108 protein-coding genes and 1 CRISPR repeat array (2 of these 109 running past the window's edge) are annotated in these 113976 nt (G+C 67.4%); of the genes, 75 read left to right on the top strand and 33 right to left on the bottom strand.

Features of this window, described 5'->3' with window-relative positions; all coding sequences use genetic code 11:
• The 4 genes from GDIA_RS02355 to GDIA_RS02340 form a co-directional block, all read right to left on the bottom strand.
• Window positions 1-229: the 5' portion of an IS701-like element ISGdi12 family transposase gene (locus GDIA_RS02355; protein WP_012553139.1), read on the bottom strand. The gene continues 1022 nt to the left of window position 1, outside the view; only the first 229 of its 1251 coding nucleotides appear in the window; the start codon lies at window positions 227-229; its stop codon lies beyond the left edge, outside the window.
• Window positions 207-824 carry a recombinase family protein gene (locus GDIA_RS02350; RefSeq protein ID WP_012553138.1) on the bottom strand — a complete coding sequence of 206 codons (618 nt, stop codon included), beginning with the start codon at window positions 822-824 and terminating at the stop codon, window positions 207-209. Before GDIA_RS02350 ends, GDIA_RS02355 begins: the two co-directional genes overlap by 23 nt.
• Before the next feature lie 415 nt (window positions 825-1239).
• Window positions 1240-1563 carry a hypothetical protein gene (locus GDIA_RS02345; RefSeq protein ID WP_012226110.1) on the bottom strand — a complete coding sequence of 108 codons (324 nt, stop codon included), beginning with the start codon at window positions 1561-1563 and terminating at the stop codon, window positions 1240-1242.
• Window positions 1547-1798 (bottom strand): hypothetical protein, encoded by a 252-nt coding sequence (locus GDIA_RS02340; protein ID WP_012226109.1) that lies wholly within the window; start codon window positions 1796-1798, stop codon window positions 1547-1549. Before GDIA_RS02340 ends, GDIA_RS02345 begins: the two co-directional genes overlap by 17 nt.
• 158 nt (window positions 1799-1956) lie before the next feature.
• Between GDIA_RS02340 and mobQ the strand changes: the two genes are divergently transcribed.
• On the top strand, window positions 1957-3360 hold the full coding sequence (gene mobQ / locus GDIA_RS18170; protein WP_012226106.1) for a MobQ family relaxase: 1404 nt from the start codon (window positions 1957-1959) through the stop codon (window positions 3358-3360).
• Here the strand turns inward: mobQ and GDIA_RS02325 are convergent.
• Window positions 3357-5165 (bottom strand): hypothetical protein, encoded by a 1809-nt coding sequence (locus GDIA_RS02325; RefSeq protein ID WP_012553137.1) that lies wholly within the window; start codon window positions 5163-5165, stop codon window positions 3357-3359. The two genes, mobQ and GDIA_RS02325, sit on opposite strands and share 4 nt — an antisense overlap.
• A gap of 767 nt (window positions 5166-5932) precedes the next feature.
• Between GDIA_RS02325 and GDIA_RS02320 the strand changes: the two genes are divergently transcribed.
• On the top strand, window positions 5933-6859 hold the full coding sequence (locus GDIA_RS02320) for a LysR family transcriptional regulator (RefSeq protein ID WP_012226100.1): 927 nt from the start codon (window positions 5933-5935) through the stop codon (window positions 6857-6859).
• 87 nt (window positions 6860-6946) lie between these two features.
• Window positions 6947-8080, top strand: coding sequence for a site-2 protease family protein (locus GDIA_RS02315; RefSeq protein WP_012553134.1), 1134 nt, complete (start codon window positions 6947-6949; stop codon window positions 8078-8080).
• A 32-nt stretch (window positions 8081-8112) separates the two neighbouring features.
• Here GDIA_RS02315 and GDIA_RS02310 read toward each other — a convergent pair whose 3' ends face one another.
• The gene (locus GDIA_RS02310) at window positions 8113-9531 is read right to left on the bottom strand and encodes a diguanylate cyclase (RefSeq protein ID WP_012553133.1); all 1419 of its coding nucleotides are present in this window, start codon (window positions 9529-9531) and stop codon (window positions 8113-8115) included.
• Window positions 9532-9884: 353 nt separating this feature from the next.
• Between GDIA_RS02310 and GDIA_RS02305 the strand changes: the two genes are divergently transcribed.
• The 10 genes from GDIA_RS02305 (at window position 9885) to GDIA_RS02260 (ending at window position 20993) form a co-directional block, all read left to right on the top strand.
• Window positions 9885-11261, top strand: a complete 1377-nt coding sequence (locus GDIA_RS02305; protein ID WP_012226091.1) for an NCS2 family permease — start codon at window positions 9885-9887, stop codon at window positions 11259-11261.
• A gap of 20 nt (window positions 11262-11281) precedes the next feature.
• Window positions 11282-11953 carry a hypothetical protein gene (locus GDIA_RS02300; RefSeq protein ID WP_012553132.1) on the top strand — a complete coding sequence of 224 codons (672 nt, stop codon included), beginning with the start codon at window positions 11282-11284 and terminating at the stop codon, window positions 11951-11953.
• A 56-nt stretch (window positions 11954-12009) separates the two neighbouring features.
• On the top strand, window positions 12010-12486 hold the full coding sequence (locus GDIA_RS02295; protein ID WP_012226089.1) for a cupin domain-containing protein: 477 nt from the start codon (window positions 12010-12012) through the stop codon (window positions 12484-12486).
• Window positions 12483-13130, top strand: coding sequence for an NUDIX hydrolase (locus GDIA_RS02290; RefSeq protein WP_012553131.1), 648 nt, complete (start codon window positions 12483-12485; stop codon window positions 13128-13130). Before GDIA_RS02295 ends, GDIA_RS02290 begins: the two co-directional genes overlap by 4 nt.
• Window positions 13131-13223: 93 nt before the next feature.
• Window positions 13224-15113: a molecular chaperone HtpG gene (gene htpG, locus GDIA_RS02285; RefSeq protein ID WP_012553130.1), complete on the top strand. Its 1890-nt coding sequence runs from the start codon at window positions 13224-13226 to the stop codon at window positions 15111-15113.
• 134 nt (window positions 15114-15247) lie between these two features.
• A complete protein-coding gene (gene mtnA / locus GDIA_RS02280) occupies window positions 15248-16345 on the top strand; it encodes an S-methyl-5-thioribose-1-phosphate isomerase (RefSeq protein WP_012226082.1) in 1098 nt (365 codons plus the stop codon).
• Window positions 16346-16473: 128 nt separating this feature from the next.
• Window positions 16474-18273, top strand: a complete 1800-nt coding sequence (aspS, locus tag GDIA_RS02275) for an aspartate--tRNA ligase (RefSeq protein WP_012553129.1) — start codon at window positions 16474-16476, stop codon at window positions 18271-18273.
• A 57-nt stretch (window positions 18274-18330) separates the two neighbouring features.
• The gene (locus GDIA_RS02270; protein WP_012553128.1) at window positions 18331-19176 is read left to right on the top strand and encodes a cell envelope integrity EipB family protein; all 846 of its coding nucleotides are present in this window, start codon (window positions 18331-18333) and stop codon (window positions 19174-19176) included.
• The gene (locus tag GDIA_RS02265; RefSeq protein ID WP_012553127.1) at window positions 19170-20540 is read left to right on the top strand and encodes an amino acid permease; all 1371 of its coding nucleotides are present in this window, start codon (window positions 19170-19172) and stop codon (window positions 20538-20540) included. The genes GDIA_RS02270 and GDIA_RS02265 overlap by 7 nt, the downstream gene beginning before the upstream one ends.
• A gap of 114 nt (window positions 20541-20654) precedes the next feature.
• On the top strand, window positions 20655-20993 hold the full coding sequence (locus GDIA_RS02260) for a YXWGXW repeat-containing protein (RefSeq protein ID WP_012226077.1): 339 nt from the start codon (window positions 20655-20657) through the stop codon (window positions 20991-20993).
• A 64-nt stretch (window positions 20994-21057) separates the two neighbouring features.
• Here the strand turns inward: GDIA_RS02260 and GDIA_RS02255 are convergent, their stop codons facing one another.
• Both GDIA_RS02255 and GDIA_RS02250 read right to left on the bottom strand, forming a co-directional pair.
• Window positions 21058-21834 carry an exodeoxyribonuclease III gene (locus tag GDIA_RS02255; protein ID WP_012553126.1) on the bottom strand — a complete coding sequence of 259 codons (777 nt, stop codon included), beginning with the start codon at window positions 21832-21834 and terminating at the stop codon, window positions 21058-21060.
• A 16-nt stretch (window positions 21835-21850) separates the two neighbouring features.
• Window positions 21851-22222, bottom strand: coding sequence for a HesB/IscA family protein (locus tag GDIA_RS02250; RefSeq protein WP_012553125.1), 372 nt, complete (start codon window positions 22220-22222; stop codon window positions 21851-21853).
• A 110-nt stretch (window positions 22223-22332) separates the two neighbouring features.
• Between GDIA_RS02250 and GDIA_RS02245 the strand changes: the two genes are divergently transcribed.
• From GDIA_RS02245 to serS, 8 genes are all read left to right on the top strand, one after another.
• Complete coding sequence (locus GDIA_RS02245) at window positions 22333-23535, top strand: deoxyguanosinetriphosphate triphosphohydrolase (protein ID WP_012553124.1); 1203 nt, start codon at window positions 22333-22335, stop codon at window positions 23533-23535.
• Between the two features lie 83 nt (window positions 23536-23618).
• Entirely contained in the window at window positions 23619-25412 is a 1794-nt protein-coding gene (gene argS / locus GDIA_RS02240; RefSeq protein WP_012553123.1) for an arginine--tRNA ligase, read from the top strand.
• Window positions 25409-26335, top strand: a complete 927-nt coding sequence (locus GDIA_RS02235) for an SPOR domain-containing protein (RefSeq protein WP_012553122.1) — start codon at window positions 25409-25411, stop codon at window positions 26333-26335. Before argS ends, GDIA_RS02235 begins: the two co-directional genes overlap by 4 nt.
• Window positions 26336-26440: 105 nt before the next feature.
• The gene (locus GDIA_RS02230) at window positions 26441-27250 is read left to right on the top strand and encodes a segregation and condensation protein A (RefSeq protein ID WP_231854330.1); all 810 of its coding nucleotides are present in this window, start codon (window positions 26441-26443) and stop codon (window positions 27248-27250) included.
• Window positions 27247-27942 carry an SMC-Scp complex subunit ScpB gene (scpB, locus tag GDIA_RS02225; RefSeq protein ID WP_012226070.1) on the top strand — a complete coding sequence of 232 codons (696 nt, stop codon included), beginning with the start codon at window positions 27247-27249 and terminating at the stop codon, window positions 27940-27942. The genes GDIA_RS02230 and scpB overlap by 4 nt, the downstream gene beginning before the upstream one ends.
• 104 nt (window positions 27943-28046) lie before the next feature.
• Window positions 28047-28628, top strand: coding sequence for a Sec-independent protein translocase protein TatB (gene tatB, locus GDIA_RS02220; protein WP_012553120.1), 582 nt, complete (start codon window positions 28047-28049; stop codon window positions 28626-28628).
• Between the two features lie 80 nt (window positions 28629-28708).
• Complete coding sequence (gene tatC, locus GDIA_RS02215; protein WP_012226068.1) at window positions 28709-29473, top strand: twin-arginine translocase subunit TatC; 765 nt, start codon at window positions 28709-28711, stop codon at window positions 29471-29473.
• Window positions 29466-30740, top strand: coding sequence for a serine--tRNA ligase (gene serS, locus GDIA_RS02210; RefSeq protein ID WP_012226067.1), 1275 nt, complete (start codon window positions 29466-29468; stop codon window positions 30738-30740). Before tatC ends, serS begins: the two co-directional genes overlap by 8 nt.
• Here the strand turns inward: serS and GDIA_RS02205 are convergent.
• Window positions 30727-33174, bottom strand: a complete 2448-nt coding sequence (locus GDIA_RS02205; protein WP_012553119.1) for a helicase-related protein — start codon at window positions 33172-33174, stop codon at window positions 30727-30729. The two genes, serS and GDIA_RS02205, sit on opposite strands and share 14 nt — an antisense overlap.
• Before the next feature lie 203 nt (window positions 33175-33377).
• Here GDIA_RS02205 and GDIA_RS02200 point away from each other — a divergent pair, with 203 nt between their 5' ends.
• On the top strand, window positions 33378-34256 hold the full coding sequence (locus GDIA_RS02200) for a ferredoxin--NADP reductase (RefSeq protein ID WP_012553118.1): 879 nt from the start codon (window positions 33378-33380) through the stop codon (window positions 34254-34256).
• 18 nt (window positions 34257-34274) lie between these two features.
• Complete coding sequence (gene gorA, locus GDIA_RS02195; protein WP_012226064.1) at window positions 34275-35675, top strand: glutathione-disulfide reductase; 1401 nt, start codon at window positions 34275-34277, stop codon at window positions 35673-35675.
• A gap of 108 nt (window positions 35676-35783) precedes the next feature.
• On the opposite strand, the gene GDIA_RS02190 is transcribed toward gorA, so the two are convergent.
• The gene (locus tag GDIA_RS02190) at window positions 35784-36176 is read right to left on the bottom strand and encodes a hypothetical protein (protein ID WP_012553117.1); all 393 of its coding nucleotides are present in this window, start codon (window positions 36174-36176) and stop codon (window positions 35784-35786) included.
• Window positions 36177-36498: 322 nt separating this feature from the next.
• On the opposite strand from GDIA_RS02190, the gene GDIA_RS02185 reads away from it, so the two are divergent.
• The 12 genes from GDIA_RS02185 to cas2e all read left to right on the top strand — a co-directional run bounded on the left by GDIA_RS02185 (window position 36499) and on the right by cas2e (window position 50114).
• Complete coding sequence (locus GDIA_RS02185) at window positions 36499-37911, top strand: class II 3-deoxy-7-phosphoheptulonate synthase (RefSeq protein WP_012226062.1); 1413 nt, start codon at window positions 36499-36501, stop codon at window positions 37909-37911.
• Between the two features lie 22 nt (window positions 37912-37933).
• Window positions 37934-39115, top strand: coding sequence for a nicotinate phosphoribosyltransferase (locus tag GDIA_RS02180; RefSeq protein WP_012226061.1), 1182 nt, complete (start codon window positions 37934-37936; stop codon window positions 39113-39115).
• A 26-nt stretch (window positions 39116-39141) separates the two neighbouring features.
• Window positions 39142-39543, top strand: coding sequence for a hypothetical protein (locus GDIA_RS02175; protein WP_012226060.1), 402 nt, complete (start codon window positions 39142-39144; stop codon window positions 39541-39543).
• Window positions 39544-39607: 64 nt separating this feature from the next.
• On the top strand, window positions 39608-40939 hold the full coding sequence (gene gltX / locus GDIA_RS02170) for a glutamate--tRNA ligase (RefSeq protein ID WP_012553116.1): 1332 nt from the start codon (window positions 39608-39610) through the stop codon (window positions 40937-40939).
• Between the two features lie 38 nt (window positions 40940-40977).
• Window positions 40978-43677: a CRISPR-associated helicase/endonuclease Cas3 gene (locus tag GDIA_RS02165; RefSeq protein ID WP_081434691.1), complete on the top strand. Its 2700-nt coding sequence runs from the start codon at window positions 40978-40980 to the stop codon at window positions 43675-43677.
• A gap of 381 nt (window positions 43678-44058) precedes the next feature.
• On the top strand, window positions 44059-45699 hold the full coding sequence (gene casA, locus GDIA_RS02160) for a type I-E CRISPR-associated protein Cse1/CasA (protein WP_012553114.1): 1641 nt from the start codon (window positions 44059-44061) through the stop codon (window positions 45697-45699).
• Complete coding sequence (casB, locus tag GDIA_RS02155) at window positions 45696-46286, top strand: type I-E CRISPR-associated protein Cse2/CasB (protein ID WP_012226056.1); 591 nt, start codon at window positions 45696-45698, stop codon at window positions 46284-46286. The genes casA and casB overlap by 4 nt, the downstream gene beginning before the upstream one ends.
• Window positions 46283-47341: a type I-E CRISPR-associated protein Cas7/Cse4/CasC gene (gene cas7e, locus GDIA_RS02150; protein WP_012226055.1), complete on the top strand. Its 1059-nt coding sequence runs from the start codon at window positions 46283-46285 to the stop codon at window positions 47339-47341. The genes casB and cas7e overlap by 4 nt, the downstream gene beginning before the upstream one ends.
• Before the next feature lie 8 nt (window positions 47342-47349).
• Entirely contained in the window at window positions 47350-48132 is a 783-nt protein-coding gene (gene cas5e, locus GDIA_RS02145; RefSeq protein ID WP_012226054.1) for a type I-E CRISPR-associated protein Cas5/CasD, read from the top strand.
• Window positions 48129-48815 (top strand): type I-E CRISPR-associated protein Cas6/Cse3/CasE, encoded by a 687-nt coding sequence (gene cas6e, locus GDIA_RS02140; protein WP_012226053.1) that lies wholly within the window; start codon window positions 48129-48131, stop codon window positions 48813-48815. The genes cas5e and cas6e overlap by 4 nt, the downstream gene beginning before the upstream one ends.
• An 11-nt stretch (window positions 48816-48826) precedes the next feature.
• A complete protein-coding gene (gene cas1e / locus GDIA_RS02135) occupies window positions 48827-49786 on the top strand; it encodes a type I-E CRISPR-associated endonuclease Cas1e (protein ID WP_012553113.1) in 960 nt (319 codons plus the stop codon).
• The gene (gene cas2e / locus GDIA_RS02130) at window positions 49767-50114 is read left to right on the top strand and encodes a type I-E CRISPR-associated endoribonuclease Cas2e (RefSeq protein WP_012553112.1); all 348 of its coding nucleotides are present in this window, start codon (window positions 49767-49769) and stop codon (window positions 50112-50114) included. The genes cas1e and cas2e overlap by 20 nt, the downstream gene beginning before the upstream one ends.
• Window positions 50115-50182: 68 nt before the next feature.
• Window positions 50183-51918: direct repeats of the CRISPR family, unit length 29 nt; unit sequence GTGTTCCCCGCACGTGCGGGGATGAACCG.
• Between the two features lie 501 nt (window positions 51919-52419).
• Here the strand turns inward: cas2e and GDIA_RS02125 are convergent.
• Both GDIA_RS02125 and cysS read right to left on the bottom strand, forming a co-directional pair.
• Window positions 52420-53196 carry an RNA methyltransferase gene (locus GDIA_RS02125; RefSeq protein ID WP_012553111.1) on the bottom strand — a complete coding sequence of 259 codons (777 nt, stop codon included), beginning with the start codon at window positions 53194-53196 and terminating at the stop codon, window positions 52420-52422.
• A complete protein-coding gene (gene cysS / locus GDIA_RS02120; protein WP_012553110.1) occupies window positions 53193-54554 on the bottom strand; it encodes a cysteine--tRNA ligase in 1362 nt (453 codons plus the stop codon). Before cysS ends, GDIA_RS02125 begins: the two co-directional genes overlap by 4 nt.
• 124 nt (window positions 54555-54678) lie before the next feature.
• On the opposite strand from cysS, the gene GDIA_RS02115 reads away from it, so the two are divergent.
• Window positions 54679-56079, top strand: coding sequence for an MATE family efflux transporter (locus GDIA_RS02115; RefSeq protein WP_012226046.1), 1401 nt, complete (start codon window positions 54679-54681; stop codon window positions 56077-56079).
• Here GDIA_RS02115 and GDIA_RS02110 read toward each other — a convergent pair.
• Entirely contained in the window at window positions 56051-57634 is a 1584-nt protein-coding gene (locus GDIA_RS02110; protein ID WP_012226045.1) for a peptide chain release factor 3, read from the bottom strand. The two genes, GDIA_RS02115 and GDIA_RS02110, sit on opposite strands and share 29 nt — an antisense overlap.
• A gap of 118 nt (window positions 57635-57752) precedes the next feature.
• Window positions 57753-58370: a 30S ribosomal protein S4 gene (gene rpsD / locus GDIA_RS02105; protein ID WP_012226043.1), complete on the bottom strand. Its 618-nt coding sequence runs from the start codon at window positions 58368-58370 to the stop codon at window positions 57753-57755.
• 333 nt (window positions 58371-58703) lie between these two features.
• On the opposite strand from rpsD, the gene GDIA_RS02100 reads away from it, so the two are divergent.
• On the top strand, window positions 58704-59255 hold the full coding sequence (locus tag GDIA_RS02100; protein WP_012226041.1) for an HdeD family acid-resistance protein: 552 nt from the start codon (window positions 58704-58706) through the stop codon (window positions 59253-59255).
• Between the two features lie 66 nt (window positions 59256-59321).
• Here GDIA_RS02100 and GDIA_RS02095 read toward each other — a convergent pair whose 3' ends face one another.
• The gene (locus tag GDIA_RS02095) at window positions 59322-60068 is read right to left on the bottom strand and encodes an NADPH-dependent F420 reductase (protein WP_012226040.1); all 747 of its coding nucleotides are present in this window, start codon (window positions 60066-60068) and stop codon (window positions 59322-59324) included.
• Window positions 60069-60075: 7 nt separating this feature from the next.
• Window positions 60076-60672, bottom strand: coding sequence for a cupin domain-containing protein (locus GDIA_RS02090; protein WP_012226039.1), 597 nt, complete (start codon window positions 60670-60672; stop codon window positions 60076-60078).
• A gap of 208 nt (window positions 60673-60880) precedes the next feature.
• Between GDIA_RS02090 and GDIA_RS19395 the strand changes: the two genes are divergently transcribed.
• Window positions 60881-61018, top strand: a complete 138-nt coding sequence (locus GDIA_RS19395) for a hypothetical protein (RefSeq protein ID WP_012226037.1) — start codon at window positions 60881-60883, stop codon at window positions 61016-61018.
• A 14-nt stretch (window positions 61019-61032) separates the two neighbouring features.
• Here GDIA_RS19395 and GDIA_RS02085 read toward each other — a convergent pair whose 3' ends face one another.
• The 5 genes from GDIA_RS02085 to alaS all read right to left on the bottom strand — a co-directional run bounded on the left by GDIA_RS02085 (window position 61033) and on the right by alaS (window position 67280).
• Entirely contained in the window at window positions 61033-61767 is a 735-nt protein-coding gene (locus GDIA_RS02085) for an NUDIX domain-containing protein (protein WP_231854090.1), read from the bottom strand.
• Window positions 61757-62719 (bottom strand): aldo/keto reductase, encoded by a 963-nt coding sequence (locus tag GDIA_RS02080; protein WP_012553108.1) that lies wholly within the window; start codon window positions 62717-62719, stop codon window positions 61757-61759. Before GDIA_RS02080 ends, GDIA_RS02085 begins: the two co-directional genes overlap by 11 nt.
• Before the next feature lie 49 nt (window positions 62720-62768).
• Complete coding sequence (locus tag GDIA_RS02075; protein ID WP_012226019.1) at window positions 62769-63641, bottom strand: endonuclease/exonuclease/phosphatase family protein; 873 nt, start codon at window positions 63639-63641, stop codon at window positions 62769-62771.
• Between the two features lie 5 nt (window positions 63642-63646).
• On the bottom strand, window positions 63647-64342 hold the full coding sequence (locus GDIA_RS02070; RefSeq protein WP_012226018.1) for a carbonic anhydrase: 696 nt from the start codon (window positions 64340-64342) through the stop codon (window positions 63647-63649).
• A 292-nt stretch (window positions 64343-64634) separates the two neighbouring features.
• Window positions 64635-67280 carry an alanine--tRNA ligase gene (alaS, locus tag GDIA_RS02065; RefSeq protein ID WP_012226017.1) on the bottom strand — a complete coding sequence of 882 codons (2646 nt, stop codon included), beginning with the start codon at window positions 67278-67280 and terminating at the stop codon, window positions 64635-64637.
• Window positions 67281-67498: 218 nt separating this feature from the next.
• Between alaS and GDIA_RS02060 the strand changes: the two genes are divergently transcribed.
• Window positions 67499-68203: a TenA family protein gene (locus GDIA_RS02060; RefSeq protein ID WP_012226016.1), complete on the top strand. Its 705-nt coding sequence runs from the start codon at window positions 67499-67501 to the stop codon at window positions 68201-68203.
• Here the strand turns inward: GDIA_RS02060 and GDIA_RS02055 are convergent.
• The 3 genes from GDIA_RS02055 to aroB form a co-directional block, all read right to left on the bottom strand.
• Window positions 68119-68694 carry a GtrA family protein gene (locus tag GDIA_RS02055; RefSeq protein WP_012553107.1) on the bottom strand — a complete coding sequence of 192 codons (576 nt, stop codon included), beginning with the start codon at window positions 68692-68694 and terminating at the stop codon, window positions 68119-68121. The two genes, GDIA_RS02060 and GDIA_RS02055, sit on opposite strands and share 85 nt — an antisense overlap.
• A gap of 106 nt (window positions 68695-68800) precedes the next feature.
• A complete protein-coding gene (locus GDIA_RS02050) occupies window positions 68801-69937 on the bottom strand; it encodes an OmpA family protein (RefSeq protein WP_012226014.1) in 1137 nt (378 codons plus the stop codon).
• A 332-nt stretch (window positions 69938-70269) separates the two neighbouring features.
• Window positions 70270-72045 (bottom strand): 3-dehydroquinate synthase, encoded by a 1776-nt coding sequence (aroB, locus tag GDIA_RS02045; protein WP_012226013.1) that lies wholly within the window; start codon window positions 72043-72045, stop codon window positions 70270-70272.
• Window positions 72046-72148: 103 nt separating this feature from the next.
• On the opposite strand from aroB, the gene GDIA_RS19390 reads away from it, so the two are divergent.
• From GDIA_RS19390 to GDIA_RS02035, 3 genes are all read left to right on the top strand, one after another.
• Entirely contained in the window at window positions 72149-72292 is a 144-nt protein-coding gene (locus GDIA_RS19390; protein WP_012226012.1) for a hypothetical protein, read from the top strand.
• A gap of 7 nt (window positions 72293-72299) precedes the next feature.
• Window positions 72300-73217: a tyrosine recombinase gene (locus tag GDIA_RS02040; protein WP_173363414.1), complete on the top strand. Its 918-nt coding sequence runs from the start codon at window positions 72300-72302 to the stop codon at window positions 73215-73217.
• Window positions 73218-73287: 70 nt separating this feature from the next.
• Window positions 73288-74244 carry an acetyl-CoA carboxylase carboxyltransferase subunit alpha gene (locus tag GDIA_RS02035; RefSeq protein WP_012553106.1) on the top strand — a complete coding sequence of 319 codons (957 nt, stop codon included), beginning with the start codon at window positions 73288-73290 and terminating at the stop codon, window positions 74242-74244.
• 9 nt (window positions 74245-74253) lie between these two features.
• Here the strand turns inward: GDIA_RS02035 and GDIA_RS02030 are convergent, their stop codons facing one another.
• Window positions 74254-75006, bottom strand: coding sequence for a competence/damage-inducible protein A (locus GDIA_RS02030; protein WP_012226008.1), 753 nt, complete (start codon window positions 75004-75006; stop codon window positions 74254-74256).
• A gap of 74 nt (window positions 75007-75080) precedes the next feature.
• Between GDIA_RS02030 and GDIA_RS02025 the strand changes: the two genes are divergently transcribed.
• A complete protein-coding gene (locus tag GDIA_RS02025; RefSeq protein ID WP_012553105.1) occupies window positions 75081-75989 on the top strand; it encodes an SMP-30/gluconolactonase/LRE family protein in 909 nt (302 codons plus the stop codon).
• A gap of 2 nt (window positions 75990-75991) precedes the next feature.
• On the opposite strand, the gene GDIA_RS02020 is transcribed toward GDIA_RS02025, so the two are convergent.
• The 3 genes from GDIA_RS02020 to GDIA_RS02010 form a co-directional block, all read right to left on the bottom strand.
• Window positions 75992-77035: a bifunctional GNAT family N-acetyltransferase/(deoxy)nucleoside triphosphate pyrophosphohydrolase gene (locus tag GDIA_RS02020; RefSeq protein ID WP_012553104.1), complete on the bottom strand. Its 1044-nt coding sequence runs from the start codon at window positions 77033-77035 to the stop codon at window positions 75992-75994.
• 4 nt (window positions 77036-77039) lie between these two features.
• The gene (locus GDIA_RS02015; RefSeq protein ID WP_012226005.1) at window positions 77040-78122 is read right to left on the bottom strand and encodes a Rieske 2Fe-2S domain-containing protein; all 1083 of its coding nucleotides are present in this window, start codon (window positions 78120-78122) and stop codon (window positions 77040-77042) included.
• Window positions 78123-78351: 229 nt separating this feature from the next.
• Window positions 78352-79224 (bottom strand): ATP-binding protein, encoded by an 873-nt coding sequence (locus GDIA_RS02010; RefSeq protein WP_012226002.1) that lies wholly within the window; start codon window positions 79222-79224, stop codon window positions 78352-78354.
• 147 nt (window positions 79225-79371) lie between these two features.
• Between GDIA_RS02010 and yajC the strand changes: the two genes are divergently transcribed.
• From yajC to GDIA_RS01975, 7 genes are all read left to right on the top strand, one after another.
• A complete protein-coding gene (yajC, locus tag GDIA_RS02005) occupies window positions 79372-79752 on the top strand; it encodes a preprotein translocase subunit YajC (protein ID WP_012226000.1) in 381 nt (126 codons plus the stop codon).
• Between the two features lie 192 nt (window positions 79753-79944).
• Window positions 79945-80730, top strand: a complete 786-nt coding sequence (locus tag GDIA_RS02000; RefSeq protein ID WP_012553103.1) for an IclR family transcriptional regulator — start codon at window positions 79945-79947, stop codon at window positions 80728-80730.
• A complete protein-coding gene (locus tag GDIA_RS01995; RefSeq protein WP_012553102.1) occupies window positions 80714-81700 on the top strand; it encodes a 2-dehydro-3-deoxygalactonokinase in 987 nt (328 codons plus the stop codon). The genes GDIA_RS02000 and GDIA_RS01995 overlap by 17 nt, the downstream gene beginning before the upstream one ends.
• Window positions 81697-82365, top strand: a complete 669-nt coding sequence (locus GDIA_RS01990; protein ID WP_012553101.1) for a 2-dehydro-3-deoxy-6-phosphogalactonate aldolase — start codon at window positions 81697-81699, stop codon at window positions 82363-82365. Before GDIA_RS01995 ends, GDIA_RS01990 begins: the two co-directional genes overlap by 4 nt.
• A complete protein-coding gene (dgoD, locus tag GDIA_RS01985) occupies window positions 82362-83510 on the top strand; it encodes a galactonate dehydratase (RefSeq protein WP_012553100.1) in 1149 nt (382 codons plus the stop codon). Before GDIA_RS01990 ends, dgoD begins: the two co-directional genes overlap by 4 nt.
• Window positions 83504-84289 carry an SDR family NAD(P)-dependent oxidoreductase gene (locus GDIA_RS01980; protein ID WP_012553099.1) on the top strand — a complete coding sequence of 262 codons (786 nt, stop codon included), beginning with the start codon at window positions 83504-83506 and terminating at the stop codon, window positions 84287-84289. The genes dgoD and GDIA_RS01980 overlap by 7 nt, the downstream gene beginning before the upstream one ends.
• Before the next feature lie 89 nt (window positions 84290-84378).
• Window positions 84379-85797: a sugar porter family MFS transporter gene (locus GDIA_RS01975; protein ID WP_012553098.1), complete on the top strand. Its 1419-nt coding sequence runs from the start codon at window positions 84379-84381 to the stop codon at window positions 85795-85797.
• 83 nt (window positions 85798-85880) lie between these two features.
• On the opposite strand, the gene GDIA_RS01970 is transcribed toward GDIA_RS01975, so the two are convergent.
• Entirely contained in the window at window positions 85881-86489 is a 609-nt protein-coding gene (locus tag GDIA_RS01970) for a superoxide dismutase (RefSeq protein ID WP_012553097.1), read from the bottom strand.
• 149 nt (window positions 86490-86638) lie between these two features.
• Between GDIA_RS01970 and GDIA_RS01965 the strand changes: the two genes are divergently transcribed.
• Window positions 86639-87517: a squalene/phytoene synthase family protein gene (locus GDIA_RS01965; RefSeq protein WP_012553096.1), complete on the top strand. Its 879-nt coding sequence runs from the start codon at window positions 86639-86641 to the stop codon at window positions 87515-87517.
• Window positions 87518-87538: 21 nt separating this feature from the next.
• Here the strand turns inward: GDIA_RS01965 and GDIA_RS01960 are convergent, their stop codons facing one another.
• Window positions 87539-88447: an NAD(P)-dependent oxidoreductase gene (locus GDIA_RS01960; RefSeq protein ID WP_012225981.1), complete on the bottom strand. Its 909-nt coding sequence runs from the start codon at window positions 88445-88447 to the stop codon at window positions 87539-87541.
• A 90-nt stretch (window positions 88448-88537) separates the two neighbouring features.
• Between GDIA_RS01960 and msrP the strand changes: the two genes are divergently transcribed.
• The 4 genes from msrP to GDIA_RS01940 all read left to right on the top strand — a co-directional run bounded on the left by msrP (window position 88538) and on the right by GDIA_RS01940 (window position 92913).
• The gene (msrP, locus tag GDIA_RS01955) at window positions 88538-89491 is read left to right on the top strand and encodes a protein-methionine-sulfoxide reductase catalytic subunit MsrP (protein ID WP_012225979.1); all 954 of its coding nucleotides are present in this window, start codon (window positions 88538-88540) and stop codon (window positions 89489-89491) included.
• Window position 89492: 1 nt separating this feature from the next.
• A complete protein-coding gene (msrQ, locus tag GDIA_RS01950; protein ID WP_012553095.1) occupies window positions 89493-90116 on the top strand; it encodes a protein-methionine-sulfoxide reductase heme-binding subunit MsrQ in 624 nt (207 codons plus the stop codon).
• Window positions 90117-90161: 45 nt separating this feature from the next.
• A complete protein-coding gene (locus GDIA_RS01945; RefSeq protein ID WP_390614194.1) occupies window positions 90162-91121 on the top strand; it encodes a bifunctional enoyl-CoA hydratase/phosphate acetyltransferase in 960 nt (319 codons plus the stop codon).
• Window positions 91122-91416: 295 nt separating this feature from the next.
• The gene (locus tag GDIA_RS01940; RefSeq protein WP_012225973.1) at window positions 91417-92913 is read left to right on the top strand and encodes a malate:quinone oxidoreductase; all 1497 of its coding nucleotides are present in this window, start codon (window positions 91417-91419) and stop codon (window positions 92911-92913) included.
• A 38-nt stretch (window positions 92914-92951) separates the two neighbouring features.
• On the opposite strand, the gene GDIA_RS01935 is transcribed toward GDIA_RS01940, so the two are convergent.
• Together GDIA_RS01935 and GDIA_RS01930 are read right to left on the bottom strand one after the other, a co-directional pair.
• Window positions 92952-93650, bottom strand: coding sequence for a uracil-DNA glycosylase (locus GDIA_RS01935; RefSeq protein ID WP_012553093.1), 699 nt, complete (start codon window positions 93648-93650; stop codon window positions 92952-92954).
• The gene (locus GDIA_RS01930; protein WP_012553092.1) at window positions 93650-94261 is read right to left on the bottom strand and encodes a LabA-like NYN domain-containing protein; all 612 of its coding nucleotides are present in this window, start codon (window positions 94259-94261) and stop codon (window positions 93650-93652) included. Before GDIA_RS01930 ends, GDIA_RS01935 begins: the two co-directional genes overlap by 1 nt.
• A 226-nt stretch (window positions 94262-94487) precedes the next feature.
• Between GDIA_RS01930 and folK the strand changes: the two genes are divergently transcribed.
• The 20 genes from folK to gloA all read left to right on the top strand — a co-directional run bounded on the left by folK (window position 94488) and on the right by gloA (window position 113802).
• On the top strand, window positions 94488-94985 hold the full coding sequence (gene folK, locus GDIA_RS01925; RefSeq protein WP_012553091.1) for a 2-amino-4-hydroxy-6-hydroxymethyldihydropteridine diphosphokinase: 498 nt from the start codon (window positions 94488-94490) through the stop codon (window positions 94983-94985).
• A gap of 80 nt (window positions 94986-95065) precedes the next feature.
• Window positions 95066-95464, top strand: coding sequence for a DNA-directed RNA polymerase subunit omega (rpoZ, locus tag GDIA_RS01920; RefSeq protein WP_012225967.1), 399 nt, complete (start codon window positions 95066-95068; stop codon window positions 95462-95464).
• Window positions 95465-95468: 4 nt separating this feature from the next.
• Window positions 95469-97805 (top strand): RelA/SpoT family protein, encoded by a 2337-nt coding sequence (locus GDIA_RS01915; RefSeq protein WP_012225966.1) that lies wholly within the window; start codon window positions 95469-95471, stop codon window positions 97803-97805.
• Window positions 97802-98212, top strand: coding sequence for a holo-ACP synthase (gene acpS, locus GDIA_RS01910; protein WP_012225965.1), 411 nt, complete (start codon window positions 97802-97804; stop codon window positions 98210-98212). The genes GDIA_RS01915 and acpS overlap by 4 nt, the downstream gene beginning before the upstream one ends.
• Window positions 98213-98368: 156 nt before the next feature.
• A complete protein-coding gene (gene lepB / locus GDIA_RS01905) occupies window positions 98369-99181 on the top strand; it encodes a signal peptidase I (protein WP_012553089.1) in 813 nt (270 codons plus the stop codon).
• Complete coding sequence (rnc, locus tag GDIA_RS01900; protein WP_012225963.1) at window positions 99178-99927, top strand: ribonuclease III; 750 nt, start codon at window positions 99178-99180, stop codon at window positions 99925-99927. Before lepB ends, rnc begins: the two co-directional genes overlap by 4 nt.
• Before the next feature lie 30 nt (window positions 99928-99957).
• Window positions 99958-100860 carry a GTPase Era gene (gene era / locus GDIA_RS01895; protein WP_173363412.1) on the top strand — a complete coding sequence of 301 codons (903 nt, stop codon included), beginning with the start codon at window positions 99958-99960 and terminating at the stop codon, window positions 100858-100860.
• Between the two features lie 124 nt (window positions 100861-100984).
• Window positions 100985-101725, top strand: a complete 741-nt coding sequence (pyrH, locus tag GDIA_RS01890; protein WP_012225961.1) for a UMP kinase — start codon at window positions 100985-100987, stop codon at window positions 101723-101725.
• A 77-nt stretch (window positions 101726-101802) separates the two neighbouring features.
• A complete protein-coding gene (frr, locus tag GDIA_RS01885) occupies window positions 101803-102369 on the top strand; it encodes a ribosome recycling factor (RefSeq protein WP_012225960.1) in 567 nt (188 codons plus the stop codon).
• A gap of 181 nt (window positions 102370-102550) precedes the next feature.
• A complete protein-coding gene (uppS, locus tag GDIA_RS01880; RefSeq protein WP_231854326.1) occupies window positions 102551-103228 on the top strand; it encodes a polyprenyl diphosphate synthase in 678 nt (225 codons plus the stop codon).
• Between the two features lie 4 nt (window positions 103229-103232).
• A complete protein-coding gene (locus GDIA_RS01875) occupies window positions 103233-104093 on the top strand; it encodes a phosphatidate cytidylyltransferase (RefSeq protein WP_244455128.1) in 861 nt (286 codons plus the stop codon).
• A gap of 82 nt (window positions 104094-104175) precedes the next feature.
• The gene (gene dxr, locus GDIA_RS01870) at window positions 104176-105333 is read left to right on the top strand and encodes a 1-deoxy-D-xylulose-5-phosphate reductoisomerase (protein WP_012225957.1); all 1158 of its coding nucleotides are present in this window, start codon (window positions 104176-104178) and stop codon (window positions 105331-105333) included.
• Between the two features lie 63 nt (window positions 105334-105396).
• Window positions 105397-106500 carry an RIP metalloprotease RseP gene (gene rseP / locus GDIA_RS01865; protein ID WP_012225956.1) on the top strand — a complete coding sequence of 368 codons (1104 nt, stop codon included), beginning with the start codon at window positions 105397-105399 and terminating at the stop codon, window positions 106498-106500.
• A gap of 257 nt (window positions 106501-106757) precedes the next feature.
• Window positions 106758-109070, top strand: a complete 2313-nt coding sequence (bamA, locus tag GDIA_RS01860; RefSeq protein ID WP_244455080.1) for an outer membrane protein assembly factor BamA — start codon at window positions 106758-106760, stop codon at window positions 109068-109070.
• Window positions 109071-109077: 7 nt separating this feature from the next.
• Window positions 109078-109962: an OmpH/Skp family outer membrane protein gene (locus GDIA_RS01855; RefSeq protein ID WP_012553085.1), complete on the top strand. Its 885-nt coding sequence runs from the start codon at window positions 109078-109080 to the stop codon at window positions 109960-109962.
• Between the two features lie 14 nt (window positions 109963-109976).
• A complete protein-coding gene (gene lpxD, locus GDIA_RS01850; RefSeq protein WP_012225953.1) occupies window positions 109977-111047 on the top strand; it encodes a UDP-3-O-(3-hydroxymyristoyl)glucosamine N-acyltransferase in 1071 nt (356 codons plus the stop codon).
• A gap of 104 nt (window positions 111048-111151) precedes the next feature.
• Entirely contained in the window at window positions 111152-111637 is a 486-nt protein-coding gene (gene fabZ, locus GDIA_RS01845; RefSeq protein WP_012225952.1) for a 3-hydroxyacyl-ACP dehydratase FabZ, read from the top strand.
• Window positions 111638-111678: 41 nt separating this feature from the next.
• A complete protein-coding gene (gene lpxA / locus GDIA_RS01840; RefSeq protein WP_012553084.1) occupies window positions 111679-112554 on the top strand; it encodes an acyl-ACP--UDP-N-acetylglucosamine O-acyltransferase in 876 nt (291 codons plus the stop codon).
• Window positions 112555-113403 carry an LpxI family protein gene (locus GDIA_RS01835; protein ID WP_012225950.1) on the top strand — a complete coding sequence of 283 codons (849 nt, stop codon included), beginning with the start codon at window positions 112555-112557 and terminating at the stop codon, window positions 113401-113403.
• Window positions 113404-113412: 9 nt separating this feature from the next.
• Entirely contained in the window at window positions 113413-113802 is a 390-nt protein-coding gene (gene gloA / locus GDIA_RS01830; RefSeq protein WP_012225949.1) for a lactoylglutathione lyase, read from the top strand.
• 8 nt (window positions 113803-113810) lie between these two features.
• Here gloA and GDIA_RS01825 read toward each other — a convergent pair whose 3' ends face one another.
• Window positions 113811-113976 carry the 3' portion of a hypothetical protein gene (locus GDIA_RS01825; RefSeq protein ID WP_012225947.1) on the bottom strand. The gene runs 41 nt beyond the window's last position, so only the last 166 of its 207 coding nucleotides appear in the window; the start codon falls outside the window, past its right edge — the gene reads right to left on this strand; it ends in the stop codon at window positions 113811-113813.

The following is a 113976-nucleotide window of genomic DNA, read 5'->3' as shown; positions in this document are numbered from 1 at the left end:
GGGCCTGCTGTCGCCATGGCCCCGGATCGCCCGCAGCTTCAGCCCGCATCCAGCCGGTCTTGCGCGGCTCGTTGCCCAGTAGTGTTTCCAGAAACCGGCCTGCCGATGCCGCCACCCGCTCCTGGCCGAATACCGGGCGCATTCGCTCCTTGGCGTCCCGCAGCGCCTCCAGCGTCAGAGCCAGAACATCCTCGACCGAAGCTGCGCTATTCATCTCGTTCAGAATCATGGTTACCCATAGATTCAGAACTCTCAGAAAAACGCAACTGTAGTGCTAGGCACCGGTAGACCGAAGCCCGACCGATCCCCAGCCGCTTCGCGATTTCGGTAGGACTGACACCTTCGGCTGACATCGCCCTGACATGGACGGCCTTCGCGCGCGCGGTCGGCTTGCGTCCGCGATATTTTCCTTCAGCCTTCGCTTTTGCGATCCCCTCCGCCTGCCGCTCCTTCATAATGTCGCGCTCGAATTCGGCTACGGCTGCCAGCAAGGTCAGCGTCAGCTTGCTGGTCGGACTGCTGGTATCCAAAGGCTGCCCCCCCATAGACAGGATAACCAGATCAGCGCCCTTGGCCTGCACCCGATGCACGAACGACAGTAAGTCCGTCGTCGATCGCGCCAAGCGGTCGGGCTTCGTCACCACCAACGCATCGCCTTGGCGCAGATAGTCGATGGCCGCCTCCAGTTCCGGCCTGACAGTGATGGTGCCTGACACTTGTTCCGCGAAGACCCGATTGCATCCCTGCGCTTCGAGATCACGGACTTGCGCCGCCAACCCCGCCGCCTGCTCCGTCGTGCTGGTCCGAGCATATCCGATCCTCATGCCCATCTCCATAGAATCTAAGACCTCATTGAGATGGTATCTCAAAAAGAGATTTCAATCCGTGTGAGACAGAAAATGATGATTGTCGCCTGCATCGTAATCATCTCATACGACCCTGCCCTAATGAGACGTTCAGAATGGGACATCGTCGTCTTCGTCCAGCACGAGCTTCGCTCGTGAAGCCCCACGCCCTTCCCTGGCGCCTGCCACTGCGTGGCACCGCCCTTCCCCCGCTGCCACGCTTCGCGTGGCAGCCGCCGAAGGCGCTGGCGCTGACGACGGGCACAAGTTCTCCATCTCCCATTCCCACAGGTCTTGATCCTGCTGCTGACGCCAAGTCTCAGCATCATGGGCCAGTTCCGCCATGCGTCCCATCGTTTCATCTCCCGTTGACGATGTTACGCGCGGCGTAACATCACATCCCGAGCCGACCGGCGCCATATCCGCCGCCGACCGCGATCAGCGCCATCGCCGCACCGACCAGACCGGCGATCAAGACGGGCAGGACCGGACGTCGCGTCATCGCCTGTTCCGAGACGCGCGCGATCTTGCCGGCCATCCTCACGATCTTGATGGCCTCGGCCTGAACCATAGCTTGTTTTGCAGCCTGCTCCGCACTGGCTACCGCCAGGTGCTGCCTGGCCAGGCGATCGGCATCCAACGCCTCAACCAAGCCGACGAACAACAGCGTCGTGCGATCAAGGACGTCGTCGCTGTCATCATCAAGCGGCGCTGACATTGAACAGCGCCTTGTCCCGATCCGACTTCAGACCATCAATCACAACATTCAGCAGAGACGCCGCACGATCGTCTGAATCCACCATCGCCAAGACGGCACCACCGACGATGATCTTCCGCCTCACATCCTCTTTCCGTGCCTTCTGGCTCTCGACCGACGACACTTTCTCGTATCGGGCTTGAGCCTGCGTCAGCCGCTGTTTCGCTCGCTCTAAACGTCCAACCGACTTTTCCACTTCGCCGCTCCATAACTGGTGACATGCTATTATAGCCGACGACGGCCATTCCTTTGGCGAGCGCAAGCGAGACAAAGGCGCACTTACGAGTCCTGGCGGACTCGACGTGCGACGCAGCGGCGTCGGTCACCTGCGGCGGCGGAACAGAGGAAACAGCGATGGCGATCATGTCCCTGTCCAGCAAACCAATCTCTCGATCAGCCGGACGATCCGCCGTCGCCGCTGCCGCCTACCGATCTGCTGAGAAACTGACCGACGAGCGCACCGGCCAGATTCACGATTACAGAAACAAAAACGGCGTCGTTGCGACCGCTTGCAGTGTTGGCAACCAGCGCGTCGATCGCGAGACATTATGGAACGCGGCGGAGGCAGCAGAGAAGCGGAAGGACGGCAGGACAGCGCGCGAATGGCTTCTAGCTCTACCGTCCGAGCTATCACCCCGAGATCGACAGCAGCTCGCCGCCGAATTCGCGAAGATGCTGCATCAAAAATACGGCGTTGCGACTGACATCTGCATCCACGAGCCGAGCCGGACCGGAGACGATCGCAACCATCATGCTCACCTCATGGCGACAACCCGGATCGTCACCATCGAAAACGGCAAGCCGGTCTTCGGTGCGAAGGCGACATTCGAGCTTGAGAACAGAGAACGCCAGAGGCGCGGTTTGCCATCCACCATGCAAGAGATGAAGGGCATCCGCCGGGAATGGGCCGACATGGTCAATCACGCCCTGGAACTCGCGGGGTCCACAGAACGTATCGACCATAGATCGCACGCAGACCGTGGACTCGACGAAGCACCCTCACGACACCTTGGGCCGGCCGCCACGGCGATCGAGCGCAAAACAAATCAACCATCTGAACTTCGCCTCAAGCATCGAGCAGAACGAATGGCCGCGTTTCAAGAAAAACTTGCGGCACGACGTGCAGTCAAAGCGGCGCGCGATGAACAACGCAAAGCTAAAGACGAAGCCTATATTGCAAAGTCTGTAGCGCGAGGACTGGACATCGCTGCATCACGAAACGATCGTTTGACCGCAATGTTGCACAATGAAGCGCAACGGGCGCGCGATAACTCAATATCGGCGATGCAGCGGGCTGCTGCATCAGCGACTAGAGCCGCATCTCTGTCGCAACGACTCAGCGAACTAGCTGACGAGGAAGGCGACGATCCGCAGACCGCCGCCCGCAAAGCGTTTCAGCGCGCAAAAATACAGGGCGACATGCTTCGCGAGGCCGCACAACAGGCGGCCGAGGCGTTCATGCGCAGACTGTCTAAACCCACTGACGGACAGATTGAGTACGCAGAACGCCGAACAAAACTGATAGCTCAGGTTGCTGTTGACCAGTCGACGACGATCGCTGATCGCGAGGCCGAGGCACGACAGAGACAAGCAGAACGCAAAACGCAATGGGCGGCTGAACGTGCAGAGAAACGACAGCAAAACAACGAACAGTGGCAGTCTGTAAAAGACTTTTTTGGCATAGACGATCAACACACACAACAGAACGACAATCATCAGAAACAGAAAAGGAAGAATGACAAACCAAGACAACCCTAATGCCGCCCCATCATTGACGGCAGCTTGGCTATTTCAGCTTCTCTTCTTTGGCCGTTTGCCAACATGACAAGATACACGTCGGGAAGGCCGCGAGACAGGACCTCAGGAGGCAGGACGGAACGGGCCGCAGCCACGTCCTCGGCAGAGGGGTGACTGTATGCTGACGATGGCGGAGCGTCAGGAAGCGACGGGGGCGATGTCGGTATGGTCTCAGGAATCGTTTTGATATCGTTTTGAGTTGCGGAATTAGCGTGCATAAAAAGGCTCTGATCATCAGGAATATGGGGCTCGGCGGAATCGGCGGCGACGAGACCGGCCGCCAACCGCGCTAGGGGATTACCCACACGCCCGGTCCAGCCATTCCGCCGAGCCTGCGCCGTCGCCTGCTCGTGGTGCCTCAGGAGGATCGCCAAACCTCGCTCACCTTCCTCTGTCTCTGGCCTCAACGTCAGGTTCATGACCTGGGTCCAGGTTTCCCAGATGCCGGCCTCGGTCGGCGATGACCGCTCGCGGGCGATCACAAGGTTCTCGACATGGCCGCGTGACTTCTTCGTTGCGAAATCGGAACCGTTGGCGGAATTAGCATACACAGACCCGTCAAGTCCTTGATCCAACACAGAATTGCCAGGCGACGGACAGGCCCCCGATGCTAGCCCCCCGGAGGGGGGCGTCGCTCCCAGCGGCGAGGCGGCGGCAGCTTCACGGTTCGATGCGATATCGGAATGGATGGCGTAATTAGCATACACAGGGTGGCTAACATGCTGATCCTGAACACGAACCCTCGGCGGTCCCTCGGTGAATCCAGGCGGGAACGGCGAATCATCAGCACCGGCCAATATCCGAGGCGACAGCCTCTTGGCTACGACGAGGCTGTGTTCGCGAGGACGCGGCGGCACTAGCGCATCGACGGACCGGCCATCCGTGGTCCTGACCGGCTTCCGGACCGGAACGGCGCGCTTCCGGACTACCTTCTCCTTGTCCGTCTTGAGGCTGGCACGGAACACCTTAAAGCCAGCCAGCGGGGTCAAGTTCCACATCTGATCGACCTGTCCTAGAAACCAGGCGGCGACATCATCAGACAGGTCCGAGAATAAGATTTCGTCGGTCCGGGTTCGCTCGGCCTTGTATAACTTCGTCATGTAGTCGAGCAGCGCCGAGAGGTCAGTCACAGGACCAGTGACATAAAACCCAAGATCAAACTTCTCGCGAACGGCACGACGGAAGTCTTCCCAGACTTCAGGTGGCATCGGTGATTTCATCGTATAGCAGTAATTAACGTGACCGTTGACGGATACACCCGTCAGCGGATGAAACTGGAAGGCGAAATCGTTCGCCAGCATCAAAACATCGAAACCATAACCAGAGAACGGCCCTCTTCGGCACCATCTCAACATGTCACCTATCCGCCCGCGCAGACGCTTCATGTCTCCGACCAGATCGCCCCCAATGGGGGTCATCTCGGAGCAAGTGAACGTGCCAGAACAAAGCGGCGTCTTCATGTGGTTCTCGGCGTAGAAGCGTAATTCATCGCCCCGCTCGCGCCGTATTCCGTAAGCCTGAGAAGGTATAAGGAGCGTACGGCGCAGACGTTCTTGCGGCATTTTCTCGACGATCAGCGTGACTTCACTGATCCTGTAGATGTCGCGGCCATTGTGTGTGTGCGTCCTAATTCCAGCAAGTTCCATGATACGAAGCGCTCGGGCGTCCATGACTGCAAGCCGGTCTTGCAGATCATGGTTGATGCCGGTCTTGCGGCCGACGAGGGGCGCGGACAACTCGGTGAAGGATGCGAATGGACGAGCCATGGCGGACCTCGATGGTCCGTCTCCAGATTTGCGACTTGCGTGGAGGTCGCATACAATGGGGACATCTCATTCCGGCGGCCGGGAAGCACACACGGAATGCGGACCTTAGATTGATTGTTGACTGCGCGGCAGGCGGCTGGTGATCCAGCCGCCTGTTTGCGTTAAATGCTCAGATCGTCGGCGCGAGGCCCGCGCGGGACGAGAGACAGATGCGGATCGAAAGCAGTCATGTTGCGTTCCTCATAGGGCGTGGCTCCGAACAGCCACATGCAACAGTCCTATTAGCGCCGATTTGCGCTTAAACTCAAAAATCCCGCTTGAGCCAAAATCCTCGGCCAAAATCATGAGCCATTTTTGAGCCACAACGGAGGTGTTTTAGGGTGACAATGGGTGACGGGGGATGACATAATAAGTGTGTGAGTTCAACGCGATAACCACGGAGCCCGCAGTTGTCCAAGGCTAAGTTTTGCCCTTTCACGGCGGTAACACGGGTTCGAATCCCGTACGGGACGCCAACACGCCAGGCGCGTTGGCATTGCAGGTCGGTCTGTATGGATGGCCGCATCGCGGCACCGGGTCTGTTCCATGCGGGACGGCCCCTATGAATGCCTATACGTGAATCCAATTCATCTTGATTGTTGCAGGTCTGCTTGTTGCGGCCCTGCACCGCATGCGCATCCCCACAGTATCGCGAGTCGACGATTTCAGTTTTCGCCTGGGTCGGGCAATATCGTTTCGTCCCGGGAAAATCGACGGCTGGGGGGCCGATGCCGCGCCAATACGACCTCGATCTGCTGCGCTATCTCCATGTGCTGGTGGAAGAACAGAGCGTTTCCGCCGCCGCGCGGCGCATGAAGGTCAGCGAGCCGACCATGAGCCGCCAGTTGGGCAAGCTGCGCGAGGCCTTCGGCGACCCGATTCTGGTGCAGTCGGGGCGGCGGATGGTCCCGACCGCCTTCGCCACGCGCATCCGTGAAAAAGTCGGGCAACTGGTGCTGGATGCCGAACGGCTGCACGAGGATCGTGAAAAGCTGGACCTGACGACCGTTTCGCCGCGTTTCACCATTCGCGCCAGCGACGTGATCGTCGGCGCCTTCGCCAGCGAACTGGTCCAGGTGCTGCGGCGGGACTGTCCGCAGTGCGACGTCTGCTTCACCCCCGAAACCGACGAGCATGTCGGGGACGCGATGCGCCGCCAGACCATCGACCTGTATATCGGCGCGACCGACGAGATGCGTCCCGAACTGCGCCGGCAGAGCCTGTTCGCCATGTCGATCCGGGGGATGGTGCGGCGGGGACATCCGATCCTGGCCGAGGGCGTCACGCCGCAGAACCTGGTCCGCTACGATCATATCGGCGTGTCGCGCAAGGGCCTGCGGCGCGGCCCGATCGATACGATCCTGCAGGAACGCTACGGCCTGCGGCGGCGCGTCGTGCTGGTGGTGCCGTCCCATTTCGCGATGATCGAAAGTATTCGCGAGACGGACATGATCCTGCCCATGCCCGACATCGTGATCGACCGGTTGCCGACCAAGCTGATCCGCCTGGTCGCGTTCGACTTTCCCTTTGCCCTGCAACCGGTCGAGGCCTTCCAGGCCTGGCACCCCCGCCACGATTTCGATCCGGTGCATCGTTGGCTGCGCGACACGGTCTTCCGCATCACCCGGCGGCGGGCGGCCCAGCCTGCCGCCTGATCGTCGCCGCCGGGAACCAAACCGGCAGGGCCGCGGCGCGTTGTGGATGCAGCCCCCTGCGGGGCTCCAGCCCAGCGGAGGGCAAGCATGACATGGTCGATCCCCCTGGGGCGCATCGCGGGCACCGCAATCCGCGTGCATGTGACGTTCTTCCTGCTGTTGCTGTGGATCGCGATGGTCGCCGGTGCCCAGGGCGGCCCTGCGGCGGCGTGGCAGGGCGTGGTGTTCATCATGCTGGTCTTCGTCTGCGTGGTCCTGCATGAATTCGGACACATCCTGATGGCACGCCGTTTCGGCGTGACGACATCCGACATCACCCTGCTGCCGATCGGCGGCGTCGCGCGCCTGTCGCGCATGCCCGAACGGCCGGGGCAGGAATTGCTGGTGGCGCTGGCGGGGCCGGCGGTCAATCTGGTCATCGGCCTGCTTCTGTTCGCCGCGACGGGAACGTGGCCCAGCCTGGATGCCGCGACGAGCGGGATGGTGGGCGGCGGCGGGATGGTCGTCCGTCTGGCCTCGGTCAATCTGTTCCTGCTGCTGTTCAACCTGCTGCCGGCCTTTCCCATGGATGGGGGGCGGGTGCTGCGCGCGCTTCTGGGCTATCGGATGGGTTTCGTGCGGGCGACGCAGGTCGCAGCCTCGGTCGGGCAGGGGTTTGCGTTCCTGCTGGGCTTCCTGGGGCTGATCGGCAATCCGATCCTGCTGTTCATCGCCCTGTTCGTCTATCTGGGCGCCGCGTCGGAGGCCCATATGGTGCAGTTGCGCCAGGTGGCGCAGGGGATGATCGCGGCGGATGCCATGATGACCCGGTACGAGACGCTGCCGACGCTCACGACGCTGGACGAGGCGGTACGGGCCGCGATCCGCTGCGCACAGACGCTGTTTCCCGTCATGGACGGGCAGGGCAGGCTACAGGGCGTGCTGACGCAGGCGGCCTTGATCAACCATCTGCAAATAGACGGGCCCGGCGCGGTGGTGGCCGATGCCATGACGCCGGCCATCCCCGCCATCCATCCCTACCAGCCGCTGTCGGAGGCACTGCGCCTGTTGCAGGAGGGCAACCTGCCGGCCGTCGCGGTGGTCGACGCCGGCGACCGCCTGGTCGGCCTGATCACGTCCGAGACGATCGGCGAACTGATGTTGACTCACGGGATACGCGTAACGCAGGGGCGGCGCGCGGCCGATTCCGATCGCCCCCCGACCGACCGGGCCGCCGCCTAGGTCTGGTGAATCCGGTTACGGCCTCAGCCGGATCAGGACGCACCCTCCAGGCTCGGGGCGGGCGTATGGTGCGGCGCGTCGGCGACCTCGATCCGGTTGCGCCCGTTCCGCTTCGCCCGATAGAGCGCGGCGTCGGCGGCACGGAGCAGTTCCTCGTAATCCGGGTGGCCGGCATACTGGGCCGCGCCGATCGACACCGTGATCTGGTGCAGGTTGCCGTCCGGCAGTCGGATGGGCGTGTTCTCGATCTTCTGGCGCAGGCGCTCGGCACCGATGAGCATCTGCTCGGTATCGGTATCGCCCATGAGGACCAGGAATTCCTCGCCGCCATAGCGGAAGATGACGTCGCTCAGCCGGCTGGCTTCCTCCAGCACGCGGGCGATGGCCTGCAGGACGGAGTCGCCGGCCGCGTGGCCGAACGTGTCGTTGATGTGCTTGAAATGGTCGATATCCAGGAACAGCACGCTCATCGGCCGCCCCGTCTGATGGGCGACGCGCAGTTCGTAGGATATGATCGACGGCAGGAAACGCCGGTTCAGCACGCGGGTCAGCGGGTCCTCGACATCGTTGCTGCTCCGGCTGGCGTGGAACAGGACCTCGAGGCTGCTCAGGATTTCGGTGACGCCGGCATGCAGCGCGGCCAGGGCGGGCGAAATATCGCGTTCCGCCGCCATGTCTTCCAATATGGCCGGCAGCAATTCGTTATCGACCTTGGCGATCTGGCCGGTCAGCAGGGCCGAAATATCCGTCCCTTCGAACAGCAGGCCGACCTTGTACGTCACCCACAGGCCGAATTCCGACCGGGCCAGCCCCATCGTCTGCAAATCCTCGGGCGTCTTGGCGACATACAGCGACCGCAGGACGTTATAACTCCATCCCAGCAGCGCGGCCTTCTGGCCCTCGCCCTCGCGCGACAGGTCCTGGTTCAGCGCGAACAGCCGGTACGCCACGTCGTTCGACGCCGCGCGTTCGCGCTGCCGCCAATAGGTGAACGTCATCACCCCGGTCGCGGCCGTCAGCACGTTGGTGACGTACAGTACCGCGTCGGTCAGTTCCTCGTGGGTCAGGTTTTCATGACCCAGCGCGTGGATGATCGTTCGCTGGACCAGCGAAACGCCCTCGGACACCAGATGGATGGGAATGGACGAGCGTGCGTGGAAGCGCCCGATATGCCGCTGCGAATCGGCCATCCGCTGCGGGTGCTGCGGCGCCGCGGAAAACAGTTCGGCCATCCACACCATCAGGGTGCCGCGCAGGCGCTCCGTCGTCTCCGGATCTGTCAGGTAGGTCTGGCCTTCGGGATGGGACGTGAAATGGTCGTAGAACGCCGCGACCAGTGCGGGCGTCAGCCGTTCGACGACGTCATGGACCAGAAGGCGCGTGGCATCCGGCACGTTCGTGAAGGCACGCCGCAATTCGGCGTCTACGGCCACCTGGGCAACTGACATCATGCTCGGCCTCGCACGGCGAACGGGGGAAGGGATCCGGCAAGCCGGACGGCGCCGCCGGCGGGATGAACAGGTCGCATCGGGTCCGGACGAGCAGCAAACGCTAGTATAAACTTTACCACAACAGATTCAAAGAAGTTCTGGCAATTCAAACGGTACGTCAAATTGTATATTGGTATAAGATAATTTCGCAATGAATGTTTTCGTCCAGGGTGCGGCGCCGCCCTGATGCGGCACGTCGGCCATGATGCCGGTGCCCTGTCGACCACCCTTGCATCATATCGGAACCGGTAGGACATTCGCCCGCCGGTGGCGTCCGATCCGTGCCGCCCCGATACGGAAGAGGAATCGAGGCTTTGAGGCATGACGGCGCCGGGGTGCGCGGGTGGATCGACCGCACCTTTCACGTGACCCGCCGGGGTTCGACCCTGGCGCGGGAACTGGTCGCCGGGCTGACCACGTTCGGGGCCATGGCCTATATCATGATCGTCAATCCCGCGATCATGGCGCTGGCCGGTTTGGACCGGCACGACATGATCATGACCACCATCGCCGCGTCGGTCTGCGGGTCCCTGCTGATGGCGCTGATGGCCAACCTGCCGATCGCGCTGGCCCCGGCCATGAGCAGCAACCTCGTCTTCGCCCAGGTCGTGGTGGTGCAGATGGGCGTCAAACCGTCCGTCGCCTTCACGATGGTGCTGATCGGCGGCCTGGCCTTCGTCGCGCTGTCGCTGACACGGTGGCGGCAGAGGATCGTCATGGGCTTCCCCATTCCGGTGCGCAACGGAATCCACTGCGCCATCGGGGCCTTCATCGCGCATATCGGCATGGTCAGCGGGGGGCTGGCGGTCGGGGGCGCGCAGGGATTTTCCTTCGGCTCGCTGCACGATCCGGCGGTCCTGCTGGGACTCGCCGGCCTGTTCCTGGCGGCTACCCTCCAGATGCTGCGGGTGCCCGCCGGCATGCTGCTGTCCATCGTCGCGGTGACCGTCGCCGGCTGCTTCGTCCGCCATCCTGGCGGCCACCCGGTCACGACCCTGCCGGCGGCCTGGCTGGAATGGCCGCATTATCCCACCAACATGCTGTTCCCGTTCGATTTCCACGGCTTCCTGTCGCATATCGGCATCGTCCTGCCGGTCACGATCTATTTCTTCCTGGGCGACTTTTTCGATGCCACGGGCACCATGATGGCGGTGACGCGCCGCGCCGGCCTGACGGTCGAGGACGGGCAGCCGCTGCTGGGCCGCGCGGCTTTCGCCGCGGACGGCACGGCCAGCGTGATCGGATCGGTGCTGGGGACATCGACCGTCTCGGCCTATCTGGAATCGCTGGTCGGGGCCGAGGCCGGGGGGCGTACCGGGCTGGTCGGCGTCACGGTCGCCCTGCTGTTCCTGCTGTCATCCGTGCTGTGGCCCGTCATCACCGCCGTGCCGGCGGTGGCGACCGCGCCGGTGCTGGTGCTGGTGGGCCTGGGTATGCTGTCGGACATGGGCCGATCGGGGGCCCAGTCCGGGGATGGCGACGTGGGCGGGGTCCTGGCGCCGCTGCTGATGGTGCTGGTCACGGTCATGACCGGCAATTTCATGGTCAGCCTGGCGCTGGGGCTGCTGCTGTATACCGTGCTGGCGGTGGCGGGGCGGCGCTGGGCCGAGGTCACGCCGATCCTGCTGGCACTGGACGCGGTGTTCGTCGTCTATCTGGTGCTGGCCAGCGGCATGGGGGGCGGATCGTGACGCGGCGCGTGAAAGGGATCATGGGACTGGGGGTAGGGGCATGGGTTGCCGCGAGCCTGGTCGCGGCGCCCGCCCGGGCCGATGGCGGCGGGGCGTCCTGGCCCGACACGCCGGTCGCGCGGCTGGAATTGCAGGCGCTGATCGAAACGCTGGATGCGCGGTTGCTGTCCCACCCCAGCGCCACCCTGACGCTGGAAGGCTGGTGCCGCGACCATCGTCTGTCGCCCGTCACGCAGGTCGTCGCGCGGCGCGTGGCCGTTGCCGCCCGGCCGCCCAGCATGGCGCAGCGGCGGGACCTCGATGTCGGGCCCGGCGAGGCGGTGGCCTATCGCCGGGTGGAACTGACATGCGGGTCGCGGGTGCTGTCGGTCGCGGACAACTGGTACGTTCCCGCCCGGCTGACGCCCGCCATGAACGCGCTGCTGGACCATACCGACACCGCGTTCGGGCATGCGGTGGCCGCCCTGCATTTCACCCGCCGGACCCTGGACAGCACCCGCCTGTTCGCCCCCCTGCCGGAAGGGTGGGAGCAGCATCCGCTTCCCCCCGCCGCATCCGGCACGATCCGCATCCCCGCCGAAATCCTGCGCCATCGGGCGTTGCTGTACCGCCAGGACGGGGTGCCGTTCAGCCAGGTGGTGGAAACCTACACGGCCGCGATGCTGGACTTCCCGCCCCCTGCCGGTCCGTAAACGCGTGCATGGACCCACGGTGATATCCCGTTCGTCTTTAATCGAGGACATGCCCGATGACTGACCACGCTGTGGATCTGCGTGACCCGACCCTGCCGGTGGAGGCCGTGCGGGCCGCGCTGTCGCTGTCACCGCATCCCGAGGGCGGATGGTATCGCGAACTATGGCGGGACACGCCGCCCGATGGCGGCCGCGGCGCCGCCACGACCATCCAGTTCCTGCTGGCGCGGGGCGAGCGGTCGCATTGGCATCGGGTGGATGCCGCCGAGATCTGGTGCTGGCAGGGCGGTGCCCCGCTGCGCCTGCGCATTGCGGGCGCGGGCGGCGAGCAGGTCCTGCTGCTGGGCCCGTGCCCCACATCCGGCCAGGTGCAGCAGGCCGTGGTGCCCGCCATGGCGTGGCAGGCGTCGGAAAGCCTGGGGGCATGGAGCGCGGTCGGCTGCATGGTGGCGCCGGCCTTCCAGTTCTCGGGCTTCGAACTGGCGCCCCCGGACTGGACGCCGGACGGCCTGGAACCGGGGGGTGGGACATGAGCGGGGCGGAGCGGGACGGGGAGCCCGACTGGCTGGTCTGGGGCCGCGAGATCCAGGCGATCGCCCAGACGGGCCTGACCTTCACCCGCGACCCCTACGATCGGGAACGCTACGAGATGCTGCGCGCCCTGGCCGCGCGCATGATGGCGGCCCATACCGCCACCCCGGCCCGGCGGATCGAGGCGCTGTTCGTCGGCCAGGACGGATACGCCACGCCCAAGATCGACGTGCGCGCGGCGGTGTTCGACTCGGACGGGCGGCTGCTGATGGTGCGCGAAACGCTGGATGGCGGGCGCTGGACCCTGCCGGGCGGCTGGGCGGACGTGAACATGACCCCCGCCGACAGCGCGGTGAAGGAAGTGCGCGAGGAAAGCGGCTACATCGCTACGGTGCGCAAGCTGGCGGCGCTGTGGGACCGCACCCGGCAGGGCCACCCGGCCACGGTCTTTTCCTGCGCCAAGCTGTTCTATCTGTGCGATCTGGCGGGCGGGGCGCCGGCCACCAGCCTGGAGACGTCGGGCATTGGCTGGTTCGGCGCGGACGAGATTCCGGACGACCTGTCCCTGGGCCGCGTGCTGCCGGACCAGATCCGGCGGATGTTCGAGCACCATCGTACGCCCACTTTGCCGACGGACTTCGAATGACGGGTATGCAGCGCGTCGCAGGTCATTGAAAACAGGCATTTCGTGACCCATATGACCGCCTAAATCGTTAGTGTGGAACGGAGAGACACAAACATGACCGATCAGGCTACGGATTCGGACAAGGCCCAGCCCGCACCCCAGGCAGGGGGCGAGGAACATGCGTTCAGTGCGGAGGTCGGGCGGCTGCTCGACCTGGTGGTCCACGCGCTGTATTCCGAGCGCGAGATCTTCCTGCGCGAACTGGTGGCCAACGCCGCCGATGCCACGGACCGCCGCCGGTTCGAGGCCCTGACCGACGCCGCCCGGACCCTGCCGGAAGGGGCCGGGGTGCGCATCGACCCCGACAAGGACGCCCGCCGGCTGACCATCAGCGACGACGGCGCGGGCATGAGCAAGGACGAGCTGGCGCGCAACCTGGGCACCATCGCGCGCTCGGGCACCCGCGCCTTCGGCCAGGAACTGGACAAGCAGAAGCTTGGGGAGAACGCCGGGGACCGTCCCAGCCTGATCGGGCAGTTCGGCGTCGGCTTCTATGCCGCCTTCATGGTCGCGGACCATGTCGACGTGGTGTCGCGCCGCGCCGGCAGCGACGAGGCGTGGCGCTGGTCGTCGGACGGCAAGGGCAGCTTCACCCTCAGCCCCGCGACGCGTGAGCGCCCCGGCACCGACATCGTGCTGTATATCAAGGAAGATGCCGACGAATTCCTCGATGCATGGCGCCTGGAATCGATCGTGCGCAAATGGGCCGATCACATCGCCTGGCCGATCACCATCCGCCGCGACGGCGAGGACACGCCGGCCAATGCCGGAACCGCCCTTTGGCGCAAGCCCAAAGGCGAGGTGACCGAGGAGCAGCTCACCGAATTCTACCGGCATGTCAGCCATAATTTCGATACGCCCTGGGCGACGCTGCACTGGCATGCCGAGGGCACGATCGAGTTCACCGCCCTGCTGTTCATCCCCGGCAGCCGGCCCTTCGAATTCGGCGAGCAGGTGCGTGACAGCCGCGTGCGTCTGCATGTCCGGCGCATGTTTATCACCGACGACGCGGCGCTGCTGCCGCCGTGGATGCGCTTCGTGCAGGGCGTGGTGGATACCGAGGACCTGCCGCTGAACGTCTCGCGCGAGATGCTGCAGGCCACCCCGGTTCTGGCCCGCATCCGCAAGGCCGTGACCAATCGGGTGCTGAACGAACTGCGCAGCCGGGCCAAGGATGCGGAATCCTATGCCACGTTCTGGGACAATTTCGGCCCGGTGCTGAAGGAAGGGATCTGGGACGACGCGGAATACCGCACCGACCTGGCGGGCCTGGCCCGGTTCCGTTCCAGCACGGAAGAAGGCTGGACGACCCTGGCCGACTACGTGTCGCGCATGAAGGACGGGCAGGAGGCGATCTATTACCTGACCGGCGACAACCCCGACACGCTGCCGGCCTCGCCGCAACTGGAAGGCTTCCGGGCGCGGGGGATCGAGGTCCTGCTGCTGTCCGATCCGGTCGATTCCTTCTGGCCGGACCGGCTGGGCACGTTCGAGGGCAAGGCCCTGCGCAGCGTCAGCCAGGGTCACGCCGACCTGGACAAGTTCGAGGCCCCGCAGGACGATGGGGCCCGGGCCGACCTGGAGGCGCTGCTGCCGGCCATGAAGGCCGCGCTGGGCGAGGCCGTGTCGGACGTGCGCGGCACCAACCGGCTGGTCGGCAGCGCGGTCGTGCTGTCGGCGGCGGGGCAGGGGCCGGACCTGCAACTGCAGCGCCTGCTGCGCCGCAGCGGCCAGGCGGTGCCCGACCAGGCCCCGGTGCTGGAAATCAACGCGACCCATCCGCTGATCCGCGACCTGGCGGACCGGGTGGCGCGCGGCGAATCGGTGGCGGACATCGCGCTGATCCTGCTGGACATCGCGCGGATCCAGGACGGCGAAAGCCCCAAGGACCCGACCGCCTTCGCCAACCGCCTGACGGCGACGCTGACCCAAATCCAGGGCTGAGGCGTTCCTGGTTGGCAAGGTCGGGGCAAGGCCGGGGGCAACCCCGGCCTTGCTTTCTTGAAAGCCAATCCCAATTCAGCCTGATATAAGCCCGCGCGGCCTTCTCTTTCTCTCACTCAACGGAATCGCGCAGGATGAAAATCGGCACCGTACCTTATCGCAGCGTGTGGGTGGACCAGGATGACGGCTGGTCGGTCCATATCTTCGACCAGACCCGTTTGCCGTGGGAACTGGACATCCTGCGCCTGACCGAACGGGACCAGGTGGCGCACGCGATCCGCACCATGCAGGTGCGCGGCGCGCCGCTGATCGGCGCGGTCGCGGCCTATGGGCTGGCGCTGGCGCTGCGCGTCGATGCCGGCGACGCGGCGATGGAACGCGACGCCGCCCTGCTGGCCGCCACCCGCCCGACCGCGATCAACCTGCGCTGGGCCATCGAGAGGATGCTGGGCCGGCTGCGGCCGCTGCCGGCCGCCGAACGCGTCGCCGCCGCGTATGACGAGGCCGGGCGCATCTGCGACGAGGACGCGGCCCAGAACGAAGCCATCGGCCGGCACGGCCTGCGCCTGATCCAGGACATCGTGGCGCGGCGCGGCGAGGGCACGACGGTCAACATCCTGACGCATTGCAACGCCGGCTGGATCGCCACCGTCGACTGGGGCACCGCGCTGGCCCCGATCTACATGGCCCATGACAGCGGACTGAGCGTCCATGTGTGGGTGGACGAAACCCGCCCGCGCAACCAGGGCGCGGCGCTGACGGCATGGGAACTGGGCAGCCACGGGGTGCCGCATACGGTGGTGGCCGACAATGCGGGCGGCCACCTGATGCAGCACGGCGCGGTGGACCTGGTGATCGTGGGCACCGACCGCGTCACGCGGACCGGCGACGTGGCGAACAAGATCGGGACCTACCTGAAGGCGCTGGCGGCGCATGACAACGGCGTGCCGTTCTGGGTCGCGCTGCCCTCCACGACGATCGACTGGCATGTCAGTGACGGGCTGACCGAAATCCCGATCGAGGAACGCAACGGCGCCGAGGTCACCTCCATCACCGGCCGCACGGAAGACGGGCGCATCGAGACGGTGCGCCTGACCCCGCCGGACAGCCGCGCGGCCAACCCGGCCTTCGACGTGACGCCCGCGCGCCTGGTGACGGGCCTGATTACCGAGCGCGGCTGCTGCCAGGCCACGCAGGCCGGCCTGGCGGGGCTGTTTCCCGAACACGCATGACGCCACGCGGCCGGCCGACCCGTCTCGGCAACCCTTGACAGGGGCGGCCCGGCCCGGCTTCCTCCGCCTTCGATCGCGCGGGGCGCATGGCGTCCCGTCCCCTGCCTTTGGTGACACAGGACCAGACCATGCATCCCTATCGTACCCATAGCTGCGCGGCCCTTCGCGCCAGCGATGCCGGGCAGACGGCCCGCCTCTCCGGCTGGGTGCACAGCAAGCGCGATCATGGCGGCCTGCTGTTCATCGACCTGCGCGATCATTTCGGCATGACCCAGATCGTCATTCCCGCCGGTTCCCCGGTGCTGGAGGCCGTCGAGCGCGTTCGCGTGGAAAGCGTGCTGACCATCACGGGCGAAGTCGTGCTGCGCGACGCGGCGACGAAGAACCCGAACCTGCCGACCGGCGAGATCGAACTGCGCGCGCAGCAGGTCGACATCCAGTCCTCGGCCGACGTGCTGCCCTTCCAGGTCGCGGGGCACGAGCATTACCCCGAGGATCTGCGCCTGACCTACCGCTACATCGACCTGCGGCGCGACAAGGTCCATCGCAACATGATGCTGCGCGCCCAGGTGATCGCCAGCCTGCGCCGCCGCATGACCGACCAGGGCTTCGTCGAATTCCAGACCCCGATCCTGACCGCGTCCTCGCCCGAGGGCGCGCGGGACTTCCTGGTGCCGGCCCGCATGCATCCGGGCAAGTTCTACGCGCTGCCCCAGGCGCCGCAGCAGTTCAAGCAACTGGCGATGGTCGCGGGCTTCGACCGCTATTTCCAGATCGCCCCGTGCTTCCGGGACGAGGCCGCGCGCGCCGACCGCTCGCCGGGCGAATTCTACCAGCTCGACTTCGAAATGGCGTTCGCGACCCAGGAAGACGTGTTCGCGACCCTGGAACCGGTGATGGAAGGCGTGTTCCGCGAATTCGGCGGCGGCCGCACGGTCAGCGCGGCCCCCTTCGAGCGGATTCCCTACGCCACGGCGATGAAGCTGTACGGCAGCGACAAGCCCGACCTGCGCAACCCGCTGCTGCTGAGCGACGTGACCGAATCGTTCGCCAACTCCGGCTTCGGCCTGTTCGCGCGCATCGTCGCCGACGGGGGCGAGGTCCGCGCGATTCCGGCGCCGGGGGCGGGCGATCGTCCGCGCGCCTTCTATGACAAGCTGAATGCCTGGGCGCGCGAAGCCGGGGCCGGCGGCCTGGGCTACATCATCTTCGACGAAGAGGGTGGCAAGGGCCCGATCGCCAAGAATCTGGAGCCCGCGCGCGTCGCCGCGATTCGCGAGGCCACAGGCCTGAAGGCCGGTGACGCGGTCTTCTTCGCGGCCGGCAAGGGCGACGAGGTCGTGAAATTCTCCGGCCTGGTGCGCACGCGCATCGCGACCGAACTGGACCTGATCGAACAGGACTCCTTCCGCTTCTGCTGGATCACCGATTTCCCGATGTACGAGCGCAACGAGGAAACGGGGCAGATCGACTTCTCGCACAACCCGTTCTCGATGCCCCAGGGCGGGCTGGAGGCGCTGAACGGCCAGGACCCGCTGACGATCACGGCCTATCAGTACGATATCGTGTGCAACGGCGTCGAACTGTCCTCGGGCGCCATCCGCAACCATCGCCCCGACGTGATGATCCGTGCGTTCGAACTGGCCGGCTACCCGGCCAGCGAGGTCGAGGCCCGTTTCGGCGGCATGCTCAACGCCTTCCGCTACGGCGCGCCGCCGCATGGCGGCTCGGCACCGGGCGTGGACCGCATCGTCATGCTGCTGGCCGACGAGCCGAACATCCGCGAGGTCATCCTCTTCCCGCTGAACCAGCAGGGCGAGGACCTGATGATGGGCGCGCCGGCCCCCGTGCCCGCCGAACGGCTGAAGGAACTGTCGCTGGCGCTGAACCTGCCGCGGCCGAAGCCCGGCGTGAAGGCCGGGGAATAAGGACCGCGCGTCATTGTGCGATTGCGCGGCGTATCGCGATGGGGTCATGCTGGCGCCATGACATGGTGGCCTCTTCTTCGCGGGATCGTGGCGCGCGCCGTGGTCGCCGGGCCGATGCTGGGGCTGGTGGTCGTGCCGGCGCGCGCCGCCCCGGCCATGGCCCCCGCGGCGGGCGGGGCCGTGGCGCTGGCCCCGCATCGGGCGGTCTATGACCTGACGCTGGCCGCGGTCACCGGAGGTGATACCGTATCGGCCAGCGGTACCATGACCTACGGCGTCACGGATGCCTGCGCGTCATGGTCCACGCAGCAGCAGTTGCGGCTGCAGACCGTGTCGCGGTCGGGGGCCGTGACCGACATGGAATCCGACTACGCGACGCTGGAGGCCAAGGACGGCCACCACCTGGTCTTTCGCACCGTCCAGACCTCGAACGACCAGTCCCCCAGCCGCATCATGGGCGAGGCGACGATGACGCCGTCGGGCGGCGAGGTCCGATATACCCAGCCCAGCGTCCATACGGTCCCGCTGCCTGCCGGCACGCTGTTCCCGATGGCGCATACCGCAGCGATCATCCGCGCGGCGCAGAACGGGGAGCAGGCCTTCTCGCCCATGCTGTTCGACGGTACCGGCGAAAATGGGGCGCAATATACCTACGTCATGCTGCTGGGCTGGATACAGCCGCCGTCGGCCAGCCCCTATCCCGTGCTGGCGCGCCAGCCGTCGGGCCGGGTGCATGTGGCGTTCTATACCCCCGCGTCGCACGACATGCGGCCGGACTACGCGATCGGCATGCGCTACTTCGCCAACGGCGTGTCCGACCGGCTGGATATGGATTTCGGAGATTTTCGCATGCAAGGCACCTTGCGCAGCTTCACGCCGGTGACGGCGGCCCGTCGATGCTGAAGGCTGCTCCCACGGGGGGCGGCCTGGCCCATTCGTTGCGCAGCCGCCACGTTTCGATGATCGCGATCGGCGGGATGATCGGCGCCGGACTGTTCGTGAACACCTCGGTGATGATCCAGGGCGCGGGGCCGCTGGTGCTGCTGTCCTACCTGCTGGCCGGGCTGATGGTGTTCCTGGTCATGCGCATGCTGGGTGAAATGGCGATCGACTGCCCCGATGCCGGGTCGTTCGTGGGCCATGTCCGGCGCGGCCTGGGCCATCGGGCGGCCTTCGTCACAGGCTGGTCGTACTGGCTGTTCTGGGTTGTCGTGGCGTCGGTCGAGGCCAAGGCGGCGGGCATGGTCGCGGGGCCGATGCTGGGGGTGCCGCCCCTGGGCGTGGCGCTGGGGCTGACGGCGGTCATGACCGGCGTGAACATGGGCTCGGTCCGGGGCTATGGCGAGTTCGAATTCTGGTTCTCGCTGATGAAGATCACGGCGATCGGCGTGTTCACGGTCATTGCCGGGCTGGCGCTGTTCGGGGTGATCGGGCCGCCGCTGCATGGCGGGCTTGCGCACCTGTGGGACCAGGGCGGGTTCATGCCGCATGGCTTCAGCGCGTCGCTGTCCCTGCTGCCGGCGATCCTGTTCACCTTCGCGGGGGCGGAAATCGCCACCGTCGCGGCGGCGGAAACCGACGACCCCGGCCGCAACATCGTCCAGGCCATCCGTACCGTCGTGATCCGGGTGATGCTGTTCTACATGGCGTCGCTGGGCGTCATCCTGTGCCTGGTTCCGTGGAACCAGGTGCAGCCCGGCCATTCCCCGTTCCTCGAGGTGCTGCACCGCATCGGCATTCCGGGGGCCGAGGGCGCGATGACGCTGGTGGTGCTGGTCGCGATCGCCTCGTGCCTGAATTCCACCCTCTATGTCACCTCGCGCATCCTGTTCGAAATGGCGGCGCATGGCGACGCGCCGGGCTGGCTGGTCCGAACCGGTCCCAGCGGCGCGCCGCGCCGGGCCATTTCCACTGGGGCGCTGGTGGCGTCCGTGCTGACGGTGGTGGCCTCGACCTTCCCGGGCGAAGTCTTCGGCTTCCTGCTCAACGCCTCGGGCGCGGTGATCCTGTTCGACTACCTGATGGTGGTGTTCGCCCAGATCAGCCTGCGCCGCCAGATGAAGCGCGCGGGGCGCCATCCGGCCTTTCCGATGCTGCTGTTTCCGTATCTGTCATGGCTGACGGTCGCCGCCATCCTGCTGGTGATGGTGACGATGATGCTGACCCCCGACACCCGGGTGCAGATCGAACTGGGCAGCGTGACCCTGGCGCTGATCCTGGTCCTGGGGCTGGTCACCTCGCGCCGGGGCGGCCGCCCGACGCTCTGACGGGTTCTTGTTACATACGGCCATCTTTCGCCATTCCGCCGCCACGATAATCGGACCACAATGCATTGACGGAGCGGGAGGAATACCCGCCCGCATGCAGGAGATTGTTTTCACATGAGCAGGCAGATTGTCCGCGGCACCCTTCTGGCGCTGGGCGTGCTCGCAGGCGGGGCATTGACGACGTACGACGCGTCGCCGGCCCTTGCGCAGCCCTATCGGTACGGTCCCGTCACTCCCGGATGGGCCCCACCGCCCATGCCGCCGCCGCGTGCCGAAGTCGTGCCGCCGCCGCGGCGGGGCTGGGTCTGGCAGCAGGGCGGCTGGGACTGGGGCAATGGCGGTTATGTCTGGGTGCCGGGGCGCTATGTCCGGTATGGCCGGCATGGCGGCTGGGGCGCCGGCCGGTGGGAACAGCGTGGTCCGCGCTGGGTCTGGGTCCGCCCCGGCTGGTGATAAGGGAAAGGCCGGGCTTCGCGCCCGGCCTTTTTCATGTCCCCGTCTTTCAGGCCCCCGTGTTTCAGGGTCCGTCCAGCGTGATGACCAGCGGCACGTGGTCGGACGGCTGGGCGCGGCCGCGCTCGTCCCGGTCGGGCTGGGCGCTGTCGAGCCGTTCCGCGATACGCGGCGACAGCAGGGCGTGGTCGATCCGCAGCCCGCAATCGCGCGGCCACGCACCGGCCTGGTAGTCCCAGAACGTGTAGTACCGCCCGTGCGGGTGCAGCGCCCGCAGCGCATCCGTCAGGCCCAGCCAGATTAGGCGGCGGAAGGCCGCGCGCGATTCCGGCCTGACCAGCGCGTCGGTGGGCGGCAGGGCGCCCGGCGCGCAATCCTCGTCGGTGGGGCAGACATTGTAATCGCCCGCCAGGACGAAATCCCGCCCGGCCTCCAGCAGCGCCCTGGCGTGCAGGGCCAGCGCCTCCATGAACGCCAGCTTGGCCTCGTAGCCCGCGCTGCCGCCGGAATTGCCGTTGGGCAGATACAGGTTGCCGAAGGTCAGGCCCCCGGCCTCGATTTCCACATAGCGCGCCTGCAGCGCCTCGCCGTCCAGGAACGGCAGGGCCCGCGCCGTGACGGAAAAGGGCAGGCGCGACAGGATGGCGACGCCGTTATAGCTTTTCTGCCCCACGACCACGCAGTCATATCCCGCCGCGCGGAAGGCCTCGGCGGGAAAGGCCGCGTCCTCGCACTTGATTTCCTGAAGGCCGAGCAGGTCGGGCTTTTCCCGCTCCAGCCAGTCCAGGACATGCGCCTGGCGCTGGCGGACCGAATTGACGTTCCAGCTTGCGATTTTCATCAATGCGGCCGGACGCTCAATCGATGGAAAAGCTGGTGCCGCACCCGCAGGACGACGTGGCATTGGGGTTGCGGATGGTGAAATGCGCGCCCATCAGCGAATCGTTGAAATGCAGTTCCGCCCCGTCCAGCAGGTCCATGCTGGACGGATCGACCACCACATGTGACTGCCCGGCGGGAATGAGAACGTCGTCGGCACGGCGCTCGCCGTCCAGGGCGAAGCTGTACTGGAAACCGTTGCACCCACCGGCCAGCACGCTGACGCGCAGGCCGGGGGCGGCGGCGCCCTCCGGGGCCGGCTCGGCCGCCACGATTTCCTCCAGCCGGGTGACGGCCTGGGGGGAGACGCGAAAGCGCGTATCGGGGGTAGGGGTGGAAGCTGTGTCCATGGGATACCATCCTCGTGCGGGCAACATGCGGCCAAGGCCGCAGCCCGTGCTGGTCTTGCGGCGCCGGGCGGGGTATCGACAGGGGCGCCTATCCGGGAGTGAGGGTATATATGAGCATCGCACCCTACGCTGTCCAGCCTGCCACCGCCCGGGGCCGGCTGCATGCCGAACCCGAATCGCCCAGCCGCACGCCGTGGCAGCGTGACCGCGACCGTGTCCTGCATTCGGCGGGCTTCCGCACCCTGCAATACAAGACCCAGGTCTTCGTCAATCATCAGGGCGACTTCTTCCGTACCCGCCTGACCCATTCGCTGGAGGTCGCGCAGATCGCGCGGTCCATCGCCCGGAACCTGGGGGTGGACGAAGACCTGACGGAAACGCTGGCCCTGGCCCACGATCTGGGCCACACGCCCTTCGGCCATGCGGGCGAGGACGCGCTGGCGGCGGCGATGCGCGCCTGGGGCGGGTTCGACCACAACACCCAGACCCTGCGCCAGGTGACGCAACTGGAGCGCCGCTATTTCGGCTTCGACGGGCTGAACCTGACATGGGAAACGCTGGAAGGCCTGATCAAGCATAACGGGCCGGTGGACCACCCGACGGGCTATGTCGCGCGCTATGCCGAACGGCTGGGTCTGGACCTGACCACCTTCGCGCCGGTCGAGGCCCAGGTCGCGGCGATGGCCGACGACATCGCCTATCACGCCCACGACCTGGATGACGGGCTGCGCGCGGGGCTGCTGTGCCTGTCGGACCTGGCGGGCCTGCCGGTGGTGGGGGCGGCGCTGGCGCAGGTCCGGCAACTGGCCGGGGGGGCGGACCTGCCGGCCTCGGCGCCGCAGGCACCCGGCCTGCATGCCGCCGACCTGCATGTGGACGACCGGATGCGCCACGAAACCATCCGCCGGGTCATCAATGCGCTGGCGGTGGACCTGACGGAGCAGACGCGGCGCAACCTGGAACGGCTGGCCCCCCGTTCGGCCGACGACGTGCGCCGGGCGGAGGCACCGGTCGTGGCCTACAGCCCCGCCATGGCGCGCGATAACGGGGCCATCCGCACCTTCCTCTACGCACGGCTGTACCGGCACTGGCGGGTCAACCGCATGACGCGCAAGGCGCGCATGGCGGTCGAATCCATCTTCTCGATCCTGGCCGATGACCTGTCGCTGCTGCCGGACGGCTGGCGGCAGCAGGCGCGCGGGGCGGACCAGACCGGTGCGCGCCGGGTCGTGGCCGATTATATAGCCGGAATGACGGACCGATTCGCGATGGAAGAACATCGACGGTTGACGGATCTGTCCGTGCCGGGCTGAAACCGCCCCACCAGTCTTGACCTCGTTCCGCGCGCCAGTCCGACCCGGCCCCTGGCGCCGGCCTTTTTGGGAAGCCGCATCGCATGTCCGACAGCCTGTTCGTCCGCTATCTCTCGCATGTGCGCGACGCCTTGCGACGGATCGTCCCGGACCTGCCGGACGAGGTGGCCGCGCGTGTCGAACTGACGCCGACGCGCGACCCCGCCCATGGCGACATGGCGACCAACGCCGCCCTGCTGGCGGCGAAGATCGCCCGCCGCCGCCCGGCCGAGATCGCCGCCGACCTGGCGGCGGCGCTGGCCGGGGTGCCGGGCGTGGCAAAGGCCGAACCCGCCGGCCCGGGATTCGTCAATGTGACGCTGGATGCCGCCGTGCTGCGCTCGATCGTGCCGGCGGTGCTGGGCGCCGGGGAGTCCTACGGCGATGCCGCGCTGGGGCAGGGGGTGCGGGTCAATGTCGAATATGTCTCGGCCAACCCGACCGGGCCGATGCATGTCGGCCATTGCCGGGGGGCCGTGGTCGGCGACGCGCTGGCCAACCTGCTGGCCAAGGCCGGCTACGGCGTGACCAAGGAATACTACATCAACGATGCCGGGGCGCAGGTCATCGCCCTGGCCTGGGCCACCTACTGGCGCTACCTCCAGGTCATCGGCACGACGATGGGGCAGGAGGAGTTCGCGGCCCTGGTGCCCGGCGGCATCCAGTACGGCGGCGACTACCTGGTGCCGGTGGGCCGGGCGCTGGCCGAGGCGCACGGCACCGCCCTGGCCGAACCCGGTGCCCAGCCCGCCGCGCCGGAACATTGGCTGCCCACCGTCAAATCCTTCGTCGTGGCGCAGATGATGGCCATGATCCGGCAGGACCTGGACGCGCTGGGCGTGCGTCACGACGTCTTCACCAGCGAGGCGAAGATCCTGGCGGACGGCATCACCGACCGGGCCATCGCCCGCCTGGACGCGCAGGGCCTGCTGTACGAAGGCGTGCTGGAACCCCCGAAGGGCAAGCTGCCCGAGGATTGGGAGGCGCGGCCCCAGACCCTGTTCCGGTCCACCGCGTTCGGTGACGACGTGGACCGGCCGCTGCGCAAGTCGGACGGATCGAACACCTATTTCGCCAACGATATCGGCTATCACGACGACAAGATCCGGCGCGGCGCGGACCTGCTGATCGATGTCTGGGGCGCCGACCATGGCGGCTACGTCACCCGCATGAAGGCGGCGGTCAAGGCGCTGGGCAAGGACGGCGGAACGGTCGATTTCGACGTGCTGCTGTGCCAGATCGTGCGCATCGTCCGCGACGGCCAGCCGGTCCGTATGTCCAAGCGCGCCGGCACCTTCGTCACCCTGCGCGACCTGATCGACGAGGTCGGGCGCGATGCGGTGCGCTTCACCATGCTGACGCGCAAGGCCGACGCGCAGATGGAATTCGACCTGGACCAGGTGGTCGCCCAGACCCGCGACAACCCGGTCTTCTATGTCCAGTACGCCCATGCCCGCTGCCGCTCGGTCCTGCGCGCGGCGCAGGAGATGCTGGGGGCGCAGGACGTGGCCCCCGCGACCCTGGCCCAGGCCGCGCTGGACGGAATCGAATCCGACGCCGAACTGGCGCTGCTGCGCCGAATCGCGCAATGGCCGCGCACGGTCGAAGGGGCCGCGCAGGCCCATGAACCGCACCGGATCGCGTTCTATCTCGGCGAGCTGGCGGGCGACTTCCATACCTTGTGGAATCGCGGCCGCGATGATGCGACATTGCGCTTCCTGCAGGAAGACGACCTGGCCGCAACCCGGGCGAAGCTGGCGCTGGTCGAGGCCACGGCCACGGTGATCCGGTCGGGCCTGGCGGTACTGGGCGTTACGCCGGTCGAGGAAATGCGATGAACGAGTCTGCCCCGTCCGACCCCACCGGCCGCGATCCCCATGAGGATCGCCTGAGCCGCGCCCGCGAACGCATGAGCGCGGATTACGACGACGACACCCCGCCGCGCGCGTCCGGACGCGGCGATGGCGGACGGCCCGCCTGGGGCCGTCCGCGCGTGTCGGTGGGCGGCCTGATGGACGGGCTGCTGGGGTCCGACCCCATGACGCGGCGCCTGGCATACGGCGCCGCCGGGCTGGGCGGCCTGCTGGTGCTGGCCATCGGGGGCTGGGCGCTGATGGGGCATCATCCCTCGGGCATTCCCGTGCTGGGGCCGCCGCCGGGTCCGGTACGGGTGCGGCCCCTCGATCCGGGCGGCATGCAGGTCCTGGGCGCGGAGGCCCCGACCGGCGATGACGGTGCCGTGGCCCGTCTGGCCCCCGGTCCGGAACAGCCGCGCCCCGACCAGCTTGCCGAGCAATATGGGCAGAAGCCGGCTGCGCCCGCGCCCATACCCGCGGCACCCGCCCCCGCGCCGGTGGCACCCGCACCGGCAGCGCCAGCAGCGGCACCGCCGGTAACGGCAGCGCCCGTGCCGTCCGCGCCGCCGGCATCCACCGCCGCGCCCCCGGCCGACACCGCATCCACTGTGCCGGCCCCCTCGACGCCGCCCGCTCCGGCTCCGGCGGCGCCGCTCGCCGGCCGTTACGGCGTGCAACTCGCCGCCCTGGATTCGCAGGCGGCGGCGGAGAAGGAATGGGCGCGGCTGGTGCAGCATGATCCCGACCTGTTCGCCGGCCACGCACCGATCATCGAGCGGACCGAGCGCAATGGTGCCGTGTTCTTCCGGCTGCGCACGCGCGGCTTCGCCAGCATCGCGCAGGCGACATCGTTCTGCCAGCATGTGCGGCTGAACGGCCTGGCCTGTACCCTGGCGGGCTTCTAGGACCCGGCCATGCAGCCGGACGCGGTACAGGGGGGGGCGGCCGTCGGGCCGGGCGGTCAGGATGGCGGGCTGCCCGATGGCCTGCCGGGGGGCCTGACCGCGCCCATGCTGCGCCTGGAGGGGTTCGAGGGACCGCTGGACCTGCTGCTGGAACTGGCGCGGGCGCAGAAGGTCGACCTGGCACGGATTTCGATCCTGCAACTGGTCGAGCAATATCTGGCGATCGTGGAATCCGCCCGGCGCATCCGCCTGGAACTGGCGGCGGACTGGCTGGTGATGGCGGCGTGGCTGGCCTGGCTGAAATCGCGCCTGCTGCTGCCGGCCGAGGAGGGCGAGGCCGTCGATGCCGAGGAAGCGGCCGAACTGCTGCAGGCCCGGCTGCTGGAACTGGCGCGGATCGGCCGGGCGGCGGAATGGCTGGCGGCGCGGCCGCAACTGGGCCGTGACGTCTTCGCCCGGGGCGAGCGCGAGGACCTGACGGAAATCGATCGCTCGGGTCTGGCGCTGGACCTGCCCCAACTGATGGGCGCCTATATGGCGGCCATGCGGCGCGGCGCGCGCAAGCGCGTCTATCAGCCCCGGCGGCTGAATTTCTGGACGGTGCAGGATGCGCTGGCCCGCCTGCACCGCCTGCTGGGCACCGACATCGTCCCCGGCACCGGCTGGTGCGATCTGGGCGCGTTCCTGCCGGACTCCGGCCCGGGCCTGGATGGCGGGGACGAGGACGAACGGCTGCGGCTGCGCCGGGCCGCGATGGCCGGCACCCTGATCGCCGGGCTGGAACTGGCGCGCAGCGGCAGCATCGAACTGCGCCAGGACGAACAGTTCGGCCGGATCATGCTGCGCCCCTGCACGGCCGACGATGCGGCCGAGGACGCGGGCGAGGATATGGACAGGATGGACGCGGCGGAATGACCGACACACCCCTTCCCGAAACCACGGTCCGGGCGGACCCCGCGTCGGTGCGGCTGGTCGAGGCCCTGATCTTCGCCAGCCCCGACCCGGTGTCCGAACGCGCGATCGCCGAACTGCTGGAGGCCCAGGGCCAGGTGCCCGCCGACATCGATGACCTGGGCGCCTATGTCCGCAGCGTGATCGACGCGGTGGTGGCGCTGTATGACGGAAGGGGCGTGGCGCCGGTGCTGATCGCCGGGGGCTGGCAGTTCCGCACCGCCGCCGACCTGGCCCCGCGGCTGACGCGGGTGCTGCACCGCCCGCGCCGGCTGGCCCGCGCGACGCTCGAAACCCTGGCCATCATCGCCTACCACCAGCCCTGCACCCGCGCGGAAATCGAGGAGATCCGCGGCGTCTCGCTCAGCCAGCAGGTGCTGGACACCCTGCTGGAAGCCTCGCTGATCGTCCCGCGCGGCCGCAAGGAGGTACCGGGACGGCCGATCCTGTGGGGGACGTCGGCCGACTTCCTGCGGCATTTCGGCCTGCGCGACCTGCGCGACCTGCCCCGGCGCGAGGAACTGCTGGTGGACGTGCCGGATAACCCGGTCCTCAACCCGGCTCCCAATCCGGCCCCCGGCCCGGCCCTTGACCCGGCGGTGTCCCCGCCGGCCGCGACGACTCCCCAGGCGGTTTCCGATGCGCCGCCGACGTGATACGTCTCCAGTCCCCATCAGCCGGTCCTGATTCATCCGCTCGCCGAGTTCGTCCATGTTCCAGCACACGCCCGTGATGCGCCTGCCGCTGGCCGGTCCCGCCCATGTTTGATTTCGCATGGTCCGAGATGGCGGTGATCGGCGTCGTCGCCCTGCTGCTGATCGGCCCCAAGGACATGCCGGTGGCGATCCGCACGGTGACCGGGCTGATCAAGAAGGGGCGCAAGCTGGCATCGGAATTCCAGTCCCATGTGGACGAGATGGTGCGCGACGCGGACCTGACCGAGGCCCGCGACCAGCTCAACCGCATGCGGCGCCTCAATGTCCGCAACCAGATCATGCAGGCGATCGACGGCGACGGCACGATCCGGCGCACGATCGAGGAGTCGCCGCTGGACGGCACGCGCGCCGGCCCGGCCGACCTGTCCGGCTTCGATCCCGGCGGCCTGCACGAGTACGGGTACGCGACGCCGGTCGCGTCCTATGCCGAAACCGCCTTTCCACCGGCCCCGGACGCCGGGCCGCCGCCCGCCTTGCTGCCGCCGTCGGTCGCGCGGCGGCTGGCGGCGGAGCGCGCGCGGCTGCACCCGCCCGCCTTCCTGCCGCCGGTGCGGGTGATCCACGGCGCGCGGCGCGTGTCCGTGACCGCGCCGGACGTCGGGGCCCCAGCACCCCATCGCGGATAGGGGCCGATGGATATTCCAAGCCGGGAGACACGATTCTGAACGACGATCCGATCAACGCCGATCCGATCAACGACCAGCCGATGCCGCTGCTGGACCATCTGGTCGAACTGCGCCGCCGCCTGCTGTGGTCGGCGGTGACGTTCGGCCTGTGCTTCCTGCTGTGCTATCATTTCTCGGCGCGGATCTATCTGTTCCTGGCCCGCCCGCTGGGCGACGTGATGCGCGCGCAGGGCGAACAGCCGCACCTGATCTATACCGCGTTGTACGAGGCCTTTTTCACCTACATCAAGGTCGCGATCTTCGGGGCGGCCTTCCTGTCCTTCCCGATGGTCGCCATCCAGGTCTGGATGTTCGTCGCCCCCGGGCTGTATCGCAGCGAAAAGCGGGCGTTCCTGCCCTTCCTGGTCGCGACGCCGGTCATGTTCGTCATGGGCGCGGCGCTGGCCTATTATTTCGTCTTCCCCTTCGCCTGGAAGTTCTTCCTGTCGTTCCAGACGGCGGACGGGCAGGACGGGCTGCAGATCCAGCTTCAGGCCAAGGTGTCGGAATACCTGGCGCTGGTGATGAAGCTGATCATGGCGTTCGGCGTGGCCTTCGAACTGCCGGTGGTGCTGACCCTGCTGGCCCGGGTGGGCATCGTGACCGCCGACACGCTGAAACGCTTCCGGCGCTATGCCTATGTCGGGGCCTTCGTGATCGCCGCCATCCTGACGCCTCCGGACGTCATCACCCAGACCGGTCTGGCGGTGCCGCTGATCGGGCTGTACGAAATTTCCATCTTCTGCGCGCGGCTGGTCCAGCCCAAGCGCGCCGACGATGCCGATCAGGAGAACCGAGATGCATGATCTTCGCGCCCTGCGCGCCGATCCGGCCGCCTTCGACGCCGCCCTGGCCCGCCGGGGCGAGGCCCCCGCCGCGATCCATATCGCCAGCCTGGACGAGGACCGGCGGGCCGCCGTGACCGCGCTGCAGGACAAGCAGGCCCGGCGCAAGAGCCTGTCGAAGGAAGTCGGCGCCCTGCGCCGCACCGGGGAAGACAGCACGGCGCTGGAAGCCGAGGCCGTGCAACTGCGCGAGGACATCGAGAAGCTGGAGGTCCTGGTCCGCGAACTGGATGCCGAAATCCGCGACTGCCTGGTGGTCCTGCCCAACCGGCTGGATGACGGCGTGCCCGAGGGCGCGGACGAATCCGCGAACGTCGTCGTCCACCAGGTCGGCGAGCGGCGCGACTTCGCCTTCCCCCCGCGCGAGCATTTCGCGCTGGGCGAGGCGCTGGGCCTGATGGATTTCGAAACCGCCGGAAAGCTGTCCGGCGCGCGCTTCGTCGTGCTGCGCGGCGCGCTGGCGCGCATGGAACGCGCGCTGGGCCAGTTCATGCTGGACCTGCATGTCCAGGAACACGGCTATACCGAAACGGCGGTACCGGTCCTGGTGAACGAGGCCGCGATGTTCGGCACCGACAAGCTGCCCAAGTTCGCCGACCAGTCCTTCCGGACCGAGGACGGGCGCTGGCTGATTCCCACGGCCGAGGTCCCGCTGACCGCCAGCGTCGCGGGCGACATCCTGCCGGCGTCGGCGCTGCCGCGCCGCATGGTCGCGCTGTCCTCGTGCTTCCGCAGCGAGGCCGGGGCCGCCGGCCGCGACACGCGGGGCATGCTGCGCCAGCACCAGTTCCAGAAGGTCGAGATGGTGTCGATCACCGCGCCCGGGGACAGCGACGCCGAGCATGAGCGCATGACCCGCTGCGCCGAGAAGGTGCTGGAACGGCTGGGCATCCCGTATCGCCGCATGCTGCTGTGCGCGGGCGACACCGGCTTCGGCGCGGCCAGGACCTTCGATCTCGAAGCCTGGCTGCCCGGCCAGGATGCGTGGCGCGAAATTTCGTCCTGCTCCACCACGCGCGATTTCCAGGCGCGGCGGATGAATGCGCGCTACCGCCCGGCGGACGGTGCCGGCCCGGAATTCGTCCATACGCTGAACGGCTCGGGCCTCGCCGTGGGACGCACGCTGATCGCGGTGATGGAAAACTACCAGAACGCCGATGGCAGCATCACCGTGCCGCAGGCGCTGCGCCCCTACATGAACGGGCTGGCGGCCATCAGCGCCCGCTGACGGAATGTCGCGGGGGGCCTTTGCCGCCCCTGTTGCCGTTCCTGCCGCCGCCCTTGCGGTGCCCCCGTCCGGGGGCATGCGGGGGCTGTCCGGGACGGGGTTCCTCTCCGCCCGCGCGGCTGCGGCTGCTCTGCTGGCGCAGCACGTCCTCGATCCAGTCGTTCAGGCGGGCGGTCGCGTCCTCGGCATCCTCGCGGGCCGGATAGGCGTCGGGGAAGCGCAGCGACAGCCACCGCCATGCGACCAGCCGCTTGTGCCGCTTTTCCGCACGTTCCAGTTCGATGCGCTCGGCGCGGTCGGGCGGGGGCAGGCGGCCCGGCCCGGGCGGCACGACCGGCCGGCCGGCGGCATGGTCCGCCGCCCAGTGGATCAGCCGCTGGATGCCGTTGTCGCGGTCGTCCACCGGGCACATCGCATAGACCCAGCGCTGCGCCAGGCTCAGGCCCGACACGCCTTCCAGGGCGGTGGCGATGGCGAAGGCCTGTTCCATGTTCGCCAGGCGGTAATTCGGGTCGTCGGGGCGCAGCACGGCGCGGCGGATGCGCGCCAGCACGCCGAACAGGCTCTCCGACCCGATTTCCGCCGCCACGGCCTGGATGATGTCGGCGTCGGGCTGCACCTGCGGGCGCAGGTCGGCCAGTTCGGCCGGCGGGGCCGCCATCATGGCGCGGATGAAGGATGCGCTGCCCGCGCCGGCCAGCACCGCGACCACGCCCTGTTCGTGCTTGCCGTAGCGGCCGGCGCGCCCGCCGATCTGCTTGACCTCCTGCGCGTTCAAATCGCGGGTCTGCGTGCCGTCGAACTTGCGCAGCGCGGTGAAGATCACCCGGCGGATCGTCAGGTTCAGCCCCATGCCGATCGCGTCGGTGGCGATCAGGATATCGGCCTCGCCGTCATTGAAACGCTGCGCCTCGGCCCGCCGCACCTCGGGGCTCAGCGCGCCATAGACGACGGCGACCCGCCGCCCGCGCGCCAGCAGCGCCGCGCGCAGGTCCAGCACCTCGCGGCGCGAGAAGGCGATCAGCGCGTCATGCGGCTTCAGATCCTGCAGGCGCACCGGCTCGCTGGCCGTCACCAGCGGTCCCTTGCGTTCCAGATGCACCTCGTCCAGCGGGTCGCCGCACAATTCGGCGATGCGGCGCACCATCGGAATGCAGTCGGGCGCGCCCAGCACGAACAGGTGCCGCGCCGGCGCCCCCATGATCGCCGCCGTCCACGCCGCGCCGCGATCGGGGTCCGACAGCATCTGCGCCTCGTCGATCATGGCGACATCGACGGGGTTGTGCAGCGGGCACATCTCGACCGTCGCGGCCAGGTGGCGGCTGCCGGGAATGTCGATCCGCTCCTCGCCCGTCGCCAGCGACGTGGGCACGCCGCGCGCGGTCAGGGCCTCGCGGAATTCATGGGCCAGCAGGCGCAGGGGCGCCAGCGCCATGCCGCTCTCGGCGCGCGCCAGGGCCTCCAGCGCGGTATGGGACTTGCCGCTGTTGGTGGGGCCGGTGACCAGCGTGATCCGCCGCTTCAGGGCCCGCGCGGTCTTGAAATGCGCAGCATAGCGGTCCAGCGCCGCCACGCGGGCGATCACTGCATTGCCGACCTTGCGCGTGCCCGGGTCAGGCACCAGCGGGGTCGCGACACCGGGCAGGCCGCCCCGCCATTCCGGCAGCCGGGCGCGCAGCGCCACCAGTTCGCGCGGGTCGAATTCCCAGCGTTCGGTGCCGTTGGGCTGCGGCACGCGGCGTGCGACCGGCAGCCGGTTTTCGGCAATCCAGCGCAGGGCCTCCTTCTGCGAACAATGCAGCAGGCGGGGCACCTCGCTGAACGCGACCAGGCTGTCTTCCCATTCGCGCAGCCGGCGGACTTCCTCGCGCCGGCGGGCACGGGCCGCCTGCTCGATCGCGTCCTGTTCTTCCTGGCGGGCGTCGGCGGTGCGCCGCACCGCTTCGACGAAGCCCGTGGCCGCGTCCAGGCCGAAGGCCGCCGCCACCGCGCGCGACAGCGTCTCGGTCTCGGCGGGCGACAGGACGCGGCCGGTGCCGTCGAACAGGTCGGCCCGGATCGTTTCCAGCGCCGCCTCGGGCGTGGGGGCGGTGGCGCGCAGCCGCGCCCGCACCACTTCGCCCAAGGCGCGCAGCAGGCTTGCGTCGTCGGGCTCGGGGTCGTCGATCGTGGCCGCCGCCGCCTCGGTGTCCGCGCGCGTCACCCAGACCTCGCCCGCGCGGCGGGTCAGGTCCATCAGGCGCGACCCCCACGGCTTGCGCCGCACGGCACACAGGGCGGCGCGGAAGGTGGCGGCGTCGACACGGTCCTGTCCCGGTGCCAGGGCGCGGGCGACGGTGCGCTCCAGCTTCGGCAGCTCGCGGGTCTCGATGGCCAGGCCGGTTTCGGCGATGGCGGCGTCGACGGCGTGACGGGCGGGGGATTCGGATGTCATATCCGGTATGTGCGCCATTCAGCGCCCCGGAACAACGGGTCCGCGCCGGCCAGACCTGCTCCGGCCTCAACCCTCGGATAACGGTTTTGTGCTGGCATCGGGGGCGTCGCGCGCTTAAACATCTGTCCCTCTTGCACGAACGGGGCGTCTGCCGCGGGTCGTGGCATATGCGAACCCCAGCCCTGACGGGAGAGTTTGACGTCATGTCCGATACGTTGACCATGCCAGCCACCGAGACCGTCCCCACCGGTCTGGAGCCCGTACCGGGCGAGGCGGGCGTGTATCATCTGGCCGAGCCGACCAAGACCTACGGCCACCTGAACGCCGAGACGGTGCTGACCGTCCATCACTGGACCGACCGGCTGTTCAGCTTCACGACGACCCGCGACGCCGCCCTGCGGTTCGAGAACGGACAGTTCGCCATGATCGGCATCGAGGTCGAGGGCAAGCCGCTGCTGCGCGCCTATTCGATCGCCAGCGCGAATTACGAGGACCAGATGGAATTCCTGTCCATCGCGGTTCCGGACGGCCCGCTGACCTCGCGCCTGCGCCACGTCAAGCCGGGCGACAAGGTGCTGATCGGCCGCAAGCCCACCGGCACGCTGCTGCTGGACAATCTGCGCCCCGGGCGCAACCTGTATTTCCTGTCCACCGGCACTGGCCTGGCCCCGTTCATGAGCCTGATCAAGGACCCGTCGGCCTATGAACGGTTCGACCGCGTGATCCTCAGCCACACGGTGCGCATCTCGGGCGAACTGGCCTATGCAAACCATATCCGCCACGAACTGCCGCAGCACGAATTCCTGGGCGAGGATGTGTCGGGCAAGCTGCTGTATTATCCCGCCGTCACGCGCGAACCCTTCGCCGTTACCGACCGGATCACCAAGCTGATCGAGACGGGCAAGATCTTCACCGACCTGAACATCCCGGAACTGGACCCGGAGCATGACCGCGTCATGATCTGCGGTTCGCCCGAAATGCTGGCCGATACCGAGGCGATGCTGGTCGCCCGCGGCTTCGATGAGGGCAACAATTCGACCCCCGGCGCCTATGTCGTCGAGAAAGCCTTCGCCGAACGCTGATCCAGCCGGGACCGATCCATGACGTATGATTTCGACCTGTTCGTCATCGGCGCGGGGTCGGGCGGCGTGCGCTGCGCGCGCATCGCCGCCGGCCATGGTGCCCGTGTCGCCGTCGCCGAAAACCGGCACTGGGGCGGAACCTGCGTCAACCTGGGGTGTGTCCCCAAGAAGCTGATGGTCCAGGCCAGCGAGTACAACGACCTGGCCCGCGACAGCCATGGTTTCGGCTGGAACATCGCCCCCGGCCACCATGACTGGGCGGCGCTGATCGCGGCCAAGGACCATGAAATCAGCCGCCTGAACGGCATCTATGTCTCGCTGCTGGAAAAGGCCGGGGTCACGCTGTTCACCGGCACAGCCCGGTTCGAGGACGCACATACGCTGGTGATCGGCCCGGGTGCGCTGGCGCCGGACGCGCCGGTCCGTCGCGTGACCGCCGAACGGATCGTCATCGCCACCGGCTCGGCCCCCGACATGCCGTCCCTGCCGGGGATCGAACATGCGATCTCGTCGGACGCGGCCTTTCACTTGGAATCCCGGCCGCAGCGGGTCTGCATGGTGGGCGGCGGGTATATCGGCATCGAATTCGCCGGCATCTTCCGGGGGCTGGGGTCGGAGGTCGACCTGGTCTACCGGCAGGACCTGCCGCTGCGCGGCTTCGACCAGGACATGCGGCACGGCATTCACGACGCCATCGCGGCGCGGGGCATCCGCCAGCATACGGGACGGTCGCCCGTGTCGATCCAACCAGTGGGCGACGCCTATGAGGTCCGGCTCGATGACGGATCGCACGTCATCGCGGATTGCGTGTTCTTCGCCACCGGGCGCAGCCCCAATGTCGGCGCGTTGGGGCTGGACCATGCCGGCGTGGACACCGTCGCCGGCGGGCGGATCGTGGTGGACGGCACGGGCGAGACCAATGTCGAGGGCATCTACGCCATCGGCGACGTCACCAACCGGCTGAACCTGACCCCGGTCGCGATCGCCGAGGGCCACAGCCTGGCCGACCGCCTGTTCGGCACCGGCCACCATCCGCGAAGCTGGTCGCTGGCCACGACGCCCAAGGCGGTCTTCTTCTCGCCCCCGCTGGCCACCGTCGGACTGACCGAGGAAGAGGCCGCCCGCGACGGTATCGTGGATATCTATCTGGCGCGCTTCACGCCCATGCGCCACACGCTGACGGGCCGGGCCCGCAAGACGATCATGAAGCTGGTGGTCGACCAGGCGACGCAGAAGGTGGTGGGCGCGCACATGATCGGCGACGACGCGCCGGAGATGATGCAGGGCCTCGCCATCGCGGTCACCGCCGGCCTGACCAAGGCCGATTTCGACCGCACGGTCGGCATCCACCCCACCTCGGCCGAAGAATTCGTCACCATGCGCACCCGGACCCGCGTCACGGACCGCCAGGCGGACTAAACCCCGATTTGTTTTCGGCCGTGTCGGCCCGGAAACGTGGGCTGCTGAGCGAGAGCGGCCCGCAGACGCGCGCCGGATCGCCACCAGCGCGCGTTTACGGGCCAACACTCAGCGGGGAGTGACCCAGCCGTTCCCGGTGGCATCCCCCATCTGGCCCTGGCCGTAGGGACCGCTGCTCTGATAGGCGTTGCCGAACCGCGACAGGTCGCTGCCGGTTACCGCGTCGCGATGCACGTTGGCCTCGTGATCCGGATCGGGGCCATGGTTCATGTCCATCGACGGCGCGTCCTGATAGCCGGGCGGCAGGCTGCGGCGTCCCACCACGGTCTTGTCCTCGCCATGCTGCGCCTCGACCCCGTCCTGGTTCTGGGGCGGAAGCCGGTTGCCGGGCGACGAGAAGTCATCCGGCGCCGCCATGGCGCGAGAGGGCAGGGCAGGAGAGGCCAGCAGGCACAAGCCGGCCAGAAGCGGAAACAGGCCCGTGCGGAGCGTGGCTGCCATCGGTAATCCTTCCATTCGGATGCGATACGAGCATGTCATGTGTCCCGCGGTCCGTTAAGACCCCGGTTCCGCACGTCGTCCATGCGTCGCGCGGATGCGTCCCGCCGGGTCTAGCCGATTGCGGCGCGGGAATGCACGCCCGAAAAACAGGGTTGCGCGTCCGGGGTGCGTGGTGACGAAGCTCTTTGCGTTGGGTTGGATTTTTCTACATAAAGACTGCCCCCTTGTAGGTCCGGCCAGTGGGGCGCGGGTCGGGGGACATGGCGGTTGGCGGCATACAGGGGGCCGCGACCGGACGACCAGAGGAATTTAGGATACGACCATGAGTGCGACGCACAGTCACGACAGTTCTTCCCGGCAGGCCTGGACGCCGGAGAGCTGGCGGTCGTTTCCCATCCGCCAGGTCCCCGACTATCCCGACGCGGCCGCGCTGCGGGCGGTGGAGGAACGGCTGCGCCGCTATCCGCCCCTGGTCTTTGCCGGCGAGGCACGGCGGCTGAAGGCCAGCCTGGCGGCGGCGTCGCAGGGGCGCGCGTTCGTGCTGCAGGGCGGCGCCTGCGCCGAGAGCTTCAGCGAATTCACCGCCGACATCGTCCGCGACACGTTCCGCGTGCTGCTGCAGATGGCGGTGGTGCTGACCTTCGGCGCCAAGGTGCCGGTGGTGAAGATCGGCCGCATGGCCGGCCAGTACGCCAAGCCCCGTTCGTCCGGCACGGAAACGATCGGCGGCGTCAGCCTGCCGTCCTACCGGGGCGACATCATCAACGGCGCGGACTTCACGCCCGAAGCCCGCATTCCCGACCCCGCGCGCATGGAAACCGGCTATTTCCAGTCGGCGGGGGTGATGAACCTGCTGCGGGCCTTCGCCGGCGGCGGCTACGCCAACCTGCAGGAAGTCCATCGCTGGAACCTGGGCTTCGTCGAACGCTCGCCCCTGGCCGAGCGCTATGGCGTCCTGGCCGAGCGAATCGACGAGACGCTGGCCTTCATGGCCGCCTGCGGCGTCACCGGCGCCACCACGCGCCAGATGGACGAAACCGAATTCTATACCTCGCACGAGGCGCTGCTGCTGCCGTACGAGCAGGCGCTGACCCGCGTCGATTCGACCTCGGGCGAATGGTACGACTGCTCGGCCCATTTCGTCTGGATCGGCGACCGCACGCGCCAGCCGGACGGCGCGCATGTCGAATTCCTGCGCGGCGTCCGCAATCCGATCGGCATCAAGGTCGGCCCGACCACGACGATCGAGGACCTGGAACGCCTGCTGGACATCCTGAACCCGCGTGACGAGGCCGGGCGGATCTCGCTGATCTCGCGCATGGGGGCCGAGGGCGTGGGCAAGCACCTGCCGCCCCTGCTGCGCAAGGTGGTGGCGTCCGGGCGCACGGTCACGTGGTTGTGCGATCCGATGCACGGCAACACGATTTCGACCGACAACAAGATCAAGACGCGGTCGTTCGAGGCCATCCTGGCCGAGATTCGCGGCTTTTTCGACGTGTTCCAGGCCGAAAACGCCCACCCTGGCGGCGTGCATATCGAGATGACGGGGCAGAACGTGACCGAGTGCGTGGGCGGTGCCCACCGCTTGACCGAAGCCGATCTTGGTGAACGCTATGAAACCTTCTGCGACCCGAGGCTGAATGCCGAACAGTCGCTGGAAATGGCGTTCCTGCTGTCCGAGGAACTGACCGCGCGCCTGCGCGGGTCGGCGGCGAAGGGAACGGAGGCCGCATAAGAAAACGACCCACGGGGGAACGATGTCGGCAGCAGATACAGACGGGGCCTTCGGGCCGTCCCAGGCCCTGGACGACGGCACGATCAGCGCGCGGACGGACGCCTACTTCAACCGGACGCGGGACATCGTGACCCGCTTCGGCGACCGGGTCGTGACCTATGCCATGTTCATCCGCCGGCCGGTCATCTCCGCGCCCCGGCTGATGATCGACTGGCTGGACAACGTGACCCGCGCGCGCGGCAGCGCGATCACGCACGAGGTCATGTTTCCCGAAGGAACCTGGGTCGGCGCGGGCGAGCCGCTGGTCTACATCACCGGCTCGTTCGCGGCGCTGAGCGACCTGGAAACGCTGCTGCTGCAGAAGCTGGGTCCGCCCTGCGTCGCGGCGCACAACGCGTACCAGATGGCGATGGCCCTGCCCAACGTGCGCTTCCTGGCCATGGAGGCCCGGCATTGCGCCGGGTTCGAGATGCAGGAGCAGATGGCCTATGCCGCCTCGGTCGGCAGCGCCGCCGCCCGGCGCGAGGGCGCGCTGGGGTTCATCGGCGGGGCGAACGACGCCACGGCGTCCTTCTTCGGCGCCGAGCATGGACTGGGCACGATGCCCCATGCCCTGATCGGCTATGCCGGGTCCACCCTGCGCGCCGCCGAAATGTTCCACGAGACCTACCCGGATGCCGACCTCGTCGTGCTGGTCGATTATTTCGGCCGCGAGATCACGGACGCGCTGCAGGTTTGCCGCGCCTTTCCCGAACTGGCCGCCGCGGGGCGGCTGGCCGTGCGGCTGGACACGCATGGCGGCCGGTTCCTCGAAGGGCTGGACCCGGCGTCGTCCTACGCCGCGCTGGAACGCAACACCCCCGGCACCATCCGCCGCTATCGCTCGGAAACCGAACTGCGCCACCTGGTGGGCACCGGCGTCTCGGCCGCCGCGATCTGGCGCATGCGCGAGGCCCTGGACGAAGCCGGTTTCCCCAGGGTGCGGATCATCGTCTCATCCGGCTTCAGCGGCGAGAAATGCCTGGCCATGGCCGATGCCCATGCCCCGATCGACGTGGTGGGAACCGGCTCCTTCATCCCCGACCGCTGGTCGGAAACCTATGCCACCGCCGACATCGTGTCCTATGACGGCCAGGCCCGGGTGAAGGTCGGACGGGAATTCCTGCTGCGCCAGGCGCATGGCCGGGCCGTTCCACCCTCCTGATCCCTTTCATTGAACGGAAGCAGCCTTTGACCGATACACCCCCGCCCTTCGAACCCACCGAACCCACCGCGTCCGAGACCGGCTGGCGCGTGCGGATCCTGGACCTGTCCGGCGGCGCCGAGGAGGGCATCGTCGAGGATATCGGCGGTTTTCTTGACCTTGCGCATGCCAACGCCTTCGCCCGCGCCTATGTCCGCGACAGCATCGAACGCTGCCGCGTCGCCGGCGCCGCCCCGCGCGAGGTGCTGCAGGCATGGATGTCCTTCGGCGAGGATGCCGAAATCCTGGATGCGGGCGACGACGGTTGGCGTTCGGCCAACGAACTGGACGATTTCACGGCCCATGCCGCGACCCCGATGGAACGGGACTGGCGGACGATCGACCCGCGCCGCATGGTCGAGGATGACGAGGACGAGACCCCGGAATAGACCGCATCCGGCGGCCTTTCGTCGCGGCTGGTCTTTCGGGCGCGTCCGACGCATATAGGGCGGCATGAAACTCCGTTTTGCGCCCAGCCCGACGGGCCTGATCCATGTCGGCAACGCCCGCCAGGCGATTGCCAACGCCCTGTACGCGCGCCGTCACGGCGGCACGTTCCAACTGCGCATCGACGATACCGACCGCGAGCGTTCGCGCGACGAGTATGTCGATGCCCTGCATACCGACCTGGCCTGGCTGGGGATCACGTGGGACGAAACGTTCCGCCAGTCCGACCGGCTGGACCGCTATGCGGCGGCGATCGAAACGCTGAAGGCGTCGGGCCGACTGTATCCGTGTTTCGAGAGCGAGCAGGAACTGGCGTCGAAGCGCGAGGCCCGGATTCGCATGCGCAAGCCGCCGATCTATGACCGCGCGATGCTGCGCATGACGGCGGAACAGCGCGCCCAGGCCGAGGCGAACGGCAAGGTGCCGTACTGGCGCTTCCGCCTGTCGGACCGGACCGTGGCGTGGGACGACATGGTCATGGGCCGCTCGCAGGTCAAATTGCAGTCGATTTCCGACCCGGTCCTGGTCCGGGCCGACGGCACGGTGCTGTACACGCTGGCCTCGGTCGTGGACGACATGGAAACCGGCGTGACCCACGTGCTGCGCGGCGAGGACCATCTGACCAACACCGGGGTGCAGATCGACATCGCCGAGGCCCTGGGCGGAAAGGTCGGCCAGTTCGCCTTCGCCCACCTGCCGCTGCTGCTGGACGAAGCCGGGGGCAAGCTGTCCAAGCGGTTCGACGGGCTGTCGATCCGCGCGCTGCGGCAGGACGGGATCGATCCCGTCGCCATCGTGTCCTACCTGGCGCGGCTGGGCAGCGCGGACGACCCGGCGCCGCTGTCGTTCGACGACCTGGCCGCCAGCTATGACGTGCGGCGAGTGTCGCGCTCGGCGGCCCGTTTCGACATGCGGCAGCTTCTGGCCCTGAACCGGCGGGTCATGCACCAGATGCCCTTCGGCGCCATTCGCGACCGCCTGCCCGAGGGTGCGACCGAGGCGTTCTGGATGGCCGTGCGCGGCAATGTCGACATGGTATCCGAACTGCGCCACTGGTGGGACGTCGTCGGCGGCGTGATCGTGCCGCCGGTCCAGGACGATGAAGGCGCCTACCTGCTGCAGGCGCTGGCCCTGCTGCCGCCCGAACCGTGGGACGCGCAGACCTGGAAGGACTGGACCACCGCCGTCCGCGACGCCACCGGCCGCAGCGGCAAATCGGTCTTCCACCCCCTGCGCGTCGCCCTGACCGGCGAGGAAAAGGGCCCCGAAATGCGCGACCTGCTGCCCCTGATGGGCCATGACCGGGTGGCGGAACGGCTACGCATCGCCGCGCGCTGAACAGGATGCCCGCGGCGTCCCGGGCCGCGTGAGGGGCCATGGCCATGCGTTCGAACGGACTGGAATTCTTCTGGGGAAAAGCGCGTGCTGTTCCAGCGGAAGGCGCCATGATCGGGCCGGTCATGCACCCGCTCATCGCGCATATGCTCGACGTCGCCGCTGTCGCGGTCCTTCTGCCCGAAAATGCGAAGTGCGGCCTTGACCGTCGTCAGCTTGGCCTGCTGGTCGCATTACACGATATCGGCAAGCTCATGCCTGCCTTCCAGGCAAAGGTCGAAATATGCTGGCCTGAAGCCATCCTGGGGGGCTTTCCGGTAGAACTGGTCCCATGTTTTCACGATGCGGCGGGATTGGCGCTGCTGGATCTCATGGTCGATGACGTCCTTGCCGCATTGTTCGCGAACGGCCAGGACGGAAAATGTTGGCGGCTGACCCATAAACTGAAGCTTCTGCGTGCCGTCGCAGGCCATCATGGGCAGCCTGTATCGGCCCAGGACAGGAACACGCTGGCGCCTGACACGATCGAACGTGCCCGGACACTCGTCGCCCTTCTGTTCGACGTGTTCCGGCCGCCGCCTATCCTGCGTCCCGGAGATGATACGCTCAGGCGACTCGAATGGATGCTGGCGCGGGTCACTATCCAGGCGGACTGGATCGGCTCGCAACAGGAATGGTTTCCTTATGTCACGCCGGAAAGCGTGGCCGATCCATCGGGATATTTCTGGAACCACGCGCTGCCCCGGGCACAGTCGGCCATCCACCGGGCGGGGCTGGGACCGATGGTGGGGGCGCCGTTCGCGGGCACGGCCGGGCTGTTTGACCATATCCGCGAGCCCTCGCCGATGCAGGCGTTGCTCGAAACCCTGCCGGTGCCGTCCGGGCCGGTGCTGGTGGTTATCGAGGATGCGACCGGCAGCGGAAAGACCGAGGCCGCGCTGGTCATGGCCCAGAGGCTGATCGCGGCAGGACGGAGTTCGGGACTGTTCGTTGCCCTGCCGACAATGGCCACGGCGAACGCCATGTATGACCGGCTGGCGGCGGCCTATCGCCGGCTCTTCCAGCCGTCCGCGCGCCCGTCACTGGCGCTGGCCCATGGTCGTGCGCGGCTGGACGAGCGATTTGCCGCGGCATTGGCCCCCGATGACGGATCGGACGCATTCCCCGATGCCCGGATCATGGATGAAACGGCGGAAGCCTATTGCGCGGCGTGGCTGGGGAGCGAATCACGGCGTGCCCTGATGGCTCAGGTAGGGGTGGGCACGATTGACCAGGCGCTGATGGCCGTATTGCCCGTACGCTTCGCGACGGTGCGGCACGCCGGTCTGGCGGGCAAGATTCTTATCGTGGACGAATGCCACGCCTTCGATCCCTATATGCGTCGGGAAATGGTGGCCTTGCTCCGGTTCCACGCGGCAATGGGTGGGTCGGCTTTGCTGCTGTCTGCCACGTTGACGCAGCGGATTCGGCAGGAATTGACGAACGCCTTCCGAAGCGGTTTGGATACGGTAGACCCTGCGCCCTTGTCGGGCACGGCCTATCCTCTAGTCACGCTCGTCGGCAAAGCTGGGGCCGAAGAATACCCCTGCGCGTTGCGGCCTGGCTTGGCGCGTAGCATCGCTGTCCGACGCTTGGCCGACACCGATGCCGCCTCCCGCGAAGTCATCGCCGCCGCCGCCGCCGGAGCGGCGGTCGCATGGATTCGCAACACGGTGGACGAGGTGATTGCAACCGCCCGATTCCTTCGTGCGCAGGGCGTTGAGTTACTGGTCTTTCATGCGCGTTTCGCCATGGTGGACCGCCTGGCGATCGAGCGTGACGTGCTTGCGCGGTTCGGAAAGAACAAGGAAACGACGGGGCGTTCCGCCGTGCTGGTGGCTTCGCAGGTCATCGAACAAAGCCTCGACCTGGATTTCGATGTGCTCGTGACCGACCTCGCGCCGATGGACCAGGTGATCCAGCGCGCCGGGCGGTTGCGCCGCCATGACCGCATCGCACGACCTGTCGATCGGGAGGAACTGCTCGTCATATCGCCCGAGCCGGTCGCTGAACCCGATCCATCATGGGTCAGGCGCGTGTTGCCCGGAACGGCCGCGGTGTACCGCGATCCGGCGTTGCTCTGGCGGACGGCCCGGACCCTGTTCAGGTACGGACGGATCGAAAGTCCGGGAAGGATCAGGGCCCTGATCGAGGAGGCAGGTGACGCCGACGCTCCGGGCGCGGTCCCGGACGGGCTGGCGGCGGGCAGCACGGACGCGATGGGTAAAGCCCTTGCGGCCGGCTTCGCTGCAGACCGGAATGTCCTGTCGTTCGATGCAGGATACGTGGCGGACGGCGCGCTGTGGGAGCGTGAAGCCAGGACACCGACCCGGCTGGAGGATCTGCCGTACGTGACCGTCAGGCTTGCGGTCATGCAGGACGGGAGAGTGCTGCCCTGGGCCGCGAAAATCGACCCCGGCCTTGCCTGCGCGGGCGAGCATCGGCGGGCATGGGCGCTGTCCGAGGTGTCGGTGGCGCAATATCGTCTGGCCCGTTGTCCTCCTCCACCTGGTTTGGAGCGCGTCGTGGCGGCCGCGCGAGCGGAGTGGCCCCGCTGGGAACGGGAGGATGAAAGTAGCGTTCTGCTGCTCATACTTCAGAAAATGGAAGAAGGTTGGCGTGGGGCGGGGCAGATAGAGACCGGTCATGAGGTTGTGATCGGTTACGATCGGACTTATGGATTGGAGGTTGTTCCCGCATAGCGGGATGGACCGTTGTGATGGAGGCTTCGCTAGAGATAGCCACCTTTTCCCCGCTACCGCGGGGATATTTTAACATGCTGTAAAAATTGACTATCCAGCTTAGTCTGGGGAAAAAATCAAAAAACATAAGTTGTGTTCGAGTCTTCGAATATTTTTGACTTCAACCTTGAAACATGGAAAACGACAAAAGCCGCCCCGAATGGGGCGGCTGTGTGTTGTCAAGGAAAGGAGGGTGTAACGTGTGGCAATCGTTCGTTTTATCGGTATTCGCCGGCATTGCCGGTACCTCGAACGTCACTGGCGCCGGACCTGGCCGTCTGGCGCCAGCGACAAAGTAAAAGTTTTGCCTTTATCTGGCTACGCTAAATGAGATCGTTTCCCATGAATCTTCTGACCGCTTCATGGCTGCCCATTCGCCGGAAATCCGGCGCGGCGGAGACCATTCGTCCGGCGCAGATCGTGGACCGCGTGGCCGACGATCCGATCATGGCGCTCGATTGGCCACGGGCGGATTTCCGCATCGCGTCCCTTGAATTCCTGATCGGATTGCTGGCAACGGCGTTTCCGCCCAAAAACGAGGATATCTGGTGCGAAACCTGGGAAGACCCACCTTCCGTGGAGGCGCTGGACGAAGCCTTCGCCCCTGTGGCCGAAGCCTTCTGGCTCGATGGGCCGGGGCCACGCTTCCTGCAGGACCTGGAAAATCTCCAGAGCGGCCAGGAGCCTGTGGAACGTCTGCTGATCGATGCGCCTGGCGATAGCACCGTAAAGAAGAACACGGATCTGTTCGTGCATCGGCAGCGGATCATGGCGCTGGGGCGTCCGGCCGCCTGCATGGCCCTGTTTACCCTCCAGTCCTGGGCGCCGAGCGGCGGTGCGGGAAACATGACCGGCCTGCGGGGCGGCGGCCCCCTGGTCACGCTGGTCCTGCCCCGGGAGGGAGCGAGCCTGTGGGAGATGGTATGGGCGAATACGCCCTTCGGGGTGCCTCCGTCCGAAGCAGACCTGCCCCGTGTGTTCCCGTGGCTCGCGCCGACAATCGGGTCAGGCAAGGATGGAACCAGTGTACGCCCAGGCCATAACGCCCATCCGCTGCAATGCTGGTGGGGAATGCCGCGGCGTATTCGCCTCGATTTCGAAGCGGCGGAGGACGGCATATGCGACCTGACGGGGCAGCCGGATGCCGTTCTGGTACCGGGCTGGCGACAGCGTCCTTATGGCGCAAGCTACGCCGACTGGACAGGGATGCCCTATGGCGCGGGCGCATCCATCCACCCGTTGACGCCCCGTTATCGCCAGAAGAAAGACGCCGAATGGCTGAGCGTCCACCCGCAGCCGGGTGGAATCGGATACCGCCATTGGGCCGGGATTGTCGTGAACAGCAGCGATACGCACCGGCTTCCGGCAAGCACGGTGCTGTCATGGCGTAACGACCGGGCCCGGAACGTTGCCGCCTCGCTCACGCCTCGGCTTCTGGCGGCCGGTTATGACATGGACAATATGAAGGCCCGCAGCTTCGTCGAGAGCGAGATGCCGCTGCCCGGCGTGGTCGATCCGGTGCGTCAGGAGGCGCTTGACGCACTGGCCCGAGCGTATGTCGAGGCCGCCGACCAAGTGGCGGGTATCCTCCGACAGTGTGTCCGGGAGGCCCTGTTTGGCAAGGGGACCATCTCGCCAGATGCAACGCTGTTCTCCGGCCTGCGCGAACGGTTCTGGGCGCAGACGGAGGGAACGTTCTTCGATCTTCTCCATCAGGCGGTGCTGCTGGGTGACGGAGATGACATCGATCTGCGGCGCATCTGGCTGCGCGCCCTTCGGCGGGTGGCCCTGGACCTGTTCGACTCCGCCGTCATGCTGACTCCGGACACGGGAACGACCGAGGCGCAACGATCCGCGCTGGCGCGCCGGCGGCTCGGGGCGGCTGTCGCGGGCGGTGGAAAGGAAGGGCAGGCGCTCATGATGGTTCTGAAAATTCCCGTGCCCGTTACACGGAAAGCGACGTCCAGGATGAAGCAGCCATGACCGGAGATGACCGAAACGCGATTGCCGAAAAGGCGCGGAACTGGTGGCGCGAATTGCAGCCGGACCCCGGCGGACGGCCGGGCGACCGCGGGACGCTGGCACGGCTGCGCCGTTGCGCGAGCATCGTCGATGCGCTGTTCGAGCCGGCGGTACAGACATTGGCGCGGCGATGCGGCGCCCGGCGGGAGGGCGAACTTGCCCGGGTGGCGCTGGTCGCGGCGGTTCTCGCGCATGTGCGATCGGACAATCCCGCCCAGTTCGTGGCGCGCCAGATCGGACCGACGGATATGGCGAAGGTAGCGACGGCACTGTGCAAACCGGTGCGGTTCCGCAGACTGCTGGATGCGAGCGAGTTTGACGAGTGCCTTACGGCATTCCGCCGCCTGGTGACGTTGGCCGGCAGGACCGTGAACGTTGCCGATCTGGCCAGGTCGGTCCTCGCCTGGCCCCGGACAGGGATGTGGGACGACATGGCGGCGGAAAAGATTCGCGTGCGCTGGGTCTACGAATACTGGAATGCGGGCGAGCCGGACAGCGGCGCATCTGCCGAACAATCCATCGAGTCCGAAAAGGAACTTCAGTCGTGAGCCGATTTCTGCAACTGCATCTCCTGACCTTCTATCCGCCGTCTAACGTCAATCGTGACGACACGGGCAATCCCAAGACCGCCAATGTGGGCGGCGTGACGCGCCTGCGGATTTCGTCGCAGGCCCTCAAGCGGGCCTGGCGCACATCGGAAATCTTTTCCTCGGCGCTTGCGGGGCATATGGGGCAGCGCACCCAGCGGCTGGGGAACGAGATCCGGCAGCATCTTCTGGAAAAGGGACTGGACGAAAAAAGATCCCTGGCGATCGCGCGGGACATTGCCGGGATCTATGGCAAGGTGAAGGCGGAAAAGGACGCTAATTCCACCTACACTGAACAGCTTGTCTTCATTTCGCCGGCCGAGCGTGAGGCCGCGTTTGCGATGGCCGACCGGCTGGCCGCCGGCGAGAAGATCGACCTGGCAAAAGAAAAGGACGCCTTGCTGTATCGGACGGACACGGCGGCGGATATCGCCCTGTTCGGCCGGATGCTGGCAAGCGAACCATCCTATAACCGGGAAGCGGCGGTGCAGGTCGCGCACGCCATCACCACGCATCGCGTCACGGTCGAGGACGATTACTATACCGCCATCGACGATCTGAAACGCCCGGAAGAGGATGCCGGGGCCGGCTTCCTGAGCGAGGCCGGGTTCGGGTCGGGGGTGTTTTATCTTTATCTGTGTGTGAATCGTGAACTGCTCCGAAAGAATCTGGGTGACGCCGACGAAAGCGGCGTGATGGAAACGGCTTTGGGCGCGCTGGTGGAAGCGGCGGCGACGGTCGCGCCCTCAGGCAAGCAGAACAGCTTTGCCGCCCTTGCCCGCGCGCAATATGTCCTGGCTGAACGGGGCAATGCCCAGCCGCGAACGCTTGCGGGTGCGTTCGCCAGGCCGGTTGCCGGGACGGACCTTATGGCGGGCTCGATTGCAGCCCTCAGAACGTTCCGCGGCGAACTCGCGCGGGTTTACGGTGCGGGCATCGACGCTGAATGCGAACTGGAAACTGCCCGCAAGGACAGCGCGACGCTTGCCGATATCGCGGCATTCTGCCGGTCCTGAGCGCGGATATGGGACAGTTCCTGACATTCGCCATGGTGGCGCCGATGGCGTCCTTCGGCGCAATCGCGGTGGGCGAACGACGGGATGGCTGGGACCGCCCCGCGCGGTCGGCCGTACTGGGACTGATGGCGGCCTGCCTGGGCCTGACGCGCGATGATGAAGACGCGCAGGCCGCGCTGGCAGCCGATTACGGGCTGGCCATCCTGTGCCATGCACCGGGAAAGCTGCTGACGGATTATCATACGGCCCAGGCCGCCCCCGCGCGGCGCAACTGGCGCCCGGCGACACGGGCCGAGGAACTGGCTGCGTCCCCGGGCGACCTGGCGACCATCCTGTCCCGCCGGGACTATCGCATGGGAACCTGGCATCTCGGCGCCGTCTGGACGAGTGGAAAGACCGCACGCTGGTCGTTGGAGGCGCTACAGGCCGCCATGAGGGAACCTGTCTTCACGCCCTCTCTCGGGCGGCGGTCCTGTCCTGCCGGTTTGCCCCTGGCGCCGTCCGTGACGGATGGTGTCTCGGCCGCCGCCGTGCTTCTGGACCGTCACCGCAATGGGCCCGAGGCCGGATTGCGGATACGCCACGATTCCTTTCGACGGCAGTTTGCCGGCGCATCGCGAAGCGGTGGTTTGCTGCTCGTGCTTGATGCTGTCGATATGGCCGAGCATGGCGGCGGCCATACGCCCCTGCGCCGCGAGATCCGCCGGGATCAGCCCCTGTCCCGCAGGAGATGGCAGTTCGGATTGCGGGAAGAGGCCGTGCTGCTCTGCCGCGAGGAGGGCACGATATGATGCGGGGCTTTCTCTCCCGCATCGCCTTGCGGCGTGATGCACCGGTGCGGGCGTTGGCCCGGCTGTTGGTGCCGGATGGAGAGGGACGGCAGCATGCGGCAGCCCATCATCTGCTCTGGGCTCTCTTTGGTGACGATCCCGACCGGACGCGCGATTTCCTCTGGCGCCAGATGGAAGCTGGACGCTTCATGGTGCTATCGGCCCGCGAACCTGTGGACAGCCACGGCCTTTTTGACGTCGAGACCCGACCGTTCGACCCGCTCCTGAAAGAAGGAGATCGATTGCGGTTCCTGCTGCGGGCAAATGCCACGGTGGATCGAAAGACGCCCGGACGGACTCGCAGTCAGCGGCATGACGTGGTGATGGACGCGCTGCATCGCCGGTCGCAGCGCGAAGGGGCGGAAGCGCGTGACTCCATGATTGCGGATGCCCTTGAAACATGGATGGGGCGGCAGGGTGTCCGTGCCGGATTTGCCCCGGCTTCTCCCCTTGTGATCGAGGGACGTGATGTCCTGCGAATCCCCCGCTCCGGCGGTCGTGGCATCGTATCGTTCGGGGTGGTCAACCTGACGGGGGAGGTGCGTGTTACCGCCCCGGATGCGTTCCTCGATTCGCTCATGCAAGGGTTCGGTCGGGCCAGGGCATTCGGCTGCGGGCTTATGCTGATCCGCAGGGCTGTCTGAAGGGGGCGGATATGTCTCGTCCCATGCCGGGCCTGCCGCCACCGCGACCGATTCCGCTGAAGGAACGTTCTTCTCTCCTCTTTGTCGAAAAAGGGCAGATCGACGTTCTCGACGGTGCCTTCGTGCTGGTCGGCCATAACGGCATTCGCACGCATATCCCGATCGGCGGCCTCGCCTGCCTTATGCTGGAACCGGGTACCCGCGTCAGCCATGCCGCGGCGGCGCTCGCGGCCCGTGCCGGCACGCTGCTGATCTGGGTGGGGGAAGCGGGGGTCAGGCTTTACGCCTCGGGCCAGCCAGGGGGGGCGCGGGCGGACAGGCTTTTGCTTCAGGCCCGACTGGCCCTGGATGATGCCGCCCGCCTGAAGGTCGTTCGCAAGATGTACGCGCTTCGTTTCGGCGAGGATGCGCCGGAACGGCGTTCGGTGGACCAGTTGCGGGGTATCGAGGGATCGCGGGTGCGCGAGACCTATCGCCTGCTGGCCCGCACGCACGGGGCGGAGTGGGACGGGCGGCGATACGATCCGCACGAATGGGATACCGCCAATCTGGTCAATCGCTGTCTATCAGCAGCCACAGCCGCGTTGTACGGGATTACCGAAGCGGCGATTCTGGCTGCGGGTTACGCGCCGGCCATAGGGTTCCTGCATACGGGAAAGCCGCAGAGCTTTGTGTACGACATCGCCGATATCGTGAAGTTCGAGACTGTCGTGCCCGAGGCTTTCCGGGTGGCAGCGGCCGTCCAGCATGAAAGACCTTTGGATGGACAGCGGATTTCGGACCCTGTGGCAGCCGTTCGCCACCGATGCCGCGACCAGTTCCGACGTACGAACATTCTGGGACGGCTTATCCCGCTGATCGAAGAGATCCTTTCGGCAGGCGGTGCCGAGATGCCTCCGGCGCAGGATGAGGCCATGCCCGTGGCGTTCAAGGACGCGAAAGGGCTGGGCGATGCTGGTCATCGTGGTTGAAAACGCACCCCCGCGCTTGCGGGGGCGTCTGGCGGTCTGGCTTCTGGAAGTGCGCGCCGGCGTCTATGTCGGCACGTACGGTCAGCGCGTGCGCGAGATGATCTGGGGACAGGTGTGCGCCTATATCGAGGATGGCAACGCCGTCATGGCATGGGCCGCCCCGAATGACGCCGGATTCGAGTTCGATACCTGTGGACGCAACCGCCGTGTAGCGGTTGACTTCGATGGTCTCCGACTGGTTTCGTTCGGACCGGAAGCCGCCCTTCCGGCACAACCCGGCCCGGCCGCCACCACCCCTCCGCGTCGGCGGGGGCGGGGCGTACTCTAACCCAGGTTAAGATCGGTAGAATCTTTGACAATAAAATAGAGATTTGAGATCAATGTTTTCCACGAAGAGTGTTCCCCGCACGTGCGGGGATGAACCGACGCCCATGTGTGTGTCAGGATATTCCCCACGGTGTTCCCCGCACGTGCGGGGATGAACCGCACAAGCAGGCGCTCCAGGCGCAGGTCTTCGCGTGTTCCCCGCACGTGCGGGGATGAACCGAGCATCGTTTCGATCTGGTGCCATTCCACGTTGTGTTCCCCGCACGTGCGGGGATGAACCGAATTGGGGGATTGCGAAAAACCCCCTTAACTGGTGTTCCCCGCACGTGCGGGGATGAACCGCTGCGCCTGATATTGTGCTTCGTTTGACGCAAGTGTTCCCCGCACGTGCGGGGATGAACCGATCGTTCGCGGCATCACCGCCGAACGGATGGTGTGTTCCCCGCACGTGCGGGGATGAACCGACCGACGACCTTGATTCCCGCCACGCCGCGCTGTGTTCCCCGCACGTGCGGGGATGAACCGGTCAGGAACGTGGACAGCACGCGCGAGAACGTGTGTTCCCCGCACGTGCGGGGATGAACCGTAGTTGTTCGCACCCAATTCAATGGGGGTCGGGTGTTCCCCGCACGTGCGGGGATGAACCGGCCGTAGACAGTCAGGCCATCACTTCGTCGGGGTGTTCCCCGCACGTGCGGGGATGAACCGTAGAGGATCAGCGCGATCGTGATCCAGTTAAGGTGTTCCCCGCACGTGCGGGGATGAACCGGTCCCCGGCTGGGCGGTGCTGCGGGCTACGCCGTGTTCCCCGCACGTGCGGGGATGAACCGGCCATGTCGTCCGCTAAGATGGTCCCGAGCCAGTGTTCCCCGCACGTGCGGGGATGAACCGAAACGTCACATGGGGAGGGTGCCGGGTCAATGGTGTTCCCCGCACGTGCGGGGATGAACCGGTGCGGCGATTGGCCGCCATCACCTCCAGCACGTGTTCCCCGCACGTGCGGGGATGAACCGGTTGCCGAGGGTGTGCGCGATCTGGTCGAGCGGTGTTCCCCGCACGTGCGGGGATGAACCGGATAAAACATGGCCGACATTACCGTATCGAATGTGTTCCCCGCACGTGCGGGGATGAACCGGCGCTGCAATTCCGCGATTTGAGAGCGACGGCGTGTTCCCCGCACGTGCGGGGATGAACCGTCGTTCAGCCGCCACGCGAATATTTTTTGAGGGTGTTCCCCGCACGTGCGGGGATGAACCGGCTTCTAAAACCCTCCTGCTGCTTCAACAGATGTGTTCCCCGCACGTGCGGGGATGAACCGTCCTGCATGATCGGAATCTCATAGACCCGCGTGTGTTCCCCGCACGTGCGGGGATGAACCGGTTCTTGCATGGAGAGTGTCGGCTGAGAAAAGGTGTTCCCCGCACGTGCGGGGATGAACCGGATATTAGGATGAGATGGGAATCCGGTGACTCGTGTTCCCCGCACGTGCGGGGATGAACCGCGGACTGGTTCCGGCGTCGGCGCAGGATCAGGGTGTTCCCCGCACGTGCGGGGATGAACCGGCGTCGAACAACCTCCCCTTCACCGTCGCGGCGTGTTCCCCGCACGTGCGGGGATGAACCGCGGACTGGTTCCGGCGTCGGCGCAGGATCAGGGTGTTCCCCGCACGTGCGGGGATGAACCGGCGTCGAACAACCTCCCCTTCACCGTCGCGGCGTGTTCCCCGCACGTGCGGGGATGAACCGATCTTGAGTTTGGGGTTGCCGAGCAGGGGGACGTGTTCCCGCACGTGCGGGGATGAACCGCAGGGTCTGGTGATCCTGGACGAGGCCGCCTTGTGTTCCTCGCATATGCAGGGATGAATCTGCCGGCCCTGCTGAAATTCGCGGCCGATGTCCTAACTTTGGGCTCAGACGCTCTCCCGGGCCCGCTTTTCGCGCGCCGCCTCGGTTGTCGTCCGACGCATTGCGTCGGCGCCGGACGCCAGGAACACGAAAGAACTGGACGATGTGTGACGCCGTGGGCGGTCGTGATGGAATGGGTGCGCAGGATCAGGTGACACGGCGTGCAGGTGGGGCCAGCCAGAACCCCACAAACGATCCCGCCATGCAGGCGGTCCTATGGTCGGCTGAATATCACCATGTCGCTGCACGCCGCAGGCCAAATATAGGCGAAGCGAGAAGGAGATTCCATGGCAGCCGGCGTCGGCATGGATTGGGACGGGTTGCAGGGCACGCGGATGCGTGTTCCCCGCATCCGCGGGGACGAATCGAGGTGGCAACGGCCCTGTTGCCGAAGGACGCTCTTCATTGCCCGCGCGCCCGGCGCCCCCGGGTCAGTTCCGTCACCACGCCGTGCAGGGTGCGCAGTTCCTGTTCCGTGACTTCGCCCCGGGTGAAGAAATGGCGCAGGTTGCGCACCATGCCCGCGCGCTTCTGCTCGTTGCGCAGGAAGCCGCATTCGTCCAGATCGTCGATCAGGTGGCGCATGAAATTGTCCAGTTCGCCCTTGGTGGCGACATGGGTTTCATTGGTCATCAGCGCGCGGGGCGGGGTGGCGTCTTCGGCCATCCACCATTCGTAGGCCATGATCATGACCGCCTGCGCCAGGTTCAGCGACATGAAGGCCGCGTTCAGCGGATAGCGGATCAGGGCGTCGGCCCGGGCCATGTCCTCGTTGTCCAGGCCGGCGCGCTCGGGGCCGAACAGCAGGCCGGTGCGCAGTCCGCGCCCGCTCATCTGCCGCAGTTCGGCGGCGCCCCCGCGTGCGGTCAGCACCGTCTTGACGATATGGCGCGGGCGCGGGCAGGTCGCGAAGACATGGTGCAGGTCGGCGATCGCGTCATCGACGCTGTCATGCACCGTCGCGGCTTCCAGGATGCGGTCGGCGCCCGAGGCCGAGCGCCAGGCGCGCTCCAGCGGCCAGCCGTCGCGCGGGGCGACCAGGCGCAGGTGGAACAGTCCGCCATTGGCCATGGCCCGCGCCGTGGTGCCGATATTCTCGGCCATCTGCGGGCGCACCAGGATGACGACCGGGCTGTTGCCGATCGGGCCGATATCGGCCCCGCCGTCGCGGCCGGTCATGCGCGCCTCCAGGTGGTGCCGGACGGCCCGTCTTCTAGCACGATGCCGTCCTTCGCCAGACTTTCGCGAATAGCGTCGGCGCGGGCAAAATCGCGGGATTTGCGGGCATCCTGCCGTTCGACGATCAGCCTTTCGATCGTCTCTGGATGGACGTAAGTACCCGCGCGGAACCACGCATCCTCCGTCTGTCCCAGCAGCCCCAGCAACTGCCCCGCCGCGCGCAGGCCCAGCGCCGCGTCGCGGTCGCCCGCCAGGGCCCGGTCAGCCAGGGCATGCATTTCCGCCAGCGCGCGGGGCGTGTTCAGGTCGTCGCACAGGGCGGCCAGCACGGGGGCGGGGACCGGAACCGTGCCGTCGGGCGGCGTGTCGCCGACGGCGCGATAGAACCGGTTCAGCGTCTGCTTCGCGTCCTCCAGCCCGGCCAGGGTGAAGTTCAGCACCGACCGGTACTGCGCGTGCAGCAGCAGCAGGCGCAGCGCCTCGGCCGGACTGACGCTTAGTGCGTCGCGGACGGTCAGGAAATTGCCCAGCGACTTGGACATCTTCTCGCCGTTCACCAGCAGCATCGCGTTATGCACCCAGTGGTTGGCGAAGCGGCCGTGCGGGAAGCAGCACTGGCTTTGCGCCAGTTCGTTTTCGTGGTGCGGGAACAGCAGGTCGCTGCCGCCGCCATGAATGTCGAAGCTCTCGCCCAGATAGCGATGCGACATGGCCGAGCATTCGATATGCCAGCCCGGCCGGCCCCGGCCCCACGGGCTCTCCCAGCCCGGCAGGTCGGGCGCCGACGGCTTCCACAGCACGAAATCGCCCGGATCGCGCTTGTAGGGCGCGACTTCGACCCGTGCGCCGGCCAGCAGGTCCTCGGGGCTGCGCCCCGACAGCGCGCCATAGGCTGGAAAGCGGCTGACGGCGAACAGGACATGACCCTGCGCCTCGTAGGCATGGCCGCTGTCGATCAACTGGCCGATCAGGGTCAGCATCTCGGCGATGTGGTGGGTGGCGCGGGGTTCGATATCCGGGGGCAGGATGCCGACGGCGTCCAGGTCCTCGTGGAAATCCCGGATCGTGCGGGCGGTCAGGCTGTCGATCGTCTCGCCGTTCGCGCGGGCGCGGGTGTTGATCTTGTCGTCCACGTCCGTGATGTTGCGCACATAGGTCACGCGCGGATACAGGTGCCGCAGCAGCCGGACCAGGATATCGGCCGTCACCATCGCCCGCAGGTTGCCGATATGGGCCAGGTCATAGACGGTCGGCCCGCAATAATAGACCCGCACATTCCCCGGATCGAGGGGCGCGAACGGAACCGTCTTGCGGCTTCTGCTGTCGTGCAGGGTCAGTTGCGGCATGGAATCTGGCATGATGGGGCCTAGATGCGACAGCGGCGGGGCGGACGCAACACCCTTGTGCGGCGGCAGGGACGAAAGGGGGGCATGGTCCCGCCGCGTCTGGTCTTTGCGGGGGCGATCTGCTTTGGATGCGGGCATGCCCGATCCAGCCTGTCCCGATTCATCCTCTCCCCCGGGGGAACTTCGCCTGTTGCTGCGCATCGCGGCCCCGATCGCCCTGGCGCAGATCGCGCAGATGGCCATGGGCGTCACCGACAGCGTGCTGCTGGGCGGGCTGGGGGCCGACGCGCTGGCCATCGGCGGCCTGTCGACCATGCTGTTCTTCACGCTGCTGGTGATGCTGCAGGCCAATCTGGGGGCGGGCGGGGTGCTGATCGCCCAGGCGCGTGGCAGCGGGGATGAGGGGCGCATCGCCTCGATCCACGCCATGCTGCTGGTCGTGGCGCTGCTGCTGTGCGTACCCTTCCTGGCGCTGCTGACGCAGGCCGGCCCCCTGTTGCGGCTGATGCATCAGCCCGCGACGCTGGTCGGCCCGGTCACGTCCTTCCTGCATATCCTGATGTGGGGCGTGCCGCCGGCGCTGATCGGCACGGGGGTGGTGGAAGTGGTGCTGCCGGCGCTGGACGCGCAGGGTGTCCTGCTGCGGGTGATGCCGGTCGTGGCGGTGGTGAACGGCGTGCTGAACGCGGGGCTGATTCACGGATGGTTCGGCCTGCCGGCAATGGGGCTGCGCGGTTCGGCCCTGGCCACCACCCTGACCATGTGGGGCGCGGCGCTGGTCCTGCTGGCGATGGTGCATTCCCGGCCGCATCTGCGCCTGCTGCTGTGGCCGCCGCGACCGCGGGCCGCCGACATGGCGGTACTGCTGCGCCTGGGGGTGCCGATGATGATGGCGACGGGGGCCGAGATCATGCTGTTCCAGGTCACGGCGCTGCAGGCGGCGACCCTGGGCCCCCATGCCCTGGCGGCGCACCAGATCGTACTGAACCTGACCGCGACCACCTACATGGCGATCATGGCGCTGGGACAGGCCGCGAACGTGCGGGTGGCCTACTGGACCGGGGCGGCGCGGCCGGCGCGGGCACGCCACGCGGCATGGGTGGCGGTCGGGACCGCGATCGCCGGCATGGTGGCCAGCGGCTGCCTGATCTACCTGTTCCGCGCGCGGCTGGTGGCCTTCTATCTGGACCCGTCGGTGCCGGCCAATGCGGAGAGCACGCATATCGCCATGGCGGCGCTGCTGCTGGCGGCCGTGTTCCAGGTGGCGGACGGCACGCAGGCGGTGCTGGTGGGTGCGCTGCGGGGACGCGGCGATGCGATCGTGCCGATGGTCCTGGCCGTGCTGGGCTATTGGGGGATCGGCTTTCCGCTGGGCACGTGGCTGGCGTTCCGATGCGGCCTGGGCGTCGTCGGCCTGTGGGGCGGCGTGGCGTGCGCGCTGGTGGCGGTGGCGCTGATGCTGGGGGTGCGGGCCGCGCGGACGCTGGGCGATCGCGGGCCCGCGGCGGTCAGCGTGTCTCGATGCCGATCTGCTTGATGTCGTGGAATGACAGGTCGAGGTTCATCTCGGCCGTGCGACGCATCATGAAGGCCGATCCGGCCAGGAAGACCGGATCGCCGTCCAGGTCGTCCGCCATGGCCGAGCGGTTGGCCATCGCGAACGTCTCCAGCTTCGCGCGGTCGCCCGTCACCCAGCGGGCCAGGTTGTAGGGGGTGGATTCGAAGCCGATCGCCACCCCGTATTCCCCGGACAGCCGCGCCTGCAGCACGTCGAGCTGCAGCGTGCCGACGACGCCGACGATGGGCGGCGCGCCGTCCTGCGGGCGGAAGAGCTGAACCACCCCTTCCTCGGCCAGTTCCGTCAGGGCCTGGCGCAGCTTCTTGGCCTTCATCGCGTCGTCCAGCCGGACGCGGCGCAGGATTTCCGGGGCGAAGTGCGGCACGCCGGTAAAGCGCAGGTCCTCGCCCTCGGTCAGCGTGTCGCCGATGCGCAGGGTGCCGTGGTTGGGAATGCCCACCACGTCGCCGGCGAAGGCTTCCTCGGCCAGCTGCCGGTCGCGGGCGAAGAAGAATTGCGGCGTATGCAGCGCGAACTGCTTGCCGATGCGCACATGCTTCAGCCGCATCCCGCGTTCCAGCCGGCCCGAGCAGATCCGCGCGAAGGCCATGCGGTCGCGATGGTTCGGGTCCATGTTGGCCTGGATCTTGAAGACCAGCGCGGTCAGTCCGGTCTCGTCCGCGCGCACCGTCCGGCTTTCGGTCGCCTGATCGCGCGGCGGCGGGCCGAACGCCACCAGCGCGTCCAGCAGGTCGGTCACGCCGATCTCCTTCATCGCGCTGCCGAAGAAGACCGGGGTCAGGTGCCCGGCATTGAAGCTGTCGCGGTCGAAGACCGGCAGGGCGGCCTCGGCCAGTTCCAGGTCCTCGGCCAGTTGCACCATGCGCGGGTCGGACTGCTCCAGCGGCGTGGACACATGCAGGCTGCGCGCGCGCAGGTCATACGTGCCGACGAACTGCGCCGCACGGCCGACCGGCCACGTCGCCGGCGCGGTATCCAGCGCCAGCGCGGACGAGATTTCGTCCAGCAGCGTGAACGGGTCCTGCGCCTCGCGGTCCATCTTGTTGATGAAGGTGACGATCGGAATGTCGCGCAGGCGGCAGATCTCGAACAGCTTGCGGGTCCGGTCCTCGATCCCTTTGGCGGCGTCGATCACCATCACCGCCGCATCGACGGCCGTCAGCGTGCGATAGGTATCTTCCGAAAAATCCTCGTGGCCCGGCGTGTCCAGCAGGTTGAAGATGCAGCCGCCATATTCGAACGTCATGACCGAGGTCACGACCGAAATGCCGCGATCGCGCTCGATCCCCATCCAGTCCGACCGGGTGCGGCGGCGTTCGCCCTTGGCCCGGACATTGCCCGCCATCTGGATCGCGCCGCCCGCGCGCAGGATGCGCTCGGTCAGCGTGGTCTTGCCCGCGTCTGGGTGCGAGATGATGGCGAAGGTGCGCCGCCGGGCGATTTCCCGGGCGATGGTGGCGGCTAGGCCGGATGTGGGGGCGGTTGCGGGCTCGGCGTTCACGGGCGCATCCATTCGTGCTGCGATGTCGGCCGGGCCGCGATGCGGTCCGGCGGGGTCCCAAAACACGGACGCCGGGCGAGGGGGATGTCCCCCGCGCCCGGCGCCGCGATCGTTCGTCCGAAAGGCCGGATCAGCGCGAGTAGAACTCGATGACCAGGTTCGGTTCCATCTGCACCGGATACGGCACGTCCGACAGCTTCGGCGCACGCAGGAAGCGGCCCTTCATCTGGCGGTGATCGACTTCCATGTATTCCGGCACGTCACGCTCGCCGCTCTGCGCCGCGTCCAGGACGATGGCCAGGTGCTTGGACTTCTCGCGGACCTCGATCACGTCCTCGTCGCGCACGATGTAGGACGGGATGTTGACCTTGCGGCCGTTGACCGTGATGTGGCCGTGGCTGACGAACTGGCGGGCGGCGAACGGCGTCATCGCGAACTTCAGGCGATAGACCACCGCGTCCAGCCGGCGCTCCAGCAGGTCGATCAGATTTTCCGAGGTGTCGCCCTTGCGGCGCACGGCCTCGTCATAATACTTGCGGAACTGCTTTTCGCTGATGTTGCCGTAATAGCCCTTCAGCTTCTGCTTCGCCATCAGCTGGACCGAGAAGTCCGACGGCTTCTGCTTGCGGCGCTGGCCATGCTGGCCGGGGCCATATTCCCGCTTGTTGACCGGGGACTTCGCACGGCCCCACAGGTTCACGCCCAGGCGGCGATTGATCTTGTACTTGCTCTCAAGGCGCTTGCTCATCGCGCGCGATCTTTCATACTCGACGGGCGGCCGTCCGGCCCGAAGGCAGTCCGCCACCCTGTATTGCACCGGTAGGCCCTGTTCCGCATGAACAGGGCGGGCGCGTTCCGCATTACCGGCGCCGGGGAGCAATCACCCGATCTGGCACCGGCCGGTCCGTCCACGTTCCCGGCAGTGGGGCTGGCCTATAGGCGTAACAGTACGGCGCTGTCAACCACGGCCGGCAGGCCCGGCGGCGCCGTCCCGCATGGCGGTCCGGTGCGAAAAGCCCGTGTGCCCCGGCCCAAGCCCGTATAGTCTGGACAAATCCTATCACGGAATCAAGGAGAGCCCATGGCCACGCCGTTTACACAGCGCTGGGGATTATTCGTCCTGCTGGGGGTCGTATCCATCGCGCTGGGCATCGTCGCATGGATCGACGCGATTTCCGTCACGCTGGCCAGCACCATGATCATCGGCCTGGTGCTGGTCATCGCCGGGGCGGTGCAGATGTTCCACGCCTTCTCGGTCCGCGACTGGGGCGGCTTCCTGCTCTCCCTGCTGGGCGGGGTGCTCTATATCGTCGGCGGCTTCATCCTGATGCAGGAGCCTGTCACCGGCTCCATCGTCCTGACCCTCGTGATCGCGGCCTGCCTGATCATCTCGGGGACGACGCGCATGCTGATCGCGGCGCGGCATCGTGAACTGAACGGCTGGTGGATCATCCTGGGCGGCGGGCTGATCAGCCTTCTGGTCGGGGCCTGCCTGTACCTGACGCTGCCCTGGTCCGGGCTGTGGCTGATCGGAACCTTCATCGCCGTGGAACTGATCGCGGCGGGGGTGGGCTGGATCCAGTTCGGCCTGGCGCTGCGGCAGGCGAACCTGCTGTCCGGCTCCGGGGTCTGAACTGCCCCGGTGCGTGGAAAAGGGGGCCTCGTGCCCCCTTTTTTCATGTCCGCCGCCTTGGCCGGTTTACCGGCCCGCTCCATGCTGGTCCTGTTCCAGGCGGCCCCGCAGTTCCGGCGCGGTCAGGTCGGCCTCGAATTCCGGGCCGCCGGGCTGGAACAGGCGCGCGACCGACAGCGGGCCGGCGCGCACCGGGTCGAATCCGGCATCGACGATCAGGCCCCGCACCACGTCCATCGCGGCGGCATCATCCCCGGCATAGGGAATGCCCAGCAGGGGCGGCAGCCGGTGGGCCTCGACACTGATCGTGCTCATATCCTCGGAATTGAAGGCGCGGATGACATGCGCGCCGGGAAAGAAGGACTGCGTGGTCGGACCCGCGCCCTGCTGCCTTGCCAGGCGGGCCACATCCCCGTCGCGCCAGGAATAGGGATTGCAGGCGTCGATCACCACCTTGCCTGCCAGGACGCCATGCAGCGACGCGCCCAGTGCCGGCAGGGCACCGTAGGGGACGGCCAGCAGCACGGCTTCGCCGAACCGGGCCGCCTGTTCCGGTGTGCCGGCCCGCGCCAGCGCCCCCAGTCCCGCCGCAACCGACTGGGCCGAGGAGAGGTCACGAGCGGAAAACATTACCGGATGCCCGGCGCGCAGCCACAACCCCCCGAGCGTGCTGCCCACATGGCCGGAACCGATGATCCCGATCGGCAGGGATGTTGCCGCGCGCGACAGGCGCGGAAGAAGCAGGGCGGACAATCCGGCCAGAAGGGCGCGGCGGCGCAGGACATGCGGCGGCAAGGAAGTCGGTTCGGTCATATCTCGATCACGTCTGGTGCCAAAGGGCGGGAAGGGAACCACCTGCGCCGCTCACGGGGTCGCTCGCCGGGAACGGGACATGGGCCATCCGTGCCAGTTCGTCCGGCGACAGCCCGCTGCGCCGCAGGTCGTAATGCTGGTCCGGCGGATAGGCGCCGACCACCAGGAAATCATCGTCCGACCCCAGGTTGCGATGGCCGGTGCCCGCCGGCAGCACGACGACGTCACCGGCCCGGACATCGACGATGCGTCCGCCCGGTCCCCCCAGCATCAGCCGGGCCGAGCCCGAGGCGACACCCAGCACCTCATGCGCCGTGGAGTGGAAATGATGGAAATCATAGACCCCCCAGCGCCATTGCGGCGGCCAGCCATTGGCGGTGAACAGGCGCTCGAACCCCGATGCCGGGTCGTCGGCCGGCAGGGCGGCGGCGTTGCGGTAATACAGCACAGGCAGATGGTCGTTGTTGGGAACCCAGCCGTTGCGCGCCAGCATGAAGGATTCGACATCGTGGCCGGCATGGCTGGCGGCCCGGACTTCCTGCCCTGCCAGAGACAGGCCCAACCCGGCGAGGAAGGTCTGGAAGGCACGTCGGGATACGGTCATGTCCAGTCTCCTGCAACGGCATGTAAAAGGGCAGACAGTATGTCCGGTCCGACAAAACAACGAACAGTGAAAAGCATTTCACGAAATAGTTCTCCCTGCCGGAGCCGGTGTGGGGACACGATCGCGTCACGCGCGTCCTATAAGGGGTTCCCGCGCCCATATCATAGGGGGTATGCAGGAACGGCAGGCCAACCATGCAGGAGTCCCCATGCCGGATATCGAGGACCATTCCGCACCCGCGCCGCTTCGCGACGTCGTCCAGTTGATGGGCGCGGTCACATTCGTCCTGGCGATGCTGGCGGTTGGCTGGCATGCCGCCCATGTCTCCGGCGTCTGGCCCGGCTAAAAGGCCAGCTAAACTCAGGATCGGCGATCGACGTCCAGGTATTCGCGCGTGCCGGGCAGGATGTGGGGACCGACCACATCCTCGGGATTCTGGTTCGGCTTCACGATCGCCAGCCGGTCGTATTCGTCGTTTCCGCCGGCGTGCCAGCCCTGCAGCACCCGGTCGAACGGCAAGGCCGTGTCCAGGCGGATGCCGATATCGACGATGCGTGTCGCCGGATGCCGGGTGGCGCGGACGGGCCCTGCCACCGTCAGCATGTCGGGTGCCAGTCCCAGTTCTTCCTGCGCTTCCGCCAGGATCTGCGCCGTCAGATCCACCTTGTTCTCGCCATGGCGGGATTCGACGCTGCCGGCCGGCGGTGTCTGCCACCAGCCGGCCAGATAGGTGCTGTGGGGCGCGCGGCGGCCCAGTACGATGCCGTCGGGCGTATGCAGGATTCCGGTCACCGCCAGGGGCTTCAAGCGTAGGGCGGGATAGAGCGTCGGCCGGGTCATCTGGGCCAGCACACGGTGATAGGTGGTCCAGTGTCCGACGATCCCGCGCGTCGTGATGCGGTCGGCGGTGAAGACGCGGCCGTTGAACAGGGCGGGATTGGCCGCCTGCCTTTCCCGCCAGATCGCCTCGACCTCCGCCGCGACGGGGGCGGGCAGGTCGGGCATGTGGCCCGCGACCCGTACGGTCAGTCCCGAATCCAGCGCGATGGACGGCCAGCGCGACGGCCAGCGCAACCCGGGCGGTTCATCGCGCATGGTCGGGCAGGATGGCGGTGATCGCGTCGCATTCCTCCGGCGTCAGGGGGCGGGTCGCGGCGGCGACGTTTTCAATCACCTGATTCGGGCGGGTGGCGCCGGCGATGACCGACCCCACCACGTCATGCGACAGCAGCCAGCCGAAGGCCAGTTCCGTCAGCGTGCGTCCATGCGCCCTGGCCACCGAACCCAGCCCGTCCAGGATCGTCCAGTTGGTGTCGGTCAGGTAGCGATCGCGCAGGTGGGTCCATTCGCTCAGCCGGCTGCCGGGGGGCGGCGGAATGTCGCGATGGTATTTGCCCGTCAGTACGCCGCTGGCCAGCGGGAAGTAGGGCAGCAATCCCAGGCCGTACCGGCGCATGGCCGGCACCAGTTCGCGTAGCGCGTCCCGCGCCAGCAGCGACAGTTCGTCCTGGCAGGAAATGAAGCCCGAAAACCCGCCCGCGCGCGCGACGTGATGGGCGTCCGCGACTTGCCATGCGGGAAAGTTGGAACAGCCGGCATACAGGACCTTGCCGTCACGGATCAGGTCGTCCAGCGCGCGCAGCGTCTCGTCGATCGGGGTGTCCGGGTCGGGGACATGGACCTGGTAGAGGTCGATGCGGTCGGTGCGCAGGCGCGTCAGGCTGGCCTCGACCGCCTGGCGGATATAGCGGCGGGATGCCCCCTGCATGCTGCCGTCGGCGGCCATGGGCATGCCGAACTTGGTCGCCAGGACGATGTCCTCGCGACGCGAGCCCAGGATCGCGCCCAACACTTCCTCGGACGCGCCGCAATGGGATTCGCGCCGGCCATAGACATCGGCGACGTCGAACAGGGTGATGCCGCTGTCCAGCGCCTGGTGCACCACCATGCGCGATTCTTCCAGCCCGATCCGGCCGCCGAGATTGTTGCACCCCAGTCCCACCGCCGAGACGCGAAGGCCGGACCGGCCGAGATGACGCTGTTCCATCCCATGATATCCTTTCCGAATCATACACGCGCATGTCCAGAGGCGGACTTTAAGGCATTTCCAGCCTGACCGAGACCGGACAATGGTCGGACAGCGCCGGTGCGCGGGCCGGGTCCTGTTCGTCATAGGTCAGGACCCGCAGGCTGTCCGGCCGCAGCCACCCGCGCGCCTGGTTGCCCAGCAGCAGATGGTCGATGAAATAGGTGCCTCCCCAGCACGGGCTGGCCCGTCCGGCCGTCGCCAGGGTCAGCGGCCCGTCCTGGTCCAGAAGATGGAAGAACGGGTCGCCCGGCGTCAGGTTGCGGTTGAAGTCGCCCATGACCAGAAAGGGAACGCCCTCGTCCTGCCGCTGGGCGACCCAGTCATCCAGTACCGCCATCTGGCGCGCCAGGGTAAGGCACGCGGCGCGCCGGTCGGAGGGCGCGGCGTCGCGGCACCCGGCCTTCAGGTGAACGACCAGCACACGCAGGTTGGCTGTGCCGTCGCCGATCGTGACGTCCAGGCCGGATCGCAATGGATGGGGGGCGGTGGGCGGATAGACGTCCAGCGCCGCCAGGTCCGGGTGGCGCTCGATCGTCAGCGACGTTGCGACCGCAAGACCGGTCCGCTGCACCACCGGGTCGGCGGTCATGACGATGCGGTAGCGCCCGGGGGGAAACAGCCGGGCGGCGAGGGCAGGGGAATCGACCTCCTGGAAACCCACGATGTCGGCATCCAGCCGCGCGGCATAGACGGCGAGGCGCCGCAGGTCTGCGTCGGCGCGGGGATGGACGTCCGGCGGCAGCGTCGGGTCCCCCGCCGCCCGCGCCGTCAGCCAGTCGAGATTCCAGGTCGAGACCTTGATCGTCCGGCCGGCGGCGGGATGGGCGAGGGCAACGGCAACCAGCCCGGCGCAGGCCCATTGCCGCAGGACGTTCCCCAAGCGGACTATGCCGCGGGCGTCTCCGTGCCGGTCTTGTTCAGGCGGGCGATGGCTTCATCGACATGGATGCTGGTGCGGGTCGTCTCGTCCAGCACCACGACCTCGCCGCTGGCGATGTCATAGAACCAGCCCTGCAGGATCAGGGTGTTGCGCGCCAGCCCGGCTGCCACGGCGGGATGGGTGCGCAGATGCGCGATCTGCAGCAGCACGTTCTGCTCGGCCAGGCTGCGGACCGACTGGGGGCCGGCATCGGTGGCCTGCAGCACGCCGGCAACCGCCCGCGCGGCCTCGGCATTGCGCAGCCAGGACGCGACGGTCGGCATCCTGGCCAGCTTCGTGGGGTCGGGGTCCAGCAGGGCCTTCATCGCCCCGCAATCCGAATGGCCGCAGACGATGATGTGCGACACGCCCAGCGCCAGCACGGCATATTCGATCGCCGACGACACGCCGCCCAGCATTTCGCCATAGGCCGGCACGATGTTGCCGATATTGCGCAGCACGAACAGGTCGCCGGGCCGTGTCTGCGTGATCATGCTGGGATTCACCCGGCTGTCGGCGCAGGCGATGAACAGCGTATCGGGCGATTGCTGGTCGGCCAGTTCGGCAAACAGCTCGCGATTTTGGGGGAAGACCTCGGTATTGAATTTCTCGACTCCCTGGAGGAGCGAGATCAGCGAAGTCCTGGCGTCCGTATCGGCCATCGAAGGTCCCTTTATCCAGGAGCCTGCCCTGACGCACACGCGCCGGCAGGGTCCACAGTGGCGTTCGAACGGTCGCTCTCGAATGACGCGTACCGTCGGGGCAATCGGCCCGGCGGGCGCGCCCTCACGGCTCGGCCCACGGCAGAGTAGCATGTAAACGCGCCCCGCAAAGACCGGGTTTTACCCGATCCCGCGCGGGAAACATTATGTCAGCGACCAGACATGCTTCGCGGACATGGCCTCGCGCCCCCGGCCCTGGTCATGGCCGGGGGGCGGTTGGCAGCGCGGCCCGTCAGGCGGCCGCCGCGACCGCGCCGCGCACTGCCGCCAGCGCCGCTTCGGACCGGGCGATATCGGGGCCGCCGGCCTGGGCCATGTCGCGGCGTCCGCCGCCGCCCTTGCCGCCCATGGCGGCGCTGGCCAGACGCACCAGTTCGACCGCGTCCAGCCGGTCGGTCAGGTCGCTGGTCACCGCCACCACCACGCTTCCCTTGCCTTCGGCGGTGGAAACCAGCGCCACCACGCCCGAGCCGACCTGCTGGCGCAGCGAATCGGCCAGGGGTTTCAATTCGCGCGCCGGCAGGTCGCCCACGTCGCGGGCCACGAAGCCGATCCCGTTGATCGTCTCGGCCTGCGCGCCGTCACTGCCGCCGCTGGCCAGCTTGCGCTGCAGGTCGGAAATCTGGCGCTCCATGACCTTGCGCTCGTCCAGGATCACCGCCAGCCGCTCCGGGGCCTCGGCCGCCGAGACGCGCAGCATGGCGGCCATCTGCCCCAGGCGCTGCTCGGTCGCGACCGCCGCCTGTTCGGCGGACTTCCCGGTCACAGCCTCGATCCGGCGGATACCGGCCGATACCCCGGCCTCGGACGTGATGCGGAACAGGCCGATATCGCCGGTGCGGTTCACATGCGTGCCGCCGCACAGTTCGATGGACCACGCCGGACGGTCGTCCTCGGGCGCGCCCATGAACACCACCCGCACCTCGTCGCCATATTTCTCGCCGAACAGGGCCATCGCGCCCTGCGCCACGGCTTCTTCCTGCGACATGGGGCGCGTGACGACGGGGCTGTTCTCGCGGATGCGGGCATTCACCTCGGCCTCGACATCCGCGATTTCCTCGGGCGTCAGGGGCCGGGGCTGGCTGATGTCGAAGCGCAGGCGGTCGGGCGCGTTCAGGCTGCCCTTCTGCGTGACATGCGCCCCCAGCCGGCGGCGCAGGGCCTCGTGCAGCAGGTGGGTGGCGGAATGGTGCGCGCGGATGGCGCTGCGCCGGTCGTGATCGACCGTGGCGGTCACGGCCTGGCCGACCCGGACCGTGCCCTCGACCACCGTGCCGTAATGGACCATCAGGTCGCCCAGGCGCTTCTGCGTGTCGGTCACCGCGATGCGCAGGCCGGGTGCTGTGATCAGCCCGGTATCACCGACCTGCCCGCCGCTTTCGCCATAGAACGGCGTCTGGTTCAGCAGCAGCGCGATTTCGGTCCCCGCCGGGGCCTCGGTCACCGACCGGCCGTCGGTGACGATGGCCTGGATCTCGGCATCCGCCTGTTCGGTCGCATAGCCCAGGAACTCGCTGGCGCCGAAGCGGTCGCGGGCCTCGAACCACACGGTCTCGGTCGCGCTGTCGCCCGATCCGGACCACGCCGCGCGGGCGCGCTCGCGCTGCACCTGCATCGCGCGGTCGAAGCCCGTGACGTCCACGTCATGGCTGCTGCCGCGCAGCGCGTCCTGCGTCAGGTCCAGCGGGAAGCCGAACGTGTCGTACAGCTTGAACGCCACGTCGCCGGGCAGGGGCTGGCCGTCACCCAGGCGCGCGGTCTCGTCGGCCAGCAGCGCCAGGCCGCGATCCAGCATCGCCTTGAACCGTTCCTCCTCGCCGCGCATCGTCTCGCGGATCAGCGCCTCGGCCTGGACCAGTTCGGGATAGGCGGCGCCCATCTGACGCACCAGCGCGGGCACCAGCCGGTGGAACACCGTTTCCCTGGTGCCCATCATGTGCAGGTGGCGCATGGCGCGGCGCATGATGCGGCGCAGGACATAGCCCCGCCCGTCCTTGGACGGCAGGACCCCGTCCGCGATCAGGAACGAGGTCGAGCGCAGATGGTCGGCCACCACGCGGTGGCTGGCGCGGAACGGGCCGTCCGGGTCCTGGCCCGTCGCCTCGGCCGACGCAAGGATCAGCGCGCGCATCGTGTCCGTATCGTAATTGTCGCGCTTGCCCTGCATGATGGCGGCGAAGCGTTCCAGGCCCATGCCGGTATCGATGGACGGACGCGGCAGCGGCGAGCGCACGCCCGGCGGGTCCTCGAAGAACTGCATGAACACCAGGTTCCAGATCTCGACGAACCGGTCGCCGTCCTCGTCCGGCGATCCGGGCGGGCCGCCCGGCACGTCGGGCCCATGGTCGAAGAAGATTTCCGAACATGGACCGCACGGGCCGGTGTCGCCCATCCGCCAGAAATTGTCGGCGGTGCCGATGCGGATGATCCGCTCGTCCGGCAGTCCGGCGACCTTGCGCCACAGGTCGGCTGCTTCCTCGTCATCCGCGTAGACGGTGGCCAGCAGGCGGTCGCGCGGCAGGCCGAAATTGCGGGTGATCAGGGTCCAGGCGAATTCGATCGCATCGGCCTTGAAATAATCGCCGAACGAGAAATTGCCCATCATCTCGAAGAACGTGTGATGGCGGGCGGTATAGCCCACATTGTCCAGGTCGTTGTGCTTGCCGCCTGCCCGCACGACCTTCTGCGCCGTCGTGGCGCGGGAATAGGGACGTGTCTCCTGGCCGGTGAAGACGTTCTTGAACTGGACCATGCCCGCGTTGGTAAACAGCAGGGTCGGGTCGTTGCGCGGCACCAGCGACGAGGACGGGACGATCTGGTGACCGTTCGCCGCGAAATAATCGAGAAAGGCCGCGCGGATATCGTTTGTTGTGGACATGGCGGAAGACTGACGATCCTGAAATGACGAAGGCCGGAAAGCTCGGATATCCCATCACCTAGCGCACGGCGTGCCCGGCAGGAAGAGCGCAGCCTTGCCAGATGGCCGAATCGACCCTTCGGGGCGAACCTGCTGCAATAAGGGAGCGTATCCTGCCGGGCGGAGTTCCTGCGGGAATCGTGCCGACCCCCGAACGGGACAGAAAAGGAGAACCAGCCATGGAATGGACGGCGGAACGGGACTGGCCCCGCCTGGCAAGCGGCCTGGCCGGGCGGCTGCGGCGGGATTGCGGCGCCGAATGGGACGGCTTCATCCATCATCCCTTCGTGCGCGGCCTGGCGGACGGCAGCCTGCCCGAGGCCGAGTTCAGGCGGTTCCTGATCCAGGACTACCTGTACCTGATCCAGTATGCCCGGGCCTACGCCCTGGCGATCTACAAGGCCGACAGGCTGGAGGACATGCGCTCGGCCTCCGCCATCGTGTCGGGCCTGCTGGATACCGAACTGGCGCTGCACGTGTCCTATTGCACCGGCTGGGGCCTGTGCATCGAGGATTTGCAGAGCCAGCCGGAATCGCTGGAACTGCTGGCCTATACGCGCTTCATCCTGGACCGGGGGCAGGCGGGCGACCTTCTGGACCTGATGGTGACGCTGGCGCCCTGCCTGATCGGCTATGGCGAAATCGGCGTCCGGCTGGTGGCCGATCCGCACACCAGGCGGGACGGCAATCCCTACTGGCCATGGATCGCGCTTTACGGCGGTGAGAAATTCATCGGCCTGGTCGACGCCGGTATCGACACGCTGGAGGCATTGAGCCTGCGCTACGGCGCCGATGCGCGTTATCCGATGCTGCTGTCGGAATTCCGGACCGCCGTGAAGCTGGAGGCCGCGTTCTGGCACGCTGGCCGTTCGGGCGCGCTCTGAAATTCAGGATCTGACGGCGTCGGCGCTGTTGCCTGCCGGTGGCGGAACACCACGCGGTGGCTGAGCGTGAAGTTGGCGAACAGCCCGGTCAGCGATCCGGCGGCCAGGGCCAGGAACGGAATGGTCCGGCACAGCGGAACCGTCAGGAACAGCGTGAAGACCATGCCGCGATTCAGGACGAAACCCAGCGAATTGGCCATCAGGAACCGGGCCCACTGGACCAGCGGGTGGTCGGCATGGACGACGTGGCGGAACGTCCAGTGGCGGTTCAGCAGCCAGTTCATCGTGGCGGCCACGAAATAGGCCAGGATCGTCGCCCCCGTCAGGCCCAGCAGCGCGCGAAAGCCATAGACGGTGGCGGTATCCCACATCAGGCCGAACGTGCCCACCACGCCGAATTTCACGAACGGCATCAGCCGGGCACGCAGATCGGCCAGCCAGCGCGACGAGGCTTGACGCGGAGAAGGCGAGGAGGACACGGGATCGAGCATGTTCCATACGTCTAGAGCAGATCGTGACGAGGCGGAATGGAATAAAAAAAGGGATGCCCGAAGGCATCCCTCTTCTTTTTGAACCGCATCAGTAATGCGGCGGAGATCAGTGCAGGATGATCTCGACGCGACGGTTCTGCGGCTCGCGGGTGTTCGGACCCGTCGGGACCAGCGGATGCTGCTCGCCATAGCCGTGGATGTCGATCGCGCCGGTCGGCACGCCGTCACGGATCAGTTCAGCCTTCACGCTCTGAGCGCGACGGATGGACAGGCCCATGTTGTACTTCTCACCACGCGGGCCGGGGTGGGCCGCGGAGTTGTCGGTGTAGCCGTTGACTTCGATACGCGTCGTCTGGACGTGGGTCGAGGCCTGGGCGGCTTCGGCCACGATCTCACGCGCGCGGGCCGTCAGGTCCGAACGATCCCAGTCGAAGAACACCAGGTAGGTGCGGGCCGGGGTCGGCGCGGGCGGCACGACAACCGGAGCCGGCGGCGGCGGCGGCGGCGCGGTGTTGAACGCGTAGCGCAGTCCCAGGATGAACTGATGGTTGAAGCGGTTGTCGAAGAACGCGTGGCCGACGCTCTTGCCCACACCGTTGGTGTAGGAGGTCATGGTGAATGGACCGTCCGAGAACGCCTGGCCAACCATGCGGTACTGCGCCGTCAGCTGCAGGCCGGGCATGTTCGGGATGTCGTAGGCCGCACCGACGATGCCCTGATAGGCGAAGCCGCCGTTCGTGCCGCCCAGACGGCTGACATTGCCGTTCGAATACCGGGTCGTGGTCGGGCTGACGTTCTGCCACAGGTAGCCGGCACCGACACCGACGAACGGCGTGACGGGGACGTCGATCCCGAACTGCTTCAGGTCGATGTCATACAGCACGTTCAGCATGCCGCCGTACGACTGATCGTGACCACTGGTGACGCCGGTCGCGGCGGTCGGGGCGCGGTGGTTGATCTCGGAATAGTTGTAAAGGCCCTCGGCCTCGAGACGCAGGCCGTTACCAAAGCCCCAGCCAACAGCGCCGAAGCCGGTGAAGCCGGCGTCATGGCGATACTGCGACGAGCTCTTCGTAAGCATCGAAGCATTGGCGGGATCGTTGGAGAAATGACCGTGCTGGTTCTGGACCAGGTTGTAGCCGCCACCCAGGTCGACATAGGGGCCGGTAATGATGGTTGCGTTAGCAGCAACCGGTGCAGCCGCCATCAGTGTGGTGGCGAGTAATGCCGTGCGGAGACGCATTATTTTCGTCCTCTTGATCATCCGTTCGAGTAACCGTCAAACCATAGACGGTCGGCCTCAGCGTGATGCTTAACCCCCTATAGATCTTCCGGTTCCGGCTTAGGAACCCATCTCGTAGGCAGAGCAGGCATTACCGTTGTGCACCGTGTTGAAAAGGCAACAGTTTGTTTCGGGTGGATTACGTGTTGGTTGGGTACGTTTCGCCGAAGATATTATCGGGTGGGCGGCGGATCGGCGGTGGTCGACCGCGGGCAGGCCACGCCGGTGTGCGGTAATCGCGACATATGTGGTCCCGCCGCCACAGAGAAGCCGCAATCAGGAAGGCGGCCTGTTCAGGCCGCGCATCCTTCCGCCAAAAGAATATCGCGGACCACCGCGTCCGGGACGTCGCGGCAGGTGAAGGCCTGCCCGATCCCGCGCACCAGGACGAAGGACAGGCGTCCGTCGCGCATTTTCTTGTCCCGCTGCATATGCGCGATCAACCGGTCGGCCGAGAACGTTTCGCCAACGTCGCTGATCCGCGCCGGCATGCCCAGCCGCTCCAGATGGGCGGTGACGCGGTTCAGGTCGGTGCGGTCGCAGAACCCCATCCGGACCGACGCCAGGAACGCCAGGCGCAGGCCGATCGACACGGCCTCGCCATGCAGCAGGCGGCCGTCATAGCCCAGTTCGGCCTCCAGCGCGTGGCCGAACGTATGGCCCAGGTTGAGTAGTGCGCGGCCGTCCGATTTCTTTTCTTCCCGCTCGTCGTCGCCGACGACATGGGCCTTGAACGCGCAGGCCTGGCGGACGGCCTCGGCCCGGATATCGGCGTCACCGTCCAGTACGGCCTGGCCGTTGGCTTCGCACCATTCGAACAGGGCGGCATCGCCGATCAGGCCGGATTTGACGATCTCGGCATAGCCGGCGCGGACCTCGCGCGCCGGCAGGCTGGCCAGCGTCGTGGTATCCACCAGCACCGCCAGCGGCTGATGGAAGGCGCCCAGCAGGTTCTTGCCGAACGGGGTGTTGATCCCCGTCTTGCCGCCCACCGACGAATCGACCTGCGACAGCAGCGTCGTCGGGATCTGCACGAAGGGCAGGCCGCGCAGGGTGGTGGCGGCGGCAAATCCCGCCAGGTCGCCCACCACGCCGCCGCCCAGGGCGATCACCGTGGTGCCGCGCTCGACCCCCATGTCCAGCAGCGCGTTGGTCACGCGCTCGTATTCGGCCATTGTCTTCGACCCTTCCCCGGGCGGGACGACGATCGTTTCCGCCCGGATCGCGCCCTCGGCCAGCCCGGCCAGCAGGCGCGGCAGGTGCAGCGTCGCGACGGTCGAATCGGTCACGACCACCACACGCTTTTGCGGCAGGACCGGGGCCAGCAGGATTCCGGCATGGCGCAGCAGGTCCTCGCCGATGGTCACGTCGTAGCGCCAGCGTTCCAGGATCACGGGGACGAGTCGCGGCGGCTTCGCCAGGGTCAGGGCGCTGATGACGGTGGCGGCACTCTGGTCCACGCTTTCTTCTCCACAATCCACGGTGATGTTCGCTTCGGCATAGACCGGATGCCGGATTTCCATCAGGGCCGCCAGGATGTCGCGCGGGTTGCCCTCGTTCAGCAGGGGCCGGTGGGTCCGCCCCTGGACGCGGCGCACCAGCACCGGCAGCGGGCACCGCAGCCAGACCGAGGTCGCGCGGTCGCGGATGACCGCGCGGGTCACCGGGTCCATGAACGCGCCGCCGCCCGTCGCCAGCACCAGCGGGTGGCCGCTCAGGATGCGGCGGATGACGCGGTGCTCGCCCTTGCGGAATTCGGCCTCGCCATACCGGCGGAACAGGTCGGCGATGGAACATCCGGCCGCGCGCTCGATTTCCACGTCGGCATCGACGAAGGGCATGCCCAGCCGTGCCGCGATCCGCCGGCCGATCGTCGTCTTGCCCGCCCCCATCAGCCCGACCAGCACGACGCTGCGCTCGTGCGGTCCCGGGGCGCGCGGGCCCGGCCTGTCGGGCCTGTCGGCGGCAACCAGGGCATCGAGGTCGAACGCCAGGAACGGGGCGTCGCGCCCCCCGGCGGGGGACAGGTCGGTACTCTCGGGGGCTGGCGGTTCGATCGGACGTGACATGATCGCAAACCTAACATACAGCAGAGGCACCAAGCCATGACGGTTCGCGAACGGTCCTGCCCGCTCGCGCCGCCGCGTGGCGTCATCGCGTCGGGGTTGGGTTATGCAGCGTATCCTGTTGGCTCTTGCGGGTATCGTGGTCCTGGCCGCCGCGGGGGGATTCGTCTCGCTGGGGGCCTTCCCGCCGCCGGCTCCGACCCTGCCGGTGCACAAGGACCTGCCGTCGGATCGTTTCGCCCATCCCTGAGCCGGGGATCGTGAGCGCGCAGGCCGAGGCGTTCCTCGAAATGCTGGCGGCCGAACGGGGTGCCGCCGCGAACACGCTGAAGGCCTATGGCCGGGACCTGGACGATTTCGCCGCCCACGCCCGGCAGGCGGGCCGGTCGCTCCATGACGCCGATTCCGCCCTGCTGCGCGATTACATGGGCAGCCTGGCTCGTGCCGGACTGTCGCCGCGGACCCAGGCGCGGCGCCTGTCCTGCCTGAAGCAGTTTCACCTGTTCCTGGCGCGCGAGGGCGTGCGGCAGGACAATCCGGCCGAACTGCTGGACACGCCGCGCCTGCCCGCGACGCTGCCCCGCTTCCTGACCGAGGACGAGGTCGATGCCCTGCTGGCCGCCTGCGTTCCCCCGCCCGATGGCGGCGCGGCGCGGCGGTGGCTGGTGGCCCGCGCCGCGCTGGAAATGCTGTATGCGTCCGGCCTGCGGATATCCGAACTGCTGGCGCTGCCCCGGCGCGGCCTGGGCCGTGACGCGCAGATGCTGATGGTACGCGGCAAGGGCGGGCGCGAGCGACTCGTGCCCCTGTCGGCGGCGGCCCGGGCGGCGGCCGAGGCGCTGATCGCCCATGACGGGCCCCGCCGCAGCCCATACCTGTTTCCCGGCCGCGCGCCGGACCGGCCGCTGACGCGGCAGGGGTTCGACCGCATCCTGCACGACGTCGCGCTACGCGCCGGGCTGGACCCGGCCCGGCTGTCCCCGCACGTACTGCGTCATTCCTTCGCCACGCACATGCTGGCCCGGGGGGCCGACCTGCGGGCGCTGCAGGTCCTGCTGGGCCATGCCGACATCGCCACGACCCAGATCTATACCCACGTCCTGGCCGAACGGCTGCGCCAGGCGGTCGAGGCCTATCACCCGCTGGCGCGTGGCGGGGACGGAGAAACCCGCTGAAAACCGTCCCGGTTGTGGTTTCGCTGCGGAATAGACTTGGCAGGATTCGTGGCTGTGCTATCCGCACCGCATGCGCCAGTTTCTAGATTTCGAAAAGTCGGTCGCCGAGCTTGAGAACAAGATCGACGAGCTTCGCAAGATGTCCGAGCCCGATGGCATCAATCTTGCCGAAGAAATCGCCCGCCTGACGGACAAGTCCGAAAAGCAGCTTCGCGCGGCCTATGCCAAGCTGAGCCCGTGGCAGAAGGTCCAGGTCGCCCGCCATGCCCAGCGTCCGCACGCCGCGGACTACATCGGCACGCTGATCCAGGATTTCACGCCCCTGGCCGGCGACCGGCTGTTCGGCGAGGACAAGGCGGTGATCGGCGGCATAGGCCGGTTCCAGGACCAGCCGGTGGTGGTGATCGGGACCGAGCGCGGTTCGGAACTGGAAAGCCGGCTGGCGCATAATTTCGGCATGGCGCGGCCCGAGGGCTATCGCAAGGCGCAGCGCCTGATGGAACTGGCGGGCCGCTTCGGCATGCCGATCCTGACCTTCATCGACACGTCGGGCGCGTGGCCCGGCATCGATGCCGAGGCACGCGGCCAGGCCGAGGCGATCGCGCGGTCCATCGACACCTGCCTGTCGGCGCCGGTGCCGGTGATCGCCACCGTGATCGGCGAGGGCGGGTCCGGCGGCGCCATCGCCCTGGGCGCGGGCGACCGGGTGATGATGCTGGAACACGCGATCTATTCGGTGATCTCGCCCGAAGCCTGCGCGTCGATCCTGTGGCGCGACCCCAAGCAGGCGACCAGCGCGGCCGAGGCGCTGAAGCTGACGGCGCAGGACCTGCTGCAACTGAAGCTGATCGACCGGATCATCCCCGAGCCGGTGGGGGGCGCCCAGCGCGACCCAGAAAGCACCATTCGCTCGGTTGGCGATTCGATCGCGGCCGAACTGCCCGACCTGCTGTCGCTCAGCGCCCCCATGCTGGTCGCGCAGCGGCGGGAAAAATTCCTCGCCATGGGCCGCGACAGCCTGAGCTGAACGGGCCCTTTACGGCGGTTCGCCCTCCGCTGGGGTGAAGCCCAGCCGTTCGATCAGTTCGCGCACGCGGTCCGCCGCGTGGCAGACGGCGGCGGCGTCCAGCCCCTTGCTGACCAGGGCCACGCCCCGCCGCCCGTCGGGCCGGCGGAACGGATAGGACCCGATATCGACGCTGGGGTGACGATCCTGGATGTCCGCCAGTCCTTCGGCCAGCGCGCCCTCGTACAACCCCAGCGCGTACCAGCTTCGCGACGTGACGGGCGTGCCGTGGCGCAGGGTCGGGGCCAGTTCCTCGAACATCGCCTGCATGATGCGTGGAACGCCCGCCATCACATGGACATTGCCGATGCTGAACCCCGGGGCGACCGAAACCGGATTGGCGATCGGCGTCGCCCCTTCCGGCAGCGTTGCCATGCGCTGGCGGGCGGCGTTGAATTCACCCGGGGGAAAATGCGCTTCCAGCAGGCGGAACGAATCGGGATGGACCGACCACGGCACGCCGAACGCCTCGGCAATGCAGGGGGCGGTGATGTCGTCATGGGTGGGGCCGATTCCGCCCGTGGTGAAAATATGATCGAAGCGCGCCCGCACGTCGCAGACCGTGCCGACGATGACCGCGCGCTGGTCGGGAATGACCCGAACTTCCGCCAATGTGATGCCCAGTTCGGTCAGGCGCCGCGCGATATATTGCACGTTCACATCCTGGGTCCGGCCTGACAGGATTTCATTGCCGATGACCAGGATGCAGGCAGTCGGGTTCATGAACGTGCTCCCGGTTTGCAGTATGATGCCAATATGAACCGTACCGCCCGGCAGGGCCAGAGAGGAGGAACGCGATGATGATGGGACCAATCTGCGGCGCGCCGCGATGCGTCTGGGATCTGCGGGCCACGCTGGGCGAGGGGCCCGTCTGGTCCGAGGGCGAGCAGGCACTGTATTTCGTCGATATCGTCGGCCGGGCGATCCATCGCTACCGGCCGGAAAGCGGCGAGACGATGACGTGGCTTGCCCCGAATCGCCCCGGCTTCCTGGTGCCGTCGAACGACGGGACCTTCCTGTGCGGCCTGAAGGACGGGCTGCACCGGTTCGACCCCGCCAGCGGACATTTCAGCCTGGACACGCTGGTGGAACCGGAATTGCCGGACAACCGCATCAATGACGGGCATGTGGACCGGTTCGGGCGCCTGTGGTTCGGCACGATGCACGACGCCGAAACCGATCCGACCGGATCGCTCTATTCCGTCAGCCAGGACCAGGGACGGTTGCACGTCCATCGCGAGGACGAGGGATATATCGTCAGCAACGGCCCCGCGCTGTCGCCCGACGGGCGGACGCTGTACCACAATCACTCGCCCGCCCGCACCGTCTATGCTTTCGATGTCGGGTCGGGCGGTGTGCTGTCGAATCGCCGGGTCTTCGCGACGCTGCAGGGTGGCTACCCGGACGGGATCGCGGTGGACAGCGCGGGCTTCCTGTGGATCGGGGTGTGGGGCGGCGGGCGGATCGAGCGCCTGGCCCCCGATGGCACGCCGGTCGATCCCATTCCGCTTCCCGCCCGCAACGTCACCAAGGTCGCGTTCGGCGGGGCCGACTACCGCACCGTGTTCGTCACCACGGCGCGCAAGGGCCTGTCGCCCGAGCAACTGGACGCGGAGCCCCTGACCGGCGGACTGTTCTCGTTCGGCACCAGCATTCCCGGACAGAAACAGGCGGTGTTCCCGCTCGACCGGTCGATCGTGCTGTAAACTTAAAGAAGGTCCCGCAGCAGGGGGATCAGCGGCAGGTCGGCCTCGGGCATCGGATAGTGCGACAGGTCGTCGGCCCGGACCCAGGCCAGGGTCTGGCCCTCGCGCGGGTGGGGGACGTTCTTCCATCGCCGGCAGACATAGACGGGCATCAGCAGGTGGAAATGCCCGTAATCGTGCGACACGAATGTATAGGGGGCCAGGCACGACCGGGCGACGTCCAGCCCCAGTTCCTCGTCCAGCTCGCGGATCAGCGCCGCTTCGGGCGTTTCCCCGGTTTCGACCTTGCCGCCGGGGAATTCCCACAGGCCGGCCATCGGCTTGCCCTCGGGCCGGCGGGCCAGCAGGATTCGCCCGTCCGTATCGACCAGCGCCACGGCGGCCACCAGGATGACGCGCTTCTGTTCCGGCGTCCGGCCCGCCGGAAGCGGGGCGGACCCGACCCCGGGGTCATCCATCGCCAGGTCGGCGCGCGTCGCTTCGAACAGCAGCACGGGATGGTCCCCCGTGCCGCGCGATACGAAGGCCTGACGCCCCGATCCGGTCTCGCGAAAGCCGATGCGGCGCAGCACGGCGATCGAGGCCGGGTTGTCATGCGCGACGGCGGCGGCCACGCGTTCGATCGGCAGGGTGGCCAGCGCCCAGCGCGCGATTCGTTCCACGGTGGTCGAGGCCACCTTGCGATTCCAGTAGGGACGGCCGACCCAGTACCCGACGGTGGCCGACCGGGCGGCGGCATTCACCTGCACCCCGATACAGCCCATCAGCGAATCGGGGTCGTCCGATTCGGGGTGGGTGATGGCGAAATGATAGGCCGCGCCCCGCCGGGACAGGTCCTGGGTCGAGGCGATCCAGTCATCCGTCAGGCCGCGCGGATAGGGGAACGGCACCCGGCTGAGCATCCGGATGACGCTCCAGTCATTGACCAGCCGGTGCATCGTGCCGGCATCGGACGGCAGAAGCGTGCGCAGGCGGTAGGGCCCGGCCTGCAGGGCCGCGTCCGTCCGATCCGTTCCCAGGTCGATCGTCATGCCGTCATGCATCATGCTTTCAGGATCGGGCGGCGGGGATACCGCATTCGGCCAGCAATTCGCGCAGGCTGCGAATGACGGGGAAGACTTCCTGGTTATGGTCGCCCCCCAGTTCGTCCCACGCGGCCTGCTCCAGTTCCACGATCTCGCGGTCCTCGCTGAAGATCCGCTCGGTGAATGCGACCAGGAACGGCCACGCCATATCCAGCAGGCCGGGCACCCTGGGCCGCTTGATCGACAGCAGGCCGAACACCCGGTTGGTCATTTCCTCGGCGTCCTGCGGGACATAGACGATCCACAGATCCATGACCGGGGGGGTGCCCTCGGCCTGGATCTTCAGGGTCTGGTACGGATATTCCGTGCGGATCGTCATGACGTCGCGGTGCGCGTACTTGGCGCTGTTGTCGCGCTTCTGGCCGAAGACCAGCGCCTCGCCCAGCGGCTGCTTGCCGCCGGTCCGCGCGAAGGTGTAGCGGGCCTCGATCATGCCGGGACCGCGATCCTGTCCCAGGAAACGAGGCTTCATCTGCCCCATCTGCTTCATGTGCATGAACTGATGGTTCATATCCATCAGGTTCTCGTGCATGAAGCTGTAATGGCATTTGACGTGCCGCCCGAAACGCCGGGTCTTGTAATCCGGGTTGGTCGTCTGCGCCAGGCGGGGCAACGGTGTCGCGGCGGCGCGCTCCGGGTCGCCGGGGAAGACGAAGATCAGGCCATCCTGTTCGCGGCAGGGATAGGTGCGCACACCGTTCGGCAGCTTGCCCTTGCCCAGATACGGCACGTCGATGCAGCGGCCGGACCGGCCGTACGCCCAGCCGTGATAACAGCACTGGACCGCCTGGCCCTTCACCACGCCCTTGCTCAGCGGCACCTGGCGGTGGGCGCAGCGGTCTTCCAGCGCGAAGACTTCGCCCTCGGCGGGGCGGACCAGGGCGATCGGCTGGCCGGCATAGCGCGTGCCGATGGTCTTGCCGACCTTCAGCTCGCGCGACCAGGCCACGGGATACCAGAAATCGGGATTGGACCGGACCCGCCGCAGATCTCCTTCGGGGGTCAGGCCGGCCGGGGGGATGCTATCCGTCGAAAAAATCTGGTTCATCGTCTCTCTTGGGTTCAGGCGCTGAGGCTCGGAGCCGGCGGATCATACACGCGATCGCAGCCCTGCCGCACGATGCATTAAGGGGCTATCATTCCGTATTGGGAAATTTTTTCGGTGCCATGGCGATACCGGCATCCAGACACCCTTCTGTGGCGGTTTGACGACGCGGGGCACGCAATGATGAACGCGCCCGGCCGTCTCCGGCCTTGACGCATGTCAAAACCGCCTCCTACTGCGCGGGTGCCAGTTCGGCCGTAAGATCCTCGATGAACTGATAGGCGACGCGCCCCGACCGGCCGCCGCGCGTGACCGACCATGCGTTGGCGCGCTGCGCCAGTTCGGCGTCGGCAATCGGCAGGGCGCGTGCGGCGGCATAGGCCCGGACCATGTCGAGGAAGACGTCCTGCGCGCAGTTGTGAAAGCCGATCCACAGCCCGAATCGATCGGACAGGGAAACCTTCTCCTCGACCGCCTCGGACGGGTTGATGGCGGTGGAGCGTTCGTTGTCGATCATGTCGCGCGGCATCAGGTGCCGCCGGTTCGACGTCGCATAGAACAGCACATTGGCCGGCCGTCCCGAAATGCCGCCGTCCAGCACCGATTTCAGCGCCTTGTAATCGGCGTCCTCACTCTCGAACGACAGGTCGTCGCAGAACACGATGAACCGGCGCGAACTGTTGCGCAGCAGCGCCAGCAGGTCGGGCAGGGTGGACAGATCCTCGCGCTGGATCTCGATCAGGACCAGCCGGCCTCGGCCGGCGGGCGCGGGGCGGCCGTCGAGCAGGTTGGCCTGGGCGTGGGCGGCCTTGACCAGCGAGGACTTGCCCATGCCGCGCGCGCCCCACAGCATCGCGTTGTTGGCCGGCAGCCCGCGCGCGAAATGCAGCGTGTTCTCCAGCACCAGCCGGCGCTGGGTCGCGACGCCGCGCAGCAGGTCGATATCGACATGCGCCACGTGCCCGACCGGGGTCAGCCGGCCCTGCGCGGGATGCCAGACGAACGCGTCGGCCGCGTCCAGGCCGGCCAGCGTCGGCGGCGGGGGGGACAGCCGCTCCAGCGCACTGGCGATGCGGTCGAGAACGGGCAGCAGGTCGGAATCCATCGTCGGTCCTGTTCCAAGGCTGTAGAATGGGCCCGGAGCGCGGCGGGCCTTCGGGAATGCGAACCGACGCCTTGACGGGAAACAGGCGAAAACTATGGTCCAGTCCCGCGCCCCGCAACCCAATAATGAAGGCCGGAACGACCCCTCATGACCCTTCTTTCCGATTTCCTGGTTACCCCGGCATACGCCCAGACCGCCGGAGGCGAAGGGGGTCTCCTCAGCGCCGGCGGCATGATGTCGATCCTGCCGTACGTCGCGATGTTCGTGATCTTCTATTTCATCCTGATCCGGCCGCAGCAGCAGAAGCAGAAGCAGCTTCGCGCGCAGCTGGCGTCGCTGCGCCGCGGCGACCGCGTGCTGACGGCGGGCGGCATTGTCGCCACCGTGCAGAAGGTCCGCGACGATTCGAATGAAATGGAGGTCGAAATCGCCCCCAACGTGCGGGTGACGGTGCTGCGCGAGACCATCACCTCGGTCGTCAGCAGCAGCGCCAAGCCGGCCAACGACACCGGCGCCAAGGCTGGCTGAGGCCTTCCTACCCACGATCCCGCAGAGTTGAAGACGCCCGGTCGCCGTCCAGTACGGACAGCGACCAGGCGTTTCGCGTTTCCGGATGGCGGAAAGTCGCCATTTTTCTTCAAAAACCCACAATGTGGGTCAATAGTTCATATATTGAGTTTCTTCCTCGTCTGGCCTAGCGATTTGGGACGGGAGGGCACGATGATGGGCCATAATGACGGCAAGGGGACGGCGGCCAGCGGAACGCAGGCCCTGGAACGCGGGATCGCGATCGTCGATGCCGTGGATTCGGGACACCGGACCTTGCCTGCCATCGCGACCGCGACCGGCTGCACCCGCAGCACCACGCAACGAATCGTGCAGTCGCTGGTCCGGCTGAACTGGCTGCTTCAGCAGTCCGACGGAACCTACGACCTGGGTCCGCGCCTGGCGGCGCTGTCCCAGCGCGCGCGGGCCGAGACCTCGCTGGCCACGCTGGCACGGCCCGTGGCCGAGCGGCTGGGGGCGGAAACGCGCGACACAGTGCATGTGGGTGTGCGCTCCGGCGCCGACATTCTCTATCTGGACAAGATCCCCGGACAGCGGGGCCTGGAAATGCGCTCGCGCGTCGGGCAGCGCATGAGGCTGGCCCTGACCGGGATCGGGCGTGCCCTGATGCTGGACCTGGACGAGGACGAGTGGGGCCTGCTGTTCGATGCCGCCCGGCCCGATGCCACGCCGGATGAGCGCACGGCGTGGGTGGAGCGGATGCGCGCCTATCGGGCCGAGGGCTGCGTGTTCGACCTGGAGGATAACGAGATCGGGATTCGCTGTGTCGCGGCCCCGGTGCGCGATCGTGACGGACGGATCGTCGTGGCGCTGAGCGTTGCCAGCGCCACGCCCTATCTGTCGCCCGTGCGCATGCAGGCCCTGGCGCCGGTCGTGCGCCGCGCGGCGGCCGACCTGTCGGCCCGGCTGGGATGGAGGTCCGATGTCCGTGCCGCATGAACAACCCGGGGACGGAGCCCTGATCGCGATCGACTGGGGAACCTCCGCGCTGCGGGCCTGGCGCATGGCGGCGGATGGCACGGTGCTGGACGCGGCCAGCGGGCCGTGGGGCATCCTGAACCTGCCGGAGGGCGGGTTTCCGGCGGCGCTGGTGGCGCTGCTGGCCGACTGGCCGGATGCGGCGGGCCTGAAGCTGATCGCGTGCGGGATGATCGGCAGCGTGAACGGCTGGCACGAGGTCCCCTATGTCGACTGCCCGGCCGATGCCGCCGCCCTGGCCCGGGCGCTGGGGCGGCCGCACATGGGCGGCGCGGTGCCGGGAATCGTGCCCGGCCTGCGGCAGTTCCAGCCCCTGCCGGACGTGATGCGGGGCGAGGAGACCCAGATCGTCGGCGCGCTGGCGCTGCACCCGGACCTGTCCCACGCCGCGACGCTGATCCTGCCCGGAACCCATTCCAAGTGGGTGACGGTGCGTCATGGACGGATCACGGGCTTCCACACCGCCATGACGGGCGAACTGTTCGCCGTGCTGTCCCAGCACAGCATCCTGGGTCGCCCGGCGGAAGGCGCCGAACCGGTGGCCGAGGACGAGGCCCGCGCGGCCTTCCGTCGTGGCGTCCAGGCGGCTTCGTCGTCCCGCCAGGGGGTGGCCCCGCTGCTGTTCTCGGCCCGCAGCCTGTTCCTGACCGGCGGCCTGGGCGCGGCCGCCACGCGGGATTACCTGTCCGGCCTGCTGGTCGGGGACGAGATCCGCGCCTTCCTGGCCGACAGGACGGAGATGTTGCCGACCGTCCTGGTGGGCGAGGACCGGCTGTGCGGCCTGTACGCCCAGGCGTTCGAAATGCTGGGCGCCCCGGTGCCGCGCCTGGTCGGCAACACCGCGCCGGCCGGGCTGTACCGCATCGCGGTGGAAGCCGGATACCTGCGGCCGACCCCCGAGGAAGATACGACACACGGAGATACGACATGATGACGTTCGACCGCGCCCTGGACGTCTGCCCCCTGGTCGCCATCCTACGCGGCATCCGCCCGGACGAGGTGCTGGACATCGGTCAGGCGCTGGTCGAAGCGGGCTTCGCGATCATCGAGGTGCCGATGAACTCGCCCGAGCCGCTGCGCAGCATCCGCCTGCTTCAGGATCGCTTCGGGGATGCCGCGCTGATCGGGGCGGGGACCGTGCTGTCCGCCGAAATGGTGGGGCAGGTGGCCGATGCCGGAGGGCGGCTGATCGTCATGCCGCATGCCGATGTCGCGGTCATCGGCGCGGCCCGTGCCGCCGGCATGGCCTGCACCCCCGGCGTCGCCACCCCGACCGAGGGCTTCGCGGCGCTGGCCGCGGGGGCTGCGGCGCTGAAGCTGTTCCCGGCCGAGCAGATTGGCCCGGGGGCGTTGAAGGCGTGGCGCAGCGTCTTTCCCGCCGGTACGCGCTTCATCCCCGTGGGCGGGATCACTCCCGACACGATGGACCCCTGGGTGACGGCCGGCGCGGCGGGGTTCGGGCTGGGATCGGCGCTCTATCGTGCCGGGCGGTCGGCGGGCGAGGTCGGCGCGACGGCGCGGCTGTTTATCGCCGGCCTGGAAAAAGCCGGTCTGGAAAAATCCAGACTGGAAAAACAGGAACGGAAACGGACATGAAGATCACGAAGCTGACGACGTTCCAGGTCCCGCCGCGCTGGCTGTTCCTGAAGATCGAGACCGACGAGGGGATCAGCGGCTGGGGTGAGCCGGTGGTCGAGGGCAGGGCCGACACCGTTGCCGCCGCCGTGGCCGAACTGGCGGACTACCTGGTCGGCAAGGACCCGTTCCGCATCGAGGATCACTGGACCGTCCTGTATCGCGGCGGCTTCTACCGGGGCGGCGCGGTGCATATGAGCGCCATTGCCGGTATCGATCAGGCGCTGTGGGACATCAAGGGCCGGGCCTTCGGTGTGCCGGTGCACGATCTGCTGGGCGGGCGCTGCCGCGACCGTATCCGCGTCTATTCCTGGATCGGCGGCGACCGGCCGGCGGACACGGCCCAGGCGGTCCGCGCCGTGGTCGATCGCGGCTTTACCGCGATCAAGATGAATGCGACCGAAGAACTGCAATATGTCGACAGCCACGCCAAGGTGGACGACGTGATCGCCCGTGTCGCCGCGATCCGCGAGGAGGCGGGGCCCTATCTGGGCATCGGCGTGGATTTCCACGGCCGCGTGCACAAGCCGATGGCCAAGGTCCTGGCCAGGGAACTGGAACCCTACGACCTGATGTTCATCGAGGAGCCGGTCCTGAGCGAGCATCTGGAAGACCTGCCTGAAATCACCAAGCACACCTCGATTCCCATCGCGCTGGGCGAACGCCTGTTTTCGCGCTGGGACTTCAAGCGGGTGTTCGAACAGGGGTGCGTGGACATCATCCAGCCCGACCCGTCGCATGCCGGCGGCATCACCGAAACCCGCAAGATCGCGGCGATGGCGGAGGCCTATGACGTCGCGGTGGCGCTGCACTGCCCGCTGGGGCCGATCGCGCTGGCGGCGAACCTGCAGCTCGATGCCCTGTGCTACAATGCGTTCATCCAGGAACAGAGCCTGGGCATCCACTACAACAAGACCAACGACCTGCTGGACTATCTGGTGGATCCGGATGTCTTCGCCTATCGCGATGGGCACGTGGACATCCCGACCGGCCCCGGCCTGGGGATCGAGATCAACGAGGACTATGTCCGCGCCCGCGCCGCCGAGGGCCATCGCTGGCGCAACCCGGTCTGGCGGCATCGCGACGGGTCGTTCGCGGAATGGTAGGTCCCGGTCCCGACACGGGTTCCTATGCCCGCTATCCCAGCCTGGCCGGCCGTTCGGTGCTGGTCACGGGGGGCGCCAGCGGCATCGGCGCGGCGCTGGTCCGCGCCTTCGCCGACCAGGGCGCGCGGGTGGCCTTCGTGGACCTGGACCGGGTAGCGGCGGACGCTCTGGCGGGCGAGGTCGCCCAGGCGGGCCGGCAGGTGCTGTTCATCCCGTGCGACGTGACCGATGTCGCGGCGTTGCGCGAGGCGGTCGCCACGGCCTTCGGTGCGCACGGGCCGGTGGACATCCTGCTGAACAATGCCGGCAACGATGCCCGCCACACGCTGGACGAGGTCGATGTCGCGATGTGGGAGCGCCTGTCCGCGATCAATATCCGCGCCCAGTTCTTCGCGGCCCAGGCCGTGGCGCCCGGGATGCGGGCGGCGGGGCGCGGGTCGATCGTCTGCCTGGGGTCGACGGGGTGGATGCAGAAGAACGCCGGCTATCCCATCTATGTCACCGCCAAGGCGGCGGTGCTGGGGCTGGTGAACGCCCTGGCGCGCGAACTGGGCCAGGACCATATCCGGGTCAACGCGCTGGTTCCCGGCTGGGTGATGACCGAACGCCAGCGCCGCCTGTGGCTGACACCCGAGGGCGAGCGGCAGATCGACCGCAGCCAGTGCCTGCCGGGCCGGGTGGAACCCGGCGACATCGCGCGCATGGCCCTGTTCCTGGCTGCCGATGACAGCCGGATGTGCAGCGGCCAGCAATTCATCGTCGATGGCGGCTGGGTCTAGGCGCGGTCGGCGGTTTACGCCCGAAACATGCAAAAAGACGAACCGTATCGTCGCCGGTCCGTTATAATCGCTCAAAAACGGAGCAGAACATGGAGGCGTACGGATATGCCGCAACGACGGGGTCCCGGCATCTGAGGAAGGCGGTGCCCGGACGGGCCGGCCTGGTCGCCGGCCTGGCGGCGGTGGCCGGGCTGATGTTCGGGCTGGATATCGGCGTGATTTCCGGTGCGCTGAGCCTGATCGCGCAGGAATTCGATGCGACCCAGTTCCAGCAGGAAGCCATCGTCGCCGCGATGATGCTGGGTGCGGCGGTCGGCGTGCCCATTGCCGGGTGGCTGTCCTTCGACCTGGGGCGCAAGCGGACGCTGGTGATCGGCGCCAGCCTGTTCATCGTCGGATCGACGGCCTGCGCATTGTCCGGGTCGGTGGGCATGCTGATCGCGGCCCGGATCGTGCTGGGGCTGGCCATCGGGATTTCGACCTTCACCGCGCCGCTCTACATCGCGGAAATCGCCGACGCGGCCAATCGCGGCGCGATGGTGTCGATCTACCAGTTGATGGTGACCATCGGCATCCTGACAGCATTCGTGTCCGACGCGCTGTTCGCCTATTTCGACGCATGGCGCTGGATGCTGGGCATCGTGGCCTTTCCGGGAATCGTGTTCCTGATCGGGGTGGCGTTCCTGCCCGCCAGCCCGCGCTGGCTGATGTTGCGCGGGCGGCGGGACGAGGCCCGGCGCGCGCTGCTGGAACTGCGTGGCCAGGCCCACGGGGTGGCGCGGGAACTGAGTGAGATCGACGCCCAGTTGCGCACGCAGGGGCGGGGATGGGCCCTGTTCCGGTCCAACCGGAATTTCCGCCGCGCCGTCTTCCTGGGGGTCATGCTGCAATGCGTCCAGCAATTCACCGGCATGAACGTGGTGATGTATTACGCCCCGCGTATCTTCGGGCTGGCCGGCTTTGCCGAGCATGCCCGCCTGTGGGGTACGGCGACGGTGGGCGGCGTGAACATGGCGGCCACCTTCATGGCGATCTGGCTGGTCGATCGCTGGGGCCGCCGGCCCATCCTGATCTGCGGCCTGATGGTCATGAGCGTCGGCATGGCCGGGCTGGGCCTGATGCTGCGCGAGGGCATGGGGCAGGGGGCGGACCAGACCATGGCGGTGGCGCTGCTGCTGTGCTTCGTCGCGGGCTTCGCCTTTTCGGCGGGGCCGCTGGTCTGGGTGCTGTGTTCCGAAATCCAGCCGCTGCAGGGGCGCGATTTCGGCATCGCCTGTTCCACCGCCACCAACTGGATTTCCAACATGATCGTGGGCGTCTCGTTCCTGACGCTGCTCGACCGGCTGGGCCGGCCCGAGACATTCTGGCTGTACGCGGGCCTGAACGCCCTGTTCGTGGTGCTGGTCGCCCTGTTCGTGCCCGAGACGAAGGGCCTGAGCCTGGAGCGGATCGAACGTGACCTGATGGGCGGCGTGCGGCTGCGCGATATCGGGCGCCGCCGGCCCTGAACCTGCCGTGCAGGGAACATCAGGCATAGAAAAACCCGGCCGGATCGGCCGGGTTTTTCATGCCGCCTGCCGGACGGGGCCGATCAGGCGGCCTTGAACTGTGCCTCGGCGAACTCGTAGTTCGCCAGCTTGTCCAGGTAGTTGGTGGTGTAGTCCGGACGACGGTTGCGGAAATCCAGATAGTAGGAATGTTCCCACACATCCAGGCCCAGAAGCACCTTGCCCTGGCCTTCGGCCAGCGGGTTGGAGCCGTTGGCGGTCTTGGTCACCTTCAGCTTGCCGTCGGCCGCCAGGACCAGCCACGCCCAGCCCGACCCGAACTGCGTCGTCGCGGCGGTCTTGAACGCGGTCTTGAAATCGTCGACGCTGCCGAAATCCTCGGCCAGCTTCTTGGCCAGGGCGTCGGGGATCGCGCCGCCGGTCGGGGACAGGTTCTGCCAGAACAGGATATGGTTCCAGTGCTGGCCGGCATTGTTGAACACCGGGGCCGAGGCGGCGTCGCCCTTGACGGCCAGAATGATCTCTTCCAGCGACTTGCCCTGAAGTTCGGGCTTCGCTTCGACGAAGCCGTTCAGCGCGGTGACATAGGCCTGGTGGTGCTTGCCGTGGTGCAGCTCCAGCGTTTCCTGGCACATGCCGCGCGCCGCCAGCGCGTTGGTCTGGAACGGAAGGGTGGGCAATTCGAAAGCCATGGACGTTCTCCTTGGAATTGCATGGGCGGGGAACCGCCATCTATCAGAGCTATGAGCGCCGGCCGGGTGCGTCAAGTGACGGAGAGATGACCACATCCCCCGTCGCCGCCGGGCTTGTGCGCGCGGCCGGCGCGCGGCATGTCCCTGACATGACGAATACTACGGAAAAGCGCGCGGCCGAAACGGGCCTTTCCGCCATGGGCGAAATCGCCCGGCGGTCCGATCCGGACCGGTTTTTCTGCACGCTGTTCCTGCCGGCCTCCGTCAGGGAAGACGCCTTCACGCTGATCGCGTTCAATCACGAATCCGTCCGCGCCCTGTCCGGTATGCACTCCCGGTCCGTTGCCGGCCCCATGGCCGGGCTGATTCGCCTGCAATGGTGGCGGGAAATCGTCGAGGGCGCCTCCCACCCGCACGAAGTCGCGGATCCCCTGCGCGCCCTGATCCGCGCCGGCCGGGTCCGACGGGACACCCTGCTGGGAATCCTGGACGCGCGTGAGGCCGAACTGGAGGGCCTGCCGGACTGGGCAGCGTGGCGGGCCGCGATGCGCGCCGGTGCCGGCGGCGTCCAGGCCGCCATCGCCCAGGTTGCCGGGACCGGGACGACCGATCCCGACCTGTTGCGGGCGGTCGAATTCCTGGGTGCCGCCTATGGCGTGGGCGGGCTGCTGCGTCACATGGGCGCGGTACTGGCTGGTGGCCGCTGTCCGCTGCCGGAGCCGGCATTGCAGGAATTCGGCCTGTCGGGAGAATCGATCCGGGACGGCGCCGGTATCCAGGGGGCCGACCTGACGCCCCTTCGGGCCCGCCTGCGCGACGAGGGACGGGAATTCCTGGCCCAGGCGGGGATGCAGGTGGCGGCCGGGGCCGGCCGGGTGCGGCTGCCCCGTGCGGTGCGCGCGGCGGGCCTGCCGGGTGCCCTGGCCCGGCGCGACCTGGGCCGTGGCCATGATCGCGAAGTCGGAGCGGCGCGCGGACTGGGCGACCGGCTGGCGGTCATGGCCGCGATGGCGCGGGGGCGGATCTGACCCGCCCAGCCGCGGTGTCGGTCAAGGGCTGTTGGCCACCGTGCGTTCCAGCACGGCGAACAGGGCGGAATAATCGTCGTCGGGATGGGTGCGCCGCGTCAGCGACAGAAGCTGCGTGGTCGCGGCCATCGTCGCCAGCGGCGCCTCGGCCCGCGCGGCGTCGGTCATCAGCAGGCGCATGTCCTTCTGCATCAGCCGGGTCGGGAATTGCGGCGTGAAATCGCCCACGCGCGCCGCCTTCAGCTTGCGCTTGTGATGGGGCGAAATGACCGCGACCGAATCCAGCGCGCCGAACAGCATGTCGCGGTCCAGGCCGGCCGCCAGGCCGTAGGTCACGCCCTCGGCCACGGCGGCCAGTCCCGCGCCCATGATGCCGTTGACCACCAGTTTCAGCTTCGTGCCGCTGCCGGACGGGCCGGCATGGATCGTGGCCTTGCCGATCACGTCGAAGATCGGCTGCGCCCGCGCGACGACCGCCGCATCGCCGCCCACCAGCACCACCAGCGTGCCGGATTCGGCCTCGGGCGTGCTGCCGGAAACCGGGGCGTCCAGCACCGCGACATCCTGTTTACCCGCGGCGGCGGCCAGCGCCGCCGAGGCTTCGGGCGAGACCGAACTGGTGTTGACCAGCAGCGCGCCCTTCGTCATGCCGGCCAGCGCGCCGTCCGGCCCGTACAGCGACTTCGCCAGGGATTCGTCGTCCGGCACGCAGACGAGGACGGTCCCCGCCGCCTCGGCCAGGGCGCGCGGCGTGGGCAGGAAACGGGTGGTGCCGTCTCCACCCTTTCCGGATGGCGTGTAGGCCATGATCTGGTAACCGGCTTCGCGCAGATTGTGGCCCATGCGGCTGGCCATCGCGCCGAAGCCGATAAAGCCGATGGTGCCCGTCGAGCCGTTGGCTGTCGAACTGTTGGCTGATGAATTGGACATGATCCTGACCCTTTCCTTTTCTGCCCTGGCGCGGGCACAGTGCGGGACCGTCCCGGCGACGTCACGTCCGGGCCCCTGCAAGGCCGCCACATGAGTGTCTTTCGCTACCCGCGCCCCCCGTCATCGGACATCACGCCTCATGCGGCGTGGCTGTCGCGGCGCGATATCCTGGCGACCGGGCTGGCGGGTGCTGCCGGCGCGATCCTGCCGCCCCGGATTGCCCAGGCGGACACGCTGGCCGCGCGCCCCGGCCCCCTGTCCGATGGCGGGCTGACGCCCACTCCACTGCAGGACGTCACGCATTACAATAATTTCTATGAATTCGGGCTGGAGAAAACCGACCCCGCCGAACGATCCGGCGATTTCCATCCGCGTCCCTGGACGCTGCGGGTCGAGGGCATGGTGGCCAAGCCCCGGACCTATGACATCGACACGCTGCTGGCCCGCCCGCTGGAGGAACGGATCTACCGGATGCGCTGCGTCGAGGCCTGGTCGATGGTCATTCCGTGGATCGGCTTTTCGCTGGGCGACCTGCTGCGCGAGGTCGAACCGCTGGGCAGCGCCCGATATGTCGCGTTCGAATCCGTGTTGCGGCCGTCGGAAATGCCGGGACAGAGTGGCCTGCTGCCGGTCCTGGACTGGCCGTATGTCGAGGCCCTGCGCCTGGACGAGGCCCTGCACCCGCTGACGATCCTGGCGGTCGGGCTGTATGGCCAGACGCTGCCCAACCAGAACGGCGCGCCGGTCCGGCTGGTGGTGCCATGGAAATACGGCTTCAAGGGAATCAAGTCGGTCGTGCGGATCCGCCTGACCGACAGCCGCCCCCGGACGGCCTGGAACGTCCGCGCGCCGGACGAATACGGGTTCTATGCCAACGTCAATCCAGCGGTCGATCATCCCCGCTGGAGCCAGGCGACGGAACGGCCGATCGGCGTGCGCGGCGGCTTCTTCGGCGCGGCCCGGCAGCCGACGCTGCCGTTCAACGGCTATGGCGCGCAGGTCGCCGGCCTGTATGCCGGCATGGACCTGCGGCGGGACTTCTGACGTGGCGGTGTCCCGGCGCGGGCCGTCCGCCCTTCTGACCCGTCAGGGCCTGATCCGGTTCGGCCTGTACGCCGTGGGGCTGGTCCCGGCGGTGGCGACCTTCGTCATGGGGGCGACCAATCGCCTGGGTGCCGATCCGGTCAACAGCTTCGAACGCACGCTGGGCCTGTGGGCGCTGCGGTTCCTGATCCTGTCGCTGTGCGTGACGCCGCTGCGCGAACGCACCGGGGTCAACCTGCTGCGCTACCGGCGGGTGTTGGGGCTGCTGGCCTTCTGGTATGCGCTGTTCCACCTGTCGGCCTATGTGGGGCTGGACCAGGGGTTCGACCTGCCCGTGCTGCTGGCCGACGTGACGCGGCGGCCCTTCATCATCCTGGGCATGGTGGCCTTCACCATCCTGGTCGTCCTGGCCGCGACCTCCAACGCCTGGTCGATCCGCCGGCTGGGACGGCGATGGCGGTCCGTGCATCGCTGGGTCTATCTGGCCGCATTGTGCGCCGCGATCCATTTCATCCTGTCGTTCAAGGTGATTCGGGCCGAAACGCTGGTCTATGCCCTGATCGTCGTCGGCCTGCTGGCCTATCGACTGCTGCCGGCGGCGCTGCGTCGCCCCAGGGTTGCATGAACCTGTCGCATAAAGATGATGGCGCCCCCGACCCCGGGGCATGGCATGACGGACGAAGTGACGGATGCCAAGATGGACGCCATGATCGCCGGACCCGGCTTTCTCGATACCCTTTCCGCGCGCCTGGCCGGCAGCCCGCCGGTGGATGCCGCCGTAATCTATCCCTGCAGCCTGCCTTCGTTGCAGGCCGCCGTCGGGCTGGGCCAGCAGGGCATCGCCCAGCCGATCCTGATCGGCCCCGGCGAGCGGATTCGCGCCCTGGCGCGCTCGGCCTCGCTCGACCTGGCGGCCTGCCGGCTGGTCGAGGCGGCGGACGAGCATCTGGCGGCGGCGCGCGGCGTGGCCCTGGCGCGCGACGGCACGGCCCGGATGCTGATGAAGGGCTCGCTGCATTCCAGCATCTTCCTGCGTGAAATCGGGCATCACGAATCCGGCCTGCGGACGGACCGGCGCATGAGCCATGTCTTCGTCCTGGACGTGCCGACCTGTTCGCGGCCGCTGCTGGTCACCGACGGGGCGGTGAACATCGCCCCCGACCTGCCGGCGCGGCGGGACATCGTGCAGAACGCCATCGACCTGGCACGGACGATCGGCATCTCCCGCCCCCGGGTCGCCATCCTGTCCGCGATCGAAACGGTGAATCCCGAACTGCCATCGACCGTGGATGCCGCCCTGCTGGCCAAGATGGCCGAGCGCGGACAGATCACGGGTGGAATCGTGGACGGCCCCCTGGCGCTGGACAATGCGCTCAGCGCGGAAGCCGCGCGGTGCAAGGGGGTCGAATCACCCGTGGCCGGCTGCGCCGACATCCTGGTCGTCCCGGACCTCGAGGCCGGCAACATGCTGGCCAAGCAACTGACCTTCATGGGCGGGGCATCGGCGGCGGGCGTCGTGCTGGGCGCGCGCGTGCCCGTGGTGCTGACCAGCCGCGCCGATTCGGTCCGCACGCGCATCCTGTCCGGCATCCTGGCCGCGGTCCTGGCGCAGGCATGGGGCATGGACTGACGGTTCCCTGCGCCGTGGCGATGCGAAAACCATGCAACAGCCATGCGACGGCAGAATATCGCATGGCTCCAGGGTGTGATTAGATTCAAAAAAATGATGATATATTCAGGATAATGTCGATAGACCTGCATCGCGTGGCCTTCGCTCCTGCCCGGCGGCCCGATCATTTCCCTCGCGTAGAGATGATGCGCCGAAATACTGGTCCGGATGGCATGACCGGATCACACATCCTGCCGACAGCCCTACCGAAAGCCATAACCGGCGCCAGCATGTCCGCGTCGTTCCGGAGAATGTCATGACCTCGAACTCGACCCGAACCGATTCTGCCTACGACGTCGTCCTGATCGGTGGCGGGGTCATGAGCGCGACGCTGGGCGCGCTGCTGAAGCTGCTGCAACCGGACTGGTCGATCGGGCTGTTCGGCCGGCTGGACGACGTGGCCCAGGAAAGCTCGAATGCCTGGAACAATGCCGGCACCGGGCACTCCGCGCTGTGCGAGCTGAACTACACGCCCGAACGGGCCGACGGCAGCATCGATATTTCCAAGGCCGTGGGGGTGAACGAGGCGTTCCAGGTCTCGCGCCAGTTCTGGGCCTATCTGGTCGAATCCGGGGTGATTTCCTCCCCCCGCGACTTCCTGAACCCCATCCCGCACATGAGCTTCGTCTGGGGCGATGAAAATTGTGACTATCTGCGCCGCCGCTACGAGGCGCTGAAGGATCATCCACTGTTCTCCGGCATGCGGTTTTCGACCGATCCGGCCCAGTTGAAGCAGTGGATGCCCTTGGTGATGGAGGGCCGCAAGGCCGGCACGCCCCTGGCCGCGACCTGGATCGCGTCGGGCACCGACGTGAATTTCGGCGCGCTGACGCATCTGCTGGTCGATTTCCTGTCGCAGCAATCCGGCTTCGACCTGAAGCTGGGGCACGAGGTCCAGGACCTGAAGCGCGACGAGGCGGGCACCTGGCAGGTTTCGGTGCGTGACCTGGCCACGAATCACGCCCTGAAGGTGGCGGCGCGCTTCGTCTTCATCGGGGCGGGCGGCGGCGCGCTGCCGCTGCTGCAGAAGACGGGCATCCCGGAATCGAAGGGTGTCGGCGGTTTCCCGGTCAGCGGGCAGTTCCTGCGCTGCACCAATCCGGACGTCGCGGCCCACCATCATGCCAAGGTGTATGGCAAGGCATCGGTGGGCGCGCCCCCGATGTCGGTGCCGCACCTGGATACCCGCGTCATCGACGGCAAGGCGGGCCTGCTGTTCGGGCCGTATGCGGGATTCTCGACCAAGTTCCTAAAGCATGGGTCGCTTTGGGACCTGCCGAAATCGATCCACATGGACAATCTGGGCGCCATGCTGGCCGTCGCGCGCGACAACATGCCGCTGACCAGATACCTGATCCAGCAGGTGCTGCAATCGAACGAGGCCCGTCTGGCGGCCCTGCGCGATTTCGTCCCCACGGCGCGGGCCGAGGATTGGGAACTGATCGTGGCCGGCCAGCGCGTGCAGGTGATCAAGAAGGACGAGAAGAAGGGCGGCGTCCTGCAATTCGGCACCGAGGTCGTCACCGGCGCGAATGGAACCGTCGCGGCCCTGCTGGGCGCATCGCCCGGCGCCTCGACCGCCGTGCCGATCATGCTGACGGTGATCCGGAAATGCTTCCCCGGCGAACTGCCGCGCTGGGATGCCAAGCTGAAGGAAATGATCCCCTCCTTCGGCGGCTCCCTGGCCGACCGGCCGGACCTGTGCGCCCAGGTCCACGAGCACACGACACGCGTGCTGCTACTGGAAGGCTGAAGGAAAACGGGGCAGGGCGCCATGCCCTGCCCGGTGTCCTACGCCGCGTCGATCAGGGCCCGCAGCCGGGCGACCACCGCCCGGAACATGTCGGTGGTCAGCACGCCGGTATTCGTGTTGTAGCGTGACACGTGATAGCTGTCGGTCAGGACCAGCCCGTTCGGCAGGGTCTGCACCTGCCCATGCGTGAAGCGGATTCGCGACATCGGAATTCCGCAGGCGGCCACCGTCGCGTTATGGGCGACGACACCCAGCGTCAGGACGGCCTTCAGGTTCGGCATGGATGTCAGTTCGGACCGCAGGAAATGGTTGCAGGTCCGCACTTCCGACGTCTGGGGCAGGTTGGCGGGGGGCACGCAGCGCACGGCATTGACGATGCGGCAATCGTTCAGCACCAGTCCGTCCGCCGGGTCGGCGCCGTATCGCCCGGTGGCGAAGCCGTATTCGATCAGCGTCTCGTACAGCAGCGTTCCGGCGTAATCGCCGGTAAACGGGCGGCCGGTGCGATTGGCGCCCTTTACCCCGGGGGCCAGCCCCACGATCAGCAGTGATGCGCTGCTCTCGCCCCACGGTGGAACAGGGGCGTTCCACCAGTCGGGGTGGGCAGCCTGGTTGGCCAGCCGGTACTCCACCAGGCGGGGGCAGGCGGGGCATTCGCGGGGGGGAATGTCCGGGCCCGGCGAGGTGGACACGGATGGGGCGGCAGGGCGGGCCAGGGCCCGGGAACGTGGCGGCATCAGTCGCCGTGATCGAGTTCGCTGATCTGGTCGGCCGGATGGCGAACGGGGGCCTGCTGCTGGCGCTGCGGGCGCGCCTCGGCCTGGCGGCGGGTGAATTGCGGCGCGATATCGGCCAGTTCGATGAACTGGTCGGCCTGGCGGCGCAATTCGTCGCCGATCAGGGGAGGCGACGTCCGAATCGACGAAATGACCGACGTGCGCACGCCCTGGCGCTGCACCGTTTCCAGCAGGCGCCGGAAATCGGCATCTCCGCTGAACAGGACCGCATGGTCGATGCGGGGCGCCATCTCCATCATGTCGACGGCCAGTTCGATATCCATGTTACCCTTCACGCGCCGCCGCCCGTTATGGTCGACGAATTCGCGCGCCGTCTTGGTCACCAGGAAATAACCGTTATAGACCAGCCAGTCGGTCAGCGGCTTGAGCGGGGAGTATTCCTCGCTTTCGAGGATTGCCGAGTAATAATAGGCCCGGATGACGTGGCATTTGGAACGGAAGAAGGTCAGGAGATTACGGTAATCGACATCGAATCCCAGATGGCGTGACGCCGAATAGAGGCTGGCACCGTCTATGAAAAGGCAGACCCGTTCGTTGGGTTGAAAAAACATGCACCCTGATCCCTGCGCCATACGGAGTTCTGAAATGACTGAAAATGCATGCGTATGAAATTGATACGCCTGCATCTTAATTGACGTCTGGCACGTTAGAGGCGTCACAGCCAAATTGGTATGGGCGAATGGGGGCGGGGTCCGCTTTTTCGCCCGAACCGAAACAGGAACCGGAACAAGGACCGTTACGGTTGCATCTTCGCACGGGAACGCCATCCTGAAGGGCATGATCCTGATCGCAATAGGCGCCAACCTGCCGCGCGCCGAGGGGAGTACCCCGCTGGAGACCTGCCGCTGGGCGGTGGAGCACATCGCTTCCATCCCGGGGGTCCGGGTCGTGGCGGTGTCGGCCTGGTACGAAAGCGCACCGATTCCCCCCTCGGGCCAGCCGCCCTATGTCAACGGCGTCGTCGCCGCGACGGGCGAGCTGGACCCGGCCGTCCTGCTGGCGGCGCTGCAGGGAATCGAAGCCCGGGCCGGACGGCGCCGGACGGTGGCCAACGCCGCCCGGCCGCTGGACCTGGACATCATCGCGATGGGTGACCTGGTGCGCGACGCCCCGGACCCGATCCTGCCGCACCCCCGGGCCGACGCGCGGGCCTTCGTCCTGCTGCCGCTGCGCGACGTGGCCCCCGGATGGCGCGACCCCAGGTCCGGCCGGACGGTCGATGCGCTGGTCGCGGACCTGCCCGACCAGCAGATCCGCCGGCTGGAGGCGGACTGACCGGCCTGCCTTGCACTTTGGGGGCGCGGCGACTACATATGGTTCTTTGCAACTGACACTTACATCCGGAGGCCTGCCTCATGGCTCGCGTCACCGTCGAAGATTGCGTTGAACGGGTTCCCAACCGATTCGAACTGGTCCTGCTCGCCGCACAGCGCGCGCGCGGCCTGTCGCGCGGGGAAGAATTGACGGTCGACCGCGACAACGACAAGAACCCGGTCGTGGCGCTGCGCGAAATCGCCGACCAGACGATCGTGCTGGAGCAGATTCGCAGCGATCTCGTCCGTTCGCTGGCCCGCGCGCCCGAGCCCGAGCCCGCCGACGAGGAGGTCATGGACCTGATCCCGACCGAGCAGAACATCTTCGGACTGCAGGATGTCTCGGCCGAGGAAGAAGCATCCCACGGTACTGCCGGCATGTCGGCCGAAGAACTGGAAGCCGCGATCGAGGCCGAACTGGGCGGCCGCGCGCGTCGATAAACCCATGGGGAAGAATGCGGCGGACCCTGTCGGCACGTTGCATGTCCCCGCCCTCGAACTGGGGGCGTCCCTTCCGGCTGGGGGCACGGGATCGGGCCGGCCCGTTACCGTGCCTTCGGACCCCGATGCCCCGCCCGCGCCGGCACGGGTCATCTCGTGCGAGGGATTGCTGCGGCGCATTCGCAGCTACGACCCGGATGCCGACCTCGACCTGATTCGCCGCGCCTTCGCCGTGGCCCAGGCCGCCCATGCCGGGCAGGTCCGCGACAACGGTGACCCGTACATCACCCATCCGCTGGCGGTTGCCAGTATCCTGGCGGGCTTCCATCTCGACCCGTCGTCGATCGCGACGGCGCTGCTGCACGATACGATCGAGGATACCGGCGTCACGCACGATCGGCTGCGCGCCGAATTCGGGCCGACCATCGCCGACCTGGTGGATGGCGTCACCAAGCTGACCCGGCTGGAACTGCAATCCGACCGGACCAAGCAGGCCGAGAATTTCCGCAAGCTGGTCCTGGCGATGTCCAAGGACATCCGGGTGCTGATCGTCAAGCTGGCGGACCGGCTGCACAACATGCGCACGCTGCATTACGTGCAGCGGCTGGACCGCCGCCAGCGTATCGCGCGCGAGACCATGGAAATCTATGCGCCTCTGGCCGGGCGCATCGGCATGGACAAGGTCAAGACCGAACTCCAGAACCTGTCCTTTGCCGAACTGGAGCCCGAAGCCAACGCCACCATCCGTGCGCGCCTGAACTACCTGCGCGGCCAGGGCGCCGACGTGATCGAGGAAGTGCGGCGCGAACTCGCGCATCTGTGCCGCGAAGCCGGACTGGGCGAGGTCGAGGTGACGGGGCGCGAGAAATCGCCCTTCTCGATCTGGGAGAAGATGCAGAACCGCAACGTCGCGTTCGAGCAGCTGTCCGACATCATGGCGTTCCGCATCCTCGTGCCGACGCGTGAGGCCTGCTACATCGCGCTGGGCGCCGTCCATGCGGCCTATCCGGTCATTGTCGGGCGGTTCAAGGATTATATCTCCACCCCCAAGGCGAACGGCTACCAGAGCCTGCATACCGGCGTGACCCTGCGCCAGCCCCGCAACCAGAAGATCGAAGTGCAGATCCGCACCGCCGAGATGCACGACATCGCGGAAAACGGCGTCGCCTCGCACTGGCTGTACAAGCAGTTGCCGGGGGCCGGCGAGGATGCGGCGCGCACGGTCACGGGCCTGCGCTGGGTCCAGGACCTGCTGGATATTCTCGAAGATTCGGCGGCACCCGACGAATTCCTCGAAAACACCAAGCTGGAACTCTACCAGGACCAGGTGTTCTGCTTCACCCCGAAAGGGCAGCTGATTTCGCTGCCGCGCGGGGCCACGCCGGTCGATTTCGCCTATGCCGTGCACAGCCAGGTCGGCGACAGCTGCGTGGGGGCGCGGATCAACGGGCGGCTGATGCCGCTGCGCCACGAACTGCAGAACGGCGACCAGGTCGAAATCATGACGGCGCGGGGCGGTACGCCGTCGCCCTCGTGGGAACGCTTCGTCGTCACCGGCAAGGCGCGCGCGCGCATCCGCCGCCATGTCGCGGCCCAGCAGCGCGAGGCCCATGTCGATGGCGGCCGCGCCGCCCTGGCCAAGGCCTTCCGGCAGGAGGGCGTGGACGGGTCGGAAAAGGTCCTGGACAGCATCCTGCCCGACCTGAAGCTGGTATCGGTCGAGGATCTGTACGTCGCGGTCGGCAACGGCAATATCAGCCCCCGCGACGTGGTGCATGCGGCCTATCCCGAGTTGCGGCAGACGCCGCGCGCGCCGCGCATGGTGCCGGGTATTCCCATGCGGGCGCCGTCGCGGGTGGCCAGCCGGCCGAAGCCGGGCGGCGGCATGGCGCTGGCCGGGATCGGCCCGGGCATCGCGGTGCATTTCGCCGGCTGCTGCCATCCGCTGCCGGGCGACAAGATCGTCGGCATCGTCGCGACCGGCAAGGGCATCACCATCCATATGGCCGGGTGCCAGACGCTGGAGAGCTTCGCGGCGACCCCCGAACGGTTCATGGACGTGGACTGGGATTACGACATCATCGGCCGTGGCGCGACCGAACCGCATATCGGGCGGCTGAGCGTGATCGCGGCGAACGAACCGTCCGTGCTGGCGACGCTGACCAACACCGCGTCGAAGCATGACGGCACCGTCGTCAACCTGCGCATCGTGAACCGCCAGCTCGATTTCATGGAAATCCTGGCGGATATCGAGGTCCGCGACCTGCGTCACCTCTCCTCGGTGATCGCGGCGCTGCGGGCGGCCAACGGCGTGGTCCAGGTCGAGCGCGCGAAGGGATGAGCCTGATCGGAATCGGATCGGACCTGTGCGATATCAGGCGGATCGAACGCGTGCTGGCCCGTCATGGCGAGCGTTTCCTGGTCCGCGTCTTCACCGACGCCGAACGCAGGCGCGCCGAGCGCCGGCACGGCCAGGCCCGGCTGGGGGCGTACGCCAAGCGGTGGGCGGCGAAGGAAGCCTGCGCCAAGGCGCTGGGAACGGGGTTTTCGCACGGCGTGTTCCACCACGATCTGGGGGTGGACAATTTGCCGGGCGGACAGCCGGTCATGGTGCTGACCGGCGGGGCGAAGACGCGGCTGCACGTCCTGACCCCGCCGGGATCGACCGCCCGCATCCTGCTGTCGATGACCGACGAGTACCCGTATGCCTTCGCGCAGGTGATGATCGAAACTGGCCCGCTGCCCTGAAAGCGGGCTAATGTCGGAACCCGGCAGGCCAGACGGGTGCTGCTGGCCAAGCCTTTGCTTGACAGGGGCCGGTCCCCTCGGCTTCATCCGCGGGCCTTGCGGCCGGCCCGCGTCCAGCCTTGCCCCATCCCATTTCCGGATTCAGATACCAGACCCATGGACGACCCGAACAAGACCCATTCCTCGTCCTTGCCATCGGCGGGTGCCGTTCCGGCCTTGCGCGGGCTCTGGGACCTGATCCGCACCATCCTGATCGCCGGCCTGCTGGCGGTGGGCGTGCGCACGGTACTGTTCGAACCGTTCAACATCCCGTCCGGTTCGATGATTCCGACCCTGCAGGTGGGCGATTACCTGTGGGTGGCGAAATACAGCTACGGCTATTCGCATTTCTCGCTGCCGCGCTCGCCGGACCTGTTCGACGGCCGCATCTTCGGCAGCCTGCCGCACCGGGGCGACGTCGCCGTGTTCCGCTTCACCCGGGATACATCGATCGACTACATCAAGCGGATCGTCGGCCTGCCGGGCGACCGCGTGCAGGTGCGCGGCGGTGAGCTGTACATCAATGATACGCTGGTCCCGCGCGAGGCCAGGGGCAATTACGTCGCGGTGGACGAGCACCGCACGCGGATGGAGGGGCAGCGCTACAGCGAAAGCCTGCCTGGAAGCGGCGGCCGCCCCCCGGTCACGCATGACATCCTGAAGCTGACGAACGAAGGGTTCCAGAACGATACGCCGGTCTATGTCGTGCCGTCGGGCTATTTCTTCGCCATGGGCGACAATCGCGACGACAGCGCCGACAGCCGCTTCATGGGCGACGACCCGGAAGATCTGGGCTTTGTGCCGATGGAAAACCTGATCGGGCAGGCCAAATGGATCTTCCTGTCGATCGACGCGCGCTATCCGGCGTGGGAATTCTGGATGTGGCCGGTCGAGATCCGCTGGGACCGCCTGTTCCAGGGGGTGCGATGACCGCGTCTGAAAGCGGTGGCGCGGACGGTGTGGTGGCGTCGGTCGAGGCGCGGGTCGGCTACCGGTTCCGCCGCCCCGACCTGCTGCGCGAGGCGCTGACCCATCGCTCGGCCGCCCATCAGCGCAATGGCGGGGGCGCGCGCCGGTCGCGTCAGCCGGCCGCGCGGCGCGGTGCGGGGTCGAACGAACGGCTGGAATTCATCGGCGACCGGGTGCTGGGGCTGGTGATGGCCGAATGGCTGCTGGAACGCTTCCCTGACGAACAGGAGGGGGCGCTGGGTCCGCGCCACGCCCATCTGGTGTCACGTCCGGTCCTGGCCGCCATCGCCGGGACCATGAATCTGCAGCAGGCGCTGGACGTGGCGGAACACGAGGCCCGGGCGGGCGTGCGGCAGGTGGCCAACGTCCTGGCCGACGCGGTCGAGGCGATCCTGGGCGCCATCTACCTGGATGGCGGGCTGGAGCCGGCCCGCCGCTTCGTGCGTGCGGCGTGGAACGAGGCGATCGTGGCCCAGGCGCAGCCTCCCAAGGACCCCAAGACAGCCTTGCAGGAATGGGTCCTGGCGCGCGGCCTGCCGCTGCCGGCCTATCGGACGGTGCAGATGGACGGGCCCTCCCATGCGCCACGCTTCGTCATCGCGGTGACGGCGGCGGGCCAGTCGGCCGAGGGAATCGCCGGCAGCAAGCGCGCGGCCGAAAGTGCCGCCGCCGCCGACCTGCTGAGGCTGGTTGATGAGAGACAATAACGGGCGGGATCGCGGATGCCGCCGGAAGGGATACAGGATATGACCACCCGCTGCGGCTTCGTCGCGATCGTGGGCGCGCCGAATGCCGGGAAGTCGACGCTGCTGAACCGTATGGCCGGGGCCAAGCTGTCGATCGTCAGCCCCAAGGCGCAGACGACGCGCTTTCGCGTCCTGGGCATCCTGATGCGCGGGGAAAGCCAGATCCTGCTGGTGGACACGCCCGGCATCTTCCAGCCCCGGCGCAAGCTGGACCGCGCGATGGTGGCGGCGGCCTGGACCGGGGCCGAGGATGCCGACATCACGCTGCTGCTGGTCGATGCCCGGCGTGGCCTGTCCGAATCGGTGCGCGCGATCGTCGAGCGGCTGGCGCAGTCCCGCCGCCGGGTCTGGCTGGTCCTGAACAAGACCGACCTGGTGGACCGGCAGGCCCTGCTGCCGCTGACGGCGGAACTGTCGGCGCTGCTGGATGTGGAACATGTCTACATGGTCAGCGCCCGCAGCGGCGACGGGGTCGAGGACCTGCTGTCCGCGCTGGCCGCTTCCCTGCCCGAAGGGCCATACCTGTATCCCGAGGACGATCTGACCGACCTGCCGGACCGGCTGCTGGCGGCGGAACTGGTGCGTGAACAGATCTTCCTGCAGACGCACGAGGAAGTGCCCTATGCCGCGACCGCCGAGACCGAAAGCTTTCGCGAACTGCCGGACGGATCGGTCCGGATCGAGGTCACGATCTACGTCGCGCGGGCCGGGCACAAGGCGATTCTGATCGGCGAGAAGGGCAGCCGGATTCGCTCGATCGGCGAGCGCGCGCGCAAGGACCTGTCCCGCCTGCTGGACCGCACCTGCCACCTGTTCCTGAACGTGAAGGAACGGGCCGGCTGGGACGAGGAACGGGCCCGCCTGCGGGCCATCGGGCTGGACGACACGCCCTGATGGGCATGGCCGGGCGATGAGCGTGCTTGTGACCGCTCGCAACCGGCTATAAGAGGGTCTGCATGGGTGAGGTCCCGGCCGGGGCGTCCCCCGCATTCGTTCATCTCAGGGATCCGGGGGCGTCATGACAGATCAGGCAACGGAAAAAACCATTGGTTTTCAGCGTGTCCTGCTGAAGGTCTCGGGCGAGGCCCTGATGGGTGAGGGCTCGTACGGGATCGATCCCGTAATGGTCGACACCATCGCCACCGACATTGCCGAGGTCGCACGTACGGGCGTCGAGATCTGTCTGGTCATCGGGGGCGGCAACATCTTTCGCGGCGTCGCGGCGGCGGCGCGCGGCATGGACCGGGCGCAGGGCGATTATGCCGGCATGCTGGCCACGGTCATCAACGCCCTGATGGTGCAGAACGCGCTGGAACGGCACGGCGTGCCGACGCGCGTCATGTCCGCCATCCAGATGTCGTCGGTGGCCGAACCCTATATCCGCAGGCGGGCTGTGCGGCACATGGAAAAGGGCCGTGTCGTCATCTTCGCGGGGGGCACGGGCAATCCGTTCTTCACCACCGACACGGCGGCGGCGCTGCGGGCGGCGGAAATGGACTGCAACGCCCTGCTGAAGGGCACGCAGGTGGACGGCGTCTATTCGGCCGACCCGCGCAAGGTCAAGGACGCGACCCGCTTCGAACAACTGACGTACCTGGACGTGCTGGCCAAGGACCTGCATGTGATGGATGCCGCCGCGATCAGCCTTGCGCGTGAAAACCGCCTGCCGATCGTGGTGTTCAATATTCATGCGCCGGGCGCATTCCCGAAAGTAATGCGCGGCGAAGGCCTGTATACCCGGATTGTCGAAACGGCCTGACGGGCCGGTTGCTGGAATGAATGAGGATAGGGGGCAGCCGTGACCGTGGCCCCCATGGATGACTATGGAGGGCCGCTGTGGCTGCTGATCAGAAGACACTGCTGGATGACCTGACCCGTCGGATGGACGGCGCGCTGGAAAGCCTGCGCCGCGATTTCGCGGGTCTGCGTTCGGGTCGCGCAAGTCCCGCGCTGATCGAACCGGTGCGTGTCGAGGCCTATGGCGGCGAGGTGCCGCTGACGCAGGTCGGATCGATCGCGGTGCCCGAGGCGCGGATGCTGACCGTCCAGGTCTGGGACCGCTCGCTGGTGGGGGCGGTCGAACGGGCGATTCGCGACAGCGGCCTGGGCCTGAATCCGGCGGCCGACGGCCAGACCGTGCGCGTGCCCATTCCCCAGTTGACCGAGGAACGGCGCGGCGAACTGGCCCGCACGGCCGGGAAATATTCCGAAAACGCCAAGATCGCGGTGCGCGGCGTGCGCCGCGACGGCATGGATCAGACCAAGGCGCAGGAAAAGAAGGGCGACATCAGCCAGGACGACGTCAAGGTGTGGTCGGACGCGATCCAGAAGCTGACGGACCAGTATGTGAAGCGGATCGACGAGATGCTCGCGGAAAAGGAACGCGAGATCAAACAGGTCTGACGCGGCAGTGACCGTCAGTCCGGTGCCCGGCCCGCTGGCCGGGACGACAGCATCACTGGTCCCCCCGGCCACGACCGCGCCCATTTCGGCGCCCGTGACGACGTCCGGTTCCACGGCGCCGGTGTCCGGGCTGGATCGCGGGCGGGGCGCCCCGGCCCTGCCGGCGCATGTCGCGGTGATCATGGATGGAAACGGGCGCTGGGCCGCCGCGCGCGGCCTGCCGCGCGTCGCCGGGCACCGCGCGGGGGCCGAGGCCGTCAGGCGCTGCATACGCGCCGCGATCACGCGCGGGGTCGGCTGCCTGACCCTGTATGCGTTCTCATCGGAAAACTGGCGGCGCACCCCGGACGAGGTCGCGGACCTGACGGCGCTGCTGCGCTACTACCTGCGGCACAAGGTTGCCGAACTGTGCCGCGAGGGCGTGCGCATCCGCATCATCGGCGACCTGTCGCGTTTCGACGCCGACGTCCGGGACGAGGCCAGGCGCGCCGAGGACATGACGGCCGCCAATACGCGCCTGACGCTGGTCCTGGCCCTGTCCTATGGCGGCCGGGCTGATATCGTGCAGGCGGCGGCCCGCGTGGCCTTCGCCGCCCGCAGCGGCACGATCGATCCCGCCGAACTGGACGAGGCGCTGTTCAGCCGGTTCCTGCTGACCGCCGACGTCCCCGATCCCGACCTGATCGTGCGCACCAGCGGCGAATGCCGGCTGTCCAATTTCCTGCTCTGGCAGTCGGCCTATGCCGAACTGGTCTTTATCGAGACGCTCTGGCCCGATTTCGACGAGCACCATTTCGACGCGGCGCTGGACATGTTCGCCCGGCGTGAGAGGCGATTCGGTGCCCGTCCCGCCCTCTGATCCCGTGTCGGGAGGCCGCCCGACGCAGGGAAAGCCTGGACGGAACTGGAAGGACCTTCGCGCCCGCCTGCTGTCGGCCGCCGTGCTGGTGCCGGTGGCGGCCCTGTGCGTCTGGGCAGGCGGCGCGCCCTATGCGGCGCTGATCGTGCTGGCGACGGCGGGGATGGCGATTGAGTGGGGACGGATGTTCGGCCTGCGAACCGCGTCGTGGCGGGGCGTGCTCTACCTGCTCTGGCCCGTGGCCGCCATGGCGGCGGCGCTGGGGGGACAATGGCGGGGGGCGTTCATGGTCATGGGGGGGGCGTTCGTGTTCGGGCCGTCCTTGTGGGCCGGACAGGTCGTGATCGGCTGCGCCGGCCTGGCCCTGCTGTGGCTGCGGATGATGACCGTGCCCGGCGCCGGGGTCGTCCTGTTCGTCGTGACCTGTGTCGCGGTCAGCGACAGCGGGGCCTATTTGGTCGGCCGCCTGCTGGGCGGCCCGAAACTGGCCCCCGCGATATCGCCCGCCAAGACCTGGTCCGGCTCGCTGGGCGGGCTGGCCTGCGCCATGGTCGCGGGTGGGGGGGTGTGCAGCCTTGTCTCCGGTCCCGGCAACTGGGCGCGCGGCATGGCTTTCGGCGCGCTGATGGCCGTGGCGGCGCAGATCGGCGACCTGGCGGAAAGCGCGCTGAAGCGCGCGCGGGGGGTCAAGGATTCGGGCGCGATCATTCCCGGCCATGGCGGATTGCTGGACCGGTTCGACGGATTGCTGGTCGCGGCGCCGCTGGCTGCCTTGCTGTCGCTGGGGGCGGCGGGCGGGGCGGCATTTTGGTATGTGACGCAGGCTGGCCTGATGTCCGCCCTGCTGGGGGCACGCGGGAACTGAATTCCCCCGCGCGGGGCGCGGCCGGATGATGGAACAGGAATGGACGGCGGAGCGACGCCGGACGGGCAGGGAAGAACGAGGCATGAAGTCAGTTACCGTTTTGGGCAGCACCGGCAGCATCGGATGTTCCACGGTCGATCTGCTGCTGCAGGCGCCGGAACGGTTCCGGGTCGCGGCCCTGGTCGGGGGCAGCAACGCGCCGCGCCTGGCCGAGCAGGCGCGGGCCCTGCGCGCCAGCCACGCGGTCATCGCGGACGAAAGCCGGCTGCCGGAACTGCGGGCCCTGCTGGCCGATGACGGGATCGCGGTCTCGGGCGGGCGCCAGGCCGTCATCGATGCCGCGTCCCAGCCGGTCGACTGGACCATGGCGGCCATCACCGGGGCGATCGGGCTGGAACCCACCCTGGCGGCGGTACGCAACGGCGGCTCGGTCGCCCTGGCGAACAAGGAGGCCCTGGTCTGCGCGGGCGACGTCATGCTGCGCGCGGTCCAGCAGGCCGGTGCCACGCTGCTGCCGGTCGATTCCGAACATAATGCGATCTTCCAGTCCATGGCCGACCGTCAGGCGGACCAGGTGGAAAAGATCGTGCTGACGGCCTCGGGCGGCCCGTTCCGCCGTGCCAGTCTGGCCGAGATGGAAAAGGCGACGCCGGAAGCCGCCCTGCGTCATCCGACCTGGACGATGGGGGCCAAGATCACCATCGATTCGGCCACGATGTTCAACAAGGGGCTGGAGGTCATCGAGGCCGCGCGCCTGTTTTCGCTGACCGAGGACCGGATCGGCGTCGTGGTGCATCCGCAATCGGTGGTCCACGGCCTGGTGCAATATACCGATGGCAGCATCGTGGCGCAGATGGGGTCGGCCGATATGCGGATTCCCATCGCGCACACGCTGGCCTGGCCCTGCCGCATGGCCACGACCTCGCCCCGGCTGGACCTGGCGGCCCTGGGACGGATGGAATTCGAGGAACCGGACGAAGTGCGCTTTCCCGCGCTGCGCCTGGCCCGGGAATCCTTGCGCGCGGGCGGCGCCGCCCCCACTATCCTTTCCGCGGCCAATGAAATCGCAGTCGAGGCGTTTCTCGGCTGCGGTATCGGTTTCCTCGACATCGCGCGCGTGGTCGAATCCGTCATGCAGGCCATCGGCCATCAGCCGGCCGACACGCTGGAGGCCGTGCTGCACTGGGACCAGGAAGCCCGCCGGGCGGCCCGCCTGCGCACGGCATCACTCGCGGCCTGATCCGACGCGGCCAGTTCCGGCCCAGGTTCGGCGACGATCTTTATCAGGAGTTAGCCCGTCATTATGCCCGATCTGCTTCGGACCGTCCTTGCCTTTGCCCTGGTGCTGGGCGTGCTGGTCTTCATCCACGAACTCGGCCACTACCTGGCCGCGCGCTGGCGGGGCGTGCATGTCGAGGTATTTTCGATCGGGTTCGGGCGTCCCCTGCTGCGCTGGCATGACAAGGTCGGGACGGAATGGCGGATCTGCCCGCTGCCCCTGGGCGGCTATGTCAAGCCGCATGGCTTCGAAGGGCCGGAAGAGGCGACGCCGGAACAGATGGCGGCCTGGCAGCCCGGACGGACCTTCCATGACAAGCCGGTCCTGTCCCGCGCCATCGTGATCGTTGCCGGGCCGGTCTTCAACTTCCTGCTGGCCATCGTGCTGTTCGCGGGCCTGTTCGCCACCGTGGGGCGGCCGGAAATCCGCAACGTCGTGGGGCAGGTCCTGCCGGGAAGCGCCGCGGCTTCGGCCGGCGTGAAGCCGAACGACGCCATCGTGCGGATCGGCGACCACGTGGTGGCGGACGTGGCGGACATCCAGGCCCGCATTTCGGCCGAACCGGGGGAAAAGACGGTCCTTACGGTCCGCCGTGCCGGGCAGGACGTGACCCTGCCGGTGACGGTCGGCTCCGTGACCGATTCATCGGGAAGCCATGCGGGGCAACTGGGCGTGATGTTCACCGCGACGGTGGGCAAGCCGATGGCGCTGCCCGCCGCGATCGTCGCCGCGGGGCAGGAGACATGGCACCTGGTGGTGCAGACGCTGGCCGGGCTGTGGCAGATGCTGACCGGGCAGCATAGCGCCAAGGACCTGGGCGGTCCGCTGCGCATCGCCCAGATGTCGGGCCAGGTTGCGCAGTACGGCGTGGCCAGCCTGGTGTCCTTCATGGCGCTGCTGTCGATCAACCTGGGCCTGATCAACCTGTTTCCCATCCCGGTGCTGGATGGCGGCCGGCTGGTTTTCTACGCGCTGGAAGCCGTGCTGGGGCGTCCCGTATCCCGGCGGGTGCGCGATATCAGTTTCCAGGCCGGTTTCGCGGTCATCGCGGGCCTGTTCCTGTTTTCGACGTTCAACGACCTGTCGCATTTCGGACTGTTTCGATGGGTCGCATCCCTGGCCGGATGATGCCATGATCACGAGGTCATGGAGGCGCTTGCGCGACGGGGGGATTTTCGGATACCTCCGCCAAGCGGATATGATCGACAGGAAGCACGCGGCGAATCCGTTTCGCGCGGACAGGTGTCGGGTCTGCGGGCCGTCTGGTTTGGGGGAAGCCGAATTTGCCGACTAAACGTTCAACGCTTCTTGCGTCGGTTTGCCTCATACCGCTGTTTTTCGCCGGGGCCGCCGAGGCACGGCAGGGCGTTGCGACGCGGGGCCCGGTGGCGCATACGCCCACGGGCGGGGTCATCGAATCGATCGACATTTCCGGCAACGACCGTATCGAGACCAACACGGTCCTGTCCTACATGGTCGTGCAGCCCGGCGACCCGTTCAACCAGGACCAGCTCGACCGGTCCCTCAAGACGCTGTACGCCACCGGCCTGTTCCGCGACGTGACGCTGCACCGCGCCGGCAACGTGCTGCAGGTGCACCTGGTCGAGAACCCGATCGTGAATCGCATCGTCTTCGAAGGCAACCATGCCGCGAAGGACGAGGACCTGCGCAAGGTGATCGCGCTGCGGCCGCGCGCCGTCTTCTCGACGCAGACCACGGCAGCCGACCGGCAGAAGATCCTGGGCGTCTATGCCGAGAAGGCACGCTATGCCGCGACGGTGACGCCGCAGATCATCCGCCTGTCGCATAACCGTGTGGATGTGGTCTTCCAAATCAACGAGGCGACGCAGACACTGATCAAGAAGATCTCGTTCGTCGGCAACCGCGCGTTCAGCGAGGCCCGGCTGGCGCAGGTGGTCTCGTCCAAGGAAACGGCCTGGTACCGCTTCTTCGCCTCGTCGGATGAATATAATCCCGAGCGCCTGCGCTATGACGGCGAATTGCTGCGCCGCTTCTACCTGCGTAACGGGTTCGTCGATTTCCAGGTGAAGAACGCCACGGGCGAACTGTCGCCGGATCGCAAGTCCTTCTACGTGACCTTCACGGTAGACGAAGGCCTGCGCTATCGCCTCGGTCGGGTGAACATCCGCTCGTCCCTCAAGCATGTCCCCGCCGCGTCGCTGCGCAAATATATCGAACTGTTCGCGAACCAGTGGTACGACGGCAGTGCGGTCCAGCACAACGCGACGGACATGGAGGAAATCCTGCAGGGCCAGGGGCATCCCTTCGCGATGGTGCGCCCCGAAATCGCCCGCAATCCGGAAAAGCGCACCGTCGACCTGCTGTTCGACGTCAGCGAGGGCCCGCGGGTATATGTCGAACGCATCGACATCAACGGCAACACCATTACCGAGGACAAGGTCATCCGGCGCAACCTGCCGATGGCCGAGGGCGATCCGTACACCCCGAGCGAGCGCAAATACGCCAAGGCTATGCTACAGGATCTGGGATATTTCAGTTCGGTTTCGATCGACCAGAGCCCCGGTTCGGCACCGGACAAGATAAACGTGGCCGCCAACCTGGTCGAAAAGCCGACCGGGGAGTTCTCACTGGGTGGCGGCTATTCGACCGACGTGGGTATCCTGGGCAATATCGGGCTGAAGCAGCATAACCTGCTGGGGTCGGGCGTTGATGCTGGAATTTCCGGCACCATGGCGTATTACCAGCGGCAGGCCGATATTTCGGTCAGTGACCCCTACTTCCTGAATCGTAACATGGTGGCGGGTGTCGATATCTTCGCCATCCAGAACAACTACCAGACCTATCAGAACTATTCGGAAGGGCGGTACGGCATCTCGTTCCGCATGGGGTACTCGTACAACAACCACCTGTCGCAGTCGTTCAGCTATTCGCTGACGGATCGTGACATCGACAATGCGTACAGCGATGCGTCGTGGTACGTGCTGAAGCAGACGGGCTGGTCGCTGCTGTCGCAGCTCAGCACTACGCTGACCTATGACACGCGTGACAACCGCATGAATCCGCACAGCGGCTATGTGGTCCGTCTGGCGGGTGATTTCGCCGGTATCGGTGGAAACGAGCGTTATCTGCGCGGCAAGCTCGATGCCGCCTATTACATTCCGCTGGACGACCTGATGGGCAACCACGACTGGACGGTCGCGCTGACCGCCGGAGCGGGTGACATCGTGAACTGGGGCGGCGGCCGCAGCGACATCATCGACAACTTCTACCTGGGCGGCAGCACGCTGCGCGGCTTCATGGATGGCGGCGCCGGCCCCCGTACCATGGGCATCCCCGCTTATACGTGGCAGGGTGTCACCTACCCGATGCATTCGCAGGAGGACTTCCTGGGCGGCCGCTTCATGTATACCGGTTCGGCCACCGTCAATTTCCCGATGCCGCTGGCGGCGGATATGGGCATCAAGGGCCGCTATTTCGTCGATATGGGCGGCCTGGACGGGCTGCGTATCCCGCGGCGCTATACCGCCTATCCGCAGGATATGCCCTATTATACGCCGGTCTATAGCGACACGATCAAGCCGCGTGTCAGCACGGGCGTGGGCTTTTCGTGGAAGAGCCCATTCGGCCTGATCAATATCGACCTTGGTATTCCGGTCCTGAAGGAAAAACATGACCGGACCCGATTGTTCCGCTTTGGCTTCGGCCAGCAATTCTGAGGTGACAATGCTTCGTTCTCGTGGCGTATCCGCCCTGGTCGCGGCCGTCGTGATGTCCTGCGCCGGCCTGCCGTCCACCGCAGCCCTGGCCCAGGGGGCAGCGGCATCCGGTGGAAATGCCGGCTGGTTCGTGCCCAAGTCCGCGCAACCTGCCGCCGGAACGGCCGCCCCGCGCGGGCCCGCGCGTACCGCTCCGGTGCCGCTGCCCGCCGCCCCCGCCGACAGTGACGACGCCCAGTCCCAGACGCCGCCGGTCCTGCCGATGCCGCCGGTTCCCGCCTCGCCGGACATTCCGCGCGGCGTGGCCCCGCCGGTGCCGGTCATCGGCGTCATCAGCGTGCCCGACGTGATGCGCCTGTCCAGTGCCGCGCAGCAGGCCGAGCGCGTCCTGGGCGCCCGGCGCGACGAGCTGGCCCGCGACGCGCAGAAGGAACAGGGCGGCTGGCGCGACGAGCAGCAGAAGCTGCAGGCCCAGGCCAAGAACATGGCGTCGGACCAGATCCAGTTGCGTGAGCGTCGCCTGCAGGAACGCGTGATCGCCGCCCAGCGCGATTTCCGCAACCGCAACCGGATCATCCAGGAAGCGGCGCAGGTCTCGCTGAACCAGATCGAGCGCGAACTGGTCCAGATCCTTCGCCAGGTCGCCGGAAGCCGCGGCATGAACCTTGTGCTGCATCGCGAGCAGGTCGCGCTCAGCCAGGACGGACTGGACATCACGCAGCAGGTTGCCGACCAGTTGAACAAGGTCCTGCCGACCGTGTTCATCCCGGCGGCGAATGTCGATCCCGAGGAACTGGCGAAGTCCGGCACGATGCCGACGACGGCCGATGCCGGCCGGCAGGCGGCGCCTGCCCCGACACCCGCGCCGGTCGCGGCGACGGCCCGGCACTGACGGGCGCCAGCGCAATGGAAAGGCAGGACGCGGCCCTGCCGGGGGACCGGCGGTTCTTCGAGCGGAACGGCCCGTTCTCGCTCCGGGCACTGGCGGAATGCGCCGGGGCCAGGGTCGAAGGCGGGGATGAGGCAGACGACGCCCCCCGCTATGTCGGGATCGCGCCGCTGCAGTCGGCCGGCCCGCAAGAGGTCAGCTTCCTCGACAACCGGCGCTATGCGCCGCTGCTGGAACAGACGCGGGCGGGCGTGGTGATCCTTGCCCCCGCCTTCGTCGACCGTCTGCCCAAGGGTACGGTGGGGCTGGTGTGTTCGACGCCCTATCTGGCGTGGGCGCGCGTGGCTGGCCTGTTCCACCCGGTCCCGGCCGCGATCCCGGGTATCCATCCCACCGCCATCGTCGGCGCCGGCGCCGACATCGATCCGTCGGCGCAGATCGGTCCATTCGTGACCATCGGCGCGGGCGCGCAGGTGGGGGCGGGCAGCCGGATCGACGCCTATGCGCTGATCGGAGACGGGGTGCGGATCGGCGCGCATTGCCGGATCGGCAGCCACGCCAGCGTGTCGCATGCGCTGCTGGGCGACCGGGTCACGCTGCTGTCCGGCGCGCGGATCGGCCAGGAAGGGTTCGGCTTCGCGGTAGGGCCCGACGGGTTCGAGACCGTGCCGCAGTTGGGCCGCGTGGTGCTGGAAGACGGGGTGGAGGTCGGAGCGAATTCGACCATCGATCGCGGTTCGTCCCAGGACACCGTCATCGGCGCGGGCTCACGCCTCGACAACCTGGTGCAGATTGGCCATAATGCCCGCCTCGGGCGGTGTTGTATCGTCGTTTCCCAGGCCGGTATTTCAGGTTCGACGGAACTGGGCGATTTTGTCACCATCGCCGCCCAGGCCGGTCTGATCGGTCATATTCGTGTTGGCACCAAGGCCCGTATCGGTGCGCAATGCGGCGTGATGTCGGATGTGGAAGCAGGGGCCGATGTTATCGGTAGCCCTGCGATGCCGTTTCGGGAATTTTTCCGGAACGTGGCCGTGTTGCGGCGCCTGGCCAAAAAGGCGACGCAAAATGGAGGGGGCGAGACCTGAGGCTGCTGGCCTCCGAACAAGGCCCCCGGAATTCAACCGGGACAGGCGGGCGACGGTCGCAAGGATGACGTGTCCCGCTATCCCGAGCAAGATGGTCGGACGACGTGGATAAAGAAGTAGAGGTTCCCCCGGCGGGCGATAGCCCGACCTGCATCGAAGCGATCGACGTGATGCGGATCATGGAAGCGATACCCCATCGCTATCCGTTCCTGCTGATCGACCGGATGGTCGATATCGTGCTGGGGTCCTCGGCGGTCGGCATCAAGAACGTGACCGCCAGCGAACCGCATTTCCAGGGGCATTTTCCGGCCCGCCCCGTCATGCCGGGCGTCCTGATCATCGAGGCGATGGCGCAGACGGCCGCAACCCTGGTGGTGCTGACCCTTGGCCCGGCGTTCGAGGGCAAGCTGGTCTATTTCATGACGATCGACGGGGCGAAGTTCCGCCGGCCGGTCGGACCGGGCGACCAGTTGCGTATCCATGTCGAAAAGGAACGCAGCCGCGCCAACGTATGGAAATTCAAGGGTATCGCGCGCGTTGACGGCGTGTCGGTGGCCGAAGCCACGTTCAGCGCGATGATCATGGGCTAGCATCCTGCCCCGTTGGGGATCGGATGCTGCTGGGAGAGAGAATGTTGACCGATTTGGCAGGATTGGACGCCGAAACCAGGGCCGCCGAGATTCATCCTTCCTCGATCGTGGCGAGCGGGGCGCGGATCGGTCATGGGGTTCGGATCGGCCCGTGGTGTTCCATCGGTCCCGACGTGACGATCGAGGACGGGGTCCATCTGATCGCCAACGTGATCATCGACGGTCATACCCACATCGGTCCCGGGGTCGTCTGCTTTCCGTTCACCACCATCGGAATGGCGCCGCAGGACCTGAAATATCGTGGCGAACCCACGCGCTGCACCATCGGTGCGCGCACGGTCATCCGCGAAAACGTCACGATCCACCGTGGCACCGCGACGGGCAGCGGGGTCACCCGGGTCGGTGACGACTGCCTGATCATGGCCAATTCCCATGTGGCGCACGACTGCACCCTGGGGAACGGGGTCATCATCGTGAACAATGTGGTCATGGGCGGCCATGTGACGATCGGCGATCATGCGCGGATCATGGGTGCGGCGGCGCTGCACCAGTTCGTCCGTATCGGACGGGCGGCCCTGGTCGGCGGCGTCTGCGGAGTGGAAGCCGACGTCATTCCCTATGGCAGCGTGCTGGGCAACCGCGCGCGGTTGGTGGGGCTGCACTGGATCTGGCTGAAGCGCAACGGCGTGCAGCCGGATGAACTGCATCTTCTGCGCCGTGCGTTCCGCGCCCTCTACCCCCGGGCGATGGACGAGGAATCGACGGCCTTCAGCCGTCGCCTCGCAAGCGTGCGGGCGGATTACGGCAGCGACCCGAAGGTGGCCGAGATCCTGGCCTTCATCGAGGCCCCCAGCCATCGCGGCCTGGTGCGGGTAGCCGGCGGGGGAGCGGCCTCGATCGAATCAGACGGCGTCTGAGTGTCCGGTCGGAAGAACGGGCCGGCGCTGTCGGGCGAGTGCGTGGGAATCCTGGCCGGCGGCGGGCCGCTGCCGGGACAGGTCGCCCGGGCGGCCGTGGCCATGGGCCTGCGCGTGTTCATCGTCGGTTTCCAGGATTTCGCCGAACCCGCCATCATCGAGCCCTGGCCGCACCGCTATATCCGTCTGGCGGCGGCGGGCGAAATCCTGTCCTGCCTGCGCGCGGAACAATGCCGGGACCTTGTCCTGATCGGACCGGTGCGCCGGCCTTCGTTTTCCGACCTGCGTCCCGATGCGACGGGGGCCCGGATCATGGCGCGCATCGGGCGCGCGCTGTTTTCGGGCGATGACGGCCTGCTGGCGGCGATCGTCCGCGTGTTGGCCGAGGAAGGATTCACCATTCACGGTGCCCATGAATTCCTCTCCGGTTCGGTCGGACGGCGCGGGGTGCTGGGGCGCGTCCAGCCCGATGCCCAGGCGCAGGCCGATATCGGGCGCGGCCGTGCGGTCGTCGATGCCATCGGGCGGCTGGATATCGGCCAGGGCTGCGTGGTGCAGGACGGGCTGGTCCTGGCGGTCGAGGCGATGGAAGGCACCGACCGGATGCTACTGCGTGCGGGGGAATGCCGGCAACCGGGACGCCCGGGCGGGGTTCTGGTCAAGATGCTCAAACCCGGGCAGGATCGCCGGGCGGATCTTCCGACCATCGGGCCGGATACCGTGCGGCGCGCGGCCCAGGCCGGGCTGCGCGGCATCGCCTTCCAGGCCGGTGCCACCCTGTTGACCGATCCGGACGGCTGCGTCGCGGCCGCGAATGAAGCCGGCCTGTTCCTGGCCGGGATCGAATAGGAGAGAAAGATGGGATCGTATCTGCACACGATGGTTCGCGTCCGCAATCTCGACGCCAGCATTGCCTTCTATAAATTGCTGGGCATGCACGAATTGCGCCGGCGCGAGGTGCCCGAAGGCAAATACACCCTTGTCTTCATCGGCTATGCCGACAACGCGGCCGGCCAGGCGGAAATCGAACTGACCTATAACTGGGGCCAGGATGACGGGTACGAGGTCGGGACCGGATTCGGTCATTTCGCCGTAGGCGTGCCCGACGTGGCGGCGGTGGCCGAGGCCGTGCGCGCGGGCGGCGGCAAGGTGACGCGCGAGGCCGGGCCCGTGAAATTCGGCACCACGATCATCGCCTTCGTGGAAGACCCGGACGGGTACAAGATCGAATTGATCCAGCGCCCGTAGGCGCCCGGTCATTTTTTGGGCTGTCCAAGCGCCTTCAGCCGGCTTACGGCCTGCTCGATGGACTGGATGATCTGTTCGGCGGCGGCGCGGACCTGCGGGTCGGCATGCAGGGTCAGCCCGTCGGCCGACAGCATCGCGGGCGACAGCAGGCCGCGCACGTCATGCAGGGTCGCG

This window comes from Gluconacetobacter diazotrophicus PA1 5 (genome assembly GCF_000021325.1).
Lineage (GTDB): Bacteria > Pseudomonadota > Alphaproteobacteria > Acetobacterales > Acetobacteraceae > Gluconacetobacter > Gluconacetobacter diazotrophicus.
Note: the sequence above shows the minus strand (reverse complement) of the source record. Positions and strands in the feature narration are given on the sequence as shown.

Bases quoted from the DNA above. Each gene is read 5' to 3' on its own strand.
- GDIA_RS02350 (WP_012553138.1), bottom strand. From the start codon at position 824: ATGAGGATCGGATATGCTCGGACCAGCACGACGGAGCAGGCGGCGGGG.
- GDIA_RS02345 (WP_012226110.1), bottom strand. From the start codon at position 1,563: ATGTCAGCGCCGCTTGATGATGACAGCGACGACGTCCTTGATCGCACG.
- mobQ (WP_012226106.1), top strand. From the start codon at position 1,957: ATGGCGATCATGTCCCTGTCCAGCAAACCAATCTCTCGATCAGCCGGA.
- GDIA_RS02325 (WP_012553137.1), bottom strand. From the start codon at position 5,165: ATGGCTCGTCCATTCGCATCCTTCACCGAGTTGTCCGCGCCCCTCGTC.
- GDIA_RS02320 (WP_012226100.1), top strand. From the start codon at position 5,933: ATGCCGCGCCAATACGACCTCGATCTGCTGCGCTATCTCCATGTGCTG.
- GDIA_RS02315 (WP_012553134.1), top strand. From the start codon at position 6,947: ATGACATGGTCGATCCCCCTGGGGCGCATCGCGGGCACCGCAATCCGC.
- GDIA_RS02310 (WP_012553133.1), bottom strand. From the start codon at position 9,531: ATGATGTCAGTTGCCCAGGTGGCCGTAGACGCCGAATTGCGGCGTGCC.
- GDIA_RS02300 (WP_012553132.1), top strand. From the start codon at position 11,282: ATGGGACTGGGGGTAGGGGCATGGGTTGCCGCGAGCCTGGTCGCGGCG.
- GDIA_RS02295 (WP_012226089.1), top strand. From the start codon at position 12,010: ATGACTGACCACGCTGTGGATCTGCGTGACCCGACCCTGCCGGTGGAG.
- GDIA_RS02290 (WP_012553131.1), top strand. From the start codon at position 12,483: ATGAGCGGGGCGGAGCGGGACGGGGAGCCCGACTGGCTGGTCTGGGGC.
- htpG (WP_012553130.1), top strand. From the start codon at position 13,224: ATGACCGATCAGGCTACGGATTCGGACAAGGCCCAGCCCGCACCCCAG.
- mtnA (WP_012226082.1), top strand. From the start codon at position 15,248: ATGAAAATCGGCACCGTACCTTATCGCAGCGTGTGGGTGGACCAGGAT.
- aspS (WP_012553129.1), top strand. From the start codon at position 16,474: ATGCATCCCTATCGTACCCATAGCTGCGCGGCCCTTCGCGCCAGCGAT.
- GDIA_RS02270 (WP_012553128.1), top strand. From the start codon at position 18,331: ATGACATGGTGGCCTCTTCTTCGCGGGATCGTGGCGCGCGCCGTGGTC.
- GDIA_RS02265 (WP_012553127.1), top strand. From the start codon at position 19,170: ATGCTGAAGGCTGCTCCCACGGGGGGCGGCCTGGCCCATTCGTTGCGC.
- GDIA_RS02260 (WP_012226077.1), top strand. From the start codon at position 20,655: ATGAGCAGGCAGATTGTCCGCGGCACCCTTCTGGCGCTGGGCGTGCTC.
- GDIA_RS02255 (WP_012553126.1), bottom strand. From the start codon at position 21,834: ATGAAAATCGCAAGCTGGAACGTCAATTCGGTCCGCCAGCGCCAGGCG.
- GDIA_RS02250 (WP_012553125.1), bottom strand. From the start codon at position 22,222: ATGGACACAGCTTCCACCCCTACCCCCGATACGCGCTTTCGCGTCTCC.
- GDIA_RS02245 (WP_012553124.1), top strand. From the start codon at position 22,333: ATGAGCATCGCACCCTACGCTGTCCAGCCTGCCACCGCCCGGGGCCGG.
- argS (WP_012553123.1), top strand. From the start codon at position 23,619: ATGTCCGACAGCCTGTTCGTCCGCTATCTCTCGCATGTGCGCGACGCC.
- GDIA_RS02235 (WP_012553122.1), top strand. From the start codon at position 25,409: ATGAACGAGTCTGCCCCGTCCGACCCCACCGGCCGCGATCCCCATGAG.
- GDIA_RS02230 (WP_231854330.1), top strand. From the start codon at position 26,441: ATGCTGCGCCTGGAGGGGTTCGAGGGACCGCTGGACCTGCTGCTGGAA.
- scpB (WP_012226070.1), top strand. From the start codon at position 27,247: ATGACCGACACACCCCTTCCCGAAACCACGGTCCGGGCGGACCCCGCG.
- tatB (WP_012553120.1), top strand. From the start codon at position 28,047: ATGTTTGATTTCGCATGGTCCGAGATGGCGGTGATCGGCGTCGTCGCC.
- tatC (WP_012226068.1), top strand. From the start codon at position 28,709: ATGCCGCTGCTGGACCATCTGGTCGAACTGCGCCGCCGCCTGCTGTGG.
- serS (WP_012226067.1), top strand. From the start codon at position 29,466: ATGCATGATCTTCGCGCCCTGCGCGCCGATCCGGCCGCCTTCGACGCC.
- GDIA_RS02205 (WP_012553119.1), bottom strand. From the start codon at position 33,174: ATGACATCCGAATCCCCCGCCCGTCACGCCGTCGACGCCGCCATCGCC.
- GDIA_RS02200 (WP_012553118.1), top strand. From the start codon at position 33,378: ATGTCCGATACGTTGACCATGCCAGCCACCGAGACCGTCCCCACCGGT.
- gorA (WP_012226064.1), top strand. From the start codon at position 34,275: ATGACGTATGATTTCGACCTGTTCGTCATCGGCGCGGGGTCGGGCGGC.
- GDIA_RS02190 (WP_012553117.1), bottom strand. From the start codon at position 36,176: ATGGCAGCCACGCTCCGCACGGGCCTGTTTCCGCTTCTGGCCGGCTTG.
- GDIA_RS02185 (WP_012226062.1), top strand. From the start codon at position 36,499: ATGAGTGCGACGCACAGTCACGACAGTTCTTCCCGGCAGGCCTGGACG.
- GDIA_RS02180 (WP_012226061.1), top strand. From the start codon at position 37,934: ATGTCGGCAGCAGATACAGACGGGGCCTTCGGGCCGTCCCAGGCCCTG.
- gltX (WP_012553116.1), top strand. From the start codon at position 39,608: ATGAAACTCCGTTTTGCGCCCAGCCCGACGGGCCTGATCCATGTCGGC.
- GDIA_RS02165 (WP_081434691.1), top strand. From the start codon at position 40,978: ATGGCCATGCGTTCGAACGGACTGGAATTCTTCTGGGGAAAAGCGCGT.
- casA (WP_012553114.1), top strand. From the start codon at position 44,059: ATGAATCTTCTGACCGCTTCATGGCTGCCCATTCGCCGGAAATCCGGC.
- casB (WP_012226056.1), top strand. From the start codon at position 45,696: ATGACCGGAGATGACCGAAACGCGATTGCCGAAAAGGCGCGGAACTGG.
- cas5e (WP_012226054.1), top strand. From the start codon at position 47,350: ATGGGACAGTTCCTGACATTCGCCATGGTGGCGCCGATGGCGTCCTTC.
- cas6e (WP_012226053.1), top strand. From the start codon at position 48,129: ATGATGCGGGGCTTTCTCTCCCGCATCGCCTTGCGGCGTGATGCACCG.
- cas1e (WP_012553113.1), top strand. From the start codon at position 48,827: ATGTCTCGTCCCATGCCGGGCCTGCCGCCACCGCGACCGATTCCGCTG.
- cas2e (WP_012553112.1), top strand. From the start codon at position 49,767: ATGCTGGTCATCGTGGTTGAAAACGCACCCCCGCGCTTGCGGGGGCGT.
- GDIA_RS02125 (WP_012553111.1), bottom strand. From the start codon at position 53,196: ATGACCGGCCGCGACGGCGGGGCCGATATCGGCCCGATCGGCAACAGC.
- cysS (WP_012553110.1), bottom strand. From the start codon at position 54,554: ATGCCAGATTCCATGCCGCAACTGACCCTGCACGACAGCAGAAGCCGC.
- GDIA_RS02115 (WP_012226046.1), top strand. From the start codon at position 54,679: ATGCCCGATCCAGCCTGTCCCGATTCATCCTCTCCCCCGGGGGAACTT.
- GDIA_RS02110 (WP_012226045.1), bottom strand. From the start codon at position 57,634: ATGGATGCGCCCGTGAACGCCGAGCCCGCAACCGCCCCCACATCCGGC.
- rpsD (WP_012226043.1), bottom strand. From the start codon at position 58,370: ATGAGCAAGCGCCTTGAGAGCAAGTACAAGATCAATCGCCGCCTGGGC.
- GDIA_RS02100 (WP_012226041.1), top strand. From the start codon at position 58,704: ATGGCCACGCCGTTTACACAGCGCTGGGGATTATTCGTCCTGCTGGGG.
- GDIA_RS02095 (WP_012226040.1), bottom strand. From the start codon at position 60,068: ATGACCGAACCGACTTCCTTGCCGCCGCATGTCCTGCGCCGCCGCGCC.
- GDIA_RS02090 (WP_012226039.1), bottom strand. From the start codon at position 60,672: ATGACCGTATCCCGACGTGCCTTCCAGACCTTCCTCGCCGGGTTGGGC.
- GDIA_RS19395 (WP_012226037.1), top strand. From the start codon at position 60,881: ATGCCGGATATCGAGGACCATTCCGCACCCGCGCCGCTTCGCGACGTC.
- GDIA_RS02085 (WP_231854090.1), bottom strand. From the start codon at position 61,767: ATGCGCGATGAACCGCCCGGGTTGCGCTGGCCGTCGCGCTGGCCGTCC.
- GDIA_RS02080 (WP_012553108.1), bottom strand. From the start codon at position 62,719: ATGGAACAGCGTCATCTCGGCCGGTCCGGCCTTCGCGTCTCGGCGGTG.
- GDIA_RS02070 (WP_012226018.1), bottom strand. From the start codon at position 64,342: ATGGCCGATACGGACGCCAGGACTTCGCTGATCTCGCTCCTCCAGGGA.
- alaS (WP_012226017.1), bottom strand. From the start codon at position 67,280: ATGTCCACAACAAACGATATCCGCGCGGCCTTTCTCGATTATTTCGCG.
- GDIA_RS02060 (WP_012226016.1), top strand. From the start codon at position 67,499: ATGGAATGGACGGCGGAACGGGACTGGCCCCGCCTGGCAAGCGGCCTG.
- GDIA_RS02055 (WP_012553107.1), bottom strand. From the start codon at position 68,694: ATGCTCGATCCCGTGTCCTCCTCGCCTTCTCCGCGTCAAGCCTCGTCG.
- GDIA_RS02050 (WP_012226014.1), bottom strand. From the start codon at position 69,937: ATGCGTCTCCGCACGGCATTACTCGCCACCACACTGATGGCGGCTGCA.
- aroB (WP_012226013.1), bottom strand. From the start codon at position 72,045: ATGTCACGTCCGATCGAACCGCCAGCCCCCGAGAGTACCGACCTGTCC.
- GDIA_RS19390 (WP_012226012.1), top strand. From the start codon at position 72,149: ATGCAGCGTATCCTGTTGGCTCTTGCGGGTATCGTGGTCCTGGCCGCC.
- GDIA_RS02035 (WP_012553106.1), top strand. From the start codon at position 73,288: ATGCGCCAGTTTCTAGATTTCGAAAAGTCGGTCGCCGAGCTTGAGAAC.
- GDIA_RS02030 (WP_012226008.1), bottom strand. From the start codon at position 75,006: ATGAACCCGACTGCCTGCATCCTGGTCATCGGCAATGAAATCCTGTCA.
- GDIA_RS02025 (WP_012553105.1), top strand. From the start codon at position 75,081: ATGATGATGGGACCAATCTGCGGCGCGCCGCGATGCGTCTGGGATCTG.
- GDIA_RS02020 (WP_012553104.1), bottom strand. From the start codon at position 77,035: ATGATGCATGACGGCATGACGATCGACCTGGGAACGGATCGGACGGAC.
- GDIA_RS02015 (WP_012226005.1), bottom strand. From the start codon at position 78,122: ATGAACCAGATTTTTTCGACGGATAGCATCCCCCCGGCCGGCCTGACC.
- GDIA_RS02010 (WP_012226002.1), bottom strand. From the start codon at position 79,224: ATGGATTCCGACCTGCTGCCCGTTCTCGACCGCATCGCCAGTGCGCTG.
- yajC (WP_012226000.1), top strand. From the start codon at position 79,372: ATGACCCTTCTTTCCGATTTCCTGGTTACCCCGGCATACGCCCAGACC.
- GDIA_RS02000 (WP_012553103.1), top strand. From the start codon at position 79,945: ATGATGGGCCATAATGACGGCAAGGGGACGGCGGCCAGCGGAACGCAG.
- GDIA_RS01995 (WP_012553102.1), top strand. From the start codon at position 80,714: ATGTCCGTGCCGCATGAACAACCCGGGGACGGAGCCCTGATCGCGATC.
- GDIA_RS01990 (WP_012553101.1), top strand. From the start codon at position 81,697: ATGATGACGTTCGACCGCGCCCTGGACGTCTGCCCCCTGGTCGCCATC.
- dgoD (WP_012553100.1), top strand. From the start codon at position 82,362: ATGAAGATCACGAAGCTGACGACGTTCCAGGTCCCGCCGCGCTGGCTG.
- GDIA_RS01980 (WP_012553099.1), top strand. From the start codon at position 83,504: ATGGTAGGTCCCGGTCCCGACACGGGTTCCTATGCCCGCTATCCCAGC.
- GDIA_RS01975 (WP_012553098.1), top strand. From the start codon at position 84,379: ATGGAGGCGTACGGATATGCCGCAACGACGGGGTCCCGGCATCTGAGG.
- GDIA_RS01970 (WP_012553097.1), bottom strand. From the start codon at position 86,489: ATGGCTTTCGAATTGCCCACCCTTCCGTTCCAGACCAACGCGCTGGCG.
- GDIA_RS01965 (WP_012553096.1), top strand. From the start codon at position 86,639: ATGACGAATACTACGGAAAAGCGCGCGGCCGAAACGGGCCTTTCCGCC.
- GDIA_RS01960 (WP_012225981.1), bottom strand. From the start codon at position 88,447: ATGTCCAATTCATCAGCCAACAGTTCGACAGCCAACGGCTCGACGGGC.
- msrP (WP_012225979.1), top strand. From the start codon at position 88,538: ATGAGTGTCTTTCGCTACCCGCGCCCCCCGTCATCGGACATCACGCCT.
- GDIA_RS01945 (WP_390614194.1), top strand. From the start codon at position 90,162: ATGACGGACGAAGTGACGGATGCCAAGATGGACGCCATGATCGCCGGA.
- GDIA_RS01940 (WP_012225973.1), top strand. From the start codon at position 91,417: ATGACCTCGAACTCGACCCGAACCGATTCTGCCTACGACGTCGTCCTG.
- GDIA_RS01935 (WP_012553093.1), bottom strand. From the start codon at position 93,650: ATGCCGCCACGTTCCCGGGCCCTGGCCCGCCCTGCCGCCCCATCCGTG.
- GDIA_RS01930 (WP_012553092.1), bottom strand. From the start codon at position 94,261: ATGTTTTTTCAACCCAACGAACGGGTCTGCCTTTTCATAGACGGTGCC.
- folK (WP_012553091.1), top strand. From the start codon at position 94,488: ATGATCCTGATCGCAATAGGCGCCAACCTGCCGCGCGCCGAGGGGAGT.
- rpoZ (WP_012225967.1), top strand. From the start codon at position 95,066: ATGGCTCGCGTCACCGTCGAAGATTGCGTTGAACGGGTTCCCAACCGA.
- GDIA_RS01915 (WP_012225966.1), top strand. From the start codon at position 95,469: ATGGGGAAGAATGCGGCGGACCCTGTCGGCACGTTGCATGTCCCCGCC.
- acpS (WP_012225965.1), top strand. From the start codon at position 97,802: ATGAGCCTGATCGGAATCGGATCGGACCTGTGCGATATCAGGCGGATC.
- lepB (WP_012553089.1), top strand. From the start codon at position 98,369: ATGGACGACCCGAACAAGACCCATTCCTCGTCCTTGCCATCGGCGGGT.
- rnc (WP_012225963.1), top strand. From the start codon at position 99,178: ATGACCGCGTCTGAAAGCGGTGGCGCGGACGGTGTGGTGGCGTCGGTC.
- pyrH (WP_012225961.1), top strand. From the start codon at position 100,985: ATGACAGATCAGGCAACGGAAAAAACCATTGGTTTTCAGCGTGTCCTG.
- uppS (WP_231854326.1), top strand. From the start codon at position 102,551: ATGGATGGAAACGGGCGCTGGGCCGCCGCGCGCGGCCTGCCGCGCGTC.
- dxr (WP_012225957.1), top strand. From the start codon at position 104,176: ATGAAGTCAGTTACCGTTTTGGGCAGCACCGGCAGCATCGGATGTTCC.
- rseP (WP_012225956.1), top strand. From the start codon at position 105,397: ATGCCCGATCTGCTTCGGACCGTCCTTGCCTTTGCCCTGGTGCTGGGC.
- GDIA_RS01855 (WP_012553085.1), top strand. From the start codon at position 109,078: ATGCTTCGTTCTCGTGGCGTATCCGCCCTGGTCGCGGCCGTCGTGATG.
- lpxD (WP_012225953.1), top strand. From the start codon at position 109,977: ATGGAAAGGCAGGACGCGGCCCTGCCGGGGGACCGGCGGTTCTTCGAG.
- lpxA (WP_012553084.1), top strand. From the start codon at position 111,679: ATGTTGACCGATTTGGCAGGATTGGACGCCGAAACCAGGGCCGCCGAG.
- gloA (WP_012225949.1), top strand. From the start codon at position 113,413: ATGGGATCGTATCTGCACACGATGGTTCGCGTCCGCAATCTCGACGCC.